This window comes from Rhodoferax sp. GW821-FHT10B06 (genome assembly GCF_059415605.1).
Genome location: NZ_JBWKNO010000023.1, coordinates 1 through 86700, shown reverse-complemented (window position 1 = coordinate 86700; position 86700 = coordinate 1). Strand labels below are relative to the sequence as shown.

Sequence of the window (86700 nt, the reverse complement as noted above, 5' to 3'; positions counted from 1 at the left end):
TCATACGGCCTTGCTTTCCCTGGCTTGTTGTGTCATCTGCCTTCGTAGACTTTCCCCGTTTTGTTAGCCGCTCTAAGTGTTGGCTCGCTCATCGTTTCATCCTCGGACGGTGAATGTCTGTTCGTGGCCGACAACAGCATTCTGCCGCACGGCTCACAATTCTGTCCTTCAGGTCAGCGTGACATGGCCACCGCGACCGCCTCATTAAATGTCTGCGCGACGAAGTAAAAGTTGTCCGGGTCGCCGTGGTCCCACTGATAAACAGCGCACTCACCATCGGTATTTTTTTGGTCAAGGCGGAAGCAGTATCGACCCCAGTCCGACCATCCTGCGAAAGGAAGGAAGCCCTTGTCAAAAAGCAGCTCTCGCGGATGTCCCTCAAAAACCTGAGCAATCAAGACATCCTGCCAGCCAACGGATGGGTGTGCGAACAGCCACATGTCTCCCAGATGCAATTCCATGAAGTGTTTGTAGCCTAGAAGTGCCATGAACTGTGGACTGAGGGGAACCTTCAGCACCGCTTCAACCGGAGCAGCATCGGCTCTTTCAACCCGCGAAGTAGTAGGCGTCCAGGCAACAAGCCCCTCGTCCTGGTCCACCTCACTCGTCCTCATGTCGGAAGGCACCAGATGCTCGGGGTACCAGTTGACGCTTGTCTCAACGATTTGGGAAAGATATGAGTCGACTGCGCTGCGTATTGTAGATTGAAGCATGGGTCTAGTTCTGTTTGCCGAGCGGCAACAAGTGACTGCTAAGGGGTGTTTTGAGCTGGCATAGCGACCGGCTGGTTTTGGCCGACTGTAGCCGAAAGGCTGGCTGGTCCATTCGGGCCCTTTGCAGTCTTTGCCATTGCTCTGAAGCGGTCACCGGGCGTTGCCTCAGTCGCCTAGTTCTACCGCAATAGGAGCGCCGTGCTTGAAGGGCACACTAATCATTGCATCAGGCCAGCCGGTTAACGAGAACTCGACGGCGACGTCTCCAGTTTGATAGACGGTGAAGCCATCGCATTCCAGCATGCCTTGTCCCTCCATGAAGGAAACCGCACTGGGGTCCGACCACACGAATGCTTGGGCGGCCTGAACGAGCGTGGTCGCGTTTTCGAGCAACTGGCATGCAATCTTGACGCCCTCCGGACTTGGGCAGTTTGGGCCTCCTTCGATAGCAACCCCAAGAGTGCCAGGACGTAGCGATGGTCGCCAGAACTTGCCCGCACGGATGAGTCGTCCGAGCTGTGGATGTTCAAAGGGCGGTGTCTTTTGTAGCCAAGAAAACATTAGGAAAGGAAATTCCGCTTGTGGTCGGATTCTGGCGCCATCAAGGGTTCGTCATGGCGAAATCCAACGAACTCTTTCGAGAGGAAGAGCGAAATACAAATGTGGAAAGCTGAAGGGCTCATCGTGAATAGAACCAATCTATGAATTCATCAGCAACTTCAGGAGTCATCTCGAGTACAGCTTCGGCAACGTTGCCGAAACCCTTGGCTGCTGCCAAGGCTGAAAGCGCGCAGGCAAGGAAGCCTCCGTCCCACTCGCGGTCGGCGGCCTGTGCAATCAGCGACGGTAGTGCCGCCAGAGCCGCGAAGTAATTGGCCTTAAGGTCATCGGGGATTGCGACGGACTTTTGCTGCCTCCAGGCCTCGACAATGGACGGGAACTGAAAGTAGCTGAAGTGCGCGGTTGACGGCGCAGTTGCCAAAACACGTATGACATGCGGCACCGCCGCGAACGAGGCGGAATAGACGTCGTTTTGGTGAGCCAAGGCGCTCCAGAGAGAGAACCAGGGTTCTCGGTCATTTTCGGATGGCGGCAGAGTGTCGAGCTGCCGTAGCAACACCGGTATGTCCGAGGCTTGACCATACGCATGCACAAGCTCACCCCACCTGAGGCTAGTAAGGGGCAGGCAGGAGAGTTCAATGGCGTTTGGCATAGGCGGTCAATGTCTGCTTCTGTTGGCCGCATTCTGCCTGACGCCAACCGGCTCCAGCGGGCATCACTCAGACCCTCCAACTCCTTGATTGCAGTCACTCCATACCAATGCTGACCAAATAGATTCGCTTGTTCCACTCGTCCCAGGCGACTCGCTTCTGCGAGTCGCTCCAGAGGTTGAAGTAACCCATGAGGTCACCGTAGGCTTCGTTGAGAACCACGGTGTCCGGCTTGCCGAATTCGCGCACCAATTGCTCCTGCGATGTGATATATCGAAAAGCGTCGAGGTGAGCCCCGTATAAGGCAAATCCGGCGACAGTCCCATTTTTTATTTTGAAGCTAACCTTCTCAAAAAAGTGCAGAACACCACCGTTTGCGAGCACATCGTCGACTACTTCCCCAAGCGCCAACTCATGACCGCTTCCGTCTCGATATACAGAAGGCTTTCCGCTGGATGATTCGCTGCTCTTTACGATTGGCGCTAGCGTGACTTCGACGACACGCTCAATTGGGAAATCGCTAGCCTTCGACCCATAGCCAACACCAGAAAGTGCCAGTTCGCTCAGACGTGACAGTCGCGACCTCAGCACGGTCAAGTCCTCAAGTATTTCAGTGGTCATTGCTCTCAGATTGTTTGGTGGACCAACGTGAGCGACTGCTCTTGGCCGAATTAAGGCATCGTACCAGCAGCTCCAATCGGGACCAAACCGGGCGTTTGCACTCAGGGGAAGGCTTAACGGTTTAAGACAACGGGGAGAACAGGCGAAAAGTCATTTTCCTCGTTGGGCAAGGGCTCTTCCACCATCCATTCGCCATCAAGCTTCTTAGGGAGGAACGCAAATGGGGCTATGAATCCATTCGGGAGTTCTACTTGCACGATGACATGGTCATCATTCGCCGGCTTGAAGAGAGTTGCTACAGCTCTCAGGTTCCCACGCTTGATAGAAATCTCATTCAAACGCGCTGCCACAGCGTCAAAGAGCATCTCGTTCGATGCGCCCTTGGGAGATGTTTCCGCCGGAAACGCAGTCTCAACTTCCAACTCCGTGCCTATCAATGCAATTCCAGTAGGAGGCACCACGCCGAAACTCCGAAGCAACCACTGAGCGAGTTGCGAGGCGGTCACAACGGCAACCGTTAGGGGGTCTTCATTCTTGGTGGGCATCATGGGTAATTTTGAGGGGTTCTGTGCGCGCAGGAGTTCGCTAGTCAATGGACTGCTTGTGGCCGACTGTAGCCGACAGGCTGGCTGGTCCATTCAGGCCCGAAGCAGCCGTTGGACAGTTCGGAAATCGGTCACTCATTTCGGCGTCTTGGAAGTGCATTCGCCAAGCACCTGTCCAAGCTCGCTCTTCAGGATGACAGCGCGGTCACCCGCCAATTCCAAACCGTGGCTGATAAGCTCGCGAGCCAGCTCTACATAGCCTAGATTTGCAGCCGCGCGAGCCAAATGAAGAGTCGCGCGTGCTGTTGTCGTTCCAGAGCTGAACTTCTGTAGCAACTCGTCGGGGCTGTCAGTTACGAGTGCGCTCCGCAGAGTCTGGGCGTTTCCGAAGAAGTGGGTCAGTCCCGAGAGGATTTCTGCCTCCAGCTGAACGAAAAGTTCATCAGACATTTGCCACGGCCAATCGCCGCCGACCCTTCGTCGCAGCATGCATTCGTATTCCTTCAACTTCGCCAAATCTGCGTCCCCCTCGGCTGGAACAAACACGGCTTGTGCTCCAAGGTTGACGTAGAAATTGTCTCCACCCCTACTGCCTTGAAAGTTGATGAGAAAAACGAAATCTCCTTCCTGCTTCCGATAGTTCTGGCCGGAGCCTTGGAAGCCGAGCGCACGAAGACTCGGCCCCACCTTTTTCAAGACCTCTTTCATAACATCTCCAACGAACGGAAATCGGGTTTTCTAGCGAAGCATCCCACGCAAGTGGAAAACGGCTCCTGGCCGATTGCTACGCTAGGCATTGGGGCTCAGCGCGATGCCTCGCGGCGAATTCCAGCAGGGTCGAGCCGGCAGCACCACTTGGCAGCTTTCGTCCAATCTGGGCCGTCAATGTTTACGGTCGCGATGCCGCTTGCTATCAAGAAACCGTCGGTCCCGTCGACGTACGGGTCGTCCTCTGTCACTTCAATCGGCATGCCTTCAAAAAGTTTGACAGGCCGCCCTTGCACATCCAGTCGAACGTCGTCTTTCGACAGCAGAAAAAGGTCGCTGTCCACCATTTCGTTGAAGTCGATTTCGAAGCGAGGAATCATGTATTGAAGGTCTGCTTGTGGCCGTTTACTGAATTAACTCGCTTGCGGCCGATAGACCTTTGCGACACGGCCGTATCCAACGACACGGCCCTCCAACATAGCGAACTCCGTTCCGAGCGAAAAAGCAGGCAACGCTTGCTCGGGAAAGTAAAACTGAACTGCGAGCGTGAGCGTTTCACCTGGCGAGAAACTACATCCATCGGGCAACAGGAATCGCATTGAATAACCCTCGTTCGATGAAGCGCTGAACACCCCTCGGTATTCCCCAAATATTGGACCTCTCCTGCCACCTTCATCCGAAGACAGGAGCGTCAGTTCTACATCGATTTCCGGATTGAACATACGGTGTTGGTGAAAGCCCGATTTTGGCCGACAAGCGTCTAGTTCACTGTACCCGGTAAATTCCCGGTGCCAGGCGCCTGCCAATACTCATTTTGTTGTTGCATGCATTGAATTGAGCAATTGCGCTCACTTGTGTCGATTTCATGCTGGCCGGTCATATTCTCCACTAGGGTATATCCAGCTTAGGCCTGCGAGAACCCGGGTGGTCATCCAAAGACTGGCGGTGCTCGTCGTTCTGGCGTTGGCGTCCACACGCCATCCTCCACGATAGTGGCGCTGAGCGTTTCATTCCGCTCAGCGCACCAATCCCCCATGCGCCTCAACTACTTGCGCCCGCAATTCGTGCATGTTCACGCTCCGTGACAAGGCTTGCGTGGCGGATCAACGGCCCTTGAATTCGAGCACCGGGCGCGGCGTGCCGGCCTTCAGGGCCTGGGTGGCCGAAGCAAGCCCGGCCTTCACGTCTTCGGTCTCGAACAAGGGCATGGCAATGTTGAACATCACATCGTCGGCCGCCTGGACACCGCCGTTGGCCCAGGTGCGCAGCAGGGCCTTGTGCGCGGCGTGGGCGCGTGTCGGGCCGTGCACGAACTTCGCGGCGAAGGTATGCGCCTCTGCAAGCAGTTCGGCGTCGGGGACGACGCGGTTGATCACGCCGAAGCGCTCCATCGTCGCGGCGGGGACGCGTTCGGAAGTCAGTGCCCATTCCATGGCACGTGCGCGTCCGGCGCGTTCGGCGACGCGGTAGATGCCGCCCAACAGGGTCACGAGGGCAAGCGACTGTTCCGGATGGCAGAAGGTTGCGCTTTCAGCGGCAAAGATGACATCCGCGCGCAACGCCAGTTCGAAACCACCGCCGGCGCACAAGCCGTGCACCACCGCGATGACCGGCAGGGGCAGGCGTTCAAAGCGATTGAAGACGTCCATATAACCTTCGAAGCGCGCACGCAACTGGCGGGGGGTGTCGTTGGGCCAGGGCAAGATATCGCCGCCAAAGCTGAAGTTCTCGCCTTCGGCGCGCACCAGCACGACGCGTGCATCACTGCGTTCGATCGCGTTGATCGCCGTGGCCAGTTCGTCAACCATCTGGTCGTCGATGCGGTTTTGCGGCGAGCGATCGAGAATGATTGTGGCAATGCCATGCTCGATGGTATGGGTGAGATGAGGCATGTCGGGTTCCTGTGTTGTCGCAAGTTGAGGTTACGCGAGGTGTTCCTTGAACCAGTCCAGCGCGGCGGCACTGGATTGATCGAATCTGGTGATGTACGGGTCGAAGTGGCCGCCGGGGATCATCACGAGGCGCTTCGGCTCAAGGGCGCGCTCGTAGGCGGCCAACTCGAGATCGGTCAGTGTGATAGTGTCCTGCAGCGCGACGACCATCAGCAGCGGCGTGGGCGACACGCGCGCAATCCACGCGCCCGGTTCGTACATGCGCGCGGCGCGCGTCGAGCGCACCGTGACGCTGTTGTCCCAGGCGCCGTCGGGCACGGGCTGCAGATAGAACTCGATAGCATCTTTGGCGCGGTACGAAGCAGGGATGGCCGGATCGGCGCTGACGATCGTCTGCCTGCGCGGCGGCTCGCCGCGCGCCTGCGCGCGTTCGTCCGCCGAGAAGGCCTCCTCAATGGCGGCGACGGCGTCGGGTGGAATGCGGCGCAGTCCTTGCTCGAAGCCGCTGATCGTCGGCACCTGCGCGACGACCGCGCGCAGGCGGCGGTCGGTTGCGCCAAGCACGAGCGCATGACCGCCGGCATAGCTCGTGCCCCACAAGCCGATGCGCTTCGCGTCGACAACGTCCTGGCGTTCGAGGAAGCTGATCGCGCGCCGCCAATCGGCGACCTGACGCCATGGGTCGATATCCTGGCGCGGCGTGCCGTCGCTGGCGCCGAAGTTGCGGTGATCGTGCAGGAGGACGACAAAGCCGCTGGAGGCGAATTTCTCGGCGAATCGCTCCAGGCCGTGCTCCTTCACGCCGGCATAGCCATGCGCCATGGTGATGGCGGGATAGGGGCCGGTGCCGCCGGTGGGCACATAGAGCCAGCCGCGCAGCGTGACGCCGCCTTCTGCTTCGAATGCGATATCGGTACGTTGAAACATGGAAGTTCTCCTTGTAGAAAGATGTCAGGCGGTGCCGTAAAAGTGACAGGCATCGACCTTGCCGCGGTCAATCGCCCGGTCGCTCAAGCGTGAAGAGCTGCCCCGCGCCGATTTCGAAATAGTCGGCCGGCCCACCGCCGCGCAGGATCGGACGCGCCTGCGCAGTCTGGTACACGCCGTCCTTGATCAGCTGCCGGTCAATGTGGATCGCTACTGCTTCGCCCAACACCAGCCACGCCGGGAGCGCCGTGCCGCCCTGCGCCTCAAGCTGCACGATCTGGGTGACCACGCACTCGAACTGCACCGGGCTAGCCGCAACGCGCGATGGCCGCACCTTGGCCGAGGGCAGCGTCTCCAGTTTGGCCAACTCGAATTCATCGACGTGCGCTGGCACCATCGCCGCGGAGGCGTTCATCGCCTCGGCCAGCTCTCGCGTCGCCAGATTCCATACGAACTCGCCGGTGTCACGCGCGTTGGCGAGCGAGTCCTTCGCACCAAGCGAGCAAAAGCCGACGATCGGCGGCTTGTAGCTGAACAGGTTGAAGAAGCTGTAGGGCGCAAGGTTGCGCACGCCGTCGTTAGAGACTGTGCTGATCCAGCCGATCGGTCGCGGAGCGACGATGGCGTTGAGCGGATCGTGACGCAGGGAATGCCCCTGCGCCGGCTCGTAGAAATGCCAGTCGGTCATAGCTTCGTCGTTCTTACTTGTTGACCCAAGGCATAGAAAGGTCGATGTCAGAGACCAGCTTTCCACCACCGAAGCTCATGTTCTCCAAGGGAAGGGCATACATCATCAGGGTGACATCGTCCTGGCTGACGCCAACCTTTTCTACTGCGTATCGGGTGACCAGCTCTGCCAGCTTGCGTTTCTGCTCCACCGTCCTGCTCGTACCGAACGTCACCGTTACGATCATGTGCTTGTCGGATCTCGTCAAGTCAGGAAAAGTCGGATGGATGAAGAATTCATCCTCCTTGTGCTCACTGATGATGATGAAACGGTCATCCATAGGTGTATCCATGGCTTCATGAAGGGCGAGATTTAAGGCATCTGCCAGAGCTCGCTTCTGTTCGCTGGAGAACTTTTGAGCCGGAATATGGGCGTGAAATATTGGCATAAGTAGTTGCTCGGTTGTGTTGTTCAGGTTGAACGAGGCGATAAGGTTGGTTGTCTTCCCGGCTTAGCTAAAGAAGTCATGGCCGAGTGTTCCTGCGAGTCGCTCCTTGAGGCCAGACGAGAATTCACGAACGACGGGAAACGGGCTCTGGAAGAGCTTGATGTTGTTGATCAGGCCAGACGCATTCCGGGTGATGATGGTGGTGCCGGCGATCGGCTTGCCACCGTGGATGGCATCCCACTCAAGGTAAGTCTTCACACCGTCAACCGTCTCCGCCGTGAATACGAAGTGTTCGTACATCGTGCTCGTCGCGGCAAAGAATGCCCCGATGAGTGTCGGGCCGACCACGGCCTTGCTGAGGGCTGTGGTCTGAAGGCTGGCGTCAGCGGTGAACGACGTCGCGAAGTCGCTCGTTCCCTTCTTCTTGACGATTTGCATCCATGCCGTTCCCGGCGTGTTGGTGTTAGTAGTCATTGCAATCTCCTATCAAATGTCTGCGTCTTCGCAGAGGGCGCGCCCGATGGCGCGGACTAAAAAGCGCCGCTGCGCTTTGTCGGATGTGCGCGGTAGTCGTTACCGCGCAAGTGATGCGTCGGCTTACTTCAGGTTGAGGAAGGTCGCCGGTACCCAGTCGTAGCCAGCGCCGGTGTCCACCTTGCGAACACGGCCCAAGCCAGGGAACGGCATGTGGGCGGCGGCGATCATCGTCTTGTCCGCAGCGAGTTTCACCAGAAGGTCTTCACGCGTTTTGATGGCCGTCGGGCCGTCGGAGTCGAAGGCGATGCCAATTTCCGGGTGCGGCATCTGGACGGCGAGGACGTGGGCTGTGTCACCCCAGACCAGCAGCGACTCACCCTTGGAGGAAATCATGTAGCCGGTGTGACCGGGCGTATGGCCGGGAATGGCATACGGTGCGATGCCGGGGACGATTTCGTCCATGCCTTCGTATGGCTTCCACTTGCCAGCAGCGACGTAAGGCGCGGCAGCATCCTGTGCCACCGTGAAGAAGATTTTTGCTTCTTCCGGGGCCTTGGCGGCGATTTCCTTCGACAGCCAGAAGTCGGCGTCTGCCTTCTTCATCATCACGGTCGCGTTCGGGAAGACGCGTTTCCCGTCTTTGTAGATCCCGCCAACATGGTCAGCGTGAAGATGGGTCACCAGCACCAGGTCAACCTGCTCCGGCCTGTAGCCGGAGGCTTTCAAGTTCTGCACCAGCTTGCCCAGCTCTGGTGGGCCCCAGTGGCCGCCCGCACCCGTATCGATGAGAACGAGCTTGGAGCCGGTGTTGACAAGGAAGCCTTGGACGGTGGCCGAGACATTCTTGGGATCGTTTTGGAAGGAGCGCGCCAGGAGGGACTGGATGAGCGCTGGATCGCCATGCAGGAGGCTGGAGTCAATGCCGGCGCTGCCGTCATGCAGAGCGGTGACCTCATAGTCGCCAATCATCGTGCGATAGAAGCCCGCAACCTGCTTGTGCTGCATCGGCGCTGCGGCTTGGGCCGGTGCTACAGCAACGAAGGTGCTGGCGAATGCTAGCGATACCGCGAGCACGGTGCGCGAAGTGAAGGTGGAGAATTTCATAGTGTTTCCTAACCAATGTGTGTGTGATGGTGTATGTACATACATACATACGTAATGATCTTTAGCCGAACGCAGCCCATCGGGTCATGTTGTTGTTGCCATCTTTTCGGTCACCTGCACTACCGAATTGCCACCGTAACCCGTGATGAAAGCCGTACGCATGTTCGATTCCTCTGCCGATCTGCCAAGATCTCTATAGCACTTGCATTTTGCAAGTGGTCCAATAATACCTACACTACTTGCATAATGCAAGTGGAAATTTAAGGAGCATGACTGTGACGCAAACAAAACGATCGGGCTGCCCGATCAACCTGACGCTTGAGCAGATCGGCGACCGCTGGAGCCTGATCGTTATCCGCGATGTCGTGTTCGAGAACAGGCGCAGCTATGGCGCACTGCTGGAGCAAAACAAGGAAGGCATCGCCTCGAACATCCTTGCAAGCCGGCTGAAGCACTTGACCGCGTCTGGCCTGCTGACACGACGTTCGGATCCGAATCATCAGCAGAAAGGCATCTACAGCCTCACCGAAGCGGCCATACAGCTCGTACCTCTGCTCGCCTATATGGCTGCCTGGGGCCTTCGGCATACGCACCCGAGTAAGGAGGCGTCTTTGCGCGGGGAACTGTTGGAAAAGGGCGGCCCTCCACTTTGGAGTGCCCTTATGGATGAACTACGCTACCTGCATCTGGGTGCAGCGCGCCCGGCGCGCTCAGTGTTGGGCGAGCTCCGGGCCGACGACGAGAAGGTAATCGCTAATTAATTAGTACTAATCTTGGCTCATGACATACACCATGTAGTGCAAAGCTACGCTTGCTTCACAGGCTCCGCACGCAGATGGAATACAGCGAAACTTTGGCGGCTGGCGTGTCGTCCTTCAACTGCATATTGAAACAAAAATATATCGTGCATACCAAGGCCGTAACCCTTTTGCGAGAGGATTTGATGCTGGGCTTACGGCGTGGCTCCCAAGCTATGGCTGTCTGTCTCTGGCTCCTGCTTGGAAGCCCGGCCAACGCCACCAGCTTCAATTGTGCAAAAGTCCATACGTTGCAAGAGAAGCTGATCTGCAGCGACGACGGCCTTGGCGTGCTGTCGACCTACAAGAAGGTCGGCAAATAGATGGAAGTGCGTATGGCGCGAAGCATTGCGTATTTGGCGGTGCGTCATGCGCAGTCTGTGAAATCTAGGTAAAAAGTGGCTCTGGCGCAGGTAATAACTGCGCTGGTAGCTATCAAGTTAATAGCGAATGGTGGCCTAGGGTTTCACCCTAGATTGCAGTTGACATCTGCCTGTGGGGTTTCGCAACACGGGGTTGGCGGGGGCTTGGGAAGATCACCCCATCGACAACCAACCGCACCGGTCACGGTGCAAACCCCGAAGGACTTCACCATGACACGCACTTTCAATCGCATCGCCGCTTCTGCTCTGTTCGCCCTGACCGCTGGCGCCTTCTTGCCCGCACATGCCGCCGGCAACGACGCTGACCTGGCAGGCCAAGTCCAAGCTGCGCTGAGCAGCAAGTTGGGTAGCGACGCCAAGGACCTGACCGTCACCGCCGACAACGGCAGCATCACCCTGCACGGCTGGGCCCAAGGCCCACAAGAAGAAGCCAAGGCCCGCTATGTGGCCAGCACGGTGCCTGGCGTGCACAACGCTTATAGCTCGGTGCGCACGTTCTCGACCGATAGCAACGAGTAAGTTGGACCTGTGCCCCGTGTGGGCACGTTCCAAAAACAAAGGCCTGCAACGTTTGCGTTGCAGGCCTTTTGTTATGCGGCGGGGTAGCCGCATAACGGCTTATGCCGACAGTGCCTGCATATGGGCGTACAGGTCTGCCTTGCCTTCAAAGCCGATGCCTGGCAGGTCGGGCAGTGTCACGTGGCCGTCGATGACCTTCACGCCGTCAGGGAATCCGCCAAAAGGCTGGAACAGGTCGGGGTAGGACTCGTTGCCGCCCAGGCCCAGGCCCGCGGCGATATTGAGCGACATCTGGTGGCCGCCGTGCGGTATGCAGCGCGAGGCGGACCAGCCGTGCTCTTTCAGCATGTCCAGCGTGCGCAGATATTCGACCAGGCCGTAGCTTAGCGCACAGTCGAACTGCAGCCAGTCGCGGTCAGGGCGCATGCCGCCGTAGCGGATCAGGTTGCGCGCATCCTGCATGGAGAACAGGTCCTCGCCCGTGGCCATGGGGTTCTTGTAGTAGTTGCGCAGGGTGGCTTGCAATTCAAAGTCGAGCGGGTCGCCTGGCTCTTCGTACCAGAACAAGTCGTACTGCGACAAGGCCTTGGCGTACTGGATGGCGGTGTCCAGGCCAAAGCGGCCATTGGCATCCACGCAGAGCTTTTGCCCGTCTTGCAGCACGCTCAGGATGGAGTCGATGCGGCGCAAGTCTTCGTCCAGCGAGGCGCCGCCGATCTTCTTCTTCACCACGGTATAGCCCCGGTCGATGTAGCTGCGCATCTCGTCCTTGAGTTTGCCGTGGTCCTGGCCTGGGTAGTAGTAGCCGCCTGCCGCGTAGACGAAGATCTTGCGGTTGGGTTTGCCGTCGCCATAGCGGTCGGCCAGCAGCTGGAACAGCGGTTTGCCTTCGATCTTGGCCACCGCATCCCACACCGCCATGTCGATGGTGCCGATGGCGACCGAGCGCTCACCGTGGCCGCCTGGCTTTTCATTGGTGAACATGGCGTTCCAGATTTTGTGCGGGTCCAGGTTTTTGCCGTTGTCGTCGATCAAGGAGTCTGGATCGGCTTCAAGCACGCGGGGGATGAAGCGCTCGCGCATCAGCTTGCCCTGGCCGTAGCGGCCGTTCGAATTGAAGCCATAGCCCACCACCGGTTTGCCGTTGCGGACCACGTCGGTCACCACGGCGACCAGGCTCAGCGTCATCTTGCTGAAGTCGATATAGGCATTGCGAATGGGGGAACTGATGGGAATGGTTTGTTCCCGGATTTCGACGATTTTCATGGGGGGCTCCGTGGAGGCTTGCGTTGTTCGGAGCGCTATGATCGTGAGCCCGATGGGATTTGACCAATGCTGTTTTTTTCCTCTTCAATGCTTTCAAAGCACTGGCTATGAACCTGTCCTGGCTGGATGATTTTTTGGCCTTGGCGGCGACCGGAAACTTCTCGCGCGCGGCCGACGAGCGCCACATGACGCAGCCTGCATTTGGTCGCCGCGTGAGGGCGCTGGAGGAATGGCTGGGCACAGAACTGTTTGACCGCAGCTCGCAGCCGATTCGCCTGACCGAGACCGGGCAATGGTTTTACAGCGTCGCCCAGGACCTGTTGGCACAGGTGGCGCGGGTGCCGGGTGAGGCGCGTGCCGTGGCCGAGGCCAACTCCAATGCGCTGCGCTTTGCAGCCACCCATGCTTTGTCGTTCTCCTTCATGCCCAGCTGGTTGCGCAGCTTTGAGTCCCTCACCATGCTGGGCACGATACAGCTGGAGTCGGACATGCAGCAGCGCTGTGAAGCACTGATGGAGCAAAGCAAGGTGCAGTTCGTGTTGTGCCATGCCCATCCGCAGGCGCCCAGCCGCTTGCATGCCGATGGTTACCCTTCGGTGCAGATTGGCGCCGACGTACTGGTCCCCGTATCCGCCGTGGATGGGCTCGGCAAGCCGCTGTATGCACTGGGCGCAGGCCCATCGCCCGTGCCGTTGCTGACCTATAGCGTGGCCTCTGGGTTGGGCCGGATACTGCATGAGACCCACCATGCCGCGCTGGAGAAGCTGGCCACGCAGACCGCCTTTACAGCCCACCTTGCGTCCGTGCTCAGAACCATGGTGCTGGATGGCCGGGGCATCGCCTGGTTGCCGCGAAGCCTGGTCAGTGAAGACCTGACCAGCCAGCGTCTGGCCGTGGCGGCGCCTGAAGAATGGTGCATCGATCTTGAGATTCGGCTCTACCGCTCCCGCAGCGCCATGGGGCGTGCCGCAGAAGCGCTGTGGGACGCGGTCACCCAGTCAGTAGCCTGAGGATTTAAGAGAAAAGGGCCTCCAGTGCAGGTAATACCTGCGCTGGAGGCTACTTTTTATGTAGCGCTGTGGTGGTGGCGCTTAACGTGGCGGCGCAGCCAGAGCAGCAGGTCGTCCACATAGGTGAAGACCACCGGTACCACCAGCAGGCTGAGCACGGTGGAGGTGATCAGGCCGCCTATGACCACGATGGCCATGGGGCCGCGGAAGCTGGAGTCGGTGCCCCAGCCCAGGGCGATGGGCAGCATGCCGGCGACCATGGCGATGGTGGTCATCAGAATCGGTTGGGCCCGCTTGTGGCAGGCGTCCACCAGCGCTTCATAGCGGCCCATGCCTTGCTGGTGGTAGGCCACCACCGCGTACTCCACCAGCAGGATGGAGTTCTTGGTGACGATGCCCATCAGCATCAACAGGCCGATCACCGACGACATGGAGAAGCCGCTGCCGGTGATCAGCAGCGCCATCAGCGCGCCACCCACCGACAAGGGCAGGGCGGCCAGGATGGTGGCGGGCTGCATGAAGTCGTGGAACAGCAGCACCAGCACCGCGTAGATGCACAAGATGCCGACCAGCATGGCGCCGCCAAAGCTGGTGAACAGCTCGGCCATGCGCTGGGCGTCGCCGGTGGCGATCTGCTGCACGCCGCTGGGTAGGCTCTGCATGCTGGGCAGGGCCTGCACCATCTTGTTCACCTCGCCCGTGGTCAGGCTGCCCAGCTCGATGCTGAGGGTGACGTTGCGCATGCGATCCAGCCGTGCGACCTGCGACGGCCCGCCGCCCAGTGACAGATCGGCCACGGATGCCAGCGGCACAGCACCGCTGCGCCCGGCCACGCGCAGCTGGCCGATAGCGTCCAGGTCGGAGCGCAGGCTGTCGTCAAAGCGCACGCGGATGGGGATCTGGCGTTGCGGCAGATTCAGCTTGGCCAGGCTGGTGGCGTAGTCGCCATAGGTGGCCACGCGGACCACGCTGGCCAGGTCGGTGGTGGTCACGCCTTGCTCGGCCATGCGCACCGGGTCGGGCCGCACATGGATTTCCGGCCGCTGTAGGCTGGAGCTGTCGGTGATGTTGCCTATGCCTTTGAGGGTGCGCAGGTCCTTGGTCAGCGCGGCGGTGGCCTGGTTCAGGGCCACGGCATCGTCGCTGGCCAGGGTCACGTCCAGCGACTGGCCATTGCCCTGGCCCATCACACCGACGCGGGTGCCGGGCAGGGCGCCCAGGGCCTGGCGGATGGCGGCTTCGACCTGTGCCTGCGAACGTGGCCGCGTGCCGCGTGGCGTGAGGCTGACGGTGAGCGTGGCCTCGTTCACCGTACTACTGCTGGCGTCGCTGGTGGAGTCGCCAATTACGGTGAACACCTGGCGCACCTCGGGCATCTTGGCAATCAGCGCCTGGGCCTGGGTACTGGCGGCGCGGGTCTGCTCCAGCGTGCTGCCGGGCTGCAGCTTCAGCGAGATGGTGGTCTGCGCGTTGTCCGACGCGTTGATGAACGAGGTGGACAGCAGCGGTATCAGGCAGACCGAGCCGACAAAGAAAAGCCCTGCCAGCAGCACCGTGCTGCGCCGGTGGGTTTGGCACCAGTGCACCATGGCCAGGTAGCGGCGCATGATGGGGCCGTCGTGCTGCACGTGGTTGGGGCTGGGCTTGAGGATGTAGGCCGCCATCATCGGCGTCAGCAGACGCGCCACCAGCAGCGAGGCCAGCACGGCTGCCGCCGAGGTGATGCCGAACTGGCGGAAGAACTTGCCCGGTATGCCGCTCATGAAGGCGGTGGGCAGGAACACTGCCACCAGGGTGAAGGTGGTGGCGATCACCGCCATGCCGATTTCATCCGCCGCCTCCAGCGCGGCCTGCATTGGCGTCTTGCCCATGCGCAGATGGCGCACGATGTTCTCCACCTCCACAATCGCGTCGTCCACCAGCACCCCCACCACCAGGGACAGCGACAGCAGCGTGATCAGGTTCAGCGAATAGCCGCACAGGTACATCACCAGAAAGGTCGGGATGATGGACAGCGGCAGCGCCACGGCAGACACAAAAGTCGCCCGCCAGTCGCGCAGGAAAAGCCACACCACCACCACCGCCAGTACCGCTCCTTCGTATAGCAGGTGCATGGAGCCCTTGTAGTTGTCTTGCGTGGGCGTGACGGTTTCCACCGCCTCAGTGATCTGCACCTGGGGATGGGTTTGGGTGAAGCTTTGCACGGCGTTCCGCACCGCCGCTGCCACGGCCACGTCGCTGGTGCCGATCAGCTGCTTTACCTGGAAGCCGACCACCGACTTGCCGTTCAGCGCGGCGTAGGCAAAGCGCTCTTCTGCGGTGTCGCTGACCTGGGCCACCTGGTCCAGCCGCACGCTGGTTTGCTGTGCAGTGGCGGTGGTCACGGGAATGGCCAGGCCGGCCAGTTGCTCGGGCCGGTCCAGCCGGCCCAGGGTGCGCACCGACTGGTTGGTACCGCCCAACATGCCGCGCCCGCCGGAGGCATCGGTCTGCACTGCCTTGATCTGGCTAGATACGCTGCCGGCGGTTACGCCCAGGCCGGCCAGTTGTGCCGGGTCCAGGGTCACATGCATTTCACGCGTGACACCGCCTACGCGTGTCACGGAGCTCACGCCCTTGACGGACAGCAGCGCCTTGCTGATGTCGTTGTCGATGAACCAGGACACATCAGCCTCGCCCAGGTGCGGCGCCTGCACGGTATAGGTCAGCAGTGCGCTGCTGGCGCGGGTGACCTTGGACACCACGGGTGCGGCGACCTCGGTGGGCAAGTCGGCACGTGCGCTGTCTACGGCGTTGCGCACCTCGTTCAGTGCAACCTCGCTGTCCTTGTCCATGTCGAAGCTGACCACGATGCTGGCCGCGCCGTCGGTGATGGTGGTGGTGATGTGGTCCACCCCGCCTACCGAGGCCAGTTTGTCTTCGATCTTGCGGGCCACTTCGGTTTCCAGCTGCGCGGGGGCCGCGCCCTCCAGCGTGGCCGACACCTGGATGGTGGGTACGTCGAGGTCGGGGAAGTTCTGTATGGCCAGCCGGTGAAAGCCCAGCAGGCCGGCCCCGGTGAGGATGATGAACAGCAGGATCGCTGGGACGGGATTGCGTATCGACCAGCTCGACAGATTCATGGAGTCCCCTTGGCGGCGCTGGCGGTGCCAGCAGGGCTAGTCCACTGCACTGGGTCACCGTCCTTCAGAAAGGCGCCGCCACTCAGCACCAGCGTGGCCTGTGCGCCTATGCCGCTGGTGATCTCCACCATATCGCCCAGCCGGCGACCGGTCTGTACCTGGCGCTGCGCTACTTTGGCGGTACCGTCTTTTTCGAACACATAGCTGTTGCCGTCGCGCAGCACCACGGCGCTGGCCGGCACCACCAGGGCCGGGGCTTCGCCGGTGTCGATCTCGCCGCGCACATACATGCCGGCGCTGGCTGCACTTCCTACCGGTAGGTCCACATAGGCCAGGCCGTTGCGCGTGCTGCTGTCCAGCGTGGGGCCGACGATGCGCAAGCGGCCCTGTACCTGGCTGCCGTCGGGCAGCGTGACCTTGGCCGTTTGGCCGGGCTTGAGCGTGCTGAGCTGCTTGCCCGTGACTTCGGCCCGCCATTCCACGCGGCGTTGGCGCACCAGCTGGAACAGCTCGGTGCCGGATGCCACCACATTGCCCAGAGTGGCGCTGCGGTTGGAGACCACCCCGTCGTCCACCGCCAGGATGCGTGTATGGCCGAGTTTGATACGTTGCGTGTCCAGCGTGGCCAGGGCCGCGTCCAGGCTGCCCTGGGCGGTTTGCTCGGCGATCACGTAGGAGGTGACCTGTTGTTCTGAAAGGGCACCACTGTCGCGCACCGCGCGGCTGCGGTCAGCCTCGGCCTTGGCCTGGGCCAGCTTGGCGCGGGCCTGGACCACGGCGGCCTCCTGGGCGCGCAGGTCGGCGCGTACGCTGTCATCGGCCAGGCGGGCCAGCAGCTGGCCGCGTTTGACCACGCTGCCCACGTCCACCAGCACCTCGGCAATGCGCAGGCCGGCTTCTTCGCTGGCGATGCTGGCGGTTTGCCAGGCAAACAGGCCACCTGCAAACTGCTGGGTACGCCGCCAGTTGAGCTGCTGCGGCTGTACCGCCGTGACGGACAGGCCGGCATTCGCGCTGGCCGGGGCGGTGCTGGGGGTTTGGGCCGGGCTTTGCGCCATCCACAAGCCACCAGCGACCAATAGCACGATGACGGCAGCTGCAATCCATGTTTTTCTATGCAATTTCACTTCGCTTCTCCAGAGGACATTACCGGTGCTTGCACCGACCAGCCGCCGCCAACGGCTTTGTACAGGGCCACGCCGTACAGCAGCTGGTCGCGCTGCACGGTGATCAGGCTTTGCTCGGCGGCGATAGCATCGCGCCGGGCTATTTCGAGGTTGAGCAGGCTTTCGCCACCGGCGCGCCACAGTGACTCCACCGTGTTGGCATAGGCCCGGTAACCCAGCGCGCTGCGGCGCAGGTCGGCCTCGCGGCGGGTGGCACTGTCGAGCTGCACCAGGTCTTCTTCCACTTCTTGCACTGCACTGCGCACGGCCTGCTGGTAGTTGGCCAGGGCCAGGTCGTAGGCGGCCTGGGCCGAGGCCACGGCCGCCAGCTTGGCGCCGCCGTTGAGCAGCGGCAGCGACAGGCTGGGCCCAAAGGACCAGCTCGTGCTGTTGGCGTTGCCCGCCGTCTTGCTGCCTGATAGCGAACCCACCAGTGACAGGCGCGGGTAGCGGTCGGCCTCGGCCACGCCGATTTCGGCACTGGCAGAAGCCAGGCTGCGTTCGTATGACACCAGGTCGGGCCGCTGGCTGAGCAGTGCCACCGGCAAGGTGCTCAAGGCAAACATCTGCGGTGTAGGCAGGCTGGGGGCCTGCGCTGCCAGTTGCTGGCGCAGGGTGGGCTCGTCCAGCCCGGTCAGGGTGACCAGGGCCTTGACCGTCAGGTCGCAGCTGGCTTGCTGGGCCGTGGCGGTGGCGGCGGCGCTGGCGGCACTGGCATCGGCCAGCGCGGCGTCAGACCGCGCACTCATGCCGGCCTGCAGCGAGCGGCGGGTGATGTCGGCGGTGGCCTGGCGCGACAGCGCGTCGGCCTGGGTGCTGGCCAGGGTCAGCTGGCAGGCGCGGTAGGTCAGGTAGTCGGTGGCCACTTCGGCGGCCAGCGACACCCTGGCGTCATGCCAGTCGGCCTGGCGCGCCGATACCAGCGCGTCGGCCGACTCCACCGAGCGGCGCACGCTGCCGAACAGGTCCAGCTCCCAGCTGGCGTCCAACGCACCGGTTGTCGTGGTGGTAGTGCTGGTGCCTGTGGTTCGGCCTCGGCTTGCGGCGGCGCTGCCGGTCAGCGTGGGCTGGCCCGCGGCATTGGCTGTGCTGACGTTGGCGCGGGCCGAGGCGATGTTGGCCGCCGCCTTGCGCAGCGAGGGGTTGCTGGCCTCGGCGGACTGCAGCAACTGGTTCAGCGTGGCGTCGTGGAACTGTTCCCACCAGGTCAGCAATTGTCCGGTGTCGCCCGCATGCGGCAAGGCTGCTTGCCAGGCGCTGGGTACGGTGAGCTGTTGTGGCACCGGTGCCTGGTACTGCGGGCCTACGGCGGCGCAGCCGCAGAGCAGGGCGCTGCACAGCAGCAGGACGGGCCGTCTGAAGACGGAACGGGGAGACGGAGAGTGCATGGTGGTATCGGTTGGGTGGGGACACCCACGGGTATTCAATCCAGACCCAGTTTGCCGACAGCCCAGTAGGCCTTGGTCATATGGGTGGAAAGCATGCGGCGCTGCTTGAGCGCATGGCGCAAGCGCTGTATCGAATTGGCATTGCCGCTGAAAATAAAGTCCTGCGCTTGCGTGGCCTGGGCCAGGCGCACCATCTCTGCTTCCACCTCGGCCAGGTGGCTGTTGTCGGCATTGCGTTGTACCAGCACGGCACTGCGCAGCTGCAGCACATCCAGCACGCGGCGTGCGTCCTGTGCGTTGTCTACTTCGAATACATAGGACACAGGGTGTTGTTCGTTCGCCGCCACGAACGCGCCGGCGGTGGCGAACGAAGTTTCGTCGCCAAAGAACACCGTGTTGTGTTTGCGTGCATGCAGGCTTAGTGCGTTGCGCGGGCCAAACAGCATGCAGCTGTCGCCCACGTTCGCGGACTGGGCCCAGCCCGCGCCGGGTGAGCGATGCGGTGCATCGCCATGCAGATACACCAGCAGCTGTATGTTGCCGCTGGCATAGTTCCAGTTCAACGGCGTGTAGGTACGCGACACAAAGCTGCCCAGTTTCAGTTCCACCTTTTCTCCCGGGCTCCAGTGCACCCTGCGTAGCCCATCACCCTGCAAGGTGATGAGCCGAAACCGGTCGCTCAGCGGTTGAACCTCCTGCACCACGGTGGGCAGGGCGGTGAGTCGTAGCAAGACGCTTTCAATGCGGCCATAGGTGGGGCTCGGGAGGTTTTTCATGCGGGGCGACGGGGGCTTTAGACGTCTTAAAACCGGTAGCTGGCAAACACGCCCACCGTGGTTTGCGTCTTCTTCTCGGTGATCGGACTGTCGGCTGCATCACCGCGCAGGCTGCTGGCGCTTAGCCGGGCGCCCAGGCCCCATTGCTGGGTGAGCTGGTAGTTGGCGCCGATGTTGAAGCTGACCGAGTTGATACCTGATTTGGCGGTATAGGTTGCCAGGCCGGAGCTTGCGCTTTGCGCTGCAGTGACACCAAAAAAGGTCTGCGTGTATTTGCTGTCTGCCCAGGTGATGCTGGGGCCTGCGGTCAGCATCAGCCGCTCCATGGGGCTGTAGCGGGCCTCCAGGTCCAGCGTGGCGCGGGTGCCTTGGTCTTTGCCAGCCAGGTCGGTGACCATATTGCCGCCCACCTTCCACCAGCTGTCGCTGTAGCTGGCGAAGACCGAGCCCAGTGCCGTGGCGCTGATGTCGCCCATGCCATGCAGCCGGGCCGAGTCCGACTCCTTGCGCGGTTTTTCCAGGTTGCCGCCCAGGCCCACGCCCACACGCAAATGCTCGCTTTGCACCAGGAAGGCACCCACGCCCGCCGGCACACCCGCGCCGGGCAGGCCACCGATGAAATAGCGGCCTCGGTTGGCACTGAACATGGGCAGGGCCGAGGTCTTGGTTTCGCTGCTGCCGGGGTATTTGGGCTGGCTCACAACACCCAGGCCGGCGGTGAAGTTCCAGCTATCGTTGGACTCCTGGGCCCAGGCGTTGGCGCCCAGAACGCTGCTGGCGCCGGCCAAGGCTATGGCGCTCCAGCGCAGGCGGCGGGCGGAGAAAGATGTGAGCATGTTGAATGTGCTTTCAGTGGTGAAGAGAGTTAAGGGAGTCGGGTATATCCAGGCGGAACAGGGCGCCTGAAGGGGTATCAACAACGTGCAGCCGCCAGCCATGGGCCAGGGCAATTTCCTGGCAGATGGACAAGCCCAGCCCGGCGCCTTGCGGGGCGGCATTCTGCTGGCGTGGGCCGCGCCAGAAACGCTCAAACAAGTGGGCTTGGTGCTCTTTGGCAATGCCCGGGCCTTCGTCACGCACACTCAGGCCCGAGGTGTCGATGGTGAGCATCACTACGCCGCCAATGGGGGAGTGTTGCACCGCGTTTTCCAGCAGGTTTTTCAGCAGGGTAAACAGGGCTGATTTGTCGCCCTGCCATAGCAGGGTTTGTGTTGGCAGCTGCAAGTCCAGCTGTACGCTATGGCGGTCGGCCAGGCGCGACAGAAATACCAGCACTTCCTCGGCCACGCTCGCGGGGGCCATGGGGGCGAACTTGTAGTTGTGGGCCTCGCTGGCTTCGGCCAGGTGCAGCAGTTGGTGCACCTGGCGGGCCATTACGTCGATGTCCATCAGCAGGGTGTCGCGGTCGGCCATGCCGTCCAGCTCGATCTGGCCACGCATCAGGGTCAGCGGTGTCTTCAGTTCGTGCGCCGCTGCACCCAGAAATTGCTGCTGCACACGAAAGCCCTGTTCCAGCCGCTCCAGCGCCTGGTTGAAGGCGAGGATGAGCGGCACCAGTTCGGTCGGCACATGGTCTATGGGCAAGCGCGCTGAAAGATTGCGCGCATCGATGTGCGCCGCTGCCTCGGAGGTGTCGCGCAACGGGCGCAGCAGGCTTTTCAGCGCCAGCAGCATCAGGCCGATTAGCACTGGAACGGTGATCAGCAGCGTCAATACCAGGCTGCCGCCCACCGGCCTGCGGGCCGCCAGCTGGGCCACGGCCAGAATGCGTTCGCTGGCGGCGGCCTGCAGGTAGAAGGCCTGGCCGGCCGGCGTGTCCTCCACCTGCACCGTGGCCAGTTGCACGGCTGCATCCTTGATGCGCAGATCGGTGGCGCCTACCTTGGGAACAGGCTGGTAGTCCATGGGCAGCAACTGCTCGCGGGGATGCACGCGCAGCACCGAGCGGCCCTGTGCATCAACCACCCGGAACTCGATGTCGCCGGGAAAGGCGTCGTAGAACCAGAGCAGCTCCTGCGGCTGCACGATGCGGCTGGGGGTGCCATCGGCATTGCGCTCCAGATTATTGGCAGTCTTGGTGGCAATGTCTTGCAGCATACGGTGCCGCGCAGTCCAGCTGTCCTGCCAGACAAACACGGCCATGAACAGACTGCCGAGCACCGTGACGACGATCAGCACGCCCACGGCATAGGCGGCCAGCAGGCGGCCGCGCAGGCTGCGGAACCACTTATGCTGGGTCATGCTTCGACCAGCGCATAACCGTGACCACGGATATTGCTGATGCGCACCACCGAGCCAATCGCCAGCAGCTTGCGGCGCAGCCGGTGCAGGGCCACGTCCAGCGCATTCGGGGTGACGGCATCGGTCAGGCCCCAGGCCGCCAGTTCCAGTGCATTGCGCCGCACCGTCTGGCCGCCAGCGCGCAGCAGCACCAGCATGATCTGCATTTCGGCGGGTGCCAGGGTAATGACCTCGTGGCTACAGACCAGCATGCCGCCGTCGGGCCGCAGCTCGATGTCGGCGAAGCTGTCTACGGTGTTCAGCCGTTGCGCTGGGCGGCGTGTCAAGGCACGCACCCGGGCCACCAGTTCTTCTATGGCAAAGGGCTTGGTCAAATAGTCGTCGGCCCCCGACTCCAGGCCATCCACCCGGTCGTGCAAGGCGTCGCGGGCGGTCAGCATCAGGCAGGGGATGGACAGGCGGGCCTGGCGCAGGCGGCGCACCAGGTCGATGCCATCGCCATCGGGCAGGCCACGGTCTATAACTACCGCTTCGTAATCGCCCTCGCGCAGCGCTGCCCAGGCGGCATCGATGCGGCCGAAGGTGTCCACCGGAATGCCCACCTGGGCCAGCGCCTTGCCGACCAGCTGGGCCAGGCGTTCGTGGTCTTCTACGAGTGCGATGCGACCCATGGTGTCAGGCCGGAGCGCGGCGGAGGGAATGGACGGAACTGTGCATGCCGGCCATTGTGCGCACACCTCTCTTACTGCCGACTTTCCGGGCGAAAGTTTGTGTAAACCAGCGCCGTCAGATGGCCGGTGTTGCAAGCCATTTAGGCCTCTGGCGCTTATAAAACCTGTGGTTGGTGCTATTTATTCAATAGCATTTTATTTTCTACTGGCTTTTCAAGGTTTGCAGCGCTTGGGCAATCGGCTCGGCCGCCATGGGGCGCACCAGCCGCTGCACCTCCTGGCCGTCCTGCAGAAAAACCAGCGTGGGCCAGAGCTTGACGCCAAAGGATCGCCCCAACGGCCGGCCACGCCCATCGGCGACCTTTAGGTGCCGCACGCCAGGTCGTGCCGCCAGCGCCTGCTCTATGGCCGGGCGGGCGGAGCTGCAGATGCCGCAGTAGTCGTCGCCAAACTCCAGCACCAGCGCGCCGGGCGTGGCATCCACCTCGGCGCGGGTTGGTTCGGCGGCATATGCATGGGCCATGGGCGTGCTCCTGGGGTTTATAAGGAAATAATGGCTGCAGCGCAGATATTACCTGCGCAAGCAGCTGCTAATTTCGTAGCAAACGGGGCGGCTTCAGTCTATCAATTGGCCCCCATCGTGGAACGGGTACGGCCCCGCAAAGCTGCCGCTGGCCGCCAGGTGGCTGACCAGTGTGCCGCCGTTGCCCAGTGCATGCAGGGCGAAGCCGGGCGGCTCCAGCGTCCAGGCCGAGGCCGCGTCGGGCGCCAGATCCAGGCACACCTGGTGGGCTGGCGACGGCACGGTCATGGCGATGCTGCCGCCAAAGCGCACCTGGATGCTGCGGTGCAGATGGCCGCAGATGATGCGTTCCACATTCGGGTGTTGCGCCACCAGCGCTTCCAGCGCGGCCGCGCCTTGCAGCAGGCCGATGTCGTCCATATGGCCGATCAGCGTGGCAAACGGCGGGTGGTGCATGGCGATGACGACAGGGCGGTCGCGCTGCTGGTCCAGCGTGTCGGCCAACCACTGCAGGCGCTCGGTGCACAGGCTGCCATGGCTGGCGCCGGGTACCACGGTATCGAGCGCGACCAGCTGCAAACCGCCCACCGCCACGCTGAACTGCACAAAGCCGCTGTGGCCCAAGTAAGCGTGGTCGGCAAAGCTGGCGCGCAGCTGTTCGCGGTCATCGTGGTTACCGGGCATCAGATACACCGGCATGCTCAGCGGTGCCAGCAGGCTGCGCAGGTGCGCGTACTCGGCGGCGCGGCCGAAGTCGGTCAGGTCGCCGGTGATGACGACCGCATCGGGCTGCTGCGGCAGGCGCAGGATGCTGTCCACCGCTTGCTGCAGGTACGGCGCGGTGTCGAGCCGGCCATAGGCCAGGCGGTCGGGTTCGCGGATGTGCAGGTCGGAGAGTTGTAGCAGCAGAGTCGTCATGTGGCTTCCTCGCAGGACATCAGGCGTTCGGGGGCGATGTGTATGCCCACGGTGTCACCCACCTTGGCCGGATGGTCGCGCGGCACTTCGGCGTGTAGCGGAGCCTGGTCGGCCAGCGCCAGCGTGAGCTGCAAGCGGTCGCCCAAGAAGCTGCGGTGCTGCACCACGGCCTGTCCGGCGCCGGAATGGACCGGGCCGATCTGGATGTCTTCCGGGCGCACCAGCAGTGCCGTCTGGCCGGCGCGGGCCGGTGGGCATTCGAGCAGCATGCCGCCCAGCGGTAGCAGGTTACGCAGCAGGGCCGGGTTGTCACGCTTCAGCGTATTTACCCGGCCCAGGAACGCTGCCACAAACGGATGCCCAGGGCGGCGGTACAGGGTTTCGCCGTCGCCCACCTGCACGATGCGGCCGGCCTGCATCACCGCCAGGCGGTCGGCAATGGCCAGTGCTTCTTGCTGGTCGTGGGTCACGTGGATGGCGGTGATGTGCAGGCGGCGCAGCAGCTCGGCCAGCTCATCGCGCAGCGATTCTTTCAGCTTGGCATCCAACGCGGTCAGCGGCTCGTCCAGCAGCAGCACACGCGGGCGCACTGCTACGGCGCGGGCCAGGGCCACGCGCTGGCGCTGGCCGCCGGAGAGCTCGGCCGGGCGCTTGTTTTCCAGGCCGTTCAGGCGCACCAGGTCAATGAGTTCACCGACGGTTTTGCGCTGTTCATCGGCCGGTACGCCGCGGATGCGCAGGCCGTAGCCGATGTTGGCCGCCACCGACATTTGCGGAAACAGCGCGTAGTGCTGGAACACCATGCCGATGCCGCGCCGCTCGATCGCCAGCGCCGTCACGTCCTCTCCGCCGAACAGAATGCGGCTGCCGGCATCCGGCGTTTCCAGTCCGGCGATCAGGCGCAGCAAGGTGGTTTTTCCGCAGCCGGATGGGCCCAGCAAGGCCAGTACCTCACCGGGTTCTATGGCTAGCGTAGTGGGTTGCAGACCGCGTGTGCCGTCGGCATAAGTCTTGGCGCAGTCGATCACATCGACGCGCGTGCGTTCAAAGTTCATGGTGTTTCTCAATAAAGTGTCCCAGCCATTGCAAGCCCCACAGCACCGGCAGGATGACCAGCAAAAAGACCAGGGTGTAGGCCGAGCCGATCTCGATGCGCATCGATGCATAGCTGTCCGCCAGGCCGACCGGCAGGGTGCGTGTCAGCGGCGTGTGCAGCATCCAGGTCAGGTTGAATTCACCCACCGACAGGGTGAAGACCATCAGGCTGCCGGCGACGATGGCGGGCAGCACGGCGGGCACCAGCACACCCATGAAGCGCTGGGCAAAGCTGGCGCCCAGCGAGCGCGCGGCTTCCTCCAGCGCCAGCAGTTCATGCCGGCGAAATGCCGCGCCCACGGTGCGCACCATGAACGGCAGGGTGAACACCAGGTGCCCGACCAGGATGAAGGCAAAGCTCTGGCGGAAGCCGCTGAGCTGCCCATAGGCCAGGATCAGCGCCAGCGCGGTGGCCAGGCCGGGCACGGCCACCGGCAGGGTCAGCAGTTCTTCGAACAGCCGTGCCCAGCGGGATCTGCTGCGCGCCAGCGCATAGGCGCAAGGCACGCCCAGCAGCAGGCTGCCGACCACGCTGAGCAAGGCCAGCAGCAGCGACGCGGCCACCGTGCCGCCGTACACGTCCAGCACCTCGCTGATCCAGCGCAGGGTCAGGCCGCTGGCCAGGCCGGTGCTGTAGTTGTTGACCAGGCCGGCCAGCACCGACAAGGCGATGGGCGCGATCATGAAGACACTGACCAGCGCGGTCAGCGCCGGCAGCAAGAAGGGGAGTTGGCGGGATTGAGTCATGGTTTTATGCCCCCGCAGCCGCCGGGCCGGCCGCATGGCGCGCCAGGAACAGGCTCAACCAGGTGATGGTGCCCAGCGTGATCGACAGGCTGGCGGCCAACGCGAAGTTGGCGTAGTTGGTGAACTCGTTATAGAGCGTGATGGGCAGCACTTCAAACTTACTGGCCAAGGTGAAGGCCGTGCCAAAGGCGCCCATGGACGTAGCAAAAACGATAGCACCACACGCAAGCGTGGTCTGCGCCAGCTCGGGAATCCATACATCTCTGGCAACGCGCCAGCGGGACGCGCCCAGCGAACGCGCGGCCTCTTCCAGCTGCGCATCCATGGCGCTGGCGGCAGCGGTGTAGGTGGCGATGGCGCGCGGCAGCGAGAAGTACAGATAGCCCAGGAATAAACCCGTCAACCCGTAGGCAAACGTCGTGCGGCCCAGGCCCAGCCATTCGGTCAGATCGGCCACCAGGCCCTGCCGACCACCGAGCAGGATGATGAAGAAGCCGATGATCACGCCGGGAAACGACAGCGGCAATGTCAGCAGCGACAGCAGCAGCGGCTTGGCCCTAAAGCGCTGCCGCGCCAGCGTGATGCCGACCAGGCCGCCGAGCAGCAGCGTGGCCAGGGTGACGGCCAGCGACAGGCCCAGCGTATTCAGCAGGCTGCGCAGATAGCGGCTGTCAGTCAGCACCGCGAAATAGGTGGCCCAGCCTTTGTCGGCCGGCAGCGCGAACAGGCGCACCACCGGTAGCAGCCAGAAGGCAGCAAAAAAGGCCACGGCCGGTGTCGCGCAGGCGCCCAGCAGGCGGGAGGGGGAAGTCATGCGAAGCGCCTCTATGCCAGCTTATTGAACGTCTTTGAGGTAGCGGTCCGAGAAGGCCTTTTGCACCGCCGCCATCTTGGCGTAGTCCACGGTCTTGGCGCGGGCGTACTCGCTGGCGGGCAGGAAGCGGGCTTGGATTTCTTTCGGCATGGCCGTGGCGCGCACCGGGCGCAGATAGGCGTTGGCCCAGATGGCCTGGCCTTCATCGGACAGCACAAAGTCCAGTACCTTGTGGGCGTTGTCGGCGTGCGGTGCGTTGGCTACCTGGCTCATCACATAGGGCACAACGAGCGTGCCTTCGGTGGGGATGACGAACTGCACGTTCGCCTTGTCCTTGTACTTGGCGCGGTAGGCGTTGAAGTCGTAGTCCAGCAGGATGGCGATTTCACCCGACAGCACGCGGGCATAGGCAGTCTGCTTGGGCACGATGGGCTCGTTCTTTTGCAGCGCTTTGAAGTAGTCGATGCCGGGGCCGAAGTTGTCCAGCGTGCCGCCGCGCGCCTGGTTCACTGCTACGGCACCGACATAGCCGACGAAGGCCGAGGCGGGGTCCAGGTAGCCGATGAGGCCTTTGTAGTCGGGTTTGAGCAGGTCGGCCCAGGACTGCGGGACCGGCTTGCCCTTGAGTGCATCCACATTCACCATGAAGCCCATGGTGCCGGAATGGATGCTGAACCAGTGGCCTTGCGGGTCTTTTAGACCGTCGGGGATATCGGCCCAGCCGGCGGGTTTGTAGGCGGCGACCACGCCTTCTTTTTGTGCCTGGATGGCGAAGGTGACGCCCAGGTAGGTCACGTCGGCCACCGGGCTGGCTTTCTCGGCCACCATCTGCGCCAGCGACTGGCCGGAGTTCTTGTTGTCGGGCGGCACGGTCACGCCGGTCTTGGCCTTGATGGCCTTGATCTGGCTGGCCCAGTCGGCCCATTCGGGCGGGCAGTTGTAGCAGATGGCATTCTGGGCGAAGGCGCTGGCACCGGCCAGGCCGAGTGCCAGTAGCGCGGCGCGCGCCAGGGTTTGGAAGGGTTTACGCATAAAAACTCCGTTGAGAAAGTTGCTGGGAAGGGAGAGATTCAGGAAAGCGGTGCGCAGGATTCGCCGGTGCGAAAACCATGGGCCAGCAGCACGCTGGCGGCGGGCGACACCGCTGCGCCGGCCGCCATGGCGGCCACCAGCAGCTGCACGCCGTGGCGGCCGATGTCGGCATTGGGTTGGGTGATGGTGCTGAGCATCGGCGTCAGGTCTTCGCCCAGCGCAATACCATCGAAGCCGGTGACGCTGATGTCCTGTGGCACGCGCAGGCCGGCCAGGTGCGCGGCGCGGATGCTGCGGATGGCCAGCAGGTCGTTCGAGCACACCAGCGCGCTGGGTCGGGGGCTGCGCTGCAGCAGCGCGCGGATGTCTTGCACCGCGGTTTCGACAAACGGCACCTCCAGCCACTGCGTCCCGTCCAGACCCAGCGCTTGCATGCCGGCGCTAAAGCCGCGCTGGCGTTGCTGGGCCCGGTCGGACGCCGCCAACTGGCCGCTGATCAGCGTGATGCGGCGGTGGCCGAGGGCGGCCAGCCGCGCTACCAGCTCGCGCACGGCCCGTTCGCTGTCCACTGATACGCAGGGGTGATCAGGGTGCTGGTTGTAGGCGAGCACATAGGGCAGATTAGCCGCGCGCAGCCGGGCCAGCGCGGTGGATGTGGCGGGGTTGGACACCACCAGCAACATGCCGTCCACATTGCCGGCCAGCAGCTGCTGTACGGCTAGTTCTTCGCTTTCCAGCCGGTAGTCGGTGGTGATGGGCAGGATGGCGTAGCCGGCGCTACTGGCGGCTTGGGCGATGCCGTCCAGGCACTCGGCGAACACCGGGTTCAGCAGCGTGGGCAGGACCACGCCAATCACCCGGCTGCGCTGGGTGCGCAGGCTGCGGGCGCTGGCATTGGGTAAATAGGCCAGGGTTTGCGCCATTTGCAGCACATGGGCGCGCGTCACGGCATTCACCGTGTCGGGGCGGTTGAAAACCCGCGATACGGTGGCCATGGATACGCCGGCTTGCTCTGCTACTTTTCGGATGCTCACGTTGTTGCCCTGATTGAAAACGTTTTCATTGGACAAGCTATGCGTGACACCGTGATGACAGGCGCACCAGCAGGTGGTGCGCCGCATGGCTGGGATATCAACCCACGCCATGGCGGGCCTGGCCAGGCAAAGGTAAGTTGAACGCGATAGTTCGGTGACCTACCAGTTCCTAGGCCCAGACCGATCCCAGGCTGCTGTTGGCGACTTAGCCGAACTTGACTAGGTTCTGCAGAACCAAGGGCCCCCCCTTTTCCAGGAGCCGGCCGCCTTCATTGAGCTTGCCGAGCATGATGGGCGCAAATCCCAGGTCTGCCACCAGTTGCACGACGGCAGCGGTGGCAGTCCCATCGTTGCCCGCGACGAACATCGTGCGGCGCCCGCCTTTATCGGCCGGGTCTGCTGCCAGCAGCTTTGCCGGCAGCTGGTTGAGGGTCTTGACCACGTTGGCGCCCGGAAATGCGGCTGCCACCACATCGCTGGAGGCTTTGTCGGCAAGCACATCTGGCGGCACGCCATAGGTGTTCATGGCGTCCACAACCGTTTTGCCGGCCCAGTTTGAGGCGGCTGCAGCAACGGCCGTGTGGGCCATGAAAGGTACTGCCAAGATGATGGTGTCAGCCTGAAGTGCGTTTTGCAGAGACATGGCAGTTACTTTGCCGTCCAGCTCGTTTGCCAGCGCAGCGAGAGATTCGGGTCCACGGGTGTTGGCGATGCCAACGGGGATGGCATTGCGGGCGAATTGGCGGGCCAGGGCGGTGCCGACGTTGCCCGAACCAATGATGGAATAGCGCATATGGATGTCCTTCAACTTTCTTGGTTTGCCTTTAGGCCGTGATGTCCGCGATGTCTTTCAGCGCGCGGGTGACCGCGGCTTCTTTGGCCTCAGGGCCAAACGCAATGCCTTCTGCACGAACGACCGTCACGTCAGTCACGCCCAGGAAGGCCAGCAGGCCAATGAGGTAGCTCTCTTGGTGCTCCAAGGCTGCGGCCGGGCTGCCAGCCGAATAGACACCACCGCGTGCGGAAGCGATGAAGGCCTTCTTGTTCTTCAGTAATCCTTCAGGACCAGTCGCCGTGTACTGGAAGGTCTTGCCGGCCACTGCAATTCGGTCAATCCAGGCCTTGAGCGATGTCGGGATGGACAGGTTGTACATGGGTGCACCGATGACGATGACGTCCGCCTTGAACAGTTCGTCCATATAGGCGTTGCCTTTGAGCAGGTCTGCCGTGATGGTGGCGTCTTCGATGACGGCGCCCTGGAAGGCGGCCATGTGCGCGCCGGACAGGTGCAAGGCAGGGTCGGCTGCAAGGTCTCGGGAGACAACGGTGATGTCCGGCTGCAAGGCTTGGTAGCGCGCGACGATGCCGGCGGAGAGTTGGCGGCTCACGGAAGCGGTGCCGAGGACGCTGGAATCAAGGTGGAGGATGTTCATGGTGTTCTCTGAAATAGATAGGTGGATGGATTGGGGATGGATTACTGCTTGACGGCTTCGACCTGGACTGCCAGCTTCACACTGTCAGGAATGCCCATGTTGATGCCCCAGCCCATACCCCATTGGCTGCGTTGGATGGTGGTTTCGAAGTCACCGCCGCAAACCTCGCGCTTGAGCATGGGGTTGGTGTAGCAGTTGAAGTTGCTGGCCTTGAGCACGACCGGGTTGGTCTTGCCGAGCATCGTCAGTTGCCCGGCGACTTCGCTGACCTTGTCGCCAGAGAAGCTGAAGCCGTTGGCGACAAATTTCGCATCCGGAAAACTGGCGGAGTTGAAGAAGTTGTCACTCTGCAGGTGCTTGTCGAAGGCCGCCGTGCCGGTGTTGATGGAGGCAGTTTCAAGGGTCAACTCGACCTTGCCCGTTTTGGCCGCCTTGTCCAGCACGATGCTGCCCTCCTTCTTGTCGAAGCGACCGCGGTTGGTCGAGGTGCCAAAGTGGGCGACTTCGAACGTCACGAAGGTGTGGGTTGGGTCGATGCTGTAAGTTGCAATGTCTGCATGGGCCGTGCTGACCAGGGTGGTGGCGGCCAAAGCGGTGGCGATGAGGGTAGTACGCATGGAAATTCTCCATAAAAAATACGGTTGGGGCGAGGGTTAGGGAAGTAGCTGATTTGCGAGGCTTCCATGGAAACGAATGATGCGGGGCCAACTGCATTCTGAAAAGACGGTATATTGAGATGTGAACCATCTGTTTTTGGGATGGAAGGGGTTGTTGATGCTGGATGGCGTGTCGTTGGACCAACTCAGGACCTTCATTGCTGCGGTGGACGAAGGCAGCTTTTCCGCGGCCGCGAGGAAGCTCAACCGCGTCCAATCTGCGGTGAGCGGCTGGGTCAGCGGGCTGGAGGAACAGATCGGTGTGCTCCTGTTCGACCGCTCCGGTCGATTTCCGAAACTGACCCCGGAAGGCGTTCTGTTGTTGGCTGATGCCCGCAGCATCGTTTCAGGGGTGAATACGCTGAAGGCCAGGGCTAAATTGATGGCCGCAGGGCTTGAGGCCGAGCTGTCCGTGGTTGTTGATGTTTTCTTCCCGACCTATGTCATCAGTGCAACCGTGAAGGCATTTGCAGAACAGTTTCCTTTCACGTCTCTGCGGCTTTTTGTAGAGGGTTTGGGGGCTGGCTACCAACCCGTTTTGGACGGTCGTTGCAGTCTGGGTATCCTGGGGGCGCTGCCTGTTGCGTTTCCATCGTTGGTTAGCGAGCGCCTTGGCGAGATACCGTTGGTCGTAGTGGCCTCCGCAAGCCATCCTCTTGCGCGATTTGACGGCCGGATTCCCCGGCAAGAGCTGGCCAAGCATGTCCAGCTGGTGCTTACAGACCGGTCTGAACTGATGGCTGGCCGAGACTATGGAGTGATGTCACCGTCCACCTGGAGGTTGGCAGACCTGTCAACCAAGTACGCATTTCTGAAGGACTGCGTCGGATGGGGCAGCATGCCGCTCCACTTGGTGGAGCAAGACATAGACCTTGGTACGCTGGTCGTTCTAGAGGTGGACGACATGCCCCGTACAGGTTACCCATTGGCAATGTCCGCTATCCATTCAGCAGCGTCGCCCCCTGGACCCGCAGGACGGTGGTTCATTGACCATTTGAAGGGCTGGTCCGCCGGGCGGACGCTACCGGATCGCTAATGACTCGCAGACTCGCGGGCGACAACGCAGTAAGCCTAGAAGCAGCCCCGGTCGCCTCGAAGGGCCTTTGGAAGAATTCTGTGGAATGAAAAAGCCCGCATCAGCGGGCTTCGGGGTGTGGGCGCTCGTGCGAAAGCTTATTTACTGCGTTTGACCCGCAGCAGTTCGTCCAGAATCAAGCAGATCGCGCCCAAGGTGATGGCTGCATCCGCCAGATTGAAGGCGGCGAAATGCATGTTGCGCCAATAGAAATCCAGAAAGTCCACCACGTAGCCGTGCAGCACGCGGTCGATCACGTTGCCGATGGCGCCGCCCAGCACGCAGGCCATGGCAAAGCAAAACAGCTTTTGCCCCGCGTGCTTGCGTAGCATCCAGACGATGAACAGTGCTGCTGCCACGCCGATGCCGGTGAAGAACCAGCGCTGCCAGCCGCCCGCGTCGTGCAGAAACGAGAACGCCGCGCCGGTGTTGTGGGCCCGCACGATGTTGAAGAAGCTGGTCACGGGCGTGCTGTCACCGAGCTGGTAGTAGCCGGTGATCAGCACCTTGGTGAACTGGTCCAGGATCAGGACGATCAGTGCCAGGCCCAGCCAGGGCAGCACGCTGGCGCTGGATTTGCCGAAAGTGGTTTTGCCTTTACCCGCCATTACGCCACCTTGCGGACTTCGCCCGCGCCATACAGATTGCTGCTGCAACGGCCGCAGATCGTGGGGTGGGCGGCATCGCTGCCCACATCCGGTGTGTAGTGCCAGCAGCGCTCGCACTTGGTGTCAGAACTGGCTGTGACGCTGATAGCGAAAGCGTCACCAGCTACCAAAGTGATAGCAGAGGTAATGAATACAAACTTCAGGTCCGCACCCAGGCTGGACAGCAGGGCGTAGTCGGCGGCGGCCACGGTCAGGTGCACATTGGCTTGTAGCGAGGCGCCGACCTTGCCGTCGGCGCGCAGCACTTCGATGTCCTTGTTCACCGCGTCGCGGATCTCGCGGATGCGGCTCCACTTGGCTTGCAGCTCGGCATTCGGCGCGGCCAGCTCGGCATAGGTTTCCAGGAAGATGGAGTCGCTGCTGCCAAAGATCTTCCAGGCTTCCTCCGACGTGAAGCTGAGGAACGGCGCCATCCAGCGCAGCATGGCGTGGGTGATCTGCGCCAGCGCGGTTTGGGCGCTGCGGCGGGCCAGCGATTTGGGCGCGGTGGTGTAGAGCCGGTCTTTCAGCACGTCCAGGTAGAACGAGCCCAGGTCTTCCGAGCAATACACCTGCAGCTTGGCGACCGCGGGGTGGAACTCATACACCTCGTAATGCGCCAGGATGTCGGCCTGCAGCTGGGCCGCGCGGCTGAGTGCGTAGCGGTCGATTTCCAGCAACTGGTCGAACGGCACGGCGTCGGTGGCCGGGTCGAAGTCGCTGACGTTGGCCATCAGGAACTTCAGCGTATTGCGGATGCGGCGGTAGGTATCGACCACGCGGGCCAGGATTTTCGCGTCGATGGCCAGGTCGCCCGAATAGTCGGTCGACGCGCACCACAGGCGGATGATCTCCGCGCCCATTTTGTCGCTGACCTCTTGCGGCGCCACCACATTGCCTTCGCTCTTGCTCATCTTGCGGCCGCGGCCGTCCACGGTGAAGCCATGCGTCAGCAGGCCCTTGTAGGGCGCGTGGTCGTACATCGCGCACGAAGTGAGCAGCGAGCTGTGGAACCAGCCGCGGTGCTGGTCGTGGCCTTCGAGGTATAGGTCGGCCGGCCACTGCGACTGGGCTGCGTGGCTGGCGCGCAGCACGTGTTCGTGCGTGGTGCCGGAGTCGAACCACACGTCCAGGATGTCGTTCACCTTGGTGTAGTGCTCCGCATCGGCGCCGATGATGGATTCGGCCGTGGCCTTGCTCCAGGCTTCCACGCCGCCGGCCTGCACCATGGCTGCTGCCTGGTCCATGATCTCCATGGTGCGCGGGTGCAGCTCGCCGGTGGCGGTGTGGATGAAGAAGGGCAGGGGCACGCCCCAGTTGCGCTGGCGGCTGATGCACCAGTCGGGCCGGCCGGCGATCATGTCGCGCAGCCGGGTCTTGCCGTTCTCGGGGTAGAAGCTGGTTTCCTCAATGGCGTTCAACGCCAGCTTGCGCAGGGTTTGCGGCGCCTTGTCCTTGGTGAACACGCCCACGCCTTCGTCCATGCGGATGAACCACTGGGCTGCGGCGCGGTAGATCACCGGCGTCTTGTGGCGCCAGCAGTGCGGGTAGCTGTGGCTGATGGTCTCGGTGGCGAACAGGCGGTCGTGTTCGCGCAGCTTTTCGATGACCAGCGGTGCAGCTTTCCAGATGTTTAGGCCGCCGAACAGCGGCAAGTCATCTACATAGCGGCCGTTGCCTTGCACCGGGTTCAGGATGTCGTCGGTCTTGATGCCGTTGGCCACGCAGGAGTTGAAATCCTCTACGCCGTAGGCGGGCGAGGAATGGACGATACCGGTGCCGTCGTCGGCAGTGGCATAGTCGGCCAGGAAGACGGGGCTCAGGCGCTGGTAGCCCGGGTCTACATCGTAGAACGGGTGTTGGAACTTCAGACCTGACAGGTTCTTGCCCAACGTGGTAGCCAAGACAGTCGGCATTTGACCCTCGGGCGGAGTTGGCCCTGGAACAATGTCGCCCGCTCCAGTCAAACCAAAGCGCACCATGCATTTATCGACCAGATCAGCCGCTAGCACCAGCAAGCCGCGCTCGGTATCGACTAACGCGTACTCTAGCTCAGGGTTTAAGTTGAGTGCCTGGTTGGCGGGGATGGTCCAGGCGGTCGTGGTCCAGATGACGGCGAAGGCGTCTTTGGTCAAGCTTGGTAGTCCAAATGCTGCGGCCAGCTTGTCCGGCTCCGCGCTCTTGAAACCCACGTCCAGCGTCTGTGACTTCTTGTCGGCGTATTCGATCTCGAACTCGGCCAGCGACGAGCCGCAGTCGAAGCACCAGTACACGGGTTTGAGTCCGCGGTAGACAAAGCCGCGTTCCATGATGCGTTTCAGTGCGCGGATTTCGTTGGCCTCGTTGCCGAAATCCATCGTGCGGTACGGGTTGTCCCATTCGCCCAGCACGCCCAAGCGCTTGAAGTCAGCCATCTGGCCGGCGATCTGCTCGGTGGCAAAGGCACGGCTCTTGGCCTGCACTTCGTCACGCGGCAGATTGCGGCCGTGCAGTTTTTCGATGGCGTTCTCGATCGGCAGGCCGTGGCAGTCCCAGCCCGGCACGTAGGTGGCGTCCATGCCTTTGAGCTGGCGTGCCTTGACGATCATGTCCTTCAGGATCTTGTTGACGGCGTGGCCGATGTGGATGTTGCCGTTGGCATAGGGCGGGCCGTCGTGCAGCACGAACTTGGGCGCACCCAGGCGGGCATCGCGCAAGCGTTTGTACAGGCCTTTGTCTTCCCATTCCTGGACCCAGCCGGGTTCGCGCTTGGGCAGGTCGCCGCGCATGGGGAACGGGGTGTCGGGCAGGTTCAGGGTGCTGCGGTAGTCGGGAGCGGTGGAGGCTTCGGATTGGGTCATGGGATTTTCGAATGGCACGTTGGGGAGGCAGCCGGCAAACAAAGAGGCGGGCTGCAAGATCGGCAGGCTGTCTGCTGACAGCAACTCGATCGTCTAAATTCGGTCGCGCGTTGTCTGGCGGCTGGTTTCTGCGTGCAAGGTCTTGAAATACGCGCGTGCCTCGTCGCAGTCCTTGGCGATGCCGATTTGAAGGGCGTCCAGACTGTCGTATTTCAGTTCGTCATGCAGTTTGTGCAGCAGTTCCACGCGGATGATTTTACCGTAGGCCCCCTCGGGGCCCAGCGCGGCGGGCCAGTCCAGGCAATGGGTTTCCAGCAGCACCCGGCCGCCGTTGATGTCGTTCGGGTCCAGCGAAGGGCGTATGCCCAGGTTGGCCACGCCGACCAAAGGCTTGGCATCCAGACCGTGCACCAACACCGCGAAGATGCCGCTGGCGGCGGGTTTCCAGTGCGAAAAGCGTAGATTCAGGGTGCGAAAGCCGTCGTTGCGACCGGCGGCGGACTCGCCTAGCTGCCTGCCCAGCTTGCGCCCGTGCACTACGTGGCCGCTGATGCTGTAGGGGCGACCCAGCAGGCGGCTGACGTCGGCCATGCGGCCGGCTTGCAGCGCGGTGCGCACGGCGGAGCTGGACACGCGGGTGCCGTGCACCTCGTAGCTGTTCATGCGCGCCACGTCAAAGCCCTTGGCAACGCCGGCGGCATCCAGCATGGCGTAGTCGCCGGCGCGCTTGGCGCCGAAGCAGAAGTCGTCGCCCACCAGTACATAGCGCACGCCCATGCCGTGCACCAGCACCTCGTCGATGAAGGCCTGCGGGGTTTGGGCTGCAAAAGCCGCGTCAAACGGCAGCACGACCGCCTGGTCCACGCCGCAGCGGTGCAGCTCGGTGAGTTTGTCGCGCAGGGTGGCGATGCGGGCCGGTGCCAGGTCGGGCTGGCCTGTGGCCTTGGCGAAGTAGTCGCGCGGGTGCGGCTCGAAGGTCATGACGCAGCTGGGTACGCCACGGTGCCTGGCTTCGTTGATCAGCAGCGCCAACATGGCCTGGTGACCGCGGTGCACGCCGTCGAAATTACCGATGGTGAGCGCGCAGTGGGGGGCTATGCCCGGATGGTGGAAGCCACGAAAAACCAGCATGGATCGTTATCTTTTTGATAGCGTATTGCGCCCGTGTAATAAGCGCTGTCAGCTCAATGTTCATAGAAACAATGTATATTGTGACGCAGCAGACAGATGCAAGGCGTTCACCAGCGGGTTGGCGCCCTGCCTAGCATTTCCGGTAAGTGGTCTTTTATCGATCCAGGAGGCGTGTTGTGAAGGTCTTGAAGCTCTCAGCCCAAGGGTTGCCCCAGTCATGGATTTCGCTGGAGCAAGCCGTCGTCCATTACGCAGCCGAAGAGGTGCGTTGGGAGATGGGCGCGCAGGTGGCGGTGTTCCATGGCGGGCACAACGCCATCACGGGCGAGCAGTCGATCATCACCGTCAACAGCATCATCGGCACCCGTGGCGTGCCGAATATCAACCCCTTCGACCTGCGCCCCAGCCTGACTAACGCCAAGCTGTTCATTCGCGACCGCAATGTCTGCGCCTACTGCGGCAACCGCTTCCACGAGGAAGTGCTGACCCGCGAACACATCAAGCCCCTGGGCCAGAAGGGCGCCGACACCTGGATGAACGTGGTCACCGCCTGCCGCGCCTGTAACCACCGCAAGAGCAACCGCACGCCCGAGCAGGCCCACATGCCGCTGCTGTACACGCCCTACGTGCCCAGCCTGTGGGAAGACTTCATCCTGCGCAACCGCCGCATCCTGGCCGACCAGATGGAGTTCCTGATGGCGCACGTGCCCAAGTCGTCAAGGCTGCTGATTTAGCCGATCCCCAGCTCAGCGCACAGCTTCTGCACCGTGGCCCGTAACTGGGCCACTTCTTCTTCCAGGGTTTCAATCCGGGCTTCCAGCCGGCTGGTGTTGCCGCCGCCTGCGGGGGCTGCGGTTGCGTTGATGTCCACCGGCCCGCACAGTAGATGCGCCCAGCGCTGCTCGCGCTCACCCGGTGCGCGCGCGAGTTTGACCACCAGCGGGCCGCCTTTTTCTTCGCTGCGCTCCAGCATTTCGTCCAGAAAACCCTCGACCGAGGAAATATCGACAAATTTGTACCAGCGCTCGGTGTTCAGCCGCAGCTCGCCAGCGGTCTGCGGGCCGCGCAGCATCAGCAGACCCAGGATGACGGCAGATTGCTCGGGCACGCCGATGCCGCGCTGGAAGTTGTGCTCGAAGCGCGTCACCCGACTACCGCTGGATTCGCGCACCAGGGCCAGGTCTTTCAACGTGCCCAGGGCCTCGGCGATCTCGGCCTCGCTGAGCGTCATGATCGGGTCACGGCTGGTTTTCTGGTTGCAACCGGCCAGCAGGGTGCTGAGCGACATGGGGTAGCTGTCGGGCACGGTGCGGGCTTTTTCCATCAGCGTGGCAAGTACGCGGGCTTCGTTGGGCGAGAGGGTGGTGGTCACAGGGATAATTCCGGTCAGTATGAAGAATATTGTTATTTTGATCTCAGGCGGTGGCTCCAATATGGCGGCCATCGTGCGCACGGCCCAACGCGACGACTGGGCCAAGCGCCTGGGAGCCCAGGTAGTGGCGGTGGTAAGCAACAAAGCCATGGCGGCGGGGCTTGACTTTGCGCGTGCCCAGGGCCTGGCTGCCGAGGTGGTGGAGCACAAGGCCTTTGCCGAGGCACCCGACCCGCGCGCCGCGTTTGACGCCCAGTTGATGCAGGTGATAGACCGCCACCAGCCGGCACTGGTGGTGCTGGCCGGCTTTATGCGCATCCTGACGCCGGGTTTTGTGGCGCACTATGCGGGCCGGCTGGTGAACATCCATCCGTCTTTGCTGCCGGCCTTCACCGGGCTGAACACCTACCAGCGTGCACTGGATGCGGGTTGCCGATTTGCCGGTGCCACCGTACACCAGGTGACGGCCGAGTTGGACCACGGGCCCATTCTTGGCCAGGCGGTGGTGCCCATCTTGCCAGGTGACACGGCCCAACTGCTGGCTGCCCGCGTGCTCACCCAGGAGCACCTGCTGTATCCGCGCGTGGTGGCGGATTTGCTGCGAAATATGTAGCTACCAGCGCAGGTATTACCTGCGCTGGAGCCGTATTTATGCCGTAAGGCTGACGGTGCTACCCGTGCTGCTGCTGGCGGAACCCGCAGCGATCTGGGTGTATTGCTTGAGCACTTGCTGGGCCAGTTGGTTCAGGTCAATGCTGTCTGTGCTGCTGGAGGACTTTTGCAAGGTGTCCACGGCGGCGGCCACCTGTTGGACGAAGGTGTCGGCTTCTGTGTTGCTGAGCTTGCCGTCCTTGTCGGTGTCAATTGCCTTGAGCAGGGCCTGCACGGTATCGGCCGTGCCGTTGGCCTGGCCCGCGGCGGCCTCGGCGGCGGACACGATGCCGTCCTTGTTGGTGTCCAGCGGGTCGTAGGTGGTACTGTCGCTGCTGCTGGAGGTGGGCGGCGGGCCGGGCGGCGGGCCGCCCGCGCCATGGGGGCCGCCTGCGCCCGAAGGACGTCCGGCGTCGAATTCGCTCTGGGTCAGCTTGCCGTCGCCATCTGTATCCAGGCTGGCAAATTTGTCGCTGCTGCTATCGGTGGCGTTTGCGTCTCCGCTGGCCGACATCTTGTCCATCAGTGCGGTGAATTCGCTGGAGCTGAGGCTGCCGTCGCCATTGCTGTCCACCTTGGAGAACAGATCGTCGCCGGCCTGGCCGGTAGCGCCGGTACTGCTGTCGCTACGGCTTTGCGCGAAGTCCATGGTGGACGGGAGCTGCACGATGCTGGTGATTCCGTTGTGCAGTTCGGTGCCGTCCAGGCTGCCGTCGCCATTGGTGTCCAGCTTGGTCATCAGTTCGGCGGCGGTATTGCTGTTGGCCACACCGGTCTTCTTGGTGACCTGCTCCATCAGGGTCTTCAGCTCGTCGGTGTCTATGCCACCGCTTTTGTCTGAATCGACCAGGCTGAAGAGTTTGTCTTTGGGGGCGCCGCGTGTCGCCCCGGTTGAGGCCCACGCGTTGCTGCTGTTACTGACACTGCTGATGCTGGACATCGTTGTTTCCTTTAGGCGGATGAGGGTGGGATGTCACCCCAGCAAGTGGTTTGGGCGACTACTGTATTTTTTACGCCACGTGTAAAGCTTGTTTGTCAACCGTGTATCCAAGTTGGTACAAAAGCTTGTTTAAGAGGCGGAAAAGAAAGGTAAAGACCTGCCTGTTTGTGTCTTTAAGGGGGGGTACTCTCCCTACACTTTTCGGCGAAATGGACGAAATATGAACCCCTCACGCCAAATATTGGTCGTGGACGACGATGCCGGCATTACCAATCTGCTACAGGAATACCTGACGGGTTTTGAGTTTTGCGCGCATACCGCCCACGACGGGCCCAGCATGCGCCAGCAACTGGCTGCACAGCCTATTGATCTGGTGGTGATGGACATGATGCTGCCCGGTGTGGACGGCTTGGCGTTGACGCGCGAGCTGCGCCAGCGTTCGCGCATTCCCATCATCATGCTGACGGCATGCACCAACTCCTACGACCGGGTGCTTGGTCTGGAAATGGGGGCCGACGACTACATGAGCAAGCCCTTCGAGCCGCGAGAGCTGGTGGCGCGCATCAAGACCGTGTTGCGCCGGGCCGCCACCGTGCACGACCGTATCCTGCAAGAAGTGGGCGGAGACGTGGTGTACTTCGATGGCTGGGCACTGCAACGCCATGAGCGTCGCTTGACTTCGCCGTCTGGTCTGGTGGTGCCGCTATCGAACGCGGAGTTTCGCCTGCTGCTGGCCTTCCTGGGCATGCCTCGCAGGCTGCTCAGCCGCGAGCAGCTGATGGAGCAGGCGCGTGGCCGGGCCATGGATGCGTACGAGCGCAGCATTGATTTGCTGGTGTCGCGGCTGCGGCAGAAATTGAGCGAGTCTCCCGACGCACCATCGCTGATCAAAACCGTGCGTGGCGCGGGTTATATGTTTACCGTGCAGTCTGTGCAGGGTCAACCTTCGTGGACGTCCTGAGGCGCCTGATTTCGCGACTGTTGCCGTCCACCCTGTTTGGGCGTTTGGCTGTGTTGGTGTCGGTAGGTGTCTTGGCAGGGCATGTGCTTGCTTTGGCCATGATGTTCCACATGCGCCCGCCCATGCGGGACCCGCGCGCGGCACCGCTGTTGCCGAATCCTGTGCTGCGTCCGGGTGCCAAACCACTCATCGAGTTTGGCCAGCCCGCATCTGCGCCACCACAGTCTGGTCCTCCGGAGGATATGGCGCCGCCTGCTTCTGCGCTGTGGCTGGACATCAGCGTACGCTTGGCTGCGCTGGTGGTGGCGGCATGGATCGGGGCCCGTTGGTTATCGGCCCCGGTGCGGCGACTGGCCAGCGCCGCCAAGGCTCTGGGCCAGGATCTGGACCATCCGCCTTTACCGGAAGATGGGCCCCGGGAATGCCGTGATGCCAGCCGCTTGTTCAACCAGATGCAGTCGCAGATCCGCCAGCAACTGGTGGATAGCGACCGCTTTGTTGCCGCCGTATCGCATGATTTGCGTACGCCCTTGACGCGTTTGCGCCTGCGGGCCGAGGGGCTGGGCGACTCGACCCAGAAGAACGCTTTTCGCAACGACATCGTCCAGATGGACGAGATGATTACCGCCACGTTGGACTATCTGTGTGGTGCCGCTCAAGAGGAACCCTGGGTGCATCTGGACGTGGCCGCCTTGGTTGAAAGCCTGGTGGATGACCAGCAGGACTGCGGCTTTCGCGTGGATTTTGGCGGTACGGCTGCGCCGTTGCGGGCGCAAGCATCGGCTTTGCGCCGCTGCCTGAACAATCTGGTGGACAACGCGGTGCGTTACGGCGGTGCTGCGCATATCCAGATGGTGGACAGCCCGGAGCAGCTCTCCATCGAGGTACACGACCCCGGGCCGGGTCTGCCGGAGTCTGAGCTGATCCAGGTGTTGGCTCCGTTTTACCGCTTCCAGCAGATTTCCGGGCGCAATACCGCCGGCGTAGGCCTAGGCTTGTCGATTTCGCTGGACATTGCGCGCCGCCACCAGGGTAGTCTGACGCTGCGCAACGGCGACACCGCTGGGTTGGTCGCCACGCTGCAGCTGCCGCGCCTGGCTGTTCAGCAGGTCTTAAGGCCTTGAATACGTTCTAAGCGTCCTGCAGGCGGGTGAAACGCGGCTGGCGCACGCCGTCTATCACCACCTCTTCGGCGAACATGTCCGCCGGACGTACCCATAGGCCGTGTTCGCCGTAGAGCGCGCGGTACAGCGTCATGGGTTCCAGGGTTTCACTGTGGCGCACGGTGTCGATGACTTCGTACAGCATGCCTTTGTAATGGCGGTAGCGGCCCGGCGGGGTGGGGGGCAGTGGAGGCAAATCGGCGTCAGACATGGTGCGGGTTCGTGAAAAAAAGGGGACGTGGGACAATCGGGCTTATGCATCCTAAAGACTTCCTTGACGAGTGTTCTGAACTCGTCCGCCTCGCGCTCCAATTTGAACACCCCGCCGATTCGGTGGTTTCGCGTTTCTTCCGCGACAACCGCTCGCTGGGCCCGCGTGAGCGCGCCACGCTGGCGGAAACCGTGTACACGGTTCTGCGCAAAAAACTACTGTTCGACCATTTGGCCCCTTCGGGCAGCGGCTCCAAGCAGCGTCGTATGGCGATTTTGGGCTTCCATGGCCCACGCGACTTTTTGTACGCGGCCCTGAACGATCAAGAGAAAACCTGGCTGGAAAACTGCGACAAGGTCAAGCAGGAAGACCTGCTGGACCGCCACCGCCACAACCTGCCCGAATGGCTGGTACAGCCGTTGAAAGAGCAGCTCAAGGACGAGTTCTGGCCGCTGGTGGAAAGCCTGGTCCATGGCGCCGGCCTGGATTTGCGCGTCAACGCCTTGAACTCCAAACGTGATGATGTGCAAAAAGAACTGGCCAAGGCTGGGATCCAGTCGGTTGCCACCCCGTATTCGCCCTGGGGCTTGCGCTTGACGGACAAGCCTGCATTGACCAAGGTGGACGCCTTTGTGCGCGGTGCGATCGAAGTGCAGGACGAAGGTTCGCAGCTGCTGGCTTTGCTGCTGGATGCCAAGCGCGGCGAAATGGTGGTGGACTTCTGTGCTGGCGCCGGTGGCAAGACCTTGGCGATTGGCGCCAGCATGCGCAACACCGGACGCCTGTATGCGTTTGACACCTCGGGCCACCGCCTGGATGCGCTCAAGCCACGTCTGGCGCGCAGCGGTTTGTCGAATGTGCATCCCGCCGCTATCGCCCATGAGCGCGACGACCGCATCAAGCGCCTGACCGGCAAGATCGACCGCGTATTGGTCGATGCACCGTGCTCCGGCCTGGGCACGCTGCGCCGCAATCCTGATATGAAATGGCGTCAATCGCCCAAGGCGGTCGAAGAGCTGGTGGTCAAGCAAACCGCGATCTTGCAAAGTGCGGCCCGTTTGCTGAAGCCGGCCGGTCGCCTGGTGTATGCGACCTGCAGTATCCTGCCCCAGGAAAACGAGGCTATTGCGCAAGCCTTCTCGGCGGCGAATCCCGAATTCACCCCCCTTGAAACAGTCGACTTGCTGACCCATTTAAAGGTGGAGAACGCAGCCAGCTTGTGCAGCGGTCCGGTAACGGGCGGCGAGTACCTGCGTTTGTGGCCGCATCGCCATGGCACGGATGGCTTTTTTGCTGCAGTTTGGCAGAAAAAATAAGGCAATGCGTGTGTTGCTTGGGGTTGCTCTCTAGGTAAATTGAGTGCTCCAACCTAGAATAGAGGGTTGGCGCGCCCGGGATACGCGGCGAGCCCACTCTAAAAACGAGGCTATTTACCTATGTTGTTACCCGATTGGGCTGTGTTGAACGCAGCCGTTGACTGGCTTGCAAACGGCTTGTGGAACCTGTCTTGGTGGGAGATCGTGTTGTACACGCTGGTCACCACCCACATCACCATCGCCAGCGTGACCATCTACCTGCACCGCCACCAGGCGCATCGGGCGATGGATCTGCACGCGATTCCGTCGCATTTTTTCCGCTTCTGGCTCTGGCTGGGCACTGGCCAAGTCACCAAGGAATGGGTGGCCGTGCACCGCAAGCACCACGCCAAGTGCGAAACCAAGGACGATCCGCACAGCCCGCACGCCCACGGTATTGAAACCGTGTTCTGGACCGGTGCCGAGCTGTACCGCAAGGAAGCCAAGAACCTGGAAACCGTTGCCAAGTTCAGCCATGGTTGCCCGAACGACTGGATCGAGCGCAATCTGTACACCCGTTTTAGCTGGCAAGGCGTGGGCCTGATGCTGATCTTGAACCTGGCCATGTTCGGTATTGCCGGGCTGTCGGTCTGGGCCGTGCAGATGATCTGGATTCCGGTGACGGCTGCCGGCATCATCAACGGCATTGGCCACTACTGGGGCTATCGCAACTTTGAAGCACCGGACGCGAGCACCAATATCTCGCCCTGGGGCATCATCATTGGCGGTGAAGAGTTGCATAACAACCACCATACCTACCCAACCTCGGCCAAGTTCTCGGTCAAGCCTTACGAATTCGACATGGGCTGGGTCTACATCAGCATGATGGAGAAGATCGGCTGGGCCAAGGTCAAGAAGACGCCGCCCAAGCTGCAACTCGGTGCCATCAAGCCTGTGGCCGACGAAAAGACTTTGGAAGCGCTGATTGCCAACCGTTACGAAGTCATGGCAGGTTATGCCCGTGAACTTCGCCAAGCCTGCAAGGCCGAGCTGGAAACGCTGAAAGCCCGCAAGGGTGATCTGTCCGCATTGCAAGCTGCCAAGCGCTGGATGCACCGCGACGCTGAAAAAGTGCCTGCGGCTGCCCAACCCCAGTTGGCCCAGGCCCGTGCCGCCCATCCGGTACTGGACAAGATGGTGGTGATGCGCGAAGAACTTCGCCAGATGTGGCTGAACACCTCGCAGTCGCGCGAACAGCTGACGGCTGATCTGCAAGCCTGGTGCCACCGCGCCGAAAGCAGCGGTATCGCTGCTCTGCAAGAGTTCTCGCAAAAGCTGCGCGCTGCGCACGCCTGATAGTGGTTCCCGGCGTGCCGGGGACGTAAAAAAACCCGCTGCGGCGGTTTTTTTTACGTCTGGGCTATGCCACGGTCTATGTTCTAACCCCAGACGTCGAGCGGCGGGTCCATGGCCACGGCGCGCAAGATGTCGGAGCGTGACACAAAGCCCATGACCTTGCCGACGTCATCCACCACCGGCAGGCCCGGCAGTTCGGTATCCAGCAGCACCCTGGCCACCCGGCGGATGTCGGTGTCTGCCGAGACGCTGGCTATTGGCGTCCACATGACGGTGGAGACCGGCTGCGCCATGCGGGTGGCCCAGTAGTCGGGTGCACTGGGCAGGCCGGATGTGTTGGGTGTTAGATCTGTGCGGTACAGGTCGGCACGCAGCAACATACCTACCAACTGGCCATTCGTGTCCAGTACCGGCACCTGGCCAATTCTTTTTCGGGCCAACAGGTCGGCGGCATCGAATAGCAGGGTATCGGCCTGGATGGTGGTGGCTGGCTGGGTCATCAGCTGGGCCACATGGGTCAGCGGCTGGCGGGGCGTGTCTGATTGGGCGGCTTGCGCATAGGCGGCCAGCGCCGGGTTAGGCAGCGGTTTGTGCGTTTGCTCTTGCGCCGTAGGAGCTTCCACTTCCTGGGGGAACTCGGGCAGGATCTCCAGCTCATTGTTTTCGATACGGTGCATGCGCGCCACGGCATGCACCTGGTCGATATGGCGCAACTGCTCTACGGTGCCCGTGAACACCCTGCCCGAAACCCCGTAGACCGAAAACATGTGCAAAACCCTCCTGCGCAGGCGCAAAGTACCATATTGCGCCAGCGGGCGGAAGGCTTATTCCACTTCTGCCTCGCAGTGGGACTGCACTGCCGCCAGGGGGTGCCCGCCCGCATCCTCTACCCAGCCTATGACCTGTAGCCGCTCGGGTTTGGCACCTTCCGGTACGGACATGGCGCGCAGCTCCTGCCAGCCATTGGCCGTGGGGGCCCAATCCAGCACCAGTGCGTTGCGTACCAGGTTGCGTGTGATCGGCGTGCCGTCTTCTCCGGCTGGGATGCTTTCTACCAACACCAGCCAGGCCTTCAGCGGCCCGGTTGGAGTGTCTGCCGGCAGTAGTGCGATGGAGGTGCCTACATAGCCGCTCAGCATCGGCCCACGTGCGACGCGCAGTTGCGGGGGTGTTTGCAGCGACGGCGGGGGGGCTGCGTGGATGGCTGCCTGCTGCCTCGCTCGCATGCGCTCCAGGCCTTCTGGGCGGGCTGCGGCCGACAAGGGCGCATCTTCGCCGAGCGCGCCGGGCAGTATCCAGTCAAGCGCGATGGCTTGCGGGCTGGGGAGGGCGGTTTGGGGATTGCTCCAGCAGGCTTCGCAGTCGGCGCTGATGAAGCGGTCGCGTATGGACTGGAAGGCCGGCTGGCCATCGCTGGAGCAGCTGGACTGGGCGATGGCAGGCTGGCCCAGGATCAGGGCAGCGAACAGGGCGGCGGGGCCGACGGCAAGTCTGGGTTTCATGGGGGTTCCTACAATCGACATATGTTCTCAGCAAATACACCCTTGGTCGCAGAAAATTCGCCGCTCTTACACAACCTGAACCCGGAGCAGCTGGCCGCAGTGACCTTGCCGACCGGGCATGCGCTGATTCTGGCCGGGGCCGGCTCGGGCAAGACCCGGGTGTTGACCACCCGCATCGCTTGGCTTCTGCAGACCGGGCGCGTCACGCCCGGCGGCATTTTGGCCGTGACCTTCACCAACAAGGCCGCCAAGGAGATGGTGGTTCGATTGGGCACCATGCTGCCCATCAATGTGCGTGGCATGTGGATTGGCACTTTCCATGGCCTGTGCAACCGCCTGCTGCGCGCCCATTACAAGCTGGCCAATCTGCCGCAATCTTTCCAGATCTTGGACACCCAGGACCAGCTGAGCGCTATCAAGCGCCTGATGAAGCAGTTCAACATCGACGACCAGCAATACCCCGCCAAGCAGACCCAGTGGTTTATCGGCAACTGCAAGGAAGAGGGCTTGCGCCCCGCCATGGTCGAGGCGCGCGACCCGCAAACCCGCAAGAAGGTAGAAATCTATGCGCTGTATGAAGAGCAGTGCCAGCGCGAAGGTGTGGTCGACTTTGGCGAGCTGATGTTGCGCAGCTACGAGCTGCTGCGTGACAACGATGCCGTGCGCGAGCACTACCAGCGCCGCTTTCGCCATATCCTTATCGACGAGTTCCAGGATACCAATAAGCTGCAGTACGCCTGGATCAAAATGCTCAGCGGCTATGGCGAGAAAGACCTGGCTGCTGGCAGTTCCATCCCCGGCGGCAGCGTGCTGGCCGTGGGCGACGACGACCAGAGCATCTATGCCTTTCGTGGCGCGCGGGTGGGCAATATGGCCGACTTCGTGCGTGAATTTGGCGTTACCCAGCAGATCAAGCTGGAGCAAAACTACCGCAGCTTCAGCAACATCCTGGATTCGGCCAACCACCTCATCAGCCACAACAGCAACCGCCTGGGCAAAGACCTGCGCACCGACCAGGGCCCCGGCGAGCCGGTGCGCGTGGTGGAAAGCCCGCGTGACCTGGACGAAGCCCAGTGGATCGTCGATGAAATCAAGCAGCTGGTCCGCGACGGCATGGAGCGCAAGGAAATCGCCGTGCTCTACCGCAGCAATGCGCAAAGCCGGGTGATCGAAACCACGCTGTTCAATTCCGGCATTCCCTACCGCGTGTACGGCGGCCTGCGCTTTTTCGAGCGGGCTGAAATCAAGCACGCGCTGGCCTATCTGCGCCTGCTGGAGAACCCCAACGACGACACCAGCTTTCTGCGCGTGGTCAACTTCCCGCCACGCGGCATCGGTGCGCGCAGCCTGGAGATCCTGCAGGACGCGGCGCGCGCCAGCGGCTGCTCGCTGCACGACGCGGTCAGCGCCATCCCCGGCAAGGCAGGCGCCAACTTCGGTGCCTTTGTCGCCAAGCTGGACGTGCTGCGCGAGCAGACGCAGGGCAGCAGCCTCGCCCACATCATCAAACTGGTGCTGGAGCACAGCGGCCTGATGGCCCACTTCAAGGCCGACCGCGAGGGCGAAGACCGGGTGGAGAACTTGGAAGAACTGGTCAACGCCGCTGAGAGCTTTGTGTCCCAGCAAGGCTTTGGCCGCGATGCCGTGGCCCTGCCGGTGGACGAGCTCAGCCAGTCACCTGTCAGCCAGGGCCTGGACCCGGACGCGCCGCCTGCCGACGGCTTCCTGGACCAGGACAGTGGTGAAACCCTGTCGCCGCTGGCCGCCTTCCTGACCCACGCTGCCCTGGAGGCTGGCGACAACCAGGCCCAGGCCGGCCAGGACGCGGTGCAACTGATGACCGTGCATTCGGCCAAGGGCCTGGAGTTCGACGCGGTGTTCGTCGGTGGCATGGAAGAGGGCTTGTTCCCGCATGAGAACTCGCTCAGTGACCGCCAGGGCCTGGAGGAAGAACGCCGCCTGATGTATGTCGCCATCACCCGCGCGCGCCAGCGCCTGTACCTGAGCTTCTCGCAAAGCCGGCTGCTGCATGGCCAGACGCGCTACAACCCGCGCAGCCGCTTCTTTGAAGAGCTGCCGGAGTCCGCGTTGAAGTGGATCACCTCCAAAAGCGCGGGCTACGGCACCTCCAGCTTTGCTCCTAAATTCGGAGCTTCTAGCGTAGGCGGATACAGCGCCGGAGGCCGATTCAATAAAGAAGATGCGCCCTTTGCCAGCCCACCCGTGCCACCGCAGAAAGAGGCACCCAGCCACGGCCTGCGCGTGGGCATGAAGGTGTTCCACACCAAGTTCGGTGAAGGCAAGGTCAATTTGTTGGAGGGTAAGGGCGATGACGCGCGCGCACAGATCAACTTTCCACGCCACGGCGTGAAGTGGCTGGCGTTAAGTGTTGCGAAATTGACACCCGTGCCCTGATACACAAGGTATCTGCCGTGTATCCGGTTTGTGTCTTCTGGCTGTCATATAGCGGGCGCAGCATGCTTGTGTTGAGGCCCAAGAACACTCCAGGAGCGCACCATGACCGACCTGACCGAATTCCACGTAGGCGACTGCGTCGTCTCGTTGTATGCCAAACCCATGATCGACGGCACCTGGTTGGCCCGTGTCGGCATCGCCCAGCACTACGGCATGCCCATCCCCAGCCAGCGTACCCTGAGCTTTGACAACCCCTTCATGTCCGAAGACTCTGCCCTGGCCCACGCCCGCGAGCAGGGCCTGCGCATCGCACGCGACCCGGTGGCATTTTTGCAGATGGGTGCTTGACGGTTGGTTTTCCGATAGTTGGGCGGCGGCCTTAGTCTTCAAGGCACAGACCGCTTGGGTTTAGGATGGCAAGCTATGGATTGCTTAAGCCTGCTTGCCTCATGAACGAATGGAAAGGCCTGGTTGGCCATTGGCGACCTGTATTGGTTCGACTGGTCACCCAAGCTGGAGCGACTGATCGTGCGCATGATCTCAACCACTTGGATCGGGTATGGGCCACGGCCAGGCAACTTCTTTCATCGCATCCGCAGACTGATCCGTTGGTGGTGATGGCGGCGTGCTATCTGCATGACCTCGTCAATCTGCCCAAGGACCATCCTGAGCGAGCACAGGCATCGCGGCTTTCTGCACAACAGGCCGAGACAGCGTTGTCGAAGTTGGGATTTCCGCAGGACAAGCTGAGGGGCGTAGTGCATGCCATTGAAGCGCACAGCTTTTCCGCTGCCATAAGCCCTGAAACGATTGAAGCGAAGATCGTCCAAGATGCGGACCGTCTGGACGCTTTGGGGGCTGTGGGGCTGGCACGCATGTTCCACATTGGAGGGCAGCTGGGGCGGGCACTTGCGCACGCCACCGACCCGCTTGCGCAGGATCGCCCGTTAGACGACGTGCATTACACCCTTGACCATATTGAGAACAAGCTGCTGCAGCTTCCTGCCAGCATGCAGACGGCTGAAGGACGGGAGTTGGCGCAATCACGTGTGCAATTGCTCATTCGCTTTCGGGACCAATTTGCCCAGGAGTGGCTGGGAACGACGTAGAGCATGTCGATGGTCTGTTGCGACGCGGTGGCGAATAGCTGTCGTCTTTTCGTATTGAAGGGGATTTTTTACGTGGAGTATTCCATAATTCAATTATTATTGAATTATGGAAACATCAAACATCTCCGAAACCAGCGCGGTGCAGTCGCTGGCCGCGCTGGCCCAGGTGCAACGTTTGCGTGCCTTCCGGGCGCTGGTGGTTGCGGGTGCTGAGGGGCTCACGCCTGGCGCCATGGCCGAGCAATTGGGTGTGGCGCCCAGCGCGCTGTCGTTCCACCTCAAAGAGCTGACGCATGCCGGCTTAATTGCCAGTGAGCCGCGCGGCCGCAACCTGATCTACCGCGCCAACTTCGACCAGATGAATGCCTTGCTTGGCTACCTGACCGAGCATTGCTGCCAGGGCGCAGCCTGCGGAGCCCCTAATGTCTGCTGCTGAGCCCGGCACGCCACCGAGCCTGCCGCAACAGTTGCTGGCCGAATGCCTGGGCACGGCTGGGCTGCTGTGCGCGGTGATCGGCTCCGGGGTGATGGCCGAACGCCTGTGTGGCGGCAACCTTGGCCTGGCCTTGCTGGCCAATACCCTGGCCACGGTGTTTGCGCTGTACGTGCTGATCGAGATATTCGGGCCGGTGAGCGGCGCGCACTTCAACCCGCTGGTGACTTTGCTCATGTGGTCAAAAGGCCGGTTGGCGCAGATAAAACCTGCGCGAGTAGCTCTTTTATTCATAGCATTTCAGCTGCTGGGGGCGGTGTTGGGGGCTTGGTTGGCACATGCCATGTTCGCGCTGCCCCTGCTGCAAACCAGCCAGCATGTGCGCAGCGGCGCGGGCCAGTGGATTGCCGAGGCCGTGGCAACCGCCGGCCTGGTGCTGGTCATACTGCGCGCGCCCAGCGGCAAGGCCAGCGCGTTGGTGGCCAGCTATATCGGCGCGGCCTACTGGTTTACCGCCAGCACCAGCTTTGCCAACCCGGCCGCCGTGTTGGGGCGCATGCTCAGCGACAGCTTTGCCGGTATCGCGCCTGCCAGCGCGCCTGGTTTTGTATGGGCCCAGTGCCTGGGCGCCCTGGCGGGTGCAGGCCTGGGCAGACTTTTAGAAACATCTTCTGCAGGAGCACACCATGTCTGACACCACCATCTTCCACAACCCGGCCTGCGGCACCTCGCGCAATGTGCTGGCTTTGATCCGCAATTCGGGCGTCGAGCCCACCGTGGTCGAGTATCTGAAAGCCCCGCCGGACCGTGAAAAGCTGCTGGCCTTACTCGTCCAACTGGGCCTGCCGGTGCGCGCCGTGCTGCGCAAAAAGGGCACGCCTTACGACGAGCTGGGGCTGGGTAATGCCGCGCTGAGCGACGATGCCTTGATCGACGCCATCGTCGCCCACCCCATCCTGCTGGAGCGGCCCATCGTCATCACCCCGCTGGGCGCCAAGCTGTGCCGGCCGTCCGAGGCGGTGCTGGACATCCTGCCCCACCCACAGAAGGGCGCTTTTGCCAAGGAAGACGGCGAAAAAATCGTCAACGCCCAGGGGCAGCGCCTTGCTCCCTAACTTGGACCCGGCGCTTTTCATGGCGCCCACGCAGGCCGCGCTGCAGCCTGCCACGCCCAGCCTCCACCCACCGCGCATCCTGCTGCTGTATGGCTCGCTGCGCGAGCGCTCGTTCAGCCGTTTGCTGACCGAGGAAGCCGTCCGATTGCTGAGCGCCATGGGCGCCGAGCCGCGTACCTTTGACCCGCACGGCCTGCCGCTGGCCGACGATGCGCCGGAGTCGCACCCCAAGGTGCAGGAGCTGCGCGAACTGACGCTGTGGAGCGAGGGCATGGTCTGGTGTTCGCCTGAAAGGCACGGCGCCATGACCGGCATCATGAAGACCCAGATCGACTGGATTCCTCTCAGCCAGGGCGCAGTGCGGCCCACCCAGGGCAAGACGCTGGCGGTGATGCAGGTCAGCGGAGGTTCGCAGTCCTTCAACGCGGTGAACCAGCTGCGCGTGCTGGGCCGCTGGATGCGCATGCTGACCATCCCCAACCAGTCGTCGGTGGCCAAGGCCTTTTTGGAGTTCGACGAGGCCGGGCGCATGAAGCCCTCGGCCTACTACGACCGGGTGGTGGATGTGATGGAGGAACTGGTCAAGTTCACCCTGCTGACCCGCGACGCCACGCCGTACTTGGTGGACCGCTACAGCGAGCGCAAGGAAAGCGCCGAAGCGCTGTCCCAGCGTGTGAACCAGAAATCACTCTAATTGCTATAAAGTTAAGAGCGGTTGACGTAGGTGGAATGTGCGCTAGCGCCTTGAATGGCTGGAAGCTTGGCGTGCATCCCAGTAGACTTGGGTCGCATCCAGCATTTCGCTCAGCCCGAGCATGGGGTAGCCCAGATCTTTCTGCGCCAGGCGGGAATCCGCCAGCATGGTGCGCGTCAGCACGGCAGCCAGCCCGGGCGTGATGGATGGCTTTTTACCGCTGAACAGCGCGCCTATGTGTGCCAGCGCCGCCACGGTGTTGAGCACGCTGTTCGGCACCGTCGATACCACCGGTTGGGCGTGGACGCGGCGGGCCACGTCGGCAAATACCTGCAGGTAACTGGCATCTTCGCCGCCCAGCACATAGCGCCGGGCGGGAGCCGGGTGCGTGGCCGCCGCAATATGCGCCCGGGCAACAGCCGAGACGCCGCAAAAGCTGGCCCGGCCGTGCGGGGCCGCCCGCATCTTGCCCTGGGCGGCATCGTCAAACAGGCCGATCCAGCCGCTCGCATCGTAGGGGCCCAGGATGTGGGCCGGGTGCAGGCTGACCACCGACAACCCCTTGCGCGCGGCCTCGCTGAGCAGCGCGTCGGCCAGCAGCTTGGTGCGCAGATACGGGTTGCGGACGGTGCTGGGTTGCAGCGGCGTGTGTTCGTGGATGCGGCCGTCGCTGTCCTGGAACACGCCCAGCGTGGATGTCATCACCACGCGGCGGGCCTGGCGCTGGTGGGCCGCGTCCAGTAGGCCCTGGGTGGCGGCCACGTTGTCGCGCAGCAGCCGCTGTGCATCGCCGGACCACATCGAGGTATTGCCGGCCAGATGGAATACGGCGTCGGCCCGCGCGGGCATGGCCGCAGCCACGCTGGCGGCATCTTCCAAGGCGCCTTGGCGCACCGTCAGCCTGTGTTGCTGCATCCACGCTGGAGCGGCACTGCGTACCAGTGCATGCACCGACCAGTGGTCTTTGAGTAGCGCCTCCACCAGGTTGCGCCCGACGAAGCCCGCTGCGCCCGTCACGAATGCTGTTTTTTCCAATTCAAACCTCCAGATTGCAGAAGCCCAGACTGTAGGCAGGGGCTGGCTACACTGGTATGCATGCAAGTCCGTTTAGCATCTTTGCAAAACCTGAAGGTGAACTGGGACGATCTGCGTCTGCTGATGGTGGTGGCGGTCCATCCGTCCTTACTGGAGGCGGGGCGGGTGCTGGGCATTGCGACCACCACCGTGTCGCGCCGCATGGCCGCGCTGGAGGCTGGCGTGGGCGCGCAACTGGTGCACCGCACCCATGTGGGAACCGTGTTGACCGTGGCGGGCAAGGCGCTGGTCACCGCCCTGGAGCCGCTGGCGCTGGAGCTGGAGGCCACGCTGCGGCAAAGCGCGGGTGCCGACAGCCAGATCGAAGGCGCTATCAAGGTCTCGGTCGCCGAAGGCCTGGTGCCCTTGACCCTGGAGGCCATCCAGTCCTTCCGCACGGCCCATCCTGGCGTGGTGTTTGAGCTGGACGCATCGCACCGCAGCCTGGACATGGGCAAAAACGAAGCCGATGTGGCGGTGCGCATGCTCCGACCCAAGTCGGACGGCCTGGTGGTGCGGCGCATTGGCCCGGTGCATTTCGGTGTCTACATGTCCAGCCAACAGCCGCTGGCCCGGTCCGCGCAACGTGGGGCGGGTCTGCTGGCGCGCATGGACGGCGTGGTGCTGGGTGGCGAGCTGGCGGGGCTGAAGGAATCGGTGTGGCTGCGCGCATGTGTGCGCGCCGTAGCGCTGCAAACGGAAACCCTGGGCTCGCTGATCGACGCAGTACGGCGCGGCATCGGCGTGGGGGTGATTCCGGATGAACTGGTGCGGGCCGATAGCCGCCTGCGCCGGCTGTGCGACTGTGAAGCCGTGCCGCAGAAAACACTGTGGCTGGTGATGCACCAGCGTACCGCGAAGCTGCCGCGGATTCGGCTGTTTGCCGACCACATGACGGCGCATTTGCGCGCTGCTTCGGCAGGCGCCGGCACCGCTGTGATGCAATAGGGTGAAAAAGGCCGCTAGCGCAGATAAAACCTGCGCTGGCAGCTTCCAATTTCATAGCAAGCGGCTCAGGCCTTGCCGCTGACCTCGTGGCCTGCATTTGGCGCCAGCCGCAGGGACCATGCGGCGGCCACGGCCATCAGCGCCGCACCGGCCAGCTGGGCGTGCTGGAAGTCGGCCAAGCCCAGGGCCGCCGCGCCGCGCAGCTGCTGGAACATGGCCAGGGCTAGCGCGGCAAAAGCCACGCCCAGCGTGGCAGCCACCTGCGCCGACATGGCAGACAGGGTGCTGGCACCGGCGCGATGTTCGGCGTGGATGTCGGCAAAGGCCAGCGTGGACACCGTGGTGAAGTGCATGGAGCGGGTCATGCCGGCGATGAACAGCACCGGGTAGACCAGGGCCATGGGCTGGCCTGGCGCCAACAGGCCGCAGGCCGCCATGGCCGCTGCGCACATGGCGCCATTCACCGTCAAAACCCGGCGAAAGCCGAAGCGGCGCAGCACCGGCGTGGTGGCGCTTTTCATCACCAGGTTGCCGCCCATATAGACCAAGATCATCAGCCCGGCCTGGAAGGCGTTCAATCCAAAACCGATCTGGAACATCAGCGGCAGCAGAAAGGGCGTGGCGTTGATGGCGATGCGCGCCAGCATGCCGGCGGTGAGTATGCTGATGGCAAAGCTGGGTACGCCCACGGCGCGCAGGTCCAGCATGGGCGTGGGGTGGCGCAGCGCATGGCGCACGGCCAGCACCCCGGCGACACCAGCGCAGCCCAGCCACAGCAGGGCGACCTGGGCCGAGCCTTGCGCCTCACCCAGCAGCGCCAGGCCATGCACCAGCCCTGCCAGCGCCACAGCGGTACACACAAAGCCATACAGGTCGAAGGGTGTGCGTTGGGCGGTTTCATTCGGCACATAGCGCAGCACCAGCCAGATGCCGCCCAGGCCCAGCGGCAGGTTGATCAAGAAGATCCAATGCCAGGACGCATAGGTGGCGATCAGCCCGCCCAGCGGCGGCCCCAGCACCGGGCCTATCAGCCCCGGCCAGGTGATCAGGCCCAGGGCTTCGATCAACCTGGCTTTGGGCGTGCTGCGCAGCACCACCAAGCGGCCCACTGGCGACATGAAGGCGGCGGCCATGCCCTGCAGCGTGCGCGCGGCAATGAAGCTCCACAGATTGGGGCTGAGCGCGCACAGCAGGGACGACAGGGTGAATAGAGCGATCGCCCCGGCAAACAGTTTGCGCGTACCAAAGCGGTCGCTGGCCCAGCCGGCGGTGGGAACAAACACGGCCAGCGCCACCAAGTAGGCCGAGATGCTCAGGCTCAGGCTTAGCGTGCTGGTGTGGAAGCCGGTGGCGATGGCCGGCAGCGCGGTGGTGACGATGGTGCTGTCCAGCGTCTCCATGAAGAAGGCTGTCGCCACGATCAGAGGGATGCGGCGGGAAAATGCAGGTGCTGCTGCGCTAGGCATAGATGAAAAGTGCCGCTAGCGCAGGTAGAGTCTGCGCTGGCAGCTATGGTTTTGGTAGCTCTTCCAGGACTTCGTCGGCTTCGAAACTGTCGCGAAAGCTGAAGTACACCGAACACATGAACATGCTGGTGGTCAGCAGGCTGACGGCGTAGGTGCCCATGGCCAGCACTTCGGCCGAGTTCAGCAGCAGCGCCAGGATCTGCACCACGATGCCTTCGGCCATGACCACCGCGAACCAGGCCAGGCCGAACACCACATACGCGCCCTTGTTGCGCCAGCAGCCCACCAGGCTGAAGAACAGGCTTTTCACCGGCGTGATGCCATGCCAGTGCGTCAGCGCCGGCGCGTGCCAGAAGGCCAGCGACAAAGGCAGATGCAAGAGCATGAACAGGAAGATGCCGCGCGGCAGCTCCATGCCCGATGCGCTGCCGGCCGCTTCGTCCTGCGGGCCGTGCAGAAAGAACATGCGGGCGAATTCGCCGCCGTCTGCCAACGCGGTCAGGGCCACGATCACGCAGAACCAGAAGGTGTAAATCAGGCCCAGCACCAGCAGGGGCTTGGTGCTGGCCTGCGGGCCGCGCAGGCCGGTGAGCAGCACCGTGGGCATGGGGAAGCTGCCCTGGCTGGCGCGCTGGGCGGCCGCCATCAGGCCCAGGCCCAGCGTGGGCAGCAGCATCAGCGACACTACGCTGCCCAATAGGGGCACCAGGTTCAGTACCGACAGCGTGGCCATGAACAGGAAGAACAGGCCGGTCAGCGCCAGCGGCTGTTTGAAGAACACCTGTATGCCCAGCCGCACCCACACAATGCCAGTGCGTGCCGAGACAATTTTGAGTTTCATGGAGAGCTTCGCGGGGGTCAGAGCGTGATGGGATGGGCCACGCGTTCGCGCAGAACACGTTCGAAATGGCCGGGATCGTGAGGCTTCAGGATGTCGGCTTCACGCGGCAGATGCCAGTCCCACAGGCGCGAGATCCAGAAGCGCAGTGCGCCGGCGCGCAGCATGGCGGGCAGCAGCTGGCGCTCGGCGGCGGCCAGCGGGCGCACGGCACAGTAGGCGTCCAGAAAGGCCAGGCAGCGTGCCGCGTCATTGGCGCCTGTGGCCAGGTCGATGCACCAGTCGTTCAGGCACACGGCCAGGTCGAACAGCCAGGTATCGGTGCCGGCGAAATAAAAGTCGAAGAAGCCGCTGAGCTGCGGGCTGCCGTCCACCGTGTCGAACATCACGTTGTCGCGGAACAGGTCGGCGTGGATGGGGCCGCGCGGCAGGGCTGCATAGGCGCTGGATTCGGCGATGTGGTTCTGGTAGGCGAGCTCGCTTTGCAGCAACTGGGCCTGGGTTGGTTCCAGGTGCGGCATGACCACTGGCGCGGTCTCGTTCCACCAGGGTAGGCCGCGCAGATTGGGTTGCTCCATGTCGAAGTCGCGGCCAGCCAGGTGCATGCGCGCCAGCATGTCGCCCACGGCGGTGCAGTGCTGCACGCCCGGCGCCAGTTCGCTCTTGCCGCGCAGCTTGCTCACGACCGAGGCGGGCTTTTTCTTGACGGTGTGGAGGATGCTGCCGGCCTTCGTGGCCACCGGGTCGGGCACCGGGATGCCGCGCTGGGCCAGGTGCTTCATCAGGTGCAGGTAGAACGGCAGTTGTTCGAAGCTCAGGCGTTCGAACAGAGTGAGCACGAATTCGCCGCTCTCGGTGGTGACGAAGTAGTTGGTGTTCTCGATGCCGCCTTCGATGCCGCGCAGTGCGCTTACATCACCCAGATCCAGTTGGCGCGCCAGGGCCTGTGCCTCTTTCAGCGAGACTTTCGTGTACACCGCCATGGCTTAGAAGCTGATCAGTTTCCAGACACGCTGACCCACGCTGCCAGAGCCGCCATCGCGCTCGTCCAGCCGGCGGTTGCGTGCACCGTTGGCCGGCACCACTTCATAGGCGGGCATGCCGTTGCTGGGCTGGACACTGATGTTTTGCGTTTCACCGCCTACGCGCAGTTCGTTGACGCGGGCGCCGGAGTCAATGACTTCGATGTGCTCAATGCGCTGATCGATAGGAGGGGCGGGGGCAGCAGGTACTGCAGCCCAGGCGGAAGACAGTCTCAGCAACAGGCTAAGCAAGGCAAGGGGGAGGGATAGAAGGGCGCGCATGCACACGATTGTAGGTGTATGCGCCAATGCCGATAGGCCAGCGTGGTGTTATTGACCCACGGGATAGAGCCTGGACCAGGCCAGCATCAGCAGCGTGGCCGCCAGCGCCCAACTGGCCGTGGCCGACAGCAGGGTGGTGGTCAGCGTGCAGCGCAGGCTCAGGGCGTAGACGGTCAGCAGATACACGGCGTAGGGCAGCAAGGACCACAGACCGAACAAGGCGGTGGTGCGCAGGTCGGCCATCGAGCGTTCGCTGCCCACGATGGCATGGGCGATCAGAGCGAAGGTGGGAAACAGCGGCACCAGCCCGGCCACCACAAAATTCTTGGAGCGCGACAGCAGTGCAATCGCCAGCACCGCCAGCGCGCCCAGTAGGCATTTCAGAAACAACGACAACATGGATTCGCTCAGTGTCTTATGGGGGCTGCAGGCGCTGTGGGGAAAGCGGGCGCTGCAGGCGCCGCTGGCGCCACAGGTTGCGCGGCCGGCGCGGGGACGGCCATGCTGGCGTCTGCTGGAGGCTCGTCAAAACCTATGCGTACTAGCTCGCCGTTTTCCGGCGGCTCGGTGTAGGTCCAGTCGTTCAGTGCGTCGCGCATCACGCTCGGCGGCGGGGCGAATGGCGCCACCGGCACGCCCTTGAGCGCGCGGCTCATGTAGTCGATCCAGATAGGCAGCGACAGGCTGGCGCCAAAGGCATTGCTGCCCAGGCTGCGCGGCTTGTCATAGCCCATCCACACCACGGTAGCCAGGGTGGGTTGGAAGCCGGCGAACCAGGCGTCCACCGCGTCGTTGGTGGTGCCGGTCTTGCCGTACAGGTCGGGGCGCTTCAGCGTGGACTGGGCCTTGGCGGCGGTGCCGATGCTGGTGACGCTTTGCAACAGGCTGTTGGTGATGTAGGCATTGCGCTCGGGCAGCACGCGGTCTTCGTCGGTCAGCGCGGGGGCGGGCGGGGCTTCGAACAGCAGCTTGCCCTGGGCGTCGGTGATGCGCTCAATTACCACCGGTGGCAGCAGATGCCCACCGTTGGCGAACACCGAATAGGCCGAGGCCAGTTGCAGCGGCGTGGTGCTGCCGGCGCCCAGCGCCAGCGTCAGGTTGTCCGGCTGTTTGTCGATCTCAAAGCCGAAGCGACCGGCCCATTCACGGGCCGGCTGCACGCCCAGGAACTGCAGCAGCCGGATGCTGACCAGGTTGCGCGACTGGGCCAAGCCCTGGCGCAGGCTGACCGGGCCGAGGAACTGGCCGTCGTCGTTCTGCGGGTTCCAGGCCGGTGTGCCATTGGCGGCGGCAACGTTCAGCGGCGAGTCGTTCACCAGGGTGGACGGCATCACGCCCTTGTCGATACCGGCGGAGTAGATGAAGGGCTTGAAGCTGGAGCCGGGCTGGCGCCAGCCCTGGGTCACGTGGTTGAACTGCTGGTCGGAGAAGTCGAATCCACCCACCAGGGCGCGCACCCGGCCAGTCTGCGGTGTCAGCGATACCAGGGCGCTTTGCACCTCGGGCCATTGCGACACGGCCCAGTAGCCGCCGCCCTTGCCGTCCAGGTGTTGCACGCGGATGATGGCGCCACGGCGCAGCGCCAGCGGGGCCTGGGCCTTGGCGCTCAGCGCGGGCTGGGCCCAGCGCAGGCCATCGCCCTGGATGTGCAGCGTCTCACCTGTGGCCAGGCGGGCCACCACTTCTTGCGGACTGGCCTGCAGCACGATGGCCACGCGCAGGTCTTCGTCGTCGCTGTAGTCCTTCAGTGCCTGGGCTGCGGCGGCGTCTTCTTCGGTGGCGTCGGCCGGGGCGGGCGGCAGGTCTTCGTTTTCTTCGGGGCCACGGTAGGCCTGCTTGCGGTCAAAGGCCAGCACACCCTTGCGCAGTGCCTGGTAGGCGGCCTGCTGGTCGGCGGCGATCAGCGAGGTATAGACCTTGATGCCCTGCGAATAGGCCTGCTGGCCATAGCGCTCGAACACGGCCTGGCGCGCCATCTCGGCCACGTACTCGGCATGTACCGGTACCTGCAGCGGCGAGCGGATTACCAGCTTTTGCTTGGTGGCGGCATCGAACTGGGCCTGGTCGATCACGCCCACGCTGAGCATGCGGCCCAGCACCAGCTGCTGGCGCCGCGTGGCGCGTTCCATATTGCTGATGGGGTTGGCGAAGGCCGGGTTCTGCGGCAGGCCGGCCAGCATGGCGACCTCGGCAACGGACAGCTCGGGCAGGGTCTTGCCGAAGTACACCTGGGCGGCGGCGCTGAAGCCGTAGGCCCGGTGGCCCAGGTAGATCTGGTTCATGTACAGCTCCAGGATCTCGTCCTTGCTCAGGCTGTGCTCGATCTTGATGGCCAGCATGGCTTCTTTCAGCTTGCGCTCGGCCGTCTTGCGGTTGCTCAGAAAGAAGTTGCGCGCCACCTGCTGGGTGATGGTGGACGCGCCCTGGCGTCGCCCGCCAGTCAGGTTGGACACCACGGCGCGCAGCACGCCTATGGGGTCGATGCCGCTGTGCTCGCGAAAGCGCGCGTCTTCCACCGCCAGCAGGGCGTCCTGCATCAGCTTGGGGATTTGGGCGATGGGCAGGAAGTCACGCCGCTCGGAGCCGAACTGGGCAATCTCCACGTTGTCGCTGGTGTAGACCTGCATGGCCTGCTGCGGCTGGTAGCTGGTTACCTTGTCCAACGGCGGCAGGCCGGGGTAGTACCAGACGGCTGCAATGGCTAGCACCAGTGTGCCGATCACGCCCAGGCCCAGGCAGACCCATATGGCGGTAAGCCAGAGCTTGCCGGATTGGGCGCGGGACGGTACGGGATGGGAGGAAGAAAAAGAGGAGGGGATTGGGGTCATGTCAGCTATGGCGCTGGTGCCGGTTGGGGCGCGGGCTTGGGCGCGCTGAATGCGGGTAGTGGACGTTCTGTCGCGTGGGCGAGGGGGCTGGCATCGGAGTGGCGGCGGGCCCTGCAAAGATCGGGCAAGTTAATGGGGCGGCTCCCGGTTCGGTCGTCGCGGAGCTTAGCGGCTGGCTGTGAAGGGAGTGTAAAGCGGGGTGTCGGGCCCCATGCAAGCATTTGTAATGCTATTGAATTAGTAGCTGCTTACGCAGATAAATTCTGCGCTGAAGCGGTATTTTTTATAAAAATAGAACCAAGTCATATGCCGGCACGCGATGCACTGCGGGATGGAAGGGCCTGCGTTGATATGCTAGGGCTTACCCCAGTTGTGAGCGATTAGTGAACGTCTTGGTTTGATAATCGCGCGAATGGATCGTCTGCTGTATGGCGATTTGCCCTTGGTGACACTACATTCTGCTCCGCACCGCGGCCAGGTCTGGCCGCTAACGGACCATCTGAACGCTGGCGCGACCGCACCCTCCGCCCTCTGTCCGGCATGAGCCGCTTGCAGAACAACGTTCACCCACCCAGGAGACATGCATGAGCACCACCGCCGGCGATTCACGCGCCAAGCACCAGTCGAAGAAGGCCACAGCCAGTGGCTGGATCGGCTCGGCGCTGGAGTATTACGACTTCTTCATCTACGCCACCGCGGCGTCGCTGATCTTCCCGCAGATCTTTTTCCCGAAAGGCGACCCCACGACCGCCATCATCGCTTCGCTGGCCACCTATGGCGTGGGCTATGTGGCGCGCCCCATCGGGGCCTTCTTCTTGGGCCATTGGGGCGACACCCAGGGCCGCAAGAAAGTGCTGATCATCTGCATGTTCCTGATGGGCTTTTCCACCGTGGCCGTGGGCCTGCTGCCTACCTATGACCAGGTCGGTCTGTGGGCGCCTGCGCTGCTGGTGATCCTGCGCCTGATCCAGGGCTTTGCCGTGGCCGGGGAGATTTCGGGCGCCAGCTCGATGATTCTGGAGCACGCGCCCTTCGGGCGACGCGGCTTCTTCTCCAGCTTCACGCTGCAGGGCGTGCAGGCCGGCCAGATCCTGGCGGCGGCGGTGTTCCTGCCCTTGGCGCACTTCATGCCCACCGAGGCCTTCAATACCTGGGGCTGGCGCATACCTTTCATCCTGAGCTTCCTGGTCATCGTGGCCGGCTACATCATCCGCCGTGAAGTGGACGAAACCCCAGCCTTCGCCGAAGAAGGCGCCCACGGCACCGTGCCCAAGGCCCCGATGATCCAGGCCGTGACCGAGAGCTGGCGCGACATGCTGCGTGTGATGTGCTGCTCGCTGATGAACGTCATCCCGGTGGTGACCACCATCTTCGGCGCGGCCTATGCAGTGCAGCCTGGCTACGGCATTGGCTTTGAGAAAGACGTGTACCTGTGGATTCCGGTAATGGGCAATATCGTCGCCGTGCTGGTGATCCCTTTCGTGGGCAATCTGTCCGACAAGATCGGCCGCCGCCCGCCCATCATCATCGGTGCCCTGGGCTCGGGTCTGTTGTCCTTCGGCTACCTGTACGCCATCAGCGTGCACAACGTGCCACTGGCCATCGGCATGTCGCTGCTGATGTGGGGCGTGGTGTACCAGGGCTATAACGCCGTGTTCCCCAGCTTCTACCCCGAGATGTTCCCCACCCGCACCCGGGTGTCGGCCATGGCCATCTCGCAAAATCTGGGCACGCTGGTCACCGCCCTGCTGCCCGCGTTGTTCACCGCCGTAGCGCCCCCCGGCGCGATGAACATTCCGTTCACCATTGGCTCCATCACCTTGGCCGTGACGGTGATTGCCGCCATCGCTGCCTGGACCGCCCGCGAAACCTACCGCGTGCAGATGGTGGACCTGGGCAACCCCGACGCCGTGCCCGTGCCCAAGAAGGCTTACGACGTCGCCCGTGAAAAGCTGATCGCCGCTTCACAACAGGCGCACGCCTAGTTTTTAACCGGTCTCCTTTTAGCTGCCCGCGCAGATGTGGTCTGCGCCGGCAGCTATTTTTCTTATAGCTGGTTATCCTGCCGGTTTGGCTTTTTGTAGACCGCATGCTGAACCGCCCACTTCCCCTCCTGTTAATCACCGGCGCTCTGCTGGGCCTGGGCTTTCCTTTGGGCAAGCTGGCCGGTGCGGCCGGTATCGCGCCTATCGTCTGGTCCTGGATCATGGCCGTTGGCGCCGGCCTGGTTTTGCTGCTGGCCCTGTGGCTGGGCCGCGTGCGGCTGCCGCTGGACGCACGCCACCTGCGCTACTACCTGGTGACGGGCGCGGTATCCAACGCGCTGCCCAATCTGCTGGTGTTCAGCGCCATGCCGCATTTGGGCGCGGGCTTTATCTCCATCTTCTTCGCGTTTTCGCCCATCCTGACCCTGGTGTTGCACAGCCTGCTGCAGCGCCGGCGTCCCAGTGCCCTGGGCGCAGCGGGCATTGCCCTGGGCTTTGCCGGGGCCCTGGTCATCGTGCTGTCCAAGGGCCGCGTCGATACAGCCGGTGGCGGCGCGGCCCTGTGGTTGGCGCTGGCTTTTCTGATCCCCTTGCTGCTGGCCTGCGGCAATATCTACCGCACGCTGGCCTGGCCCGCCGGCACCAGCGGGCTGGCCCTGGCCGCGGGCACCAACCTGGGGGCTGGCGCTGTGTTGGGTGTGCTGTCCCTGCTGTGGACCGGTAGCCTGCCGCTGTCGAGCGCCCTGGCCGTACCCGGCCTGTTGCTGGCCCAGGTGGCCATCAGTGCGGCCATGTTCGCCGTGTTCTTCCGCCTGCAAAGCGTGGGCGGGCCGGTGTACCTGAGCCAGATCGGCTATGTGGCTGCCGCCGTGGGGCTGGGCACGGGCACCTTGGTACTGGGTGAGCACTATGGCCTGCTGACCTGGCTGGGGGCGGTGGTGGTGGCCGTGGGCGTACTGGTGACAACGCGGGCACAGCAGGGTGTGGGTAAGTAATTGCTATTGTTTTGGTAGCTGCTTGCGCAGGTTTTATATGCGCTACAGGCACTTTTGTTGAATACGGCTTCTGCCAGCTATGCCTGCCCGTCCCGGCTCAGCAACTCTGCCTGGAAGCGTTCCAGCTCTTCATCCAAAGTCCCGCGGCTGCGGAAATGGCGGTTGGCTTTGTCGTACCAGTACTCGGCATCCTCCAGATCACCTTCCTGGATGTGCAAGATGCCGTGCAGCCAGGCGGCCAGTTGCGAGTCGTCGGTCTGCACCAGGTTGTGGGCCTCGATCCAGCGACCCGAGCGCATATGCTCCAGGACTTGGTGAAGAATGGCCATTGCATGCTCCTTTGTGGGTGTTCTGTACACCATAGCTGCTTCCACGCACAGGGGCGAATAAACAGCCCGCTGTCATGTGCGTTGGGCCATCCCATTACTTTTGTGGATTGGAAAACATCGGGTTGCCGCTGGTGGTCTTCACGACTTCTTCCTGCAAAACGTCCCAGTGCTCCACGATCTTGCCATTTGCCAAACGGAAGATGTCTACGCCCACCATGGCTTTGGGGCCCATGCCGGTATAACGGCCGTGCACCATGACGAAGTCGCCTTCGGCCACCACCATGCCTGGTTCGTACTTGAAGTCTGGCCCCAGGCTGCCAATCCAGCCCTTGAGCACCTCGGAACCGTTGGGCACCGCCGGGTTGTGCTGGGTGTAGTTGGGCGACCAGTACTTGTCAATGACCGAAGCGTCATGCGTGATGAACAGCCCCTTCATGCCCGCAACCACGATCTCTTTGTTGGTTTGGGCAAAAGCACTGCTGGAGAAGATCGCCACAAGAGATGCTGCGGCGAAGAGGGTTTTAAAGGGTTTCATTTTGGGCTCCTATCGGGGTTGCTGCTGGTTAACTACTTAGCGCTTCATCTCGCCCTTGTTGACCTTGGCGCCGATGTCCAGGGACATGGCGCCAAGGTCACTTGTGGGTAAGTAACGCCCGGTGCGTTGGAGTGCAATGTAGTTTCTTAAATCGCGCAGATAAACCCGCGTAGTTGCACATTAATGTTGCGTGAATCGATCAGGTAGTGGGTTCACTAGCACCCATGTTCGCCCGACCTTTTCGCCGGGCAAGCGTAGGTGGCTGGTGCATCTGCGCTGGATCGGCTGCGTGGCCGCAGTCGCTCAAGGGTGGGGCGTGCTACTTTTTTTGTAGCTGTCTCCGCAGGTTTTATCTGCGCTACAAGGTGTTTTTGTATGGATACAGAGGTTGGAGAACTGCCAGAGCCACGGGCAATCTTTGGTTCTTTGGGGGATTTAATCGATTACCCCTGGGAGTTCGGAGGGCTGTTTCCGAATTCCCAGACTCAGCTTTCGTGAACAAAAATAACCCAGGAGGTATCAGCGCCTAGTGCATCCAGCTGCCTATATCGGCGTTGTATCCCTCTCCGCCAGTTTCGCCATCAGCCCCCAGGCTGAATACATCGATCTCTCCGTGCAAGCCTGGGGACCGGTATTGCAATTCATTGCCCCAGGCGTCTTTGGGCATTTGATCCATATACACGCGCCAGTTCGGTGGCACTTTGCCGCTGCTGGGCTTTTGAACCAAAGCCCCCAGGCCCTGGCTGCTGCTGGGAAAACTTCCGGCATCCAGTTTGTACAGATTCAAGGCCTGCACGGTGTCGGCAATTTGCTGCTTGGTTGCAGCGACCCGCGCATCATTCGGGCGGTCCATGATTTTAGGAATCACTAAAGCCCCCAGAATCCCCAGGATGGTGATGACCACCAGAATTTCGATCAGCGTGAAGCCGGTGTTTTTGCGAATGCGTGGCATGTGATGGTCCTTGCTCAAATATTCAGTTTGGAAACATTCAGGGTGTAGTGGCCAGGGGCTCCAGCAGCTTGCAAGTAAGCTCCAAGAAACCCCGGGAACTGGGCGGTCAACCCGGCATTGTCGATGAGCTCTCCGGTGAACTGGAATCCTTGTTGCACGGAGTGGCTACCCTGGCCGGAAATCATCAGAGGGCCGTCCTGGCTGGTGATTGAAAAGCTCACGCCGGAATTCTCGCTATGGCCTTTCAGCTCGAAAGTGCCCAGTTGCCCTTTTGGAACCAGGCTGGTCGCGGCGTTGAGCCATTCCATTTCAATCTGGGATATGCGGGTGGACTGCAGGTTGCCTTGCGCAGAAATCTGGCGAAAGTTCAAAAAGCCTTGCCAGTCACCTTTGTTCAGCATGCCGGGCAGCAGCGGTGTGACTTCCTTGGCCTCCACGCCCAGTCCTCGCAGGTTGACCTGCCAGCCGTACAAGCCCAGTTGTACTTGCCCGATGGACGAGCCATTGACCTTGATCTGGAACAGCAGGCCAGCGTTCTGGAATCCGTCCAGCCTCCATTCCAGAGGCGGCAGAGACAGCTGGCGCGGGTCTTTGCCGCGCATACCCGTAACTACCCCGCGTCCGTTCCACAGTGTGCCGTCGGCGTCGGCCAAATTCCACTCATGGTTGGTGGCTTGTTGCAGAACTGTGCCAATGAGGCTGGCTGGGGCCAGCCAGAGCATAAACACCACGGTTAGCAGGCAGGTGACGGCGATTTGACGGGAGCGCTTCACGGCTCGGTCCTCCACAGTTCCAACGTGGCCTGGATTTCAACCATGCCTTGTACATCTGCCCGGGTGACTTTTACCTTTTGCACAAGCATGCGCATGTCTTTCTGCACAAAGGCGAGCCAATCCACCCACTTGTCGAATGGCACCACGCCTTGCAAAGAGACCTGATTCTCGGAATCCAGGGGTTGGACGATTTCGGTGGGCAAGCCAAACTTGGTCAGTGCATCAGACACCGCCACTGAATACACCTGGTTGACGTTGCCGCCCGCTGTGGGAAGTTGTTTGAGCCGTTGCAACTCGTCGGCCTGGACGCGCATCGTGCCCAGGACTTTCAATTCAGTCGCCAGCTGGCTTTGGGCCCGTTCCTGGGCTGCGGCCAGCGCCGACCAGAACCAGACCAGCGCCACCACGGCCATGCCGAGCAGCCACGCCGTAAGCAGGCGCTGGTCCCGTCGGGATAGGCCTTTCCACCAGGATTGCAGTTGTTTCATGGTTATTCCTTAGCCATTAGCGCCGTGGTGACCGTGCCATTGTTGGTCGATTGCGTGACGGCGGTGTAGCCGCGTTGCAGCATGCCGGTTTCCAGCGCGCGCGCATCCTGGCTGCTGCCGCTCCAAACGGCGATCAAGCGGCCTTGGTCATAGTCCAGGCTGGTGAATTTGGCCTGTGGTAGCTGCTGCGCCAGCGCCGCCAGCACTGGCACAAACCCGTCTGTACGCGATTCGCCCACGCGGGCGCGTGCGGCCTGCCACAGTTGGTGCAACTGGCGGGCCGGCTTGTCGGTCTGGTCGGCCTTGCCACTTACCTCCTGCCAGAAAGCCAGTTGCTCGCTCTTGACCTGGTGGATGGACCACCATGTCTTGCCTACGCTGGCCAAGGCCATTAGCGTCTGAATGCACACGCAGGCTGCGATCGCGATCAGCGCAGTCCTGAATGCGGGCTCGGCCATAAGCTTGCGCCGGGGCATCCAGTCTCCGACCAGCAGGTTGGCACTGGGGTTCGACAAGGTGGCGCGCCAATCCAATGCAGTTACGCGTTCGACCGGAATACCCCATGCCTCTTCCAGCCCCTGAAAGAGAGTGGGTGTCACGCCGTACAACTGGATGCGGGTCGGTGGCGGGGGCGTAGCCTGCTCACGGTGCAAGGCCAGGGCAATGGGAATGCCTGCACCGTCGCCGGGCATGTCCAGTTCCATTGCAACCATGCCATCGTGAAGCCACAGAAGGTCGTCTTCATTTTGGAAAACCCGCCATGCGCCCGCGGCGGTGGGGAGCTTCTCGGCCAATGCCTCCACGCGCGCCAAGGACCGCCCCAGTTCTTGCATCGTGGCTACCAGCAGTTCCAGCCGCTGGCGCTGCAATGTGCAGCAGACCACTTCGTCACCTTGTTGGCGCAGGGGAATCACGACCAAACGGCCCAGGTCGTCCACCAATCGGTCCTCCAGCGCCATGGCGACTGCGGCAGCGTCTTTCCAATTCACTTTTGGAGGGAGCTTTACCGTGTGGTAGACAAGCTGCTCTGGGGAGAGAATGAGCACGTGCTCCGTGGCTGGTGGCCACTGCTTGGGGGTGTCTTGCCCTGTGGTGAGCAGGCGCTCACCTTCGACCAGACTCCAGGGACAGTCCAGGTGTTGATGCGGCCAGCCCGCATCGATAGAGAGATATAAGGTTCGATTCATGGGCGCTTCATCCAAACAACATCGGGCCAGGCTCCGGGTTTGCGTCTTAGCAGGGCAATCGCAGACGCCCGGCCTTGTTCAAAGTTGGCGTGCACTTCGACCTTGAAGAAGTCGCTGCGAACCGAAACGGATTCCGTGCGAAATGTGTCCCTGGCATCCTCGTTGAGCAAGGTGTAGAAATCCGGGGTGTATTCAAAAGGTGTGGCGGCACGCCGGTTAAAAATTTCTTTCGCCTGCTGGAAGCTGAGGCCGGGGGCTATGGCGTAAATCAACTCCACAGGCGCAGTGTTGACGTTCAGCTTTGAATTGGCGGTGGGCAGCAGGGTGATGTATTTGTCCAGTTTTGCAATGGTTTCCGGTGTGTAGCCGGGTATAGCCTCCAGGCTGGCCGTACCCATATAGCGGACACGTTCCGACACCTTGCCCGATAGCGCCGTTTTCAGGGACGCGGCCAGCGCAGGGGGCAGCCCCAGCGCCTGCAGCAGGCGTTCGTATTGTCCCCAGGCATAGGGGTCCCCGGCCAACAGCCATGCCATGTTGAATTTGGCCTGCTCATCAAACATCTGGCCGCTGATTTCGCCGCCGGCGACCGGGATGGGAGGCACCCGCGTGCCCCAGGCCTCGCCCAGGTAGTCTTTGCCTATGCGTTGGCGCTGGCGTTCATACAAGACCGAACGGGCCCAGTCCACACCACCCATTACCAGGCGATGCGCCTGGCGTGCGTCGCGCAGCACTTTTACCTGCGTAACCCAGATATCGACGCGCCAGAGGATGGCCGACGCCAACACGGTGACCACAGCCACCAAGAGCAGTGCCATCAGCAGGGCTACGCCTTTTTGGTGCCGGGTAACGTGCGAGGTGTGCATGCTCATGGCAGGGCATAGACCCGTGTGACGTCGCGCCCATCGTCCAGCGTCAGGGCGACACGCAGGGCCCGCAGTTTGGCATCGGATGCCCCTTCGACTGGCCAGCGATCGTGCCAATTGCCCTGGCCATCCAGGAAAGACAGTGCCATGGTCCGCACGCCACCGAGCAGCGGTGTATCCAGTTCCGCAGGCGGGGCTTGCGTTCGGCCAGTGCCAGGCCCAGCAACTTGCGGGCGAGAAAGGTCGGCCCCCAAAGTACGCACTACCGTGCCATTGCGCAAGCTGTACTGAATTGGCAGCACGCTTCCCGCCGAGCCCCAGATGGCCCAGCGGGCTGTGGCACCTTCGCCCTGCCAGTGAACCTGGATAACGTCGATGGGCAAGCCATCGACCGCACAAGTGACATCCTCCCCGATGCGTGCCCAGGCCATGGCAATGCTGCGCCAGCGCGACTGTTCGGCATACACCACGTCGCGGGCACGGAGGACTTGTGTCAGACCCTTGCTCGCCATGGCTCCCAGCACGGTCAGCAAGGCCATGGCGACCATGACTTCCAATAAAGTCATGCCTTTTGCGCTATGCCGGAAAGTCAATATGGCTCTCCTGGTATGAGGTTGACCTGGTGGGTCAGATACCCCTGAACCGTTACCTTGGCCGTTGGATCGTCTTTTAGAGATACATGTACATCCACCTTGCGGGCCAGCGGACTGGGGGTGTCGCTCACTTCTTCTGCAACAACAAATTCAAGCCCGCATTGGTTTTCCGTCTGAGCGGGCTGGATGCCCGTGTCCAGCCAGTCTGCGCGCGCATGGTGCAGTTCGAGCCGGTTCTGCCCCACCCAATCGGCGCACATTTGGGTGCGCAGGCGCAGCGCATTGGCCGCCGTCAGGCCTGTGGCCCGCACGGCCGCAATGAGGCCGATGCTGAGCACCAGCAGTGCCACCAGCACTTCCAACAGACTGATGCCCCGGGCACGACTACGTTGTGCGGCCACGTTCAAGCTCCTGTATGGCATTCAGCCCCCTGGCTCCACCGTTTGCACTACACCGCCGGAAGCCGTGGTTTCCAATCGGACGAGCCGGGCACCGTCGCGCAGCTGGATCCGCAGCAGCGGTGGGGTGGCGCCGATGAACTCGATGCGCAGTGGCGGTTGCATCGCTTTGTTGTCCTGCCAGGCCTGCTCGATGTGCACATCGTCGTTCAACTGGCCCGCCTTCAATGCGTCGGCGTCGGTGGGGGGCATCCATGTGCCATCGTTTTGGCGCTTCTCGAAGCGGTAGTGGCTCCCATCAGACAGCAGGCGCAGGTGCTGGCCTCCAATGACACTGGCGAACATGGCCGCCTCCAGTGTGTTCACGAATTTTTCCAGCGAAACCTGCCGTTGCACCACCGCGGCATTGCGGGTGTTGGGCATGGCCATCGCCAGCATGATTCCCAGGATGACCACCACCACCAGGATTTCAATCAGCGTAAAGCCCCGTACCCGGAGCGTTTTGAAACCCATTACATCAGCACCTGGTTGATGTTGAAAATGGGTTGCAGGATGGCCAGCACGATCATCAGCACCATGCCGCCCATCACCAGGATCATCAGTGGTTCCAGCAGCCGGATCAGGATGGCCACATCGTGTTCCAGCGACAACTGTTCCAGCCGGGCGGCTTGGGCCAGCATCTCAGCCAGTTGGCCGCTTTGTTCGCCACTGGCGATGAGGTTGATCAGTAAAGGTGGGAAACCATCTTTGTGCTTGAGCGAACGGCTCAGGCTCTTGCCGGCATTGACCTCTTGAAGCGCTCCACCCACGATTTCCTTCAGGGGAAGGCGTTCGAGCAGCGCCTTGCCTGCCTCCAGTGCCAGTAGCAGCGGGACACCGCTGCGCACCAGAATGGCCAAGGTGCTGGCAAACCGCGCGGTGTCTGCAGACCGCAGCAGCTTTCCCACAATAGGCAAGCGCAGCAGCCGGACGTCCACCGAGCGGCGAAAGGCATATTGCTTCATGGCATGTAGCCACCACATACCGGCCAGAATCGCCACCCCCACTGCATAACCACCACCTGCGCGTACACCGCTGCTCACGCTCAGCAAGGCGCGGGTGAGCAGCGGCAGCGTCTGGTGCTGGTTTTGGAACACGGTTACCACTTGGGGGACCACATATGCCAACAGCACACCCACTACGCTCAGGGCCACCACCAACATGACCAGGGGGTAGATCATGGCCTCCATCGTTTTGCTGCGCAGGGTTTGGCTTTCGGCCAGGTAGTCGGCCAGGCGAGACATGACTTCGCCCAGTTCGCCCGCTGTCTCGCCTGCCCGGATCAATGCGAGGTACAGCGGGGGAAAGGTGCGCGGGTGCATAGCCAAGGCGTTGGCCAGGCTGTGGCCTGCACGGACCTCATTGCGCACTGCATTGATGATTAAACCGTGTGCAGGCTTGTCCACTTGGCCGGCCAGGGTCGCTAGCGAGGCGTCCACATTCAGCCCCGCTCGCAGTAACGACGACCATTGCTGCGTCAGCAGAAACAAGGCCCGTGGCGGGATGCGGCTGCGCCGTCCTCCTGCCGAGGATGTGTGGGCGTTGGCTTCCTCCACCGATACCGGCAGCAGCCCCTTTTCCCGCAAGGTGGTGCGTAGCTGGGGGGCGCTGTCCGCCTCCTGGCTGCCTTCGACCCGTACCCCGGATGCATCAATGGCCTGGTAGCGGAAAGTTTTCATCGGTCTCCTGCCACGCGCATCAACTCGTCTACCGACGTCACGCCAGATCGAACCCAGCGCTGACCATCCTCTTGCAGCAGCCGAAGGCCTCCGTGCTCGCGAGCAGTGTCGCGCAGGACATGTTCGCCTGCGCCGTCGTGGACCAGGCGGCGCAGCCGGTCATCCATGGTCAGCCACTCGTAAATGCCCAGCCGTCCTGCATAACCGGTGCCCCTGCATTGCACACAGCCGCGTGGACGAAACGCGCGCCCCAGTTCCTCGGGTTCGTCGGCGTACGCGGGATCGGGTTCTTTGCAGTGGGGGCACAGCTGACGTACCAGGCGCTGCGCCAATACCCCGATCAGGCTGGACGCCAGCAAAAATGGTTCAACGCCCATGTCCACCAGACGGGTAACGGCGCTGACTGAATCATTGGTGTGCACAGTGGCCAGCACCAGATGGCCTGTCAGGCTGGCCTGGATGGCGATCTGGGCTGTTTCGAGATCCCGAATTTCACCGATCATCACCACGTCAGGGTCTTGCCGCAGCAAGGCGCGCAACGCGCGCGCAAAAGTCATGTCGATGCGGGAATGGATCTGCACTTGACCAACACCTGCCAGGTCGTACTCCACCGGGTCTTCTACCGTCATGATGTTGCGGTTGCGCGAATTCATGCGCATCAAGGCGCCATACAGCGTCGTGGTCTTGCCCGAACCCGTCGGACCGGTCACCAGCACGATGCCGTGCGGTGCATGGATGGCGGAGTCGAAGCTCGCCAGCGTGTCGGGTGCCATGCCCAGCACGGCCAAGTCCATGCGCTTGGGGTCTTTGTCCAGCAGGCGCATCACCACGCGCTCGCCGTGCGAAGTCGGCACTGTGGATACCCGTACATCCACCGTTTTGCCCGCCAGCCGGATGGCAATGCGACCGTCTTGTGGCAGGCGTTTTTCGGCAATGTCCAGTTGCGCCAGGATTTTGATGCGCGACGACATGGCGGCGTGCAGTGCCCGGTGCGGTGCCAGCACCTCCACCAGTTCGCCGTCACGGCGCATTCGAACCACGGTGCGCTGCTCCTCAGGTTCAATGTGGATATCCGATGCGCCTTCGCGCACGGCCTGGGCGATGAGTGCGTTGATCAGGCGAATGACGGGGGCATCGCCATCGCTGGCCAGCAAATCTTCGACCGGCGGCAAATCGTTGACCAACTGATCCAGGTTCACCTCCTGGCCGGCCGTGTCCACGATCGAGGCGGCGCTGTCTGTGCCGTCCGAGTAAATCGATGTCAGGGCTTGGGAGAACTCTTCATCCGAGACCATCCTGAGCGTAACTGCTGAGCCTAAGGCGCGGCGAACCTCGGCTAAAGGCCCCACAGGCGTGGCCTTGCACACCCATAGGACGGGCTCGCCTCCATCAGTAGGGTGCAGCAGCATCCCATGACGCCGCGCAAACAGATACGGTATGCGTCCACCGTCCAACGAATTCAGTGCCACCATCGACTACCTCGGCTCTTCAGCAACGGGTTGCGTTATGGGTGTGGGTTGGGCGGGAAGTGTGAGGGTTGCGTCAGCTTTTAACTCAGGAGAAGGCAGCAGGGGGCCCAACTCCAGTTTGGCTTTTTCGTTGGTCGATTTTTGTAGCCCCTGGATATAGGAATAGCGGGACATGGACAGCGTTTCATCCGCCTCCGCCGAGCGGAGAGTCTTTGGGCGGATGAACACCAGCAGATTGGTCTTAGACCGGGTTTTACTTGTGTGCTTGAACAGAGCCCCTACCAGCGGTAGATCCCCTAGGCCGGGGACTTTGTTTTCTGTATCTCCCAAGTTGTCCTGCAATAGTCCGCCTAGAACAATCAGACCGCCATCCTGTACTTGGACCGCTGTTTCGATGGTACGGGTGTTGATGGTGGGCCCCGATGCGTTCGATGTAGTGCCTTGTACCACTGACGACGCCTCCTGAACGATCTTCATGCGGACCATGCCCCCTTCGGACACTTGGGGCAGGATCCGCAAGGACAAGCCCACTTTGCGCCGGTCAAATGTCTGGAACGGGGTGACTGTGGACGATGAGCTGGTTGACGAATAGCTGCCTGTGACGATCGGCACGTCTTGTCCGATCATGATCTGTGCCTCCTGGTTGTCCAGGGTCATCAGGTTGGGCGTGGACAGAATATTGCCACTGCTGGTGGTTTCCAGGAACGTCGCCAATCCCATCAGGTTGTTGATGATGGTTCCGTTAGGCAGCGTGATGGTTCCGTTGGCGATACCTAGGCTCAGCCCGGTTCCGGCCGAAGTCGGGTTTTGGGCCCAGCTGAGGATGCCTGTATTGGCTCCTGAGAAATTGGTGCCCCCCACCAATTGGGCGCCGGAGCTGCCGGTGCCCAAACCGCTTAATGCCTGCCATTGAAAGCCGAACTGGGCAGCAGTGTCGCTGTTGACCTCGGCGATCAGTGCTTCCACATAGACCTGCGCACGGCGCAAATCCATTTGCTTGATAACTTTGCGCAAGCGTTCAATCACGATGTTGGGTGCGCTGATGAGAATCGCATTGTTGGCTACGTCCGCCTGCACATAGCTTCCCTGTACCAAGCCCCCGGTGGTTTGCCAGCCACCGTTGCTGCCGCCGCTCGCTCCTGCCCCTGACGTTGAAGTGCTACTACCCATGGCATTGTTGGGCACCAGGCCAGACGAGCGGTTGGAGCCGAGCGCCGACGAGTTGTTGCTTTCCCCAGATACGGATCCGGCGGCCTTGGAAGTCGCCTGGTCGGCAGACAGGATGGCGCGCAGCATCTGCGCCACCTCGCTGGCTACGGCATTCTTGAGGTAGATGACCTCGATGCTGGCACCCGCTTCAGGTCGGTCTATCTGCTTGATCAGTTCCTGCGCGCGCAACAGCTTGCCCGGTGAGCTGCTGCGAATGAGCAAACTATTGCTATGCGGTTCGGCCATGACGGCGAAGCTATCACCCACAGCAGTCACAGCATTGGCTCCAGCAGCACCGCCGGGCGAAGCTGTTGTAGACGCCTGTTGGGAAGGACTGTCGCTCATCAGATTCTGGATAAGGGGCGCCAACTCCGTTGCCGTCGCGTGGCTCAGTGGCACCATCACGGGTAAGCCCAACCCCGACACGTCGATAGCTGCCAACACGACTTCAAGTCGCTTCAGATTCTGCGAATAGTCGGTAACCACCAGGGTGTTGTTGGCCGAATAGGCGACAACGGTCGCGTTATTGTTCAGCAAGGGCTTGATTGCAGAAGCCACCGACTGGGCAGCTTCATATTTCAGCGCGAACATGCGGGTTGCAATGGTGTCACCGCTCAGGGGTGATCCACCCACGCCTACCCCAACAGATTGTTGACGAGCATCCGCATCAAGCAGGATGCGCACTACTTTTCCATCATCCACTGCGGCAATGCCTTGCAAGCGCAGTGCAGCCACCAAGGTGGGATACACGAGCGAACGCGGCATCGGGCTTGCCGACACTACGTTGACATTGCCTTTGACCTTGGGGTCTAGTACGAATAGCTTGCCGGTCAACTCAGACGCCAGCTTCAACACCACAGACACTTCGGCATTGGCCAGGTTAAGAGTTACCGTGTCTTCGGCAGCCTGCGCAGCCAGGCCCCACAGCCCCAGGCCGACGCCCCAGAGCAACTTGCGAAAATTCATCGAGGATCCTTGGTAAACGAAATGGGGCCCGAGGGCGGTGGTGGGCTAGGCATCCCGGAGCGACTTCCGGGTGCTTCTTGCTCTCGCCCGTTGGGGGCTGTTGGCCTTAGAGTTAACTCGCTGCGCTGGGACGCCTTGTCCAGAACGATGCGCTCAGGCAGCACCTCCATGACAGTATGGCCGGATGGCAGCCGGTCCCCGATCTGGGCCACTACTACCTGGGCACTGCCTTCCAGCACTAACAGTGCACGGCTCCTGCCACCAGAGTCCACATACGTGCCCAGCAACCGCCAGCGCGGGTCAATGCCTCCTGGTGGGGTATCTGCGCCAGGCCCAGCGGCGGGGCGCCGTGCAATTTCAACATCGAAAAAATGGCGAGCCGTCACGCGGTTGCTCTGCTCCACGAGTGTGAGCGAGGCTTTGCCTGCAAGCGGGGCGCTGCTTGGCGTTGCCAGCCACCAAATTGTTTGCGCGGCAATCCAGGCTATAGCCACGCAAGCCAGGCACTGTACGGCCCACAACATGCCAGCGTATGGCGACCATCCCATACGGGCACGCGACAGCAGGCCGGAAAAATTCCAACGCATTCAAATGCTCCAATCAACTGTTAATGAGCGCGATATGGCCTGGCTGCGCTCGCAATTGGGGCGACTGTTACTTGCTTTGCGGCTCAATGAAGAAGTTTTCTATGGAGTTGCTCTGTTCTGCTGCATTGGGCAGTAAGCCCTTGGCCACTTGCGCTTCTACATCTGCCTTGCTGTAAATGGGAATGAGCAAATAACCGCCGCCTTTGTCCTCTGGAGCCTTGCGGATAATGGTTCCGGCGGCATCCGGGATGGAGCCACCCGTGGTTTCAAACACAATAGCCGCCGCTTTTTCCCGCAATTCGTTGGTGCCACCGTTGTCCACCAGCACCTGGCGATCTTTGTCCAGGCTTTCGACAATGCGTTGCTTCAGCTCTTTTGTACTGAGATTGCTTTGTGTGTCGTAAACGTCGTAATTGAGATTCGGTTCGCGCAATGGGCCACCTATGGCCTTGAGTTCGGTCATGACTTCACCATTCCCGCTGCTGCCAGCCGCTGGGGTGAATACCACCGCTACGGTGCGCGATTGGCGCAGGGCATCCATTTGGGCGTCGGTCAACAAGTTGTTCTCTGCACTTGCTTTGGGCTTGCTGTCAGTGCTTGTTTGACCAACTTGCTCTTCAGTCTTGGCGCTGCAGGCGGCCAGAGCAGCGCAGGCTGCGAGCACTAAGAAGAATGATTGAATTTTCATATGAAAATAAAGAAAAATGGATGCACGAAATGAGTTCACTCGTTCGGGTACGCACGCTACATGTTGGTGCGATTACAAATGTTGTGACTCCTGCTTGTGCGGTGAGGGCAAAGACTGGTGCGTTCGTTGCTATTCATTTTCAGAAATGTGATAAGGTATTCGGGGAAATTTAAAAATACCTTCCTTGATTAACCTTGTCTTTGATTTGTAATTTTATTAATTACCCAAGGATTGAAAATATTTCAATCCTTGGGGTGATTTATTCCTATGTTAATGGTAGTGCATATAACAATAGGAAATTGCACGGAAAATCAGAGCGTATTGCGATCTGCCGTTACGTAGAACATCTTGAAGGTATATTCGGCCTCATTTTTGACCCAGTGGCCGTCAGTCCGTTCACCGTTCCAGTTATAGGCCCAAGCCAGGTTGTTGCCGCATTCATCCCAGGAAACTTGTTGTTGGGGAACAAAAAATCCTGCGAACTTCCCTTGTTTCCAGCGGCGGGCTACGGCAATTACAGGCTCTGCCCACATGCCTGGTGCAAAGCGTGCATTTGCGGCCCATGACTGCGTGGTTGACTGTGAATAGGTTTCACTATTCGTCCATCGTTTACCGGCTTCTTCGGCTGCAAAGGCAAGGTCAAAGCCTACGCTGGTACCTGTACTGTGGCCATAACCTGTCGTCTTGGATCCACCCCAAGTGAAAGTGCAGTAGCTCGAACCGGCAGAACAGAACTGAACCAAACCTTGAGACTTTCCACGCCATGTCCAATCATTCCAAGTGTTTGAGGCTTGGTTGATGCCTTGTACGCGGGTAGTCCAGTAGTTGTGTGGGGTGCTTGAGTTGCCATACTGGGAACCGAACGAGAGGTTACGTTTGCCACCGCAGATCCATACGTCGTGCGCTAACGCGATGGAGGGGGCCACGCCCGCGGCAATCATGGCTGTTGCAACTGCAGCCTTAACAAATTTTTTCATATTGGTTTTTTTCATTTGGTTAAATTTTTGCGACAAAAAATCAACGTCAATTAGATGGATTTGGCGATCTGGAATGTGATGTAGTGCCATTCGGCTCTGTTGGCAGTCCAATAACCATGTTTTTTATTTAACCAGTCGTAAACGGTATTATTGCCGCCACCACTGATATACCCTGTGCGGAACCAGGCGTTCATGAAACTACCGCGCGTCCAGCGACGTACAGTCACCTTAATAGGGTTGCACCAGAGGCCACCTTTAAAAGTGACGCCATTCGAAAAGGTATCCGTAGAACTTTTTGTTTGTTGCTGGCTTTTTGTGGTCGCGTATTGGTATTGGGCCGTAAATGGTCCAAGGCTATAACCCAGCCCGGCGGCTACGGAAATTCCTTGCTCGCGTTGGTACGTCGTTGTGACGGTACTGCCCAAACTATAGGTGCAGTCGAGAGAGCCGCTACTGCAGTACATTGCCATATTGTGGTACTTGCCGCGCCAGTACCAATCATCGTATGTATTGGATGCTTGAAGATCGGCATTTAATGCATAGGTCCCATCACCCGGTATTACCTGGCCAGTATCGGTTCTAATCCATGACGCTGAGGCCATGCTCGATACGGCTGATAAAGCTGCAGCCACTACCAACGCCGAATATCGACGTGAATTTTTCATAACAACTCCTTTTTCATTTTGGAGGCACATTAAATTCTTGACTGCTGGTTATGCAGCAAAGATCGGGGGAGATTCTTGATGTTCTGGTAGGGGCCGGGTTCGACTTGGCTAGGTTTTGTGTTTTCTATCGGAGTGGTTTTGCCTTATTTGCGTTAACTCAACTCTTGGAAAAAACTAACTGTCTTGTCAATTCAAAAGTAGATAGTCCGGCAAGTTAAACGTATTTGTTTTAAGTACTGCACGGATATTCTTGGCTCCGCTTTTCTTTGCTTGTGGCGTCATCGGCGTTCGAATCCTTCTGCTTTGTAAACGGTTGGATACAAGTATTTACATTTTTCAAATAACCCTCCGCCAGAGCGGAGTGGCGGTGGTATCGATATTTCGAGAAAAAATACGTAAATCGATACATAAGTTTGCATCGGAGTGGTTTATACAGGCTGAACGTGACAAGTCAATAACCATTTACGCGTAAAAATGACGAAATGTGATGTTTTGCAGCATGAAGCAAAACATGTGCCATATGCATTTTTGTAACAAGATGATGCAGCGCCCAGGTTCTACTTCTGCTACGAGCGAGAACATATGGGTATACGTGGTATTGAGGAAAATTTGCTACTCTTTTAGTAGCGCGCATCCTAGATGGTGGATGCGTGAAAGGCCTGCGGGCCCAGAGTTCAGCGAGGGCCCGTGCTGTGCGCCACCGCAAACCGCAGCAGCGCCGCGCTGCTGTCCAGCCCAAAGCGCTGCCGGATGTTGGCCCGGTGGGCGTCCACGGTGCGCGAGTCGATGTCCAGTGCCCGGGCGATTTCCTTGCTGGTCAGACCCTGGGCTACCAGGGCCAGCACCTCGGTTTCGCGGGCGGTCAGGGCGGGTTGCTGCTGGCGGCGGTCCAGGGCCCGCTTCAGGCCGGCGGGGTAGTGGGTGGCGCCGCCCATCACGGCTTCAATCGCTTTGACTAGTTCACCCGCTTCGGCCTCTTTCAGCACAAAACCCTGGGCGCCGGCATCAAAAGCCTGCAGCATGTGCTCGTCCTGCGTGGATGCGGTGAACACCACGTAGCGGATGTCCGGCTGGCGCAGGCTCAGCTGCTGTATCAGTTGTATGCCACTGGTGGGCTTCATCTGCAGGTCAGTCAGCACAATGCTGGGCGAGTGCTGCTCAGCCAGCACCAGGGCTTCCTCCGCGCTACCGGCACTGGCCACCACCTGCATGGGCGGGCCATAGGCGCCTAGCAGGGCGCTCAGGCTTTGCCGCACGATGGGGTGGTCGTCCACGATCAGTAGGCGGATGGTTGGGGTGGTGGTCATCAGAGTTTCAACACATTAGGCGGCAGACTGGCGCTGAGCAGGGTGGCGCCGGGCGCGGAAGTGATGCTGAACTGCCCGCCCAACATTTCGATGCGCTCGCGCATATTCGTCAGGCCCAGGCCCGCGCGTACCTGGCGTAGGCTGGCTTGTACGTCGAAACCCGCGCCGTCGTCGCGCACCTGCAGCACCAGGCCGGTGGGGTAATGTGCCAGCTGCAGGTCCACATGCTGGGCGCCGGCATGCTTTTCGATATTGCCCAGCGCTTCCTGCGCCACGCGAAACAGGGCGGTGGCCACGGCTTCGGGGATGGGCGGCAGCGTGGCCACCTGGGTGCTCACCTGGATGCCGCTGCGCTCGCCGAATTCGCGGGCAGTCTGCTCCAGCGCGCTGGCCAGGCCCAGGTCGTCCAGCAGGGTGGGGCGCAGGTCGTGGGATATGCGGCGCACGTCGCGCATCACGGCCTGCAGCAAGCCCACGCCCTGGCGCAGCGTGGGGGCGGCGTCACTGCCGGCGCGCTCCAGCTGCAGCAGCGCCGACTCGGCAACAAACTTCACCGACACCAGCTGCTGGCTGATGCCGTCGTGCAGCTCACGCGCCACGCGGGCGCGTTCGTCTTCTTGCGAGTGCACCACCTGCTGGGCCATGGCACGCAGTTTGTCGTCGGCGGCACGCTGCTCGTAAATGTTCAACGCCAAGCCGCCGCCAGCCACCAGCAGCAGTGCCGCGGAGGCGATCAGCAGGATCTGGTTGCGCGTCTTCTGCACCGCCAGCGCGGTGGAATGGGTGATCAGCGCCTGGGTCTCCTGCAGATGGTCCAGGTACAGGCCGGTGCCCACCACCCAGCCCCATTCGGGCACCAGCTCCACATAGCCTAGCTTGCGTTCTTCGCGCCCTGTGGACGGGCGGTTCCACAGATAGTCCACAAAGCCGCCGCCGGCCTGGGCCTGGCGCACCAGCTGCTGGATGATGGGGGCGCCCGCGCCGTCGTGCAGCTCCCACTGGGGGTGGCCTTCCAGGTCGGGCAGGCGCGGGTGCATCAGGCTCTTGCCCTGCAGGTCGTAGACGAAGAAGTAGTTGTCGTTGCCAAAGTCCATACGGCGCAGCAGGTCTAGCGCCTGCTGCCGGGCCTGCGGCGTGTCGCCAGCGCGCTCGGACAAATGCGCCACGGCCCGTCGCCCGGCTTGCACAAAGTGTTTCAGCTCGTCCTTGCGTGCCTGCAGCAGGATGGGCTGCATGGCGGCGATCTGGTCCTGCGCCAACTGGTCCGACTGCTGGCGTACCACCCAGACCACGGCGGCGATGGCCAGCACCAGCGGCACGGCGGCCAGCAGCAGCACCATGGCGCGTAAATGCAAGCGGAAGCGGAGTTCACCCATGGGCCGATTTTGAACCAGCCCCGCCTGGGGAAAACCATTACGTAAACACTCCGCAGCGGCCCTGCAAGCACACCAATGCGCCGCCAGGCCCGGCGCTCGACACTGTGCGTTCGCACATCCGTTCCACCTAACAAGAGCATAGAGACAATGGACACCCTCACCAAAAATCCCCTGGCCCGCACAGCGCTATGGGCGCTGATTGCGCTCGGCGGTGCTGGCGCACTCGCCACCATCGCGCTGCACCGCGGCGAAACCATCAACGCCCTGTGGGTGGTGGTGGCCGCGCTGGCGGTCTATCTGATCGCCTACCGCTTCTACAGCCAGTTCATCGCCAAGCATGTGCTGTCGCTGGACGCGAACCGCGCCACGCCCGCCATGCGCCACAACGACGGGCTGGACTATGTGCCGACCAACAAGTTCGTGCTGTTCGGCCACCACTTCGCGGCGATTGCCGGCGCCGGCCCGTTGGTCGGCCCGGTGCTGGCCGCGCAGATGGGCTATCTGCCGGGCATGCTGTGGATCCTGGCCGGCGTGGTGTTTGCCGGCGCGGTGCAGGACTTCATCGTGCTGTTCATCTCGACGCGGCGCGATGGCCGCTCGCTGGGCGACCTGATCAAGTCCGAGCTGGGGCCGATACCCGGCGTCATCGCCTTGTTCGGCACCTTCATGATCATGGTCATCATCCTGGCGGTGCTGGCGCTGATCGTGGTCAAGGCCCTGGCCGACAGCCCCTGGGGCACCTTCACCGTGGCGGCCACCATCCCGCTGGCGCTGTTTATGGGCATCTACACCCGCTACATCCGCCCCGGCAAGATTGGCGAGGTGTCCGTCATCGGCATCGTGTTCCTGATCGCGGCCATCGTGGTCGGCGGCCAGGTGGCGCAGAGCGCCGAATGGGCGCCGATGTTCACGTTTGATGGCAAGCAGCTGACCTGGATGCTGATTGGCTACGGCTTCGTCGCCTCCGTGCTGCCGGTATGGCTGCTGCTGGCGCCGCGCGACTACCTTTCCACCTTCTTGAAGATTGGCGCCATCGTCGCACTGGCCATCGGCATCGTGCTGGTGGCGCCCGATTTGAAGATGCCGTCGACCACGCGCTTTATTGACGGCAGCGGCCCGGTCTGGGCCGGCGGCCTGTTTCCCTTCCTGTTCATCACCATCGCCTGCGGCGCGGTGTCGGGCTTCCACGCGTTGATCTCGTCCGGCACCACGCCCAAGCTGATCGAGAACGAAAGCCATGCCCGCTTCATCGGCTACGGCGCGATGCTGGTCGAATCCTTCGTCGCCATCATGGCGCTGGTGGCAGCGTCCATCATCGAGCCCGGTGTCTACTTCGCCATGAACAGCCCGCTGGCCGTGCTCGGCCCCACGGCCGAAAGCGCTGCGCAAGTGATTTCGCAATGGGGTTTTGTGGTCACGCCGGACATGCTGCTGCAGACCGCGAAAGACGTGGGCGAGCACACCATCATCGCCCGCGCCGGCGGCGCCCCCACGCTGGCCGTCGGCATGGCCCACATCTTCTCCGAGATGCTGGGCGGCAAGGCCATGATGGGCTTCTGGTACCACTTCGCCATCTTGTTTGAGGCGTTGTTCATCCTGACCGCAGTGGACGCGGGCACCCGCGCCGGCCGTTTCATGCTGCAGGATTTGCTGGGCACTTTTGTACCGTCGCTGAAGAAGACTGACTCGTGGATCAGCAACGGCCTGGCCACCGGCCTGTGCGTCGCCGCCTGGGGCTACTTCTTGTACCAGGGCGTGGTCGATCCGTTGGGCGGCATCAACACGCTGTGGCCGCTGTTCGGCATCTCCAACCAGATGCTGGCCAGCGTGGCGCTGATCCTGGGCACGGTGGTGCTGTTCAAGATGAAGCGCGAGCGCTTCGCCTGGGTGACGCTGCTGCCCACCACCTGGCTGCTGGCCTGCACCATGACAGCCGGCTGGCAAAAGGTGTTCCACGACAACCCGAAAATCGGCTTCCTGGCCCACGCCAACAAGTACCAGGCCGCGCTGGACAAGGGCGAGCTGCTGGCGCCCGCCAAGTCGCTGCTGCAGATGCAGCGCGTGGTATTCAACGACTACCTGGACGCCGGCCTGTGCGTGTTTTTCATGTTCGTGGTGCTCAGCGTGCTGGTGTTCGGCATCCGCGCCTGCCTGGTGGCCCGGCGCTCCAGCCGGCCCACGGTGCAGGAAGCCGGTGGCTCCTTGCTGACGGCCTGAGCTTGCCATGCTGAAAGACCTCGCCAGCCTGGGCCAATCGGTGGGCAGCTACCTGGGCCAGACCGCCCGGCTGATGGTCGGCGTGCCCAACTACGACACCTACGTCGCCCACCAGAAGCGCTTGCACCCGGACCAGCCGGTGATGGGCTACGAGGCCTTCTTCCGCGAACGGCAGGAGGCGCGCTACGGCGGCAAGGGGCGCATCGGGCGCTGCTGCTGACCGTGAAAAGTTCTAAGTAAAAATAGCTGCCAGCGCAGGTACTATTTGCGCTGGCAGCTATGTATTTGGTAGCGAAGAGTTGATTTCTTCTTCGCTAGCCCATTCCGCTATGCGCGCTTGATCAAGCGGATGAGGAAGAGCAGCACGACAGCACCAATGGTCGCCACAAGAATGCTGCCCAGAATGCCGCCGCCCATCGAGACGCCGAATGTGTTGAACAGGAAGCCGCCCAGAAAGGCGCCGACGATGCCCACTACCAGGTCACCAATCAGACCGAAGCCGCCGCCCTTGACCAAGGTACCCGCCAACCAGCCGGCAACGATGCCGACAACCAGAAACCAAATAAAGCCCATTTATTACTCCCAGTGGCATGCCGACATGGCGGATGCAGTCTAACCGTCCACCGAGGACGAGCGCAGAAGTCAGCGGTGCAGGCACTTACCAGGCTCTTCGACAGGCTCAGGGTGAACGGGGTGGCAGTTTTGTAGGTTTATAAGAAAAATGCTGCCAGCGCAAGTACTACCTGCGCTAGCAGCTATGAATTCAGGAGCGAATCACTCCTCGCTGGTCCACTCCACCTGCGCGCCCAGGCTGCGCAGGTTCTCCACAAAGCCCGGGTGCGCGCGGCGGATCGGCGTGGCGTTGCGGATCTCGGATCGGCCGTTGACGCTGGCGGCCACCATGAACAGCGCAATCGCTACCCGGATGATGTAGGGGCTCTCGACCACCGCTGGCGTCAGCGGGCTGCCGCCGAAGCTGACGATGCGGTGTGGGTCCGACTGGTACACATGGGCGCCGAACTTCGACAGCTCGGTGGTCCAGCCCATCGCGCCGTCGTACACCTTGTTCCAGAACATCGCATTGCCCTGGGCCTGCACGCCCAGCGCGACAAAGATCGGCAGCAGGTCTACCGGGAAGTAGGGCCAGGGCGCGGCCTCCACCTTGGTCAGCACATTGCTGGTGAACGGCGTCTGCACCTTCAGCGCGCCCGGGCAGTCGGCGCGCGACCAGCCGTTTTCATGCGTGATGTGCACGCCGAACTTGGCAAAGGTGCGGTCGATCAGCGGAAAGTTCTCGGGTGCGCTGTTGCGCACCACCACGTCGCCGCCGGTGATTGCGCCCAACGCCAAGAAGGTGGTGATCTCGTGGAAGTCTTCGTCAAAGCGGTACTCGCCGCCGCCCAGCGTGCCGCCTCCGTGCACCGTCACGCGCGAGGTACCCATGCCCTCGATCTTCACGCCAATCATCTGCATGAAGCGGCAGAACTCCTGCACATGCGGCTCCGACGCGGCATTCGTCAGCGTGGAGACACCGCTGGCCGATGCCGCGCACAGCACAAAGTTCTCGGTGGTGGTGACGGACGCGTAGTCCAGCCAGTGGTCGGTCGGCGTCAGCGGGCCACGGCAGCGCACCAGCAGCGAGCCTTCGCTGCGCTCCACCAGGCCGCCAAACTGGCGGAACACATCGATGTGCGGGTCGATCTCGCGCACGCCCAGCGTGCAGCCCTTGACGTTGTCCTCCAGCCGCGCCACGCCAAAGCGCGCCAGCAGCGGCGGCACCAGCATGATGGACGAGCGCATCTCCTCCGGCAGCCGGTGCCGCGCCGCGTCGAACACGGTCTCGCGGTGGTGCAGCTCCAGCGTGCCGGTGGCGTAGTCCATCTGCACCTCGCTGCCCAGCAGCCGGAAGATGTCCAGAATCTTGCGCACATCGGTGATGTCCGGCACACCCAGCAGCCGCAGCGGCTCGTAGGTCAGCAGCGTGGCGCACAGCACCGGCAGCACGGCGTTCTTGTTGGCAGAAGGGGTGATGCGACCGCGCAAAGGCGTACCGCCGTGGACGATGAGGTTGGACATGGGGAGGGTGTGCAGGGGGAGAAATCGAAGCTGGAGGATTATCTATGCGCGGGGCAACACCAGCGTAACTAAAGCGTCACGGGTGGCTAGCGTGTTTACCAGCGAAATCAGGCTGTGGTGCTTGATTTATCTGCGGGGGTAGCTACGGTTTGTGTAGCGGGTGGGGTGACGTTTTGTCACGGGCTTTCCGCTGTGATGGGATGGTGGGGACGTTTGCTCCGATGTGGCGGGTACTGGTGGCAGCTGCAATCTTGCGGTTGGCGCGCCTACGAACTTCGCCTTTTTGCGTATCTATTTCGTAGGGTCGTACTTTATTTTTTACAGCTTCAACATTTGAATTCACTGGCCATTGGAGGCGGTCCAGTGGAATAAGGGGCCAGGCATTAGCGTTTTGCGGCAGGCTGTGTACTTGATGTCTGGACTGACTGCAACGACGTTTCCTTAGAATGGACTTGGCACAAAGTCCTCGTGTACCCACAGCCAAGCACCATTCAGCAAGAGCGTAACGTCGGCAACATTCCCCAAGGCTGTGAGAGGGCTTGGTCGAGCGCGAGCAGAGTCTGGATAGAGCGTGCCAGCATAGAGTCCAAACAATTGGAAGTCTCCGTTTCGTTCTACGAAGACTGGTCCTCCTGACATGCCAGGCGCACCAAAGCCTTCAAGTACTGTGGGAGTATTTCCGAGCAGTGATGTACCCGCGATAAATCTCGTCAGGACTATTGGCGTCAAGAACTTTTCTCCTCGCAAGCTGTAGCCGTATGGAAATCCCACTATCAGTGCTTTCTCGCCGCACGCTAGCAGAGAAGTGTTCAAGCCCAAGAATTCCGCCGGCTTTATCAGCTGGTGCTCCCAGAAGGAGGACGTCGGCCATACCTCGATTCTTACGGCATCCTTGTTCGGAACATAGATTCCAAGCGCGTTCAGTTCTGTATGTGGGACGTGATAAGACTGCTGCTGCCAAACTGGGCGCAATATTGCATCTCTCGATTCATACAACGGTATTGTGAAGGTACGCAATCCGCCAATGGCTTTGATCGCACCCTCGTCCCGCATTGCTTGGACCGAAACCCTTAGAAAGCGTCGGTTCATCGCTGTGCGCGGCAGTTCTAAGGTTTGCGGATTCAATCCAGTTACCACATGCCAGCACGTGTATAGGTAGTGTCGGCTATCTTCCTCTGTGAGGAATCCGCTCGCTGTCGCTTCCGGTATTAGGTTCTGTTGCTCATCTAGGCACTCGATTAACACTGCCTTAAATGGCAAGAGATGGCTGTCGTTGTTGCTCATCTTGCTTTGTACTTGATGGGACTGCGCAGGGTCCATGAGTAGCTGCGCTGCTTAAAAGCCGCTGTGATGTTCATGTTGTGTGCTAGTTATGACTCTGACCTCTAATGCCTAACGAGGCTGTAAAAACCTGATTTCCACACACGATTTCGGCAGTGCACGTTTGGCGAATCGGTTTTCAATAATTTGATGCGAATGTTCAAAGTGTGCCGCAATTTGCGGATTTTTAGCGCTGTAGCAGCATCTCTAGGCCGCATTGCCATCTATTGAGCCCTCTGTTTTAAATGGGGATTGGGGTAGTGTGATGCGCTTTGGGTCTCCATGTCATCCCTGGCCGGGAGTTCGCCCCGGCGGGCGAGTAACTTTTCTTTTGCGCAAAAGAAAAGTCACCAAAAGAAAGGCGCCCCCACTGTCTGCGCCCCGTCGCTCTCGCGTCGGGGAACCTGCGGTGCTCACGCCAAGTGGGGTCCCGCTCGAACTCGGCCTACGGCCTCAGACAATCGCGGGCCCTGATCCACTTGGCGCTGCGCTCCTCGGCGCATACAGAGGGGGACCCCGAATGCGGGATCGGTGGCGCCGTGCGCCACATCGCGCCTAGGGCGCGAGCTGAATTCCTCGCGCCTGCGGCGCGATGCCCGGCTCAGCCGGGCGGCTGTCCGCTCCCCCCGCCGTGTGGCGTCGGCGAGTAGCGCAGGGCTGGGCGGATCAGGGCCTGCGATTGTCTGAGGTTCTATGTTTTTTTCAAGTTGTTTTTGGACTTAAACGGGCCGGATCAAATGTCTCGGTTCCAT

The 86700-nt window shown here is 61.8% G+C and carries 90 protein-coding genes; 23 read left to right on the top strand and 67 right to left on the bottom strand.

The genetic code is table 11. From position 1 onward, the window contains the following. Positions 1–173: 173 nt before the first annotated feature. The 12 genes from AC07O2_RS24310 to AC07O2_RS24255 form a co-directional block, all read right to left on the bottom strand. Positions 174–713 (bottom strand): SMI1/KNR4 family protein, encoded by a 540-nt coding sequence (locus AC07O2_RS24310; protein WP_495234730.1) that lies wholly within the window; start codon positions 711–713, stop codon positions 174–176. A 679-nt stretch (positions 714–1392) separates the two neighbouring features. Then, positions 1393–1926 (bottom strand): hypothetical protein, encoded by a 534-nt coding sequence (locus AC07O2_RS24305; protein WP_495234729.1) that lies wholly within the window; start codon positions 1924–1926, stop codon positions 1393–1395. 94 nt (positions 1927–2020) lie between these two features. Next, positions 2021–2545: a hypothetical protein gene (locus AC07O2_RS24300; RefSeq protein ID WP_495234728.1), complete on the bottom strand. Its 525-nt coding sequence runs from the start codon at positions 2543–2545 to the stop codon at positions 2021–2023. 113 nt (positions 2546–2658) lie between these two features. Beyond that, positions 2659–3093: a hypothetical protein gene (locus AC07O2_RS24295; RefSeq protein ID WP_495234727.1), complete on the bottom strand. Its 435-nt coding sequence runs from the start codon at positions 3091–3093 to the stop codon at positions 2659–2661. 132 nt (positions 3094–3225) lie between these two features. After that, complete coding sequence (locus AC07O2_RS24290; protein ID WP_495234726.1) at positions 3226–3798, bottom strand: DUF4304 domain-containing protein; 573 nt, start codon at positions 3796–3798, stop codon at positions 3226–3228. Positions 3799–3893: 95 nt separating this feature from the next. Continuing rightward, a complete protein-coding gene (locus AC07O2_RS24285; RefSeq protein WP_495234725.1) occupies positions 3894–4178 on the bottom strand; it encodes a hypothetical protein in 285 nt (94 codons plus the stop codon). Between the two features lie 723 nt (positions 4179–4901). Beyond that, the gene (locus AC07O2_RS24280) at positions 4902–5690 is read right to left on the bottom strand and encodes an enoyl-CoA hydratase/isomerase family protein (RefSeq protein WP_495234724.1); all 789 of its coding nucleotides are present in this window, start codon (positions 5688–5690) and stop codon (positions 4902–4904) included. Positions 5691–5720: 30 nt separating this feature from the next. Next, entirely contained in the window at positions 5721–6617 is an 897-nt protein-coding gene (locus AC07O2_RS24275) for an alpha/beta hydrolase (protein WP_495234723.1), read from the bottom strand. A gap of 67 nt (positions 6618–6684) precedes the next feature. Then, a complete protein-coding gene (locus tag AC07O2_RS24270) occupies positions 6685–7305 on the bottom strand; it encodes a flavin reductase family protein (RefSeq protein ID WP_495234722.1) in 621 nt (206 codons plus the stop codon). Positions 7306–7318: 13 nt separating this feature from the next. Next, entirely contained in the window at positions 7319–7732 is a 414-nt protein-coding gene (locus AC07O2_RS24265; protein WP_495234721.1) for a tautomerase family protein, read from the bottom strand. Between the two features lie 63 nt (positions 7733–7795). Continuing rightward, positions 7796–8206, bottom strand: a complete 411-nt coding sequence (locus AC07O2_RS24260) for a hypothetical protein (protein ID WP_495234720.1) — start codon at positions 8204–8206, stop codon at positions 7796–7798. Between the two features lie 123 nt (positions 8207–8329). Then, positions 8330–9313 carry an MBL fold metallo-hydrolase gene (locus tag AC07O2_RS24255; protein WP_495234719.1) on the bottom strand — a complete coding sequence of 328 codons (984 nt, stop codon included), beginning with the start codon at positions 9311–9313 and terminating at the stop codon, positions 8330–8332. Positions 9314–9588: 275 nt separating this feature from the next. Here AC07O2_RS24255 and AC07O2_RS24250 point away from each other — a divergent pair, with 275 nt between their 5' ends. From AC07O2_RS24250 to AC07O2_RS24240, 3 genes are all read left to right on the top strand, one after another. Then, positions 9589–10074, top strand: a complete 486-nt coding sequence (locus tag AC07O2_RS24250; RefSeq protein WP_495234718.1) for a winged helix-turn-helix transcriptional regulator — start codon at positions 9589–9591, stop codon at positions 10072–10074. A gap of 74 nt (positions 10075–10148) precedes the next feature. Beyond that, positions 10149–10433 (top strand): hypothetical protein, encoded by a 285-nt coding sequence (locus tag AC07O2_RS24245; protein ID WP_495234717.1) that lies wholly within the window; start codon positions 10149–10151, stop codon positions 10431–10433. A gap of 270 nt (positions 10434–10703) precedes the next feature. After that, on the top strand, positions 10704–11012 hold the full coding sequence (locus AC07O2_RS24240; protein WP_495096065.1) for a BON domain-containing protein: 309 nt from the start codon (positions 10704–10706) through the stop codon (positions 11010–11012). Between the two features lie 99 nt (positions 11013–11111). On the opposite strand, the gene AC07O2_RS24235 is transcribed toward AC07O2_RS24240, so the two are convergent. Next, entirely contained in the window at positions 11112–12278 is a 1167-nt protein-coding gene (locus AC07O2_RS24235) for a mandelate racemase/muconate lactonizing enzyme family protein (RefSeq protein WP_495234716.1), read from the bottom strand. Between the two features lie 107 nt (positions 12279–12385). Here AC07O2_RS24235 and AC07O2_RS24230 point away from each other — a divergent pair, with 107 nt between their 5' ends. Then, positions 12386–13288: a LysR family transcriptional regulator gene (locus AC07O2_RS24230; RefSeq protein WP_495234715.1), complete on the top strand. Its 903-nt coding sequence runs from the start codon at positions 12386–12388 to the stop codon at positions 13286–13288. Positions 13289–13344: 56 nt separating this feature from the next. Here AC07O2_RS24230 and AC07O2_RS24225 read toward each other — a convergent pair whose 3' ends face one another. The 17 genes from AC07O2_RS24225 to AC07O2_RS24145 all read right to left on the bottom strand — a co-directional run bounded on the left by AC07O2_RS24225 (position 13345) and on the right by AC07O2_RS24145 (position 30865). Then, positions 13345–16410, bottom strand: coding sequence for an efflux RND transporter permease subunit (locus AC07O2_RS24225; RefSeq protein WP_495234714.1), 3066 nt, complete (start codon positions 16408–16410; stop codon positions 13345–13347). After that, positions 16407–17537, bottom strand: a complete 1131-nt coding sequence (locus AC07O2_RS24220; RefSeq protein ID WP_495234713.1) for an efflux RND transporter periplasmic adaptor subunit — start codon at positions 17535–17537, stop codon at positions 16407–16409. The genes AC07O2_RS24225 and AC07O2_RS24220 overlap by 4 nt, the downstream gene beginning before the upstream one ends. Then, positions 17534–18964, bottom strand: coding sequence for an efflux transporter outer membrane subunit (locus tag AC07O2_RS24215; protein ID WP_495234712.1), 1431 nt, complete (start codon positions 18962–18964; stop codon positions 17534–17536). Before AC07O2_RS24215 ends, AC07O2_RS24220 begins: the two co-directional genes overlap by 4 nt. Before the next feature lie 35 nt (positions 18965–18999). Further along, entirely contained in the window at positions 19000–19740 is a 741-nt protein-coding gene (locus tag AC07O2_RS24210; protein ID WP_495096045.1) for a siderophore-interacting protein, read from the bottom strand. Positions 19741–19766: 26 nt separating this feature from the next. Further along, positions 19767–20576, bottom strand: coding sequence for a MipA/OmpV family protein (locus tag AC07O2_RS24205; RefSeq protein WP_495096044.1), 810 nt, complete (start codon positions 20574–20576; stop codon positions 19767–19769). 13 nt (positions 20577–20589) lie between these two features. After that, positions 20590–21981, bottom strand: a complete 1392-nt coding sequence (locus AC07O2_RS24200; RefSeq protein WP_495096043.1) for a sensor histidine kinase — start codon at positions 21979–21981, stop codon at positions 20590–20592. Further along, positions 21978–22652 (bottom strand): response regulator transcription factor, encoded by a 675-nt coding sequence (locus AC07O2_RS24195; RefSeq protein ID WP_495096042.1) that lies wholly within the window; start codon positions 22650–22652, stop codon positions 21978–21980. The genes AC07O2_RS24200 and AC07O2_RS24195 overlap by 4 nt, the downstream gene beginning before the upstream one ends. Positions 22653–22854: 202 nt before the next feature. Continuing rightward, positions 22855–23175, bottom strand: coding sequence for a thioredoxin family protein (locus tag AC07O2_RS24190; RefSeq protein WP_495234711.1), 321 nt, complete (start codon positions 23173–23175; stop codon positions 22855–22857). A gap of 93 nt (positions 23176–23268) precedes the next feature. After that, on the bottom strand, positions 23269–24093 hold the full coding sequence (locus AC07O2_RS24185; RefSeq protein WP_495234710.1) for a phosphodiesterase: 825 nt from the start codon (positions 24091–24093) through the stop codon (positions 23269–23271). Further along, the gene (locus tag AC07O2_RS24180; RefSeq protein WP_495096039.1) at positions 24090–25148 is read right to left on the bottom strand and encodes an ABC transporter ATP-binding protein; all 1059 of its coding nucleotides are present in this window, start codon (positions 25146–25148) and stop codon (positions 24090–24092) included. The genes AC07O2_RS24185 and AC07O2_RS24180 overlap by 4 nt, the downstream gene beginning before the upstream one ends. Next, positions 25138–25935 (bottom strand): ABC transporter permease, encoded by a 798-nt coding sequence (locus AC07O2_RS24175; protein ID WP_495096038.1) that lies wholly within the window; start codon positions 25933–25935, stop codon positions 25138–25140. Before AC07O2_RS24175 ends, AC07O2_RS24180 begins: the two co-directional genes overlap by 11 nt. A 4-nt stretch (positions 25936–25939) precedes the next feature. Then, positions 25940–26749 (bottom strand): ABC transporter permease, encoded by an 810-nt coding sequence (locus AC07O2_RS24170; protein WP_495234709.1) that lies wholly within the window; start codon positions 26747–26749, stop codon positions 25940–25942. 21 nt (positions 26750–26770) lie between these two features. After that, entirely contained in the window at positions 26771–27781 is a 1011-nt protein-coding gene (locus tag AC07O2_RS24165) for an ABC transporter substrate-binding protein (protein WP_495234708.1), read from the bottom strand. 38 nt (positions 27782–27819) lie between these two features. After that, positions 27820–28815: a LacI family DNA-binding transcriptional regulator gene (locus AC07O2_RS24160; RefSeq protein WP_495234707.1), complete on the bottom strand. Its 996-nt coding sequence runs from the start codon at positions 28813–28815 to the stop codon at positions 27820–27822. 205 nt (positions 28816–29020) lie between these two features. Beyond that, entirely contained in the window at positions 29021–29608 is a 588-nt protein-coding gene (locus AC07O2_RS24155) for an NADPH-dependent F420 reductase (RefSeq protein ID WP_495234706.1), read from the bottom strand. Between the two features lie 31 nt (positions 29609–29639). Beyond that, positions 29640–30248, bottom strand: a complete 609-nt coding sequence (locus AC07O2_RS24150) for an FMN-dependent NADH-azoreductase (RefSeq protein ID WP_495234705.1) — start codon at positions 30246–30248, stop codon at positions 29640–29642. Between the two features lie 41 nt (positions 30249–30289). Continuing rightward, positions 30290–30865 carry a YceI family protein gene (locus AC07O2_RS24145; RefSeq protein ID WP_495234704.1) on the bottom strand — a complete coding sequence of 192 codons (576 nt, stop codon included), beginning with the start codon at positions 30863–30865 and terminating at the stop codon, positions 30290–30292. A 157-nt stretch (positions 30866–31022) separates the two neighbouring features. On the opposite strand from AC07O2_RS24145, the gene AC07O2_RS24140 reads away from it, so the two are divergent. Continuing rightward, positions 31023–31940, top strand: a complete 918-nt coding sequence (locus tag AC07O2_RS24140; RefSeq protein ID WP_495234733.1) for a LysR family transcriptional regulator — start codon at positions 31023–31025, stop codon at positions 31938–31940. 137 nt (positions 31941–32077) lie between these two features. Here AC07O2_RS24140 and lspA read toward each other — a convergent pair whose 3' ends face one another. The 3 genes from lspA to AC07O2_RS24125 all read right to left on the bottom strand — a co-directional run bounded on the left by lspA (position 32078) and on the right by AC07O2_RS24125 (position 36597). Further along, positions 32078–32587 (bottom strand): signal peptidase II, encoded by a 510-nt coding sequence (gene lspA / locus AC07O2_RS24135; protein ID WP_495234703.1) that lies wholly within the window; start codon positions 32585–32587, stop codon positions 32078–32080. Beyond that, entirely contained in the window at positions 32587–35466 is a 2880-nt protein-coding gene (gene ileS / locus AC07O2_RS24130) for an isoleucine--tRNA ligase (RefSeq protein ID WP_495234702.1), read from the bottom strand. Before ileS ends, lspA begins: the two co-directional genes overlap by 1 nt. 93 nt (positions 35467–35559) lie before the next feature. Continuing rightward, a complete protein-coding gene (locus AC07O2_RS24125) occupies positions 35560–36597 on the bottom strand; it encodes a bifunctional riboflavin kinase/FAD synthetase (protein ID WP_495234701.1) in 1038 nt (345 codons plus the stop codon). Positions 36598–36773: 176 nt separating this feature from the next. Here AC07O2_RS24125 and AC07O2_RS24120 point away from each other — a divergent pair, with 176 nt between their 5' ends. Continuing rightward, positions 36774–37331 (top strand): HNH endonuclease, encoded by a 558-nt coding sequence (locus AC07O2_RS24120; RefSeq protein WP_092758048.1) that lies wholly within the window; start codon positions 36774–36776, stop codon positions 37329–37331. Here the strand turns inward: AC07O2_RS24120 and AC07O2_RS24115 are convergent. Continuing rightward, the gene (locus tag AC07O2_RS24115; protein WP_495234732.1) at positions 37328–37990 is read right to left on the bottom strand and encodes a YceH family protein; all 663 of its coding nucleotides are present in this window, start codon (positions 37988–37990) and stop codon (positions 37328–37330) included. The two genes, AC07O2_RS24120 and AC07O2_RS24115, sit on opposite strands and share 4 nt — an antisense overlap. Here AC07O2_RS24115 and purN point away from each other — a divergent pair. After that, a complete protein-coding gene (gene purN, locus AC07O2_RS24110; RefSeq protein ID WP_495234700.1) occupies positions 37989–38582 on the top strand; it encodes a phosphoribosylglycinamide formyltransferase in 594 nt (197 codons plus the stop codon). The genes AC07O2_RS24115 and purN overlap by 2 nt on opposite strands. A 36-nt stretch (positions 38583–38618) precedes the next feature. Here purN and xopAW read toward each other — a convergent pair whose 3' ends face one another. Continuing rightward, positions 38619–39560 (bottom strand): XopAW family type III secretion system calcium-binding effector, encoded by a 942-nt coding sequence (gene xopAW, locus AC07O2_RS24105; protein ID WP_495234699.1) that lies wholly within the window; start codon positions 39558–39560, stop codon positions 38619–38621. 220 nt (positions 39561–39780) lie between these two features. Here xopAW and AC07O2_RS24100 point away from each other — a divergent pair, with 220 nt between their 5' ends. Both AC07O2_RS24100 and AC07O2_RS24095 read left to right on the top strand, forming a co-directional pair. Next, positions 39781–40521, top strand: a complete 741-nt coding sequence (locus AC07O2_RS24100; RefSeq protein WP_490592569.1) for a response regulator — start codon at positions 39781–39783, stop codon at positions 40519–40521. Then, positions 40509–41645, top strand: coding sequence for an ATP-binding protein (locus AC07O2_RS24095; protein ID WP_495234698.1), 1137 nt, complete (start codon positions 40509–40511; stop codon positions 41643–41645). Before AC07O2_RS24100 ends, AC07O2_RS24095 begins: the two co-directional genes overlap by 13 nt. A gap of 7 nt (positions 41646–41652) precedes the next feature. Here AC07O2_RS24095 and AC07O2_RS24090 read toward each other — a convergent pair whose 3' ends face one another. Further along, positions 41653–41895: a DUF1653 domain-containing protein gene (locus tag AC07O2_RS24090; protein ID WP_495234697.1), complete on the bottom strand. Its 243-nt coding sequence runs from the start codon at positions 41893–41895 to the stop codon at positions 41653–41655. Between the two features lie 44 nt (positions 41896–41939). On the opposite strand from AC07O2_RS24090, the gene AC07O2_RS24085 reads away from it, so the two are divergent. Together AC07O2_RS24085 and AC07O2_RS24080 are read left to right on the top strand one after the other, a co-directional pair. Beyond that, the gene (locus AC07O2_RS24085) at positions 41940–43211 is read left to right on the top strand and encodes an RsmB/NOP family class I SAM-dependent RNA methyltransferase (RefSeq protein ID WP_495234696.1); all 1272 of its coding nucleotides are present in this window, start codon (positions 41940–41942) and stop codon (positions 43209–43211) included. Between the two features lie 120 nt (positions 43212–43331). Beyond that, positions 43332–44546 (top strand): DesA family fatty acid desaturase, encoded by a 1215-nt coding sequence (locus AC07O2_RS24080; protein ID WP_495096026.1) that lies wholly within the window; start codon positions 43332–43334, stop codon positions 44544–44546. 83 nt (positions 44547–44629) lie between these two features. On the opposite strand, the gene AC07O2_RS24075 is transcribed toward AC07O2_RS24080, so the two are convergent. Continuing rightward, the gene (locus AC07O2_RS24075; RefSeq protein ID WP_495234695.1) at positions 44630–45313 is read right to left on the bottom strand and encodes a CBS domain-containing protein; all 684 of its coding nucleotides are present in this window, start codon (positions 45311–45313) and stop codon (positions 44630–44632) included. A gap of 57 nt (positions 45314–45370) precedes the next feature. Beyond that, positions 45371–46048: a hypothetical protein gene (locus AC07O2_RS24070; RefSeq protein ID WP_495234694.1), complete on the bottom strand. Its 678-nt coding sequence runs from the start codon at positions 46046–46048 to the stop codon at positions 45371–45373. A 21-nt stretch (positions 46049–46069) separates the two neighbouring features. On the opposite strand from AC07O2_RS24070, the gene AC07O2_RS24065 reads away from it, so the two are divergent. The 7 genes from AC07O2_RS24065 to arsH all read left to right on the top strand — a co-directional run bounded on the left by AC07O2_RS24065 (position 46070) and on the right by arsH (position 51814). Continuing rightward, positions 46070–48463 carry a UvrD-helicase domain-containing protein gene (locus AC07O2_RS24065; RefSeq protein ID WP_495234693.1) on the top strand — a complete coding sequence of 798 codons (2394 nt, stop codon included), beginning with the start codon at positions 46070–46072 and terminating at the stop codon, positions 48461–48463. Positions 48464–48565: 102 nt separating this feature from the next. Then, on the top strand, positions 48566–48811 hold the full coding sequence (locus AC07O2_RS24060; protein ID WP_495096022.1) for a hypothetical protein: 246 nt from the start codon (positions 48566–48568) through the stop codon (positions 48809–48811). Positions 48812–48912: 101 nt separating this feature from the next. Further along, on the top strand, positions 48913–49572 hold the full coding sequence (locus AC07O2_RS24055; protein ID WP_495234692.1) for an HD domain-containing protein: 660 nt from the start codon (positions 48913–48915) through the stop codon (positions 49570–49572). A 106-nt stretch (positions 49573–49678) separates the two neighbouring features. Further along, positions 49679–50008 carry an ArsR/SmtB family transcription factor gene (locus AC07O2_RS24050; protein ID WP_495234691.1) on the top strand — a complete coding sequence of 110 codons (330 nt, stop codon included), beginning with the start codon at positions 49679–49681 and terminating at the stop codon, positions 50006–50008. Then, positions 49995–50699 (top strand): aquaporin, encoded by a 705-nt coding sequence (locus tag AC07O2_RS24045; RefSeq protein WP_495234690.1) that lies wholly within the window; start codon positions 49995–49997, stop codon positions 50697–50699. The genes AC07O2_RS24050 and AC07O2_RS24045 overlap by 14 nt, the downstream gene beginning before the upstream one ends. Next, positions 50692–51120 (top strand): arsenate reductase (glutaredoxin), encoded by a 429-nt coding sequence (gene arsC, locus AC07O2_RS24040; RefSeq protein WP_495234689.1) that lies wholly within the window; start codon positions 50692–50694, stop codon positions 51118–51120. Before AC07O2_RS24045 ends, arsC begins: the two co-directional genes overlap by 8 nt. Before the next feature lie 19 nt (positions 51121–51139). Further along, positions 51140–51814, top strand: coding sequence for an arsenical resistance protein ArsH (gene arsH / locus AC07O2_RS24035; RefSeq protein ID WP_495234731.1), 675 nt, complete (start codon positions 51140–51142; stop codon positions 51812–51814). A 42-nt stretch (positions 51815–51856) separates the two neighbouring features. Here arsH and AC07O2_RS24030 read toward each other — a convergent pair whose 3' ends face one another. Next, positions 51857–52849, bottom strand: coding sequence for an NAD-dependent epimerase/dehydratase family protein (locus AC07O2_RS24030; protein ID WP_495234688.1), 993 nt, complete (start codon positions 52847–52849; stop codon positions 51857–51859). A gap of 60 nt (positions 52850–52909) precedes the next feature. Here AC07O2_RS24030 and AC07O2_RS24025 point away from each other — a divergent pair, with 60 nt between their 5' ends. After that, positions 52910–53836 carry a LysR family transcriptional regulator gene (locus AC07O2_RS24025; protein WP_495234687.1) on the top strand — a complete coding sequence of 309 codons (927 nt, stop codon included), beginning with the start codon at positions 52910–52912 and terminating at the stop codon, positions 53834–53836. A 65-nt stretch (positions 53837–53901) separates the two neighbouring features. Here AC07O2_RS24025 and AC07O2_RS24020 read toward each other — a convergent pair whose 3' ends face one another. From AC07O2_RS24020 to AC07O2_RS23995, 6 genes are all read right to left on the bottom strand, one after another. Further along, positions 53902–55302, bottom strand: a complete 1401-nt coding sequence (locus AC07O2_RS24020; protein ID WP_495234686.1) for an MFS transporter — start codon at positions 55300–55302, stop codon at positions 53902–53904. A gap of 43 nt (positions 55303–55345) precedes the next feature. Next, entirely contained in the window at positions 55346–56143 is a 798-nt protein-coding gene (locus tag AC07O2_RS24015) for a BPSS1780 family membrane protein (protein ID WP_495234685.1), read from the bottom strand. A gap of 17 nt (positions 56144–56160) precedes the next feature. Next, positions 56161–57123, bottom strand: coding sequence for a homoserine kinase (locus AC07O2_RS24010; protein WP_495234684.1), 963 nt, complete (start codon positions 57121–57123; stop codon positions 56161–56163). Between the two features lie 3 nt (positions 57124–57126). Further along, positions 57127–57402, bottom strand: a complete 276-nt coding sequence (locus AC07O2_RS24005) for a hypothetical protein (RefSeq protein ID WP_495234683.1) — start codon at positions 57400–57402, stop codon at positions 57127–57129. A 90-nt stretch (positions 57403–57492) separates the two neighbouring features. Further along, complete coding sequence (locus tag AC07O2_RS24000) at positions 57493–57843, bottom strand: GlpM family protein (RefSeq protein ID WP_495096012.1); 351 nt, start codon at positions 57841–57843, stop codon at positions 57493–57495. A gap of 8 nt (positions 57844–57851) precedes the next feature. Continuing rightward, the gene (locus tag AC07O2_RS23995; RefSeq protein ID WP_495234682.1) at positions 57852–60272 is read right to left on the bottom strand and encodes a penicillin-binding protein 1A; all 2421 of its coding nucleotides are present in this window, start codon (positions 60270–60272) and stop codon (positions 57852–57854) included. A 584-nt stretch (positions 60273–60856) separates the two neighbouring features. On the opposite strand from AC07O2_RS23995, the gene AC07O2_RS23990 reads away from it, so the two are divergent. Further along, on the top strand, positions 60857–62257 hold the full coding sequence (locus tag AC07O2_RS23990) for an MFS transporter (RefSeq protein WP_495234681.1): 1401 nt from the start codon (positions 60857–60859) through the stop codon (positions 62255–62257). Positions 62258–62361: 104 nt separating this feature from the next. After that, complete coding sequence (locus tag AC07O2_RS23985; protein WP_495234680.1) at positions 62362–63252, top strand: DMT family transporter; 891 nt, start codon at positions 62362–62364, stop codon at positions 63250–63252. A 77-nt stretch (positions 63253–63329) separates the two neighbouring features. Here AC07O2_RS23985 and AC07O2_RS23980 read toward each other — a convergent pair whose 3' ends face one another. From AC07O2_RS23980 to AC07O2_RS23890, 19 genes are all read right to left on the bottom strand, one after another. Next, complete coding sequence (locus AC07O2_RS23980) at positions 63330–63581, bottom strand: hypothetical protein (RefSeq protein WP_495234679.1); 252 nt, start codon at positions 63579–63581, stop codon at positions 63330–63332. 94 nt (positions 63582–63675) lie between these two features. Beyond that, positions 63676–64116: a nuclear transport factor 2 family protein gene (locus tag AC07O2_RS23975; protein WP_495096007.1), complete on the bottom strand. Its 441-nt coding sequence runs from the start codon at positions 64114–64116 to the stop codon at positions 63676–63678. 526 nt (positions 64117–64642) lie between these two features. Continuing rightward, positions 64643–65068 carry a type II secretion system major pseudopilin GspG gene (gspG, locus tag AC07O2_RS23970; protein ID WP_495096006.1) on the bottom strand — a complete coding sequence of 142 codons (426 nt, stop codon included), beginning with the start codon at positions 65066–65068 and terminating at the stop codon, positions 64643–64645. 14 nt (positions 65069–65082) lie between these two features. Continuing rightward, positions 65083–65841, bottom strand: a complete 759-nt coding sequence (gene gspN, locus AC07O2_RS23965) for a type II secretion system protein N (RefSeq protein ID WP_495234678.1) — start codon at positions 65839–65841, stop codon at positions 65083–65085. Continuing rightward, a complete protein-coding gene (locus tag AC07O2_RS23960; RefSeq protein ID WP_495096004.1) occupies positions 65838–66329 on the bottom strand; it encodes a type II secretion system protein M in 492 nt (163 codons plus the stop codon). The genes gspN and AC07O2_RS23960 overlap by 4 nt, the downstream gene beginning before the upstream one ends. Before the next feature lie 2 nt (positions 66330–66331). Continuing rightward, positions 66332–67516: a type II secretion system protein GspL gene (gene gspL / locus AC07O2_RS23955; RefSeq protein ID WP_495234677.1), complete on the bottom strand. Its 1185-nt coding sequence runs from the start codon at positions 67514–67516 to the stop codon at positions 66332–66334. Further along, the gene (gene gspK / locus AC07O2_RS23950) at positions 67513–68388 is read right to left on the bottom strand and encodes a type II secretion system minor pseudopilin GspK (RefSeq protein ID WP_495234676.1); all 876 of its coding nucleotides are present in this window, start codon (positions 68386–68388) and stop codon (positions 67513–67515) included. The genes gspL and gspK overlap by 4 nt, the downstream gene beginning before the upstream one ends. After that, positions 68385–68975, bottom strand: coding sequence for a type II secretion system protein GspJ (locus tag AC07O2_RS23945; RefSeq protein WP_495096001.1), 591 nt, complete (start codon positions 68973–68975; stop codon positions 68385–68387). The genes gspK and AC07O2_RS23945 overlap by 4 nt, the downstream gene beginning before the upstream one ends. Beyond that, complete coding sequence (locus tag AC07O2_RS23940) at positions 68972–69376, bottom strand: type II secretion system protein GspI (RefSeq protein ID WP_495234675.1); 405 nt, start codon at positions 69374–69376, stop codon at positions 68972–68974. Before AC07O2_RS23940 ends, AC07O2_RS23945 begins: the two co-directional genes overlap by 4 nt. Positions 69377–69397: 21 nt before the next feature. Then, complete coding sequence (locus tag AC07O2_RS23935; protein ID WP_495234674.1) at positions 69398–69886, bottom strand: prepilin-type N-terminal cleavage/methylation domain-containing protein; 489 nt, start codon at positions 69884–69886, stop codon at positions 69398–69400. Further along, positions 69886–71091 carry a type II secretion system inner membrane protein GspF gene (gene gspF / locus AC07O2_RS23930; protein ID WP_495234673.1) on the bottom strand — a complete coding sequence of 402 codons (1206 nt, stop codon included), beginning with the start codon at positions 71089–71091 and terminating at the stop codon, positions 69886–69888. The genes AC07O2_RS23935 and gspF overlap by 1 nt, the downstream gene beginning before the upstream one ends. Continuing rightward, positions 71088–72563 carry a type II secretion system ATPase GspE gene (gene gspE / locus AC07O2_RS23925; protein ID WP_495095997.1) on the bottom strand — a complete coding sequence of 492 codons (1476 nt, stop codon included), beginning with the start codon at positions 72561–72563 and terminating at the stop codon, positions 71088–71090. Before gspE ends, gspF begins: the two co-directional genes overlap by 4 nt. 3 nt (positions 72564–72566) lie before the next feature. After that, entirely contained in the window at positions 72567–74735 is a 2169-nt protein-coding gene (gene gspD / locus AC07O2_RS23920) for a type II secretion system secretin GspD (protein WP_495095996.1), read from the bottom strand. After that, the gene (locus tag AC07O2_RS23915; protein WP_495096103.1) at positions 74732–75259 is read right to left on the bottom strand and encodes a type II secretion system protein N; all 528 of its coding nucleotides are present in this window, start codon (positions 75257–75259) and stop codon (positions 74732–74734) included. Before AC07O2_RS23915 ends, gspD begins: the two co-directional genes overlap by 4 nt. Before the next feature lie 130 nt (positions 75260–75389). Continuing rightward, a complete protein-coding gene (locus AC07O2_RS23910; protein WP_495234672.1) occupies positions 75390–76010 on the bottom strand; it encodes a hypothetical protein in 621 nt (206 codons plus the stop codon). Between the two features lie 311 nt (positions 76011–76321). Beyond that, a complete protein-coding gene (locus tag AC07O2_RS23905) occupies positions 76322–77077 on the bottom strand; it encodes a hypothetical protein (RefSeq protein ID WP_495104681.1) in 756 nt (251 codons plus the stop codon). After that, positions 77038–77652 (bottom strand): hypothetical protein, encoded by a 615-nt coding sequence (locus tag AC07O2_RS23900; protein ID WP_495095993.1) that lies wholly within the window; start codon positions 77650–77652, stop codon positions 77038–77040. Before AC07O2_RS23900 ends, AC07O2_RS23905 begins: the two co-directional genes overlap by 40 nt. Positions 77653–78326: 674 nt before the next feature. After that, positions 78327–78959, bottom strand: a complete 633-nt coding sequence (locus tag AC07O2_RS23895) for a response regulator (RefSeq protein WP_495104679.1) — start codon at positions 78957–78959, stop codon at positions 78327–78329. After that, the gene (locus AC07O2_RS23890; protein WP_495234671.1) at positions 78959–80335 is read right to left on the bottom strand and encodes a cache domain-containing protein; all 1377 of its coding nucleotides are present in this window, start codon (positions 80333–80335) and stop codon (positions 78959–78961) included. Before AC07O2_RS23890 ends, AC07O2_RS23895 begins: the two co-directional genes overlap by 1 nt. 147 nt (positions 80336–80482) lie before the next feature. Here AC07O2_RS23890 and AC07O2_RS23885 point away from each other — a divergent pair, with 147 nt between their 5' ends. Both AC07O2_RS23885 and AC07O2_RS23880 read left to right on the top strand, forming a co-directional pair. Next, positions 80483–82552, top strand: coding sequence for a carbon starvation CstA family protein (locus AC07O2_RS23885; RefSeq protein ID WP_495234670.1), 2070 nt, complete (start codon positions 80483–80485; stop codon positions 82550–82552). Between the two features lie 7 nt (positions 82553–82559). Beyond that, positions 82560–82772, top strand: a complete 213-nt coding sequence (locus AC07O2_RS23880) for a YbdD/YjiX family protein (protein WP_495234669.1) — start codon at positions 82560–82562, stop codon at positions 82770–82772. Between the two features lie 107 nt (positions 82773–82879). On the opposite strand, the gene AC07O2_RS23875 is transcribed toward AC07O2_RS23880, so the two are convergent. From AC07O2_RS23875 to AC07O2_RS23865, 3 genes are all read right to left on the bottom strand, one after another. Then, on the bottom strand, positions 82880–83125 hold the full coding sequence (locus tag AC07O2_RS23875; protein WP_495234668.1) for a GlsB/YeaQ/YmgE family stress response membrane protein: 246 nt from the start codon (positions 83123–83125) through the stop codon (positions 82880–82882). Between the two features lie 201 nt (positions 83126–83326). Beyond that, positions 83327–84628 carry a UDP-N-acetylglucosamine 1-carboxyvinyltransferase gene (locus AC07O2_RS23870; protein WP_116606003.1) on the bottom strand — a complete coding sequence of 434 codons (1302 nt, stop codon included), beginning with the start codon at positions 84626–84628 and terminating at the stop codon, positions 83327–83329. Positions 84629–85069: 441 nt separating this feature from the next. After that, the gene (locus AC07O2_RS23865) at positions 85070–85912 is read right to left on the bottom strand and encodes a hypothetical protein (protein WP_495234667.1); all 843 of its coding nucleotides are present in this window, start codon (positions 85910–85912) and stop codon (positions 85070–85072) included. Positions 85913–86700 lie beyond the last annotated feature (788 nt).

Bases quoted from the DNA above. Each gene is read 5' to 3' on its own strand.
- AC07O2_RS24155 (WP_495234706.1), bottom strand. From the start codon at position 29,608: ATGCGCTATTCCATCATTGGTTCGGGCAACGTCGGCACCGCCCTGGCC.
- AC07O2_RS24295 (WP_495234727.1), bottom strand. From the start codon at position 3,093: ATGATGCCCACCAAGAATGAAGACCCCCTAACGGTTGCCGTTGTGACC.
- AC07O2_RS24255 (WP_495234719.1), bottom strand. From the start codon at position 9,313: ATGAAATTCTCCACCTTCACTTCGCGCACCGTGCTCGCGGTATCGCTA.
- AC07O2_RS24150 (WP_495234705.1), bottom strand. From the start codon at position 30,248: ATGAACATCCTCCACCTTGATTCCAGCGTCCTCGGCACCGCTTCCGTG.
- AC07O2_RS24190 (WP_495234711.1), bottom strand. From the start codon at position 23,175: ATGGCCCATGCATATGCCGCCGAACCAACCCGCGCCGAGGTGGATGCC.
- AC07O2_RS24235 (WP_495234716.1), bottom strand. From the start codon at position 12,278: ATGAAAATCGTCGAAATCCGGGAACAAACCATTCCCATCAGTTCCCCC.
- AC07O2_RS24245 (WP_495234717.1), top strand. From the start codon at position 10,149: ATGGAATACAGCGAAACTTTGGCGGCTGGCGTGTCGTCCTTCAACTGC.
- AC07O2_RS24225 (WP_495234714.1), bottom strand. From the start codon at position 16,410: ATGAATCTGTCGAGCTGGTCGATACGCAATCCCGTCCCAGCGATCCTG.
- AC07O2_RS24140 (WP_495234733.1), top strand. From the start codon at position 31,023: ATGCTGGATGGCGTGTCGTTGGACCAACTCAGGACCTTCATTGCTGCG.
- AC07O2_RS24230 (WP_495234715.1), top strand. From the start codon at position 12,386: ATGAACCTGTCCTGGCTGGATGATTTTTTGGCCTTGGCGGCGACCGGA.
- AC07O2_RS23985 (WP_495234680.1), top strand. From the start codon at position 62,362: ATGCTGAACCGCCCACTTCCCCTCCTGTTAATCACCGGCGCTCTGCTG.
- AC07O2_RS24075 (WP_495234695.1), bottom strand. From the start codon at position 45,313: ATGTTTTCGGTCTACGGGGTTTCGGGCAGGGTGTTCACGGGCACCGTA.
- AC07O2_RS23875 (WP_495234668.1), bottom strand. From the start codon at position 83,125: ATGGGCTTTATTTGGTTTCTGGTTGTCGGCATCGTTGCCGGCTGGTTG.
- arsH (WP_495234731.1), top strand. From the start codon at position 51,140: ATGGCGCCCACGCAGGCCGCGCTGCAGCCTGCCACGCCCAGCCTCCAC.
- AC07O2_RS23915 (WP_495096103.1), bottom strand. From the start codon at position 75,259: ATGTTGTGGGCCGTACAGTGCCTGGCTTGCGTGGCTATAGCCTGGATT.
- AC07O2_RS24215 (WP_495234712.1), bottom strand. From the start codon at position 18,964: ATGCACTCTCCGTCTCCCCGTTCCGTCTTCAGACGGCCCGTCCTGCTG.
- AC07O2_RS24100 (WP_490592569.1), top strand. From the start codon at position 39,781: ATGAACCCCTCACGCCAAATATTGGTCGTGGACGACGATGCCGGCATT.
- AC07O2_RS23880 (WP_495234669.1), top strand. From the start codon at position 82,560: ATGCTGAAAGACCTCGCCAGCCTGGGCCAATCGGTGGGCAGCTACCTG.
- xopAW (WP_495234699.1), bottom strand. From the start codon at position 39,560: ATGTCCAGCATCAGCAGTGTCAGTAACAGCAGCAACGCGTGGGCCTCA.
- AC07O2_RS24275 (WP_495234723.1), bottom strand. From the start codon at position 6,617: ATGTTTCAACGTACCGATATCGCATTCGAAGCAGAAGGCGGCGTCACG.
- AC07O2_RS23960 (WP_495096004.1), bottom strand. From the start codon at position 66,329: ATGAAACAACTGCAATCCTGGTGGAAAGGCCTATCCCGACGGGACCAG.
- AC07O2_RS24265 (WP_495234721.1), bottom strand. From the start codon at position 7,732: ATGCCAATATTTCACGCCCATATTCCGGCTCAAAAGTTCTCCAGCGAA.
- AC07O2_RS23990 (WP_495234681.1), top strand. From the start codon at position 60,857: ATGAGCACCACCGCCGGCGATTCACGCGCCAAGCACCAGTCGAAGAAG.
- AC07O2_RS23870 (WP_116606003.1), bottom strand. From the start codon at position 84,628: ATGTCCAACCTCATCGTCCACGGCGGTACGCCTTTGCGCGGTCGCATC.
- AC07O2_RS24210 (WP_495096045.1), bottom strand. From the start codon at position 19,740: ATGAAAAACCTCCCGAGCCCCACCTATGGCCGCATTGAAAGCGTCTTG.
- ileS (WP_495234702.1), bottom strand. From the start codon at position 35,466: ATGACCCAATCCGAAGCCTCCACCGCTCCCGACTACCGCAGCACCCTG.
- AC07O2_RS24125 (WP_495234701.1), bottom strand. From the start codon at position 36,597: ATGCTGGTTTTTCGTGGCTTCCACCATCCGGGCATAGCCCCCCACTGC.
- AC07O2_RS24270 (WP_495234722.1), bottom strand. From the start codon at position 7,305: ATGACCGACTGGCATTTCTACGAGCCGGCGCAGGGGCATTCCCTGCGT.
- AC07O2_RS24080 (WP_495096026.1), top strand. From the start codon at position 43,332: ATGTTGTTACCCGATTGGGCTGTGTTGAACGCAGCCGTTGACTGGCTT.
- AC07O2_RS23910 (WP_495234672.1), bottom strand. From the start codon at position 76,010: ATGAAAATTCAATCATTCTTCTTAGTGCTCGCAGCCTGCGCTGCTCTG.
- AC07O2_RS24045 (WP_495234690.1), top strand. From the start codon at position 49,995: ATGTCTGCTGCTGAGCCCGGCACGCCACCGAGCCTGCCGCAACAGTTG.
- AC07O2_RS24090 (WP_495234697.1), bottom strand. From the start codon at position 41,895: ATGTCTGACGCCGATTTGCCTCCACTGCCCCCCACCCCGCCGGGCCGC.
- AC07O2_RS23895 (WP_495104679.1), bottom strand. From the start codon at position 78,959: ATGACCACCACCCCAACCATCCGCCTACTGATCGTGGACGACCACCCC.
- AC07O2_RS24020 (WP_495234686.1), bottom strand. From the start codon at position 55,302: ATGCCTAGCGCAGCAGCACCTGCATTTTCCCGCCGCATCCCTCTGATC.
- AC07O2_RS24285 (WP_495234725.1), bottom strand. From the start codon at position 4,178: ATGATTCCTCGCTTCGAAATCGACTTCAACGAAATGGTGGACAGCGAC.
- AC07O2_RS24260 (WP_495234720.1), bottom strand. From the start codon at position 8,206: ATGACTACTAACACCAACACGCCGGGAACGGCATGGATGCAAATCGTC.
- AC07O2_RS24145 (WP_495234704.1), bottom strand. From the start codon at position 30,865: ATGCGTACTACCCTCATCGCCACCGCTTTGGCCGCCACCACCCTGGTC.
- AC07O2_RS23885 (WP_495234670.1), top strand. From the start codon at position 80,483: ATGGACACCCTCACCAAAAATCCCCTGGCCCGCACAGCGCTATGGGCG.
- arsC (WP_495234689.1), top strand. From the start codon at position 50,692: ATGTCTGACACCACCATCTTCCACAACCCGGCCTGCGGCACCTCGCGC.
- AC07O2_RS24300 (WP_495234728.1), bottom strand. From the start codon at position 2,545: ATGACCACTGAAATACTTGAGGACTTGACCGTGCTGAGGTCGCGACTG.
- AC07O2_RS24200 (WP_495096043.1), bottom strand. From the start codon at position 21,981: ATGACCCAGCATAAGTGGTTCCGCAGCCTGCGCGGCCGCCTGCTGGCC.
- AC07O2_RS24060 (WP_495096022.1), top strand. From the start codon at position 48,566: ATGACCGACCTGACCGAATTCCACGTAGGCGACTGCGTCGTCTCGTTG.
- AC07O2_RS24305 (WP_495234729.1), bottom strand. From the start codon at position 1,926: ATGCCAAACGCCATTGAACTCTCCTGCCTGCCCCTTACTAGCCTCAGG.
- AC07O2_RS23935 (WP_495234674.1), bottom strand. From the start codon at position 69,886: ATGGGTTTCAAAACGCTCCGGGTACGGGGCTTTACGCTGATTGAAATC.
- AC07O2_RS24025 (WP_495234687.1), top strand. From the start codon at position 52,910: ATGCAAGTCCGTTTAGCATCTTTGCAAAACCTGAAGGTGAACTGGGAC.
- AC07O2_RS23890 (WP_495234671.1), bottom strand. From the start codon at position 80,335: ATGGGTGAACTCCGCTTCCGCTTGCATTTACGCGCCATGGTGCTGCTG.
- AC07O2_RS24170 (WP_495234709.1), bottom strand. From the start codon at position 26,749: ATGACTTCCCCCTCCCGCCTGCTGGGCGCCTGCGCGACACCGGCCGTG.
- AC07O2_RS24290 (WP_495234726.1), bottom strand. From the start codon at position 3,798: ATGAAAGAGGTCTTGAAAAAGGTGGGGCCGAGTCTTCGTGCGCTCGGC.
- gspL (WP_495234677.1), bottom strand. From the start codon at position 67,516: ATGAATCGAACCTTATATCTCTCTATCGATGCGGGCTGGCCGCATCAA.
- gspK (WP_495234676.1), bottom strand. From the start codon at position 68,388: ATGAGCATGCACACCTCGCACGTTACCCGGCACCAAAAAGGCGTAGCC.
- gspF (WP_495234673.1), bottom strand. From the start codon at position 71,091: ATGAAAACTTTCCGCTACCAGGCCATTGATGCATCCGGGGTACGGGTC.
- AC07O2_RS24240 (WP_495096065.1), top strand. From the start codon at position 10,704: ATGACACGCACTTTCAATCGCATCGCCGCTTCTGCTCTGTTCGCCCTG.
- AC07O2_RS24280 (WP_495234724.1), bottom strand. From the start codon at position 5,690: ATGCCTCATCTCACCCATACCATCGAGCATGGCATTGCCACAATCATT.
- gspG (WP_495096006.1), bottom strand. From the start codon at position 65,068: ATGCCACGCATTCGCAAAAACACCGGCTTCACGCTGATCGAAATTCTG.
- AC07O2_RS24165 (WP_495234708.1), bottom strand. From the start codon at position 27,781: ATGCGTAAACCCTTCCAAACCCTGGCGCGCGCCGCGCTACTGGCACTC.
- AC07O2_RS24185 (WP_495234710.1), bottom strand. From the start codon at position 24,093: ATGACGACTCTGCTGCTACAACTCTCCGACCTGCACATCCGCGAACCC.
- AC07O2_RS23900 (WP_495095993.1), bottom strand. From the start codon at position 77,652: ATGAAAAATTCACGTCGATATTCGGCGTTGGTAGTGGCTGCAGCTTTA.
- AC07O2_RS23995 (WP_495234682.1), bottom strand. From the start codon at position 60,272: ATGACCCCAATCCCCTCCTCTTTTTCTTCCTCCCATCCCGTACCGTCC.
- AC07O2_RS24070 (WP_495234694.1), bottom strand. From the start codon at position 46,048: ATGAAACCCAGACTTGCCGTCGGCCCCGCCGCCCTGTTCGCTGCCCTG.
- AC07O2_RS23975 (WP_495096007.1), bottom strand. From the start codon at position 64,116: ATGAAACCCTTTAAAACCCTCTTCGCCGCAGCATCTCTTGTGGCGATC.
- purN (WP_495234700.1), top strand. From the start codon at position 37,989: ATGAAGAATATTGTTATTTTGATCTCAGGCGGTGGCTCCAATATGGCG.
- AC07O2_RS24085 (WP_495234696.1), top strand. From the start codon at position 41,940: ATGCATCCTAAAGACTTCCTTGACGAGTGTTCTGAACTCGTCCGCCTC.
- AC07O2_RS24310 (WP_495234730.1), bottom strand. From the start codon at position 713: ATGCTTCAATCTACAATACGCAGCGCAGTCGACTCATATCTTTCCCAA.
- AC07O2_RS24195 (WP_495096042.1), bottom strand. From the start codon at position 22,652: ATGGGTCGCATCGCACTCGTAGAAGACCACGAACGCCTGGCCCAGCTG.
- AC07O2_RS23905 (WP_495104681.1), bottom strand. From the start codon at position 77,077: ATGGCACTACATCACATTCCAGATCGCCAAATCCATCTAATTGACGTT.
- AC07O2_RS23865 (WP_495234667.1), bottom strand. From the start codon at position 85,912: ATGAGCAACAACGACAGCCATCTCTTGCCATTTAAGGCAGTGTTAATC.
- AC07O2_RS24010 (WP_495234684.1), bottom strand. From the start codon at position 57,123: ATGGCGGTGTACACGAAAGTCTCGCTGAAAGAGGCACAGGCCCTGGCG.
- gspE (WP_495095997.1), bottom strand. From the start codon at position 72,563: ATGGTGGCACTGAATTCGTTGGACGGTGGACGCATACCGTATCTGTTT.
- AC07O2_RS24050 (WP_495234691.1), top strand. From the start codon at position 49,679: ATGGAAACATCAAACATCTCCGAAACCAGCGCGGTGCAGTCGCTGGCC.
- lspA (WP_495234703.1), bottom strand. From the start codon at position 32,587: ATGGCGGGTAAAGGCAAAACCACTTTCGGCAAATCCAGCGCCAGCGTG.
- AC07O2_RS24205 (WP_495096044.1), bottom strand. From the start codon at position 20,576: ATGCTCACATCTTTCTCCGCCCGCCGCCTGCGCTGGAGCGCCATAGCC.
- AC07O2_RS24015 (WP_495234685.1), bottom strand. From the start codon at position 56,143: ATGAAACTCAAAATTGTCTCGGCACGCACTGGCATTGTGTGGGTGCGG.
- AC07O2_RS23980 (WP_495234679.1), bottom strand. From the start codon at position 63,581: ATGGCCATTCTTCACCAAGTCCTGGAGCATATGCGCTCGGGTCGCTGG.
- gspD (WP_495095996.1), bottom strand. From the start codon at position 74,735: ATGAATTTTCGCAAGTTGCTCTGGGGCGTCGGCCTGGGGCTGTGGGGC.
- AC07O2_RS24000 (WP_495096012.1), bottom strand. From the start codon at position 57,843: ATGTTGTCGTTGTTTCTGAAATGCCTACTGGGCGCGCTGGCGGTGCTG.
- AC07O2_RS24065 (WP_495234693.1), top strand. From the start codon at position 46,070: ATGTTCTCAGCAAATACACCCTTGGTCGCAGAAAATTCGCCGCTCTTA.
- AC07O2_RS24175 (WP_495096038.1), bottom strand. From the start codon at position 25,935: ATGACTCAATCCCGCCAACTCCCCTTCTTGCTGCCGGCGCTGACCGCG.
- AC07O2_RS24180 (WP_495096039.1), bottom strand. From the start codon at position 25,148: ATGAACTTTGAACGCACGCGCGTCGATGTGATCGACTGCGCCAAGACT.
- AC07O2_RS24055 (WP_495234692.1), top strand. From the start codon at position 48,913: ATGAACGAATGGAAAGGCCTGGTTGGCCATTGGCGACCTGTATTGGTT.